The organism is Streptomyces sp. NPDC019396 (assembly GCF_040632375.1).
GTDB lineage: Bacteria > Actinomycetota > Actinomycetes > Streptomycetales > Streptomycetaceae > Streptomyces.
Genome location: NZ_JBEYBS010000007.1, coordinates 1 through 98,751 on the forward strand (window position 1 = coordinate 1; position 98,751 = coordinate 98,751).

The following is a 98,751-nucleotide window of genomic DNA, read 5'->3' on the forward strand; positions in this document are numbered from 1 at the left end:
GATTTTTGGCACGCTGTTGAGTTCTCAAGGAACGGACGCTTCCTTTGTACTCACCCTCTCGGGCTTTCCTCCGGGCGCTTCCCTTCGTGTTTCCAGCCTAGCAGATCCGATTTCCCGTTTCCGCCACCCGCTGGAGCGGGCTTCCGGGCCGTTCCTCCGCTTTCGCGAATTCCCTTTCCGGTGTTTCCGACTCTATCAGATCCTTTCGGGCCTGATTCCCAGTCAGAGGGGGTTCGCCTTCCCGGCCTCGCGGCCGTTCCGACGCTCAAACTCTAGCGGATTCCCCAGGCGGCTCATAATCGAGCCTTCGAAATGAATTTCGACATGCGAAATTCATCCCGGCTGGGAGTCGTTCGGAGTTTGGTTGCCGCAGTCTGCGGCGGGATGGTCACCACAGAACCGTTCCGGCTCCGTGACAACTCGAAGAACCTTACGGATCGCCCAGGGGCGTGTCAACCTGACCCCCGGCCCCTACTCCAGGTCGCTCAGTCGCCCGCCTGCGTCCGGCTGGGCGTGCTCCACCCGGCGAAGCAGACGGATCAGCATCTCGCCCAGCACGCCCCGCTCTTCGCTCGACAGGTCCTGGAGCAGCTCTTCCTCGAAGTCCGATGCCATGCGCATCGCTTCCAGCCACTTGGTACGGCCTTCGTCGGTCAGCTCGACGATGACGCGGACCCGGTTGTTCTCGTCGCGGTCGCGGGTGACAAGGCCGTCGCTCGCCATGCGGTCGATGCGGTGGGTCATGGCGGCCGGGGTGAGGCCGAGCCGCTTGGCGAGTTCACCCGGGCCGAGGCGGTAGGGCTCGCCGGAGAGGACGAGGGTCTTCAGGACCTCCCACTCGGCGTTGCTGATACCGAGGGCCGCGACCTGGCGCCCGTACGCGACGTTCATCCGGCGGTTGAGCCGGCCGAGGGCCGAGACGACCTGCTCGACCTGGGGGTCGAGGTCCTGGAACTCGCGCTGATACGCGGCGATCTGCTCGTCGAGGCTCGGCTCCTGCGCGAGCTGCTGGGTCTGCGGCGAGGCGTCCGGCGCTGTCTTCGTGGGGCTCTTCGCGCGGCCGGAACGGTCGGGGGTGTCGGGCATGGCGCCACTATCCCACGCATCCCGTTGGCATCTAAGTCCTTCGATGTGTATTGTTAAGGTTCTAACTTTAGCTTCGAAGTCTTCAGACTTCAGTCCTCCCGATTCCAACCAGACCGAGGCAGGTGAGTGTGACCAGGGTGAGGGGCGCCGCGATGCGGCGGATCCAGGCGGGGAACGCGCTGAGCGCGTTCGGGCTCGGCTTCACGGTTCCGTATCTCTATGTGTATGTGGCCCAGGTGCGCGGCCTCGGTGCGACGACGGCGGGGGCGGTGCTGGCCGTGTTCGCCATGGCCGCGCTCGTGGTGCTGCCCTTCACCGGGCGGGCCGTCGACCGCAGGGGCCCGCTCTCCGTCGTGGTCGTGGCCGCTCTGCTCGCGTCCGCCGGGGCGCTGAGCATGGGGCTGTCCGGGAGCGTGGCGATGGCCGTGCTGTCGGCGGCACTGCTCGGTGCGGGCACGGCCGTGATGCAGCCCGCGCTGGCCACGATGATCGTCTGGTGCTCCAGTCCGTCCGCACGTACCCGGGCCTTCGCCACACAGTTCTTCCTCCAGAACCTGGGACTCGGAGTCGGCGGACTGATCGGCGGCCAGATCGTGGACCAGAGCAGGCCCGGGAGCTTCACCCTGCTGTTCGCCATCGAGGCCGCGATGTTCGTCGTACTGGCCGGGCTGGCGGCGACCGTCCGGATGCCCGACTCACCGGCGATCCGTGACGCGATGCCGCAGAACACCGAGGGGAAGGCCAGGGGCGGGCTGCGTGCGCTGCTCGGACACCGGGCCATGGTGCAGCTGTGCGTTCTGGGCTTCGTGCTCTTCTTCGCCTGCTACGGGCAGTTCGAGTCGGGGCTCGCGGCCTACGGCACCGAGGCGGCCGGCATCGGCCCGGAGACACTGGGGTACGCCCTCGCCGCGAACACCGCGGTGATCGTGGTCGCGCAGTTCGTCGTACTGAAGTACGTCGAGCGTCGGCGGCGTAGCCGTGTGATCGCCGCAGTGGGTCTGCTCTGGGCGGTCGCCTGGCTGCTCGCCGGATACGCCGGGCTCGGGCACGGCAGCCAGGCGATGGCAGCCGCCGCGTTCATCTCGACGTACGGGCTCTTCGGGCTCGGCGAGGCGATGCTGTCGCCGACCGTGGCCCCGCTGGTCGCCGATCTGGCTCCGGAGTCGATGGTCGGGCAGTACAACTCCGCCTTCGCCCTGGTCAAGCAGCTCGCCCTGGCCGTGGGACCGGCCGTCGGCGGACCGATGGGGGCCGCACTGCACGGCCCGTACATCGTGACGTTCGTGTTCTTCTCACTCGGCATCACCGCGCTGGCCCTGCGCCTGGGCAAGCGGCTCACGCCCGTTCAGGACCAGCCGGCCCTCGCCGCGAAGTCCCGGATCGTGGCGCGGCGCAGGCCGCACCACGAGAGCCGGGAGAACGTCGGGGCCGTCGCCTAAGCGGGCTGTTCAGGCCGATCGGGAAGCGCGAACTCGCACCACACCGCTTTCCCGCCACCGGGAGTGCGTCGGCTGCCCCAGGACGAGGCGATCGTCGCGACGATGGAGATCCCGCGGCCGGCCTCGTCCTCCGATTCGGCCCGCCGTCTGCGCGGCAGGTTGTCGTCCCCGTCCGTCACCTCGATGGTCAGGCGCCGGTCGGTGCGGCGCAGCCGCAGCCGCATGGGCGGGGTGCCGTGCTGGAGAGAGTTGGCGACGAGCTCGCTGGCGGCGAGCACACCCAGATCGCACAGCTCGACCGGGAAGCGCCAGGAGGCGAGCACCCCGGAAGCGAAGGCGCGGGCACGGGGCGCCGCTTCGACGCCGCCGAGCAGCTCGAGGGCGGCGTTGTGGAAGAGCTCCGCGTCCGCTCCCGCACGGGCGGGGTGCTGGAGGACGAGCACGGCGACATCGTCGTCATGCTCCGCCGTCACCCCGAGGGAGCGGATCAGCCGGTCGCAGACCACCTGCGGACTGCCGCTCGCGCCCGCGAGCGCCTGCTCCAGGGCGGCCACGCCCTCGTCGATGTCCTCGCCACGGCGTTCGACGAGGCCGTCCGTGTAGAGGACGGCGAGTGAGCCGGGAGGCAGCGCGATCGTGCCGGATGTGTGGAGCCAGCCGCCCGTGCCGAGCGGGGGGCCCGTCGGTTCCTCGGCGCGGTGCACCACGCCGTCCGCGTCCCGTACGAGGATCGGCAGGTGCCCCGCCGACGCGTACACGAGTTGGCCCTCGTTGGGGTCGTGGACGGCGTACACGCAGGTGGCGATCTGGGTGGCGTCGATTTCCGATGCCAGTCCGTCCAGCAGTTGGAGCACCTCGTGCGGGGGCAGGTCGAGCCGGGCGTAGGCACGGACCGCGGTGCGCAGTTGTCCCATGACGGCGGCGGCTCGCACGCCACGGCCCATGACGTCCCCGATGACGAGGGCCGACCGGCCGGCGCCGAGGGTGATCACGTCGTACCAGTCGCCGCCGACCGCGGCATCCGTGCCGCCCGGGCGGTACTCGGCGGCGATCCGCAGGTCGTCCGGCTGTTCGAGCTCCTGCGGGAGCAGGGAGCGCTGGAGGGTGACCGCTGTTTCGCGGTGGCGGCGCTCGCTGGCGCGCAGCCGCTCGGCGGCCTCCGCGTGGTCGGTGACATCGGCCGCGAACACGAGCACACCGCTTTCAGCGCCGTCGCCTGCGGGGTCGGCTGGCATGCAGGTGATGGTGTACGAGCCTCCGCCTTGTACGCGGCGGGATTTCACCGTGCGCTGTTTGCCGCCGCGCAGCACCTGGTCCATCAGCGGCAGCAGCCCCAGCTCGACGAGCTCGGGGCAGGCCTCGGCGGCCGGGGCGCCGATGGGGCGGTGGCCGAAGGCGGCGGAATACGCGTCGTTGAGGTACGTGATGCGGTGCTCAGGGCCGTGCACGAGGGCGACGAGCGCGGGCAGGCGGCCGAGCAGTTCCCTTACGGCGAACTGCTCGAGCGTGGGTGTCCCGTGGGCGTCGGCGGGGCCGTCGGCGCTGCCGGCGCCGCTGGTCTCGTTGCTCTCGGCGCGCTCAGCTCGTTTGGCTGCGGTCGAGGCGGCCCTGGCGTCAGTGGCGTCAGAGTCCGGAGACGGCGGCTCGGGTCGCCGGTCGTACTCACCGCGGGCCGCTGGCACGGAGCCGCGGTCGATCCGCGCTGCCGCGCGACGCTGCGTACCGGGGAGCCGGGCGCTCCAACGCGTGAAGTTCACGGATTTTCAAGCCTCGCGTGTCTTGTGCTGATCGTCTCGGGTAGCAGCGTGGGGGGTGCTGTTCGTCGTGGGGCATCCCACCACGGGACGGGGCTCTCCGTTCAGTCGCGGCTCACGCGGGTCGCTCCGGTCACCCCATGCCCAGCGGGTGCCGGTGCGCCTATCGTCACACGCACAGTGTGGCCGACCGCACTGACAGGAGGGTCAATCCTCCGCGCGATCCTCACTCGTCAGTGGTTCCCGGCTACCCTTTGCCTCTCCTCCCTCACCCTCGGCTGGGCCCGTCCGCTTCTCCCCCCGGATCCTCCCGCGGCTCTGCCCTCGGCTCTTGCCGAGCGGAGGCGGATCCTCGTGACGACGGGTGAGGGGCCTGGACGGGACGGCGCCCGCGGCGAGTTCGAACTCGGCGCGTGGATGTTCGAGCGAGCCGAGCGAGACGATCTCCCTCTTGAAGAGCCCCGAAAGCGTCCACTCCGCCAGGATGCGGGCCTTACGGTTGAGCGTGGGCATCCGGCTGAGGTGGTACGCACGGTGCATCAGCCAGGCCGGGTACCCCTTGAGCTTGCGGCCGTAGATATGGGCTACGCCCTTGTGCAGCCCGAGTGAGGCGACGGAGCCGACGTAGGCGTGCGCGTACTCCTTGAGGGGCCGGCCGCGGAGCGAGGCGACGATGTTCTCCGCCAGCACCTTGGTCTGGCGGACGGCGTGCTGGGCGTTCGGAGCCGTCACCGTGCCGGGCACCGATGACGTGACATCGGGTACGGCGGCCGCGTCGCCGGCCGCCCAGGCGTGGTCGACGCCCTCGACGGTGAGCTGCGGGGTGCACTTGAGGCGGCCGTGTTCGTTGAGCGGCAGGTCTGTCGACGCCAGGACGGGCGCGGGCTTGACGCCCGCTGTCCACACGACCGTGCGGGTCGGGAACCGGCTGCCGTCGCTGAGGACGGCAACACGGTTCTCGCAGGAGTCGAGCCGTGTCTCCAGCCGTACGTCGATGTTGCGGCGGCGCAGCTCGCGCACGGTGTACGTGCCCATCTCCTCGCCGACCTCGGGGAGGATGCGGCTGCTCGCCTCGACCAGCACCCATTTCAGGTCGCCCGGCTTGATGTTGTGGTAGTAGCGCGTGGCGTAGCGGGCCATGTCCTCCAGCTCGCCGAGTGCTTCGACGCCCGCGAAGCCGCCGCCGACGACCATGAAGGTGAGGGCGGCGTCGCGCAGGGCCGGTTCCCGGGTGGAGGACGCGATGTCCATCTGCTCGATGACGTGATTGCGCAGGCCGATGGCCTCCTCGACCGTCTTGAAGCCGATGCCGTAGCTGGCGAGGCCGGGGACGGGGAGGGTGCGCGAGATCGAACCGGGGGCGATGATCAGCTCGTCGTAGCCGATCTCGATCGGGCCCGTCCCCTCGTCGTCCGCGGCGAGGGTGGTGACGGTCGCGGTGTGCTTGGCATGGTCGACGGACCTGGCCTCGCCGATGACGATCGTGCATCGCTCCAGAACGCGGCGGAGCGGGACGACGACATGGCGCGGTGAGATGTTCCCGGCGGCAGCCTCGGGGAGGAAGGGCTGGTAGGTCATGTACGGCTCGTGCGTGACGACGAGGATCTCGACCTCCCCGCGGCTCAGCTCGCCCTTGAGTCTCTTCTGGAGGCGGAGCGCGGTGTACATCCCCACGTAGCCTCCGCCGACGACGAGGATGCGTGTGCGCGGCGAAGTGCCGGGGGTCGTGTCCCGGGTGTATGCAGCCTTCACCATCCCATGACGCAACGGCGACACGAGTTTGTCCACAGGCTCGTCAAATTGTGTGACCGGAGATCCTGGCCGGGCATCGCCGGTCCGATTTGCGCCTGTAGGGGAAAATGCCCAGGTCAGCATGGGCGGCGGGGGTAGTGAGAGCGGGGGGAATCGGGAACGTTCCGGCCCTTGCTCCGATCGGGGGGCACACCGTGCGGAAGAGGCCCTTCTGAATTGACCCCGACTCAACTATGTTCGTACTTCGTCGGGGCGACAGGACAGTGACTGGTCCCATTCACCCCGACTGTCAGGGGAGGGGAGTCTCCGGGGGGAGACGACATCATTACCGGGGGATCAGATATGCATATTCAGGACGCGCATTGGCAGACCGCTGTCGCTTCCGACAGCAGCGGACGCACCGTGACAGGACCGGTCGCCGGCCTGGGGTCGAGCACGGGGACAAGCGCGGGGACGATGACCGCGGCGGGAGCCGCCGGTACCGCGGGGGGCCTCACCGGCTCCCTGGCCGGGGGTGGCGCGGGAGCGAGGCGCGGGGCGCCTCTGCGGGTGGATGCCCAGCGCAATCTGGAGCACGTGCTGCGCGCCGCTCGCGAGGTGTTCGGCGAGCTGGGGTACGGGGCGCCGATGGAGGACGTGGCGCGCCGGGCACGGGTCGGTGTGGGCACGGTCTACCGCCGCTTCCCGAGCAAGGACGTGCTGGTGCGGCGGATAGCCGAGGAGGAGACCTCCCGGCTCACCGAGCAGGCGCGTGCCGCGCTCGGGCAGGAGGAGGAGCCGTGGTCGGCACTCTCCCGGTTCCTTCGGACCTCGGTCGCCTCGGGTGCGGGCCGGCTACTGCCGCCGCATGTGCTGCGGGTCGGTGTGGACGTGGACGACTCGACGGTCGTCCCCGAGGTCATGGGCGCAGGCGGGCAGGACGCCCGGCAGGAGGACCGCGAGCAGGCGGGTAGCGGGGCCGTCGGGTTGAGGGTGCCGCAGCAGCGGCAGAGCTTCGAGAGCCACGACGGGCACGCCGATCCGCGTGCGGCGGCCGGAGTGCGGCAGACGACGGGTCAGCAGGCGGCCGATCCGGACGACGCCGGTGCCGGTGAGCTGCTGGAGGTCGTGGGGCAGCTGGTGGATCGCGCGCGAGCCGCGGGTGAGCTGAGGAGCGACGTCACCGTGGCCGATGTGCTGCTGGTGATAGCCACGGCCGCGCCGTCGCTGCCGGACGCGGCTCAGCAGGCGGCGGCTTCCGCACGGTTGCTGGACATCCTGCTGGAGGGACTTCGCTCGCGGCCGATGTGACGGGTGGCGTCCCCGCCCCAATTCACCCCTGATCCGTCACGCTAATCCACCCGGATGGGTGGATGTCCGATGGCTGAGTTCTGACCGTGGTCGTTCTCTGGCACTCTGAGCCGATGTTCGGGTTATGGGGTGTATGGGGGCTTCCTCGATGAGTGTTGACGGTCGCGACGAACCACTCGGCGGTATGAACGGGCCGGGGGCGGGTCGACCGCGCCATGGACACATCCCGAGCCAGGGCGGGCCGGGTCGCCCGCGAGCGGCCGACCCGGCCGACGCGGGCAGGCACACGCGAAAGGCCGACTCCGCAGTGCCACCGCAGCGCGGTGCTCGGACGGGTGCCGGTGCGGGCGGGGCCGGGGGGACGGCGTCGGGCATCGGCCTGCCGCCGTCCGACGCCGAGCTGCTCCAGCGGCTGAGGGACAGCGGGGTCAACGGCAGGGGCGACCTCAGCGCGTACGACGAACTGTTCCGCCGCCACTCGAAAGCGGTGCGCCGCTACGCCCGCACCTGCTGCCGCGACGAGCACACGGCCGAGGACCTGACCGCCGAGGTGTTCGCACGCACCCTGCACGCGGTACGGGTCGGAGCAGGGCCCGAGCACGCGGTGCGGGCGTATCTGCTGACCGCCGTGCGCAGGGTGGCGGCCGACTGGGCGAGGTCGACGAAACGGGAACAGCTGGTCGCCGATTTCGCCGACTTCGTCGAATCCGCCGTCCTCGCCTCCCCGGCCGCTCATCCTTCGCATACCCCGGTGCCCGGTCCGCTGGCGCCGCTCGCCCCGGGCGCGGACGTGCGGGCGATGCAGGCGGCCGAGCAGTCGCTGGCCATGCGGGCCTTCCGCTCGTTGCCCGAGCGCTGGCAGGCCGTGCTCTGGCATACGGCCGTCGAAGAGGAGTCGCCGGGTGCGGTGGCACCGCTCTTCGGGCTGAGCGCCAACGCCACAGCCGTACTCGCCAGCCGGGCCCGCGAAGGCCTCCGGCAGGCGTACCTCCAGGCACATGTGAGTACCGCGCTCACCGCCGGCGGGGACTGCGCTCAGTACGCCGACCGCCTGGGGGCGTATGCCAGGGGCCGGCTGCGGATGCGGGCGGAGCGCGGGCTGCGCAAGCATCTGGAGGAGTGCTCCCGATGCCGGCTCGCTGCGGGTGAGCTGGAGCAGGTCAACGCGGGGATTCCGGCTGTGGTGCCGGTCGCGGTCATCGGCTGGCTCGCCACCGGCTACTCGCTGAAGGCTGCCGGGATCGTGGCCGGCGGCGTGGCGGGGGCCGGTGTCATCGGTGGCGCGGCCGGAGGCAGCACGGCAGGCGGGGCTTCCGGGGCCGGGGCGTCCGGTGCCTCTGGTATCTCCGGTACGGCTGGAAGCGCCGCGGTGGCGGAGGGGCTTGCCGCTCCGGTGAGAGTCGGGGTGCTGGCGGTCGCGGCGGGTGCCGCCGCGACCGCGGCGCTCGTATGGGCGCTGTCCTCCTCCTTCTCCGGGCCCCGTCCGGACGCCCTGCCGGAGCCGGAGGCGAAGCCGCCCGCCGCGCAGCCCGTCGTGCCCGAGGCCATCGGCCCGTCCCGGATCCCGGAGCGGCCTGCCGCGGCCGAAGCACCGCTCCCCTCGCAGGAGCCGACGCCCGGGCCTGCCGCACGGCACGAGCCCGCCACCGTTCCAGGGCCGACGGCCACGACCTCCGCTCCCGGGCCCACCGCCCCGCCGAAGGCCGAACCGACGCCGGCGCCGACGCCGACGCCGACGACCGCCACCCCGGCTCCACCGGCACCGCCGGCTCCGGAACCGGCGGTCTACCACGTCAACCGACTGGCGTACCGGACGTTCGGGCCTCATACAGAACCGGAGATCCGGGTGGGCACGGGCAGCTGGCTGTGGCAGCGCTGGGGCATGTCGATCGACGGCGCCCGGTACGGACACGGCATCTCCGTCCGCGCCCGTTCGTCCGTCGCCATCGACCTCAACCGCTCGTGCGACACCTTCGAGGCCTTGGCGGGCATCGACGACGCGACCCTCGCAGGAGGCTCGGTGCGCTTCTCCGTATACGGAGACGGTGCGCGACTGTGGCAGTCGCCAGCGCTGCGCCGGGGTGATGCCGCGGTGCCGGTGAGCATCGGCATCGCCGGGCACGGCACGGTCCAACTGGTGGTGGAGCCTCAGTCACTGGTGGGTTCGGTGGCGGTGGCGGACTGGGCGCTGGCGCGGATCAGCTGCCCCTAAGCCGTGACCGCGTACCGTGCCCAGGGCCTGCCGTGTCCTGAGCGTGCCTAGGCCGTGGGCGCGCCGGTCGGCACGGCAGCGTCCAGCGCCTCGATGGCCTCGTCGAGGCTGAGCCGCGCCCCCGCCGCCTGCTCGGCCGCGAACGCCTCGCCGCCGAGACTCGCCCGAGCCCGGCTCTCGACAGCGTCCGTCATCCGGAGTTCGTACACCGAGCGGGGACACTCGCCCCGCCAGGTACCGGCCGCCGCGACGAGCCGCATCGCGAGCCGGTCCTCACCAAGCAGCGGAAGCACCGTCGCGGCGCTCTCCGCGAGATGGGCGACGACGAGCTCCGCGCACTGGGCGTCCCGGCCCTTGCGCAGGGCCGCGGCAAGTGCCCGCGCTCCGTCGCCGACGCCGTCCGTGCGGCGTTCCTGAACGAGGACACGCGCATCGATCGCGTCGAGGACTGCCGCGAACTGCGGGGGCGGTGTGCCCCTTGCGCACGCTCCCTGTGCCGCGTTCACGTGTTCCCTGGCCTGGTCGATCTCGCCGCGGTCCAGGGCGATCATCGCGCGCATGAAGTCGATGTACCCCAGGGCGTCCTGGACGTTGTGGCGCACGGCTTCGTCCACGGCCGTGTCCAGACCCTTCTCCGCCGCGTCCGTGTCTCCGGTGCGGAGATCCAGATCGGCGAGCCGCGCGAGCAGCAACGGGGCCTCCGCATGGGCACCGACCTCCCGGGCGAGCTGAAGCGCCTCGATGAAGGCGGCCCGCGCGTCCTCGGACCTGCCGCGCATCATGCTCGTCTCGGCGACGGCGCTCGCCACCTGGGCACGGATCCAGCGGTCCCCGACCCTGCGGCTGATCGCCCGCAGCTCGGCAAGGTCGTCGTCGATGGAGGCGAAGCCCCCGCGGTGGTCGATGGCCAGATGGGTACGGAACATCAGGATGACGGCGGTCTCCCACTCCCCGCCATGGCGCCGGCAGTTGCGGACGGCCGCGTCGAGGATCGGCAGGATGCCGTCGGGCCCGTCGATGAGATAGCCGAGGAACGGCCACATCAGACCGGGGAGGCGGGCGGCCACAGGGCCGCCGTCGGCGAAGGCGCGCCGCAGTCGGCGCATGATGCGCTGGGCCTCCGCGTCTTCGCGGACGTCGTCCTCCGAGCGCTCGTCGAAGCCCAGGAAGAGGTGGAGCATGTGCAGCTCCATCCGGGGCCAGTAGCGGGGATCGCCGGGGTCGTCGGGATCACCGGCCGGGCCGGGGTGGAGGGCGATCGTGCGTTCGACCCAGGCGAGTCCTTCGGGACGGTAGTTGCGCAGCCACCAGAACCAGCCCATCGCCATGACGAGACGGATCGCGTACGGCTCGTCCCCGCCGTCACCGTCCTCGCCTCCGTCCCCCGTGGCACGGTGGAGTGCGGCACGGATGTTGTCGAGATCGCTCTCCAGTCGGCGGATCCACGGGAGCTGTCGTGCCGACCTCAGTTCCGGGTCGGCCCGCTCGGCCAGCGCCGTGAAGTGCGCGGTGTGGGCTCGTACGGCCGCCGCGCGGAGCTCCGCCGTCTCGGCGGCGCGTTCCACGGCGTACTCGTGGATGGTCTCCAGCAGCCGGAAGCGCATCTGGCCGGTGCCGTCGGGAGCCACCGTGACCAGGGACTTGTCCACCAGGGCGCCGAGCAGCGCCGGGGCGTCCGGGGTTCCCGTGACCGCCTCGGCGGCGGCCAGGTCCCAGCCGCCGGCGAACACGGACACCTGGCGCAGCACCGTGCGCTCGGTCTCGTCCAGCAGCTCCCAGGACCAGTCGACCACGGCGCGCAGGGTCTGCTGGCGGGGCATGACCGTCCGGCTGCCGCTGGTCAGCAGCCGGAAGCGGTCGTCGAGGCGGTCGGCGATCTGACGCGGTGTGAGCAGCCGCAGCCGGGCGGCGGCCAGTTCGACGGCCAGCGGCAGACCGTCGAGACGGCGGCAGATCTCACCGGCCGCCGCCGGGTCGTCCTCCAGGCGGAAGCGGGGGTTGGCGGCGGTGCCGCGGTCGGCGAGCAGATGGAGGGCCGAGGTGTGGGACAGCGAGTCCACCGGGCGTACGGTCTCGCCCGGGACGCCCAGTGGCTCACGGCTGGTGGCGAGGATGCGCAGCCGGGGGCAGTGGGTGAGCAGGGTCTCGGCGAGCGCCGCGGCGGCGTCGATCACGTGTTCACAGTTGTCGAGGATGAGCAGCAGGCCGCGGTGTGCGAGGTGTTCGACAAGCTGGGCGGCGGGGTCGTCGTGGGGCGCCTGGCCCTCCCGGGTGATCAGGTTGGTCTCGCGCAGGCCCAGGGCGGAGAGCACGGCTCCGGGTACGGCGGACGGGTGGTCCAGTGGGGCGAGTTCGGCGAGCCAGGCGGGGGCGGGCGGGCCGGCGGCCGGGGCGGCGGCTTCCTCGGCGAGACGGGTCTTGCCCGCGCCTCCGGGGCCGACGAGGGTGACGAGACGTGACCGGGTCAGCTCGGCACGGATCGCCGCGAGCTCGGATTCACGGCCGACGAACGAAGTGAGCCGGGGGCGGAGATTACCTCTGGCTTCCGGCTCCGGAACAGCGGCCGGTATCGCCCGTACCCCTTTCAGCAGCTGCTCGTACAGTGCGATCAGCTCCGGACCCGGGTCCGTGCCGAGGCCGTCGGACAGGATGCGACGGGCGTCCTCGTACGCGGTGAGGGCGTCGGCATGCCGGCCATCGGCCCGCAGGGCGCGGATGAGCTGGGCGCGGAGGGTCTCGTCGTAGGGATGCGCCGAGGTCAGTTCCTCGAGCTCGGGAACGAGGCCTCTGGTGTCCCCGCACCTCAGATCGGCCTCGACGCGGTGCCGTACGGCGGCTAGCCGCTGGGCCTCGGGGCGCACGCCCGGGTTCTCGCCCGGCAGGTCCGCGAGTGCACGGCCCCGCCACAGGGCGAGGGCCTCGCGGAACGTGGCGGCCGCGGCGGCGGGTTCGCCCGCGTCGAGCCGCGCGGTGCCGGTGCGTACGAGGCGCTCGAACACGTACAGGTCGATGTCGTCGGGGTCCGCGGCGAGGCGGTATCCACCCGGGGTCGACTCCACGGCGTCCTTGCCGAGGACTCGTCTCAGCCGTCCGACGAGTGCTTGCAGGGCGGCGGGGGCGTCGTGCGGCGGGTCCCCGCGCCCGTCCTCGTCCCATACGTCCCCGACGAGCTCCCCTACGGAAGCGACCCGCCCGCCCCGCAACGCCAGCGCCGCGAGCAGCGCGCGGAGCCTGGGGCCGCCGAGTGGGAGGGCGTGACCGTGGGGGTCGAGAGCTTCGGTGACGCCGAGGATGAGATACCGCACGGAGCCATTCTCCCGAAGCATGCGTGGGGGTACCTCACCTTTTCCCCGCACCGGAGTGGTCGTCGGTGCCTCCCGGCACTGGAACATCGAAGATCCGGTCCCCGCGGTGCGGGTGCTCCGACGCGCCCGCCCTACGCCCGGAGGCTTCGCACCACCGCGCCGACCGCCCTTCTCCGGGGCCCTTCGGTGTCCGTCCAGCAGGTGCCGCGGCGGGCCAGCAGACGGCGCAGCCACAGTTCGGTGGAGACCAGGTCGGCGAGGCCGTCCAGGGGGACCGGTTCACCCTCGGATGCCGCGCGCAGCGCCTTGCGGACCACCCGTGCCTCGACCAGGCCCGCGTCGGCGAGGAGCGGGGTGTCGAAGAGGGCGAGCAGTTCGGGCAGGGCGAGCCGCAGGCCGGTACGCGTTGCGGCGGTCGCCGCCGCCTGGGAGGGGGCGCCCCAGCCGGGGGGCAGGTCATGGACGCCCGCACCCGCGAGGACGGACCGCAGCACCGCCGCCCGGGCACCGGGCTGGACCCGCAGTGCCTCGGGCAGGTCGCGGGCCGCCCGGACGACCTGGTTGTCCAGAAAGGGCGCGTGCAGCCGCTGGCTTCGTACCTCCGCGGCCTGTTCCAGCACGCGGTGGTCCATCGCGTGGCGGGCCAGCGCCGCCCGGGCTCGCGCCTCGCCCGGCCGCTGCACCAGGGTCGCGCGGGTCGCCGCCGCCTGGAGGCGAACCGATACTTCGGTGAGCGCCTCCCCGGTGAGCCAGCGCGCCGCAGGCCCGGGCCGTGACCAGGCGAGCGCGGCAAGCGACGCGCCCAGCGGTCCGTTCACCAGGGGTGTCGCGGCCCGGTTCGCCGTGGGCAGGTGCGCCGCGGCGGACTCGAGCCCGGCCCTGTAGGGCGTACGGGCCAGCCGTCTGGCCGCGCGGTAGACGGTGAGCGGCACCAGCAGCGCCCCGCCCGGCGTGCCCTGGGCCCGGGCCAGTGCCGATACGGGCTTGAGCAGCGGTCTGCGCCGGCGGTCCATCAGGAGGTCGGCGAGCCGTGCCGGGTGGGCGTCCAGGACCTGACGCGCGCCGAAGCCCGTGAACTGGTCGGCGCTGCCCGCTCCGAGCCGTCGGCGGTGCCGTTCCGCCAGCACCAGGGACGGTCCCGGCTCGTCGGTGAGCGGCCCGGACTCCAGGTCGGCGTAGGGCAGCGCTTCCACGCCCGCGGCGACGACGACATGGTGCAGCCGGGGGTTCTCCGCGAGCAGCCTGGCCCGTTCGAGCTCGGCCTCCTGACCGTCCCCGGCGGCCAGGTCGTTGAAGGTCACGGCGAGCAGCCGCTCGCCCGCTCCGGTGCCGTGGCCCAGTACCGTGCCGGGCACTCCGGGCAGCCCTGCCGCGAGCAGGGCCAGGGTCGCCGAAGCGCTGCCGCCCGACAGGTCCGCTCCTATCCCGGGTACGGGTGCGCCGCGGGCCGCGCGCCGTTCGGCCGGGCCCATGCCGGGAACGGGGCCGGGGTCGGGCGGCAGGGTCATCGGGGCGTGCCGGGGGGCGGTGAGCCTGGCCCGTACGGCGTCCACGAGGGCGTCCCGCATCCCGTCCATGGCACGGCCGGCCTCGAGTTGGGGCGCGGCGATGGCGAGCGAGGCGACCGGTTCGTAGCCGGTGATCTCGCGCGAGCCCTCCCTGAGGATCAGCGCGTGGCCGGGCGGGACACGCTTCACCCCCGCGTAGGGGGTGGAGTCGCGCAGCGCCTCGGGAGTCTCGGGGCAGGCGAGCAGTGCGGCGAGGTAGCCGATGTCGAGCTGGGCCTCGATCAGATCGGCGAGGGGCAGTCCCGCGGTGGCGTAGGCGGTACCGCTTGCCCAGGGCGTGTAGAACACGGGCCGTGCGCCGGCCAGATCACTCGCAAGGGTGATACGCCGGCCGACCTGCACCACCGCGGTGTAGCTGCCGGGCCAGGCGGTGAGGTGCCGCAGCGCCCCGCCCCGTGCCGCGAGGAGCCCCACCCGGAGCTCTTCGTCGCTGGCGCCGCAGCAGCCGAACACGGCGAGGCGGTTGCCGTCTGCGGTGACCACGCGGACCTCGTCGGGCCGCCAGTCGCCGACGGCCCAGAGGGGATCGGGGTCACCCCACAGCAGCTGTGCGCCCACGGGGTGGACGGTGCGGTGCCCGTCGCCATGGTGTCCACCGGGGTCTGCCGTTCCGAGCGCACCGAATCTCGCGGCGATACTGCTCCAGCCGACCAGCCACCGCATCGCGCCTCCACAGCCTGTGGACCACCGTCACGCTCGGCAAACGCCGATACACGCGGACACACACATCGATGAGGACATGCTGCCACGACAAACGGCGCACAGGAGGGGCTCCGGGTCGCGTACGCAAAAAGTGAACGCGCCCCCGGCATAGGCGTCGTGGGCGACGAGCCGGAGGGGCGGCATTCGGCCAATCTCCGAACACCCGGAAACCGAACGCCAGTCCGGGGGTATGGGGTTGGTACGCACGGTCCGGGAGACGTCCTCCGCCTCCCGGACCGGTCCGCCGCCCGCGGGGAATTGAAGCGGCGGTGTCCCCCAGCCCACCGGATCCCTGTGCCAGTGGGCCGACCCACGCAGGACTCATCGAAGCGCCAGGGCCACGCCCGGACGAGAGCGCACGGACGGGCGCACAGCCACACGGCGGGAGCACGGTGCGGCGGGATCGCATGCCCGCGCCCGGCCGCGGAGCTGAACCGGACCTGAACCCGAACCCACAATAATCTCGCCATACGGGACACCACCTCTTAACGGTCGGGATCCGGCGAACTACGCTGTGTGGCACTGCTGTTCTCCGCAGGGGTGCATATTCCACCGGTGGATGCCGTACCTCAGGGGGAGAGCGCGGTACGCATGCCGTGCGCGCCCGGCCGGGTGCCATCGGCGGCCGTCTGTGTGTCGAGGGGTGGCGCATGTCCAGGGAGCAACGCGGGCCGAATGACAAGCTCGGCACCGTTCTCGCCCTCGCGGGAATCAGCAACGCGGGCCTCGCCCGACGTGTCAACGACCTTGGTGCGCAGCGCGGCCTGACGCTGCGCTATGACAAGACGTCGGTGGCCAGGTGGGTGTCGAAGGGCATGGTGCCCCAGGGCGCCGCGCCCCATCTCATCGCCGCCGCCATCGGACAGAAGCTGGGCCGCCCTGTTCCGCTGCACGAGATCGGCCTCGCCGACGCCGACCCGGCCCCCGAGGTCGGACTCGCCTTCCCGCGTGACGTCGGCGAGGCGGTGAAGACGGCCACCGAGCTCTACCGGCTCGACCTGGCCGGACGGCGGGCGGGCGGCGGGATCTGGCAGTCGCTGGCCGGATCGTTCGCGGTGAGCGCATACGCCACCCCCGCCTCCCGCTGGCTGATCACCCCCGCCGACCCCTCGGTCGAGCGGGACGTGGGACGCGCACGGGACGGGGAGCGCGCCGCCGGCGGTGGCCCGCAGGGCGGGCCGCCGGAGGGCACAGGCGCGGCCGACGAAGGCCTCGACGGAAGTGAGGGCCACGTACGGGTCGGCCACGCCGATGTCACCAAGCTCCGCGAGGCCGCGGAGGACGCACGCCGCTGGGACTCCAAGTACGGCGGCGGGGACTGGCGTTCCTCGATGGTCCCCGAATGCCTGCGGGTCGACGCCGCACCGCTGCTGCTGGGTTCGTACTCGGACGAGGTCGGCCGGGCCCTTTTCGGGGCGACCGCCGAGCTGACCCGGCTGGCCGGCTGGATGGCCTTCGACACGGGCCAGCAGGAAGCGGCGCAGCGCTACTACATCCAGGCACTGCGACTGGCAAGAGCCGCCGCGGACGTGCCGCTCGGCGGGTATGTGCTGGCGTCGATGTCCCTCCAGGCGACCTACCGGGGCTTCGCCGACGAAGGCGTCGACCTGGCGCAGGCGGCGGTGGAGCGCAACCGCGGCCTTGCCACCGCGCGGACGATGAGCTTCTTCCGGCTGGTGGAGGCCCGGGCGCACGCCAAGGCGAGCGACGCGACGGCGGCCGGTGCCGCCCTGAGGGCGGCGGAGAGCTGGCTGGAGCGTGCCCGCCCTGGTGACACGGACCCGTCATGGCTCGGCTTCTATTCCTACGACCGCTTCGCCGCCGACGCCGCCGAGTGCTACCGCGATCTGAAGGCGCCCCGTCAGGTACGCCGCTTCACCGAGCAGGCGCTGTCCCGGCCCACGGACGAGTTCGTACGGTCGCACGGACTGCGGCTGGTGGTGAGCGCCGTCGCCGAGCTGGAGTCGGGCAATCTGGACGCGGCGTGCGCGGCGGGGACCCGGGCCGTGGAGGTCGCGGGGCGAATCTCCTCGGCGCGGACGACCGAGTACGTGAGGGACCTGCTGCACCGGCTGGAGCCCTACGGCGACGAGCCGCGCGTCGCGGAGCTGAGGGAACGGGCACGGCCGCTGTTGATGGCACCGGCGTAAGCGCCCCCATCCACGTGATCAACAGCACCCCGCCCGGACCTCCGACCCGGTTTGACGCCGCTGTCAGTGGGCCAAGGCATCATCTGGGTGGAGGTGTGGGATGACTGCGGCGTACGAACACGGCTATGACTACGACTACGACTGTGACGTTCTGGTGGTCGGTGGCGGGATCGTCGGTCTCTCGACGGCGTACGCCCTGGCGCGCTCGGCACCCGGCACCTCGGTGACCGTGCTGGAGAAGGAGTCCGGCCCCGCCCGGCACCAGACTGGGCGCAACAGCGGGGTGATCCACAGCGGTATCTACTACCGGCCCGGATCACTCAAGGCACGCTTCGCCGTCCGGGGGGCGGCGGAGATGGTGAAGTTCTGCGCGGAGTACGGGATCCCTCACGAGGTCACCGGCAAGCTGATCGTCGCCACGGACCGCGACGAGCTGCCCCGGCTGCACGCCCTGGTCCAGCGCGGCAGGGAGAACGGGATTCCGGTGCACGAGCTCGGCCCCGCGCAGATGGCGGAGTACGAGCCCGAGGTGCGCGGGGTCGCGGCGATCCATGTCGGCACGACGGGCGTGTGCGACTTCGGCGCGGTCGCCGCGCAGCTCGCCGAGGTGGCGGGCGCGTCGGGCACCCGGATCCACTACGGCGAGGAGGTCCGGGCCGTCGACCGGCGGCCTTGGGGCGTGGCCGTGCGCACCTCGACCGGGCGGACCGTCCGGGCGAAGGTGCTGGTGAACACGGCAGGGCTGCACTGCGACGAGGTGGCCCGGCTGGCCGGCGACGACCCCGGGATGCGGATCGTGCCCTTCCGCGGTGAGTACTACGAGCTGACCAGACCCGACCTGGTGCGCGGGCTGGTGTATCCGGTGCCGGACCCGGCGTTCCCCTTCCTCGGGGTCCATCTCACCCGGGGCATCGACGGCGGCGTGCATGTCGGGCCGAACGCGGTGCCGGCGCTGGCGCGCGAGGGATACGACTGGGGCACGGTCCGTCCGCGTGAGCTCGCCGCCACGATCGGCTGGCCCGGCACCTGGCGGATAGCCCGCCGCCACTGGCGTTACGGCGCGGGCGAGCTGCACCGCTCGCTGTCGAAGCGCGCCTTCGCGGAGGCGGTCGGGCGACTGCTTCCCGCGGTGACCCAGGACGATCTGCGGCCCGTCGCCGCGGGCGTGCGAGCCCAGGCGGTGCTGCGGGACGGCACGCTGGTGGACGACTTCCTCATCCGGCAGGCCCCGCGCACGGTGCACATCCTGAACGCCCCGTCCCCGGCGGCGACCGCGTCGCTGCCGATCGGCCGCGAGGTGGCACGCCGGGCGCTGGCCCTGCTGCCCTGAGAGGCCGGGTCCCCGCGGCGGCCGTCCGCACGGTGACGCCCGCAGGGATCCGTATACCTCAGATGGCGGTATACCGGACAGCCGTACAATCGGGGCATTGTGTCTGAGCTCGAGAACGTCACCACGCAGAGTGCCCCCGCGCCGGCCGGGGCACGTGTCGTCGCGCCCCGCCCCAAGGGCGAACCGCGGTTTCCGGGCGGCCCGGCCGCTGATCCGGCCGGTTCGCACCACGAGCGCCGGATCCGCAGCTTCCAGCCGCGCCGCAGCCGGGTGACCACGGGACAGGGCGACGCGCTGCGCAGGCTGTGGCCCGCCTGGGGACTGGACATCGACGGGCTGCGGCGCCTCCACCTCGGACAGATGTTCGACGGCCTGCCGGTCGTCCTGGAGATCGGATTCGGGATGGGCGAGGCGACCGCGCAGATGGCGGCGGCCGACCCGGGCACCGGCATCCTCGCCGTCGACGTGCACACCCCGGGGCAGGGGAATCTGCTCGGTCTCGCCGAGCGCGCGGGCCTGACCAATGTCCGTGTGGCCAATGGCGATGCGATCATCCTGCTGCGCGAGATGCTCGCCCCCGACGCTCTCGACGGACTGCGGGTCTACTTCCCCGACCCCTGGCCCAAGAAGCGCCACCACAAGCGACGGCTGATCCAGCCGGACTTCCTGACGCTCGCCGCCACCCGGCTGAAGCCCGGCGCGGTGCTGCACTGCGCCACGGACTGGGAGCCGTATGCCGAGCAGATGCTCGAGGTCCTCTCGGCACACCCCGACTTCGAGAACACCCAGGACGACGGCGGCTACGCTCCCCGGCCCGCATTCCGGCCGCTGACCCGGTTCGAAGGCCAGGGCCTCAAGAAGGGGCATCTGGTCCACGACCTGCTGTTCCGCCGCAAGGCCGGGTAGTTCGGGGTCGCGTACCGGCCCGCAGGGTCACGCACCCGCCCGCCAGGGCCGGTGGCACACGCCGCGAGCCGGTTGAACGCCCCGCGCCGAACGTGCGCGGTAACACGTCCGGATTGCCGGATAACGCATCGCGGCTGTCAGTGGTGGTCGTTAGGGTCGTCTGGTGTCCGACCGGAGCAGGCAGCCGTACCCCACGGCGCCCCACCCCGCCATCCCGGCGTGCGACGAGCAGCTGCTCTTCGACGCCGTGCCGGAGCCTGCACGCTGGCGTTACAAACCGAGCCGGGCCTTCTGGCGCAGCGCGGCGGTGCGGGCCTGGACCGTGATCACCCTGCTCGCGCTGTGCGGGCTGGTCATCCTGGCACTGGTGCGCGAGCAGACCGGCACGGAAGGCTTCCTGGTGGGCCTCGCCCTTGCACTGCTGCCGGTGCCGCTGCTGATGGCGGCCTTCCGCTGGCTGGACCGTGTCGAGCCGGGGCCCTGGCGGAATCTCCTCTTCGCCTTCGCCTGGGGAGCCTGCGCCGCCGCGCTCATCGCGATCATCGCCAACTCCTTCGCGACCCAGTGGATAGCGACCGCCACGGCCGATCCGACATCGGCGGACACGATCGGCGCCACGATCATCGCGCCGGTCGTGGAGGAAAGCGCCAAGGCGGCTTCCGTGCTGCTCATCTTCCTGTTCCGCAGAAAGGACTTCACGGGAGTCGTCGACGGGGTCGTCGTGGCCGGGTTCACCGCGACCGGCTTCGCCTTCACCGAGAACGTCCTCTATCTCGGCAACGCCTTCCTGGAGGACCAGGAGTTCGGCCGCTCGGGATTCTCGTCCGGCACGGCGGCGACGTTCGTCGTACGGATCGTGATGTCGCCGTTCGCCCATCCGCTCTTCACCGTGCTGACCGGTATCGGCTTCGGTGCCGCCGCGCTCACCGCCCGGCGCCGGAAGCTGCACAGGGCCGGGCTACCGCTGCTGGGCCTGATCCTGGCGATCGGCATGCACGCGCTGTGGAACGGCTCGGCGGTGTTCGGGCCCTGGGGCTTCTACCTCGTGTACGGAGTCGTCATGGTGCCGGCCTTCGCACTGCTCACCTGGCTCGCGGTCTGGAGCAGGCAGCGCGAGCTGCGCACGATCGCGTCCCAGCTTCCCGCGTACGCCGAGGCAGGCTGGCTCTCCCCCGCCGAGCCGCTCGCCCTGTCCTCGATGCGGGCGCGCACACTGGCCCGCGACACGGCGGCGCGCATACACGGGAGCGCGGCGGCCCGTGCCGTTTCCGAGTACGAGACGTTCGCGACCTCGCTGGCCTTTCTGCGGCACCAGGCGCACCGGGGCACGGCAGGGCCCGACTTCGTCGCGCGTGAGCAGGAGCTGCTGCATCACCTCTGGCAGCGCAAGCATGTCGCGACACCGGCTCTGACCTATGCGGCGAGGGCGACGGGGCGCGCCCGGATACCTCCGCCGCACCGGGACTACGAGGACTACAACCCCTACCGGCACTAGGGCGTCAGCTCTTGCGACTCGGGGTCAGACGCTCAGGCCCTTGTCCCGCAGCCAGGCGGCCGGATCCACACCTTCGCCGGACGGGGTGTGCACCTCCAGGTGCAGATGCGGCCCGGTGACATTGCCGGTCGCACCGACGCGTCCGATGGTGTCGCCCGTGCCGACCTCCTGGCCGGCGCCGACGGTCATCGACGACAGGTGGCAGTACCAGACCTCGGAGCCGTCCTCGAGCTCCAGCACCACGCGGTAGCCGTACGCGCCCGACCAGCCCGCGGACTTGACGGTCCCTCCGTGCACGGCCTTCGCCGGGGTGCCGGTGGGGGCCGCGAAGTCGAGACCGGTGTGGTAGCCGGACGACCACATGGAGCCGGCCTCGCCGAAGGTGGAGGTGAGGGTGTACGAGGACGTGGGCAGTGAGTAGCTCGCGGCGAGCTCGGCGAGCCGGGCGGCCTCAGCGGCCTCCTCCGCCTTGCGCTGGACCTCGGCGGCCTTGGCCTCCGCCTCCGTCTGCTGCTTCTTCGCCTCGGCCGCGGCGCTCTCCGCGGCGGCCTTCTCGGCAGCCGCCCGCGCCTCCGCCTCGACCTTGGCCTGCTGCTGCTCGGCCTGCTGGAGGATCCGGGCGCGCAGCGCCTCGCCCGCGGTGCCCTGCTGGGCGCTGACCGGCTCTGCGGTGTCAGTGGTGGTGGCGAGGGACATCGCGGTGAGCGGTGCGCCCGCCGCATCGTCCGCGCCCTGTTCGTCGGAGCCGTCGCCCGATATCAGGGAGCCCACGCCGGGCAGTGACTCGGCGTCCGGGAGGTTGTCCGCGATGGTGTCGGGCAGTGAGATGGAGACGGCCGGCTTGTCCTGCGCGGTGGCGATGCCGCCCGCGCCGACGGCTGCGATCACGCCGACACCGAGCACGGTGGAGCTCCGGGCGAGGCCGCCCCGCTGCTTGACGACACGGTGCCTGCCGCGGACCGGCCGGACGGACTCCTCCGTCGGGTTCCACTCCTCCGCCCCGTCGGAAGCGATCCACTCGGCGGTCGGGACCCACTCGGTGGTGGGAATCCCCTGGAGGGCAGGCTCGTTGGACGCCACGGAGGCGTGCTCCTTTCCTTCCTTCTCGCCTACCGGGTTAGCTGACGGGTTCGGAGCAGGAAGGTCTCCTACGGGCACACGAAGTACCCGATTCACCCCAAGTGGTGGTTCCCCGGTTCCCTTGCGGGATTCGGCGCGTGCGCACGGTGCCGTCTCTTGCGACGACTGGGACAACCGCGCTGCGTTATCGAACGTTAATAGACGCCGAGGCTCTATTCCAAGCCGTTCCACTTGATCATTAACGATTTTCGGCCTGGACGTACCGCCCGCTAGGTGGGTGAATCGGGCGAGTTGACCGCCCCTCACGCCACATTGTTCACCGTTGAATATCTGACGATTCGTCACATACTCCGGGCGGGGCAGACCTCAGGGCACCACCGGCAGCGTCCTGCGCCTCGCCGGCTGCCGCACACCCGGCCTGCCGACCGCCAGCAGCGCCATGTCGTCCGTGAGCCCGCCGCCCGTGTGCCGCCGTACATCGGCGACGACCGTGTCCAGCAGCTCGTCCGGCCCGGGAAAGACATGGCCCCCGAGCCGCGCCTGCGGATCGTAGAAGGTCCCGTGCCGATCGCGGGCCTCGGAAAGCCCGTCCGTATAGAGGAGCAGCGTCGCCCCCGGCGGAAACGGCGCGTCGTCCGCGCGGTCCGGCCAGCGGGCGAGATCCCCCATGCCGAGCGGCAGCGCGTCCTGGCTCGGCTCCAGCATGTCGAGCGCGCCGTCCGCGTACAGCACGATGGGCGGCGGATGGCCCCGGTTGACGATCCGGACGCGACCACCGTCGTGCGGGATCTCCGCCAGGACCGCCGTGGTGAACCCCTCGACCTCGTCGAGTCCGTGCGCCCGAGTGTGCTCCCGGGCCAGCGCCCGTTCCAGACGCTGCGCGATCGTCTCCAGCGAGGACTCCTCATCGGCCACCTCGCGGAACGCCCCGAGCAGCACCGCCACCGTCGCGACCGCGTCCAGCCCCTTGCCGCGGACGTCCCCGACCACCAGACGGACACCGAACACGGTGTCCTGGACGGCGTAGAGATCCCCGCCGATGAACGCGTCCGCCTGCGCCGCTTCGTAGCGCGCGGCCACATGCAGCCCGCCGATCCGCTCGGCGGGCTCGGGCAGCACAGCGAGCTGCGCCGCCTCGGCGATGACTCGGGCGGAGGCGAGCCGCTCACCGCTGCGGCGGAGTACGCGGTTGATGTAGAGGGCGACGACCGACACCGTCAGCACGGTGAAGACCTCGGTGGCCGGCGGCACCTGGCCCACCGTGCCGTTGTAGACGTTCAGCCCCAGCACGGTGAGCACGCTGACGACCATGGCGACCACGGTGCCGCGCCATGTGTAGAAGGGGGCGGCGAGCAGCGGAGCGGCGGCGAAGAGCGGCGAGGCGCGGTACGCCTCCGGGGTGAACAGGTCGAAGACCACACCGGCGATGATCATCAGCCAGGGCAGCAGCAGCACGAGGACACGGCCGCCGGTGTTGCGCCGGAATCCCTCGTCGCCGCCGTACTGTGCCAAGACTGCTCTCCTGCCCGGTCCGCCCGCGGCCGCGGACGAAAACCGCGTCCCACCCAGGCTGGCCGCAGCCGCACCGGGGGGCGAGTCGCCGTCGGCCAACCGGACTACGGCGCGGGGAAGGCGTGGTCACCACCAGGGGATGGTCACCAGGGGGCCCTCCTGGTGACCGTACCGCAGGGGCGGTACGTACGCGGGTCGGCTGAGCGGTCTCAGTCGTCGCTCAGGTGGCGCTCCGCGTACACCTTCATCGCGTCACGCACGAACTCCGCCGTGCCCTCCGCGTACCGGTCGTAGTTCTTCGCGAAGCGCGGATCGGCGACGTACATCTCGCCGAGCCCGATGACGTACGACTTCGTCGGTGTGACCGTCACCGCCAGCCACTCGACGTGGCGCCCCGCGATCGCCTGCGCCTCCTCGCCGTCCACGGCGAGACCGCGCTCGCGGGCCCGCGCGAAGTCACGGGCGATCGCGACCTGACGGTCCTGGAAGTCCTTCTTCTCCTCGTGGCTCAGTGAGCGCCACCAGCCGTCCCCCTTCTCATAGGCGTCCCGGCCCCAGCGCTCGGTCACCTCCTGCTCGTACCGGGTGTGATCGAAGCCGTCGAAGACTTCCTCCGCCATGAGTGCTTCTCCCTTCTCCGTGCGGTCGAGAGTGGTCCGCACCGAGGCGATCTGCCGCACGATGCGCTCCTGCTCCTGCTCGAGCAGTCTCAGATGCGTACGCAGTGCGGCAGCCGTGTCCCTCTGCCCCGCCAGGACGTCCGCGATCGCGGGCAGCCCGAGGCCGAGCTCACGCAGCAGCAGGATCCGCTGGAGTACGACCAGGGCGTCCTGGTCGTAGTAGCGGTAGCCGTTGCTGCCGATACGGCTCGGCACCAGCAGGCCCAGCTCCCCGTAGTGCCGGAGGGTGCGGCTCGTGGTGCCGGCCTTCTTGGCGATGTCCTGGATCGACCACTCCATGACCTTCACGGTAGAAGTTGACGCTACGTAAAGGTCAAGTGCCTATCCCGACGGCCGAGCTCGTATCGCGGCGGCATGTGCGGAACGTGCGGAACGTACCGGCGGCCGCATGCACTGAGGGCCCGGATCCAGCTGATGCTGGATCCGGGCCCTCAGTTTGAGTAGCGGGGACAGGATTTGAACCTGCGACCTCTGGGTTATGAGCCCAGCGAGCTACCGAGCTGCTCCACCCCGCGTCGGTGAACACCACTCTACGCTATGCGGAGCAAGATCCAAACCACTTTCCCGTCAGAACCGGGGCGGGGCCGGAATCCGTACGGCACACGACCTCCCGCACCCGGGCGGCGGCCGTCCCGCCACCCCGGGATTTTCCGCTGACCAGCGGCTGGACGGCTGGACGGGCGACTATTCGGCGACCTCTGTCCGCTCCCACCACTCGTACACGGTCAGCCGCCCTTCCGAGCTGTCCTCGTGGCGCGTGGTGGCCTTGAAGTGCTCGTAGCCGCCGTGGTGCGGAATCTTCAGTTCCTGTCCTGGCGGCGTGATCGGGACGATCTTCCCCTGCAGATCGTCCGGTCCGCCTTCCAGGCGTGCCTTGGTAGCCATGCCTCCAGTCTTGCCACCCCGGGGACGACCCGCACGTCCGGACTCGACCGCCGGGCCCGGACGGCTCAGCCGCCGGCGACTCCTAGCGCGTCCAGGAAGCCGAAGAGGTTGCCCCGGGTGCGCTCGATCTGCTGCTCCACCGTGAGGGACTCCTTCAGACGACCACCGGGGGCCGGGACCCTGATCCCGCGTACATAAAGGGAGCAGGCCAGGTCGGTGCACATGTACACACCGGCCGAGTTGCCCTCCCGGCCTGCGGGCCCCGCCTTGCGGGCGGTCATCAGGGAGACGCCGTCTCCCGGGTGGGTGGTCAGGCAGAGGGAGCACATACTGCGGTGCAGATAGCCGCGCTGCCGCGACGGAAAACGCAGGGACACCCCGACGATCCGGTCGTCCCGCTCGGCGACGAGATAGCTGCGATCAGGCGCAGCGGGATCCCGCCAGCCGAGGAAGTCCAGGTCGCCCCAGGGGCGCTCATCGAGATCACGGGGCACGGCCAGGCGCTTGACCTCACCCTTCGAACAATTGACGAATGCCGCTCGGATGTCCTGCTCAGTGAGTGCCTTCATGTCTGCGACGCTAGGTTTGCCTAGAGGGATTAGGCAAACGGTTAAGTGACCTAGGGAGACCGCGTATGGCCCGCGCCGGACTCAACACCGAACGCGTCGTGGCGGCCGCCGCCGACCTCGCGGACGAGACCGGATTCGACCACGTCACGATGTCCGCGCTGGCGCGCCGCCTCGGGGTGAAGGACGCCAGCCTCTACTCCCACCTCAGGAGCGCGGCAGACCTGCGCACCCGGGTGGCCCTCCTCGCCGCCCGCGACTTCGGCGACCACGTCACGGCGGCGGTCGCGGGGCGGGCGGGCAAGGACGCCCTGACCGCGTTCGCCGCCGCGTACCGCTCCTTCGCCCTGAAACACCCGGGCCGGTACGCGGCCACCCAGATCCCCCTCGCCCCGGAAGTCGTCGCCGGGTCCCCCGGACATCTGCGGATGAGCGAGGCCACCTACGCCATGCTGCGCGCGTACCGCCTCCCGGAGCCCGATCTCACCGACGCCGTACGGCTGTTGCGCAGCGCCTTCCACGGCCACAGCAGCATCGAGGCAAGCGGCGGCTTCCAGGCCGCCCGCGCAGTCCGGGCGTCATGGGACCGGAACATCGACGCGCTGCACTTCCTGCTGGAGCACTGGCCGCCGTCGGCCGCGCACGAGACCGGCCGCGGCTGACTGCCGCCGCTCACGCTGCCTCCGCGGTCTCGCACGTGCGGCAAGGGGGGCGCCGAGCGCTGTGCCACACCACTGCGCCCCGCACGGCCGGGTGTTCACGGAAGCCCCGCCCGGAACGACGAAGCGCCCCGACCGGTGAAACCGATCGAGGCGCTCCGCAACAGGTCGAAGGGGTCTCCCCCGGCCTGCGGTCGGTAGGCCGTGTGGGACTCGAACCCACAACCAACGGATTAAAAGTCCGCTGCTCTGCCAATTGAGCTAACGGCCCTCGACGCGTCATCACTGAGCATAGCCGGACCGCGGCGAGGATCCGATCGGGTATCGGCTCCCGGGCGTCGTCGCAGGTGCCGGGGCACCCGCCAATGAGGTCAGGACGGGCCGTTCCCCCGTGAACTTCCCGCCGGAGGTGGCCATCTCCGGGCTCGTGCCGATGACCACCAGTCAGCGCGGCGCCCGTACAAGAGCACGGGGTACGCGGCGTACCCGGCGTACGCGACGCGCACAAGAGCGATGGGCCCGGACACCACCGCTCTCACGGTGCTGTCCGGGCCCATCAGGCACAGAGCTGCTTGTCAGCCGCTTCGCCGATCAGCTGCGTCGCCGATCAGCCGTTGCGCTTCCAGCGCGGCTTGTCCTCGCGGCGGCCGCCGCCGAACGAGCCGGTGCCCGAACCGCGGTGGTCGTCACGGCGGCCGTGCGGGCGGTCGTGGCCGGCCGAGCGGAAGCCGCCGCCCGTCGCGGGGCGGTCGTCACGGCGGTCGCGGTTGAACGGACGGTCGCCGCTCCGGTGGTCACGGCGCTCGAAGGGGCGGCCACCACGGTCGTCGCGGCGGAAGCCGCCGCCCGTCGCGGGGCGGTCGTCACGGCGGTCGCGGTTGAACGGACGGTCGTTGTCGCGACGGAAGCCACCACGGTCGCCACCGCGGTCGCCGTCACGGCGGTCGTCACGACGGTCACGGTTGAACGGGCGGTCACCGTCACGGCGGTCGTCACGACGGTCGCGGTTGAACGGACGGTCGTTGTCACGACGGAAGCCACCACGGTCGCCACCGCGGTCGCCGTCACGGCGGTCACGGTTGAACGGACGGTCACCGTCACGGCGGTCGTCACGACGGTCACGGCGGTCGAAGTTGCCCCGGTCGTCGCGGCGGTCACGGCGCTCGTACGCGGGGCGCTCGTCCCGGGACTCGCGCTCCTCACGCTGCTCCGGCACCGAAGCCTTCGCTACCTCCGCGACGGCCTCGGCCTGCGCCGCCTCCGTCACCTCGGCGACCGCGGCCTCCGGGTCCTCACCCCGCTCGCGCGCGGCACGGGCCACCAGGCGGTCCGCCTCCTCGCGGAGTTCGTTGGCGCGACGCTGCACGCGCTCCAGGTCCTTGGTGAGCTGGGCGACCTCGCGCTCGGCCTGCTTGGCGGCGTTGTTCGCGGAGTCGGCCTGGACCTCGGTCAGCGAACGGGCACCGGTGATCTCGGCGACCTCCGGGTCGAAGGTGCCCGCACCGCCGACGATGTGGCGCGAGGCGTCGACGCCCGCGTCCTCCATGAGGCGGAAGATCTGGCGACGCTGGTGCGGCAGCGCCAGCGAGACGACCGTGCCGGACCGGCCCGCGCGGGCGGTACGGCCGGAGCGGTGCAGGTAGTCCTTGTGGTCCCCTGCGGGGTCCACGTTCAGCACCAGGTCGATGCCGTCCACGTGGATACCGCGGGCGGCGACGTCGGTGGCGACGAGCGCGTTGACGTAGCCGTCCTTGAAGTCGGCGAGGACGCGGGTACGGGCACCCTGCGTCATGCCGCCGTGCAGCGCGTCCGCCTTCACGCCCGCCTCGATTAGCTGCTCGGCGATACGGTCGGCGCCGAGCTGGGTGCGCACGAAGATGATCGTCCGGCCCTTGCGGGCGGCGATCGCGGCCGTGACCGGGGCCTTGTCCTTCGGCTTCACGACGAGGACGTGGTGCGTCATGGTCGTGACGTTGCCCTGGGCGCTGTCGACCTCGTGGCTGACCGGGTTGTTCAGGTAGCGCTTGACCAGCGTGCCGATCTCGTTCTCCATGGTGGCGGAGAAGAGCATGCGCTGGCCGCCCTGGGGCACCTGGTCGAGCAGCTCGGTGACCTCGGGCAGGAAGCCCAGGTCGGACATCTGGTCGGCCTCGTCGAGGACCGCGACCTGGACCTGCTCGAGGGAGCAGGCACCGCGGTTGATGATGTCCCGCAGTCGCCCCGGGGTGGCGACGAGGATGTCGACGCCGCGCTCGAGCGCGTAGATCTGGTTGCCCATGGACGTACCGCCGCAGACGACCTTGATCTTCAGGCCGAGGACGTCGCCGTAGGGCTGGAGCGCGTCCGCGACCTGCATCGCGAGCTCACGGGTCGGGGTGAGGATGACCGCGCGGGGCTTCTTCTTCTCGGTCTGGCCGCCGGCCAGCGTGGCCAGGGTCGGCAGGCCGAAGGAGAGCGTCTTGCCGGAGCCGGTACGACCACGGCCGAGGATGTCCTTGCCGGCCAGGGCGTCCGGGATGGTCGCGGCCTGGATCGGGAACGGGACGGTGACGCCGTTCTGGGCGAGCTTGCGGACCACGCCGTCGGGCAGGCCCAGGTCACCGAAGGTCACCTCGGGAGCGGCGGCCTCTGCGGTGTCGGCCGCGGTGTCGACCGCAGCGCCGTTCTCGTTCTCGAGATCGTTCTCGGGCAGGACGGCACGGTCAGAACTGGAAATGGACATGCGAAATGCGAAACCTTCCGGAGTCTCGGCACGCGCCCAAACTCCGTGATTCGCAATTCGACCGCCTCAATGCGGTCAGCCACGGCAAGGGAGAGTACGCGCCACACGCGGCGCGCTTCTGTGGTGGCGCCGGGCAAATGGGATCAAACGATCTACCACCATACGCACCCTCCCCCACCGAAAGCAAACCAGGTGGCTGCGGCCCTCGTCACACCCCGCCGCACGCCGCCACCACCACCCCGTCGCGCGCTCGTCTCACCCGGGGCCGAGCCGCGCCTCCGGCTCCGCGTACGGATCCGCATAGGGCCCGTCCGACCACGCGTCGGACGATTCCCGCAGCTCGCCCAGCTGCGTTTCCGCCGCAGGCGTCTCCGTCGGCGGATCAGTCGGCGGCTGCTCCGTAGGTCCGGGGTCCGTATCGGGTGGAGTCGGCTCCGCGGGCGTGGTCGGTTCCCCCGCCGGGGGGGTCGGATCCGTCGGCGGGTCGGGTTGGTCCGGCGCGCCGGTGGGCCCCTGTGGACCGGGGGTTCGCGGCGGGACCCCGCCGCGCCCGCCCCCGCTCGCGGCCGGGGGCCGCGCGGTGGGCGCAGCCGCGGACGCACTCGGGCCGCCGTCAGCCCCCGCGTCCTTGCCTTCGTGCTTGTTCCCGGTGTCCCCGGAGTGCCCGGCGCCACCCATGCCCGTACGGGAGCGCCCGCCGCCACCCGGCGCCGCGCCTCCACCGTCCGGCTCGGCATCGGCTCCGCGCGGCTGCGGGGCCTTCGACGGCGCCGCCGCTCCACCGTCATCGCCCACACTGACGCACCCCGCGGTGGTGGCCGCCGCGAGGACGGTGGCGAGCCATACGGCACAACGGCCAGGGGCGGACAACTGGCGCATGGGCGACACCTCCGGGACGCGGATCGCGGTCTGCCTGCCCAACTCCCCACGCCCCACGGGGGACACGCCCCCGCCCGGTCCTCCTACCGGACGAGCCCACCCGCCAGGCCCGCACCCAGCCACACCGCAACCAGTCCCACCAGCAGCGACGCACCCACGTTCGCAGCCGCCCACCGCGACCGCCCCCGTTCGACCAGCCGGAGCGTCTCGTACGAGAAGGTCGAATACGTCGTCAGCGCCCCGCAGAACCCGGTGCCGAGCAGCGCGTACACGCCCGATGAGCGCCCCTCGGCGGCCGACACCCCGGCGATCAGACCCAGCACCAGGCTCCCGGCGACGTTCACCGCCAAGGTCCCCCAGGGGAACTCCGAGCCGTGCCGCGCCTGCACCGCACGGTCCGTCAGATACCGCAGCGGCGCCCCGAAGGCCGCGCCGACCACCACCAGCAGCCAGTTCACCGCGCCACCGCGCCCGCTCCCAGCGCCCTGCGCGTCAGCGTGGCCGCCAGCCACACCGCGCCCAGCGCTCCGGCCAGCGTGGCAGCGGCGTATCCGGCTGCCATGAGCGCCTTCTGACGGTCCGCCAGCGTCGCGATGTCCAGCACATAGCTGGAGAAGGTGGTGTACCCGCCGAGCACCCCGACCCCCAGGAACGGCCTCGCCAGCGCCCAGGTGACCACCTTGTGCTCGCTGACCAGCACCATCAGCACGCCGATGAGTGCGCAGCCCGAAACGTTGACGGCAAGCGTCGCCCAGGGGGACGGCCAGGCGAGCGAGACCCCGTGGCGGCCGCACGCCCCGATGACCCCGCCCGCGGACACGGCGGCGAGCACCTTCCACTTCCCGGCACCGCTGGTCTCGGCACGCTGCGCGGGCTGGTGAAGGTCGACATCCGGGTCGACGGGCTCATCGGGAGCGGGATCGTGGTGGGAACCGGGGCCGTGTCCGTGACCACGACCGCGTTCAGGACCACGACCGCGTACGGGATCGAGGCTCATCCGTACCCCAGTGCGTGCAGTCGTTCGTCGTCGATACCGAAGTGATGGGCAATCTCATGGACCACGGTGACCTCGGTCTCGGCCACCACGTCCTCCCTCGACTCGCACATCCGCAGGGTCGGCCCCCGGTAAATGGTGATCCGGTCCGGCAGGACGCCTGCGTACCACTCACCGCGGTCGGTCAGGGGAGTGCCCTCATAGAGCCCGAGCAGCTCCGGGTCGTCCGCGGGCGGTTCGTCCTCGACGAACACCGCGACGTTGTCCATCAACCGCGTCAGCTCCGGGGGAATCCGGTCCAGGGCCTCGGCGACCAGTTCCTCGAACTCCTCGCGCGTCATCTCCAGCACCCGGCCATTGTCACGCAGCCGGTGGGTGCGGGGCACGCGGCATACCCGGCCCCGCACCTGGGCATACGGGACCAATGGCTCGCGCTCGTGAACGGCTCCGCGCCTTCGTCGCCCGTATCCCGCGCCCCGGCCGGCGCAGGAGCCGGCAAAGGCACCAGCTCCGCACCGGCCTTCTCCCCACTGACTCCGCAATCCACCCGTACGCCCGGGCACTCGGCCTGGTCACACTCGTGCTGGTCGGTGCCTGGCTCGGACTGCTGATCGTCGGGGCGGTCCGGGCACCCGTGGGGCCGATGGACACGACCATGACGCTGCGCCCGTCCCTCTCCGGCGGCACGAAGATCAACGTGTCGCCGCTGGGCGCCCTGGAGCTGGACTCCCATGCGGCGCCCATCCGCCTCGATGTCGACGTCGACCGTCTTGACCCCGTGCGTTCCCAGGCCCTTGTCGAGCACCCCGAGCGGCTGTCGGGCCTCCAGCAGGAGGTCGCCGATGACGTGCGGGACGGCTCCCGCGAGCTGGCCTGGCGGTCCTGCGTCGCCGTCGTGTCCGGCGCCACCGCCCTCGGCCTGGCCGTCTATCGCCGCCCGCGCCGCGCGCTGGCGGCGGGCGGGCTGGCGCTGGCGCTTCTCGCGGCGTCCGGCGCCAGCGCGTACGCCACCTGGAACCCGAAGTCGGTTCTCGAACCGAAGTTCTCCGGGCTGCTGAGCAGCGCACCCTCCGTCGTCGGCAACGCCCGTTCCATCGTCACCGAATTCGACGTCTACCAGAAGGAGTTGGCACGGCTGGTCACCAATGTCACCAAGCTGTACGACGCCACTTCCACGCTGCCCGTCTACCAGCCGGACCCCGGGACGGTCCGCGTGCTGCACGTGTCCGACATCCATCTCAACCCGGCGGCCTGGCACATCATCGGCTCACTGGTGGAGCAGTACAAGATCGACGTGATCATCGACTCCGGGGACACCATGGACCACGGCAGCACCGCCGAGAACGCCTTCCTCGACCCGATTCCCGACCTCGGCGCGCCCTACGTCTGGGTGCGCGGCAACCACGACTCGCCCGCCACCCAGCGCTACCTCCAGGGCCTCAAGAACGTGCACGTGCTCGACGAGGGCCGCGCGGTCACCGTCAGCGGTCTGCGGGTGGCGGGCACAGGCGATCCGCAGTTCACGCCCGACCGCACGACGGTGCCGGGCGGCGACCCGGCCGAGCGAATGGCCGGCATCCGTCTCGCCTCCGCCCTGCGTGACCAGCGGCGCGCGGGCACACCCGTCGACATCGCGGTCGCCCACAACCCGGTCGCGGCCCGCGAGACCGACGGCGTGGTCCCGCTCGCCCTGGCGGGTCATGTCCACCACCGCGAGAACGAGCAGCTCCCGCTCGGCACCCGCCTCAAGATCGAGGGCTCCACGGGCGGCGGTGGACTGCGCGCGGTCCAGAACGAGGAGCCGGAGCAGGTGCGCGCCTCCGTCCTCTACCTCGACCGCGGCACGCGCGCGCTCCAGGCCTGGGACGAGATCACCCTGGGCGGCCTGGGCCTGACGACGGCCGAGGTCAGCCGGCACCTGGTGGCCACCCCGCCCCCGCGATCCGGGCCTTCGTCACCCCCGCGCAGCCCGGCCCCGTAAACCGTTTTGGCGATAGCTCCCCGCATCCCATATGCTTCTCACGTCCCCGACGCGGTGCGAAGCGCCCACGGCGGGCCTCTTAGCCCTCATCGTCTAGTGGCCCAGGACGCCGCCCTTTCAAGGCGGTAGCACGGGTTCGAATCCCGTTGGGGGCACGCATCACCGTGTGCGAGACTTGCTCTCGCACAATGCATCACCTCTGGTCCTGTGGAGCAGTTTGGAGTGCTCGCCACCCTGTCAAGGTGGAGGCCGCGGGTTCAAATCCCGTCAGGACCGCTGCGGCTCGTCAGAGCCGCGTGGCTGGGTAGCTCAGTTGGTACGAGCGTCCGCCTGAAAAGCGGAAGGTCGCCGGTTCGACCCCGGCCCCAGCCACCGCAGCCCGTCAGGGCATGACATCCCCTCCGAAGTTCTTCGGGGGGGATGTTCTCGTTTTCGTTCCTCCTCGTTCGGGGCCGTCACGCACTCGGTCGTGCAGCCGCGCCGCGCCGGCCGCGCCGACGCCAGGCACGTACCGCGGGGACGGCCCCCGCGGCCAGCGCCATCAGGCCGACCAGGGCCCAGTCCGGTACCGCCTGGCCGACGCCGACCGCCCATTTCTCCAGCTCGTACGACAGGTCGACCGGAAGCAGACCGGGCAGTGCGGTCATCCCGTCGAAGAGGAGGAAGAGGCCGCCCAAGGTGATGAAGAACAGTCCGGACAGCACGGTTGTCGTATGCAGCCCGAGGCGGCCACCGGCGACAGGGATCGTGCGGCCGCGCAGCCATCCGCGCTCGCCGAGACGGCAGCGCTCCCACAGGAGCGCGAGCACGAAGAGCGGTACGGCCATGCCGAGGGCGTAGACGGCGAGCAGCAGGCCCCCGTAGGTGGGGCTGCCGCTGAGGGCAGCCACGGTGAGGACGCTCCCGAGGATCGGGCCCGCGCAGAAGCCGGCGAGTCCGTAGACCAGGCCGAGGGCGTAGACGGAGAGGGCGGTCGTGGGCCGGATACGGCCGCTGGCTTCGGCGAGCCGGCGCGGGGCGAAACCCCGGCCCAGGATCTGGGCCGCGCCGAGCGTGATGATCAGCCAGCCCCCGGCTGTGACCAGCAGCTCGCGGTGGCCGTAGAAGAGCCGCCCGGCGAACGATCCGGCGGCGCCGAGCGGCACCAGCGTGGTCGCCAGGCCCGCGTAGAAGACTCCGGTACGGGCGATGAGCCGGGTCGCGGTGTCGATCGAGTACGCGAAGAACGCCGGGAGCAGCAGGGCGCTGCACGGGCTGAGCAGAGCGAGCAGGCCGCCGATGAAGGCGGCGAGATAGCCGACGCCGGTCATCGGCCGGATTCCTGACGAGAAGCGGAGGATCCGGGCGTCACGAACGGGCTCGGTGCGGTCGCGCTCGGAGGAGCGGGGCTCGGGCCGTCCGGGCCCGCCGCCATCCCGGGGTCGGCGGACTCACGCGCCGCATCGGTCGCCGCGTCGATCGCCTCGGCGAAGGTCCCCTCCGACTGCGCCCCGGCGATCGGACGTCCGTTGACCAGGAACGACGGCGTGGAGGTCGCGCCCAGCGCATAAGCCTCCTCCTGGTCCCTGGCCACCGCCTGCCGGGCGGCCTCGCTGTCCGCGTCGCCCGTGAAACGGTCCAGGTCCTTCACACCCGCCTGCCGCGCGAGTTCCTTCAGCCGCTCCGCGCCGAAGCCCTGCTCCTTGGCCTCCGGGGCATACGCGGCGTCGTGGAACTGCCAGAAGCGGCCCTGCCGACCCGCCGCCCACGAGGCACGCGCCACGCTCTCCGACTCCTCGCCGAACACCGGGAAGTTGCGCCACTCGATGCGCAGGGTGCCGTCGTCGACGTACCGCTTCACCAGAGCGGGCTGGGTGTCGCGGGCGAACTTGGCGCAGTAGCCGCACTTGAAGTCTGCGTACTCGATCATCACCACGGGCGCGTCCGTCCGGCCGAGCGCCGCGGGGTCGCCGGGGGCGCGCCGGGCGAGCTTCTCCAGTTCGGGGTAGACACCGGACTCGGGTGCGGTGGACTCCGCCGTGATGTCGCCGGAGTCCGCCGATGGCGCCTCGGGGCGAGTGGCGGTGTACGAGACGACACCGAGCACCACCGCGACCGCGGCCACCCCGGCACCGAGCACCAAGGGCTTCAGGGAATCGGGCATGGCGGCGGGGTCCTCCGAGTCCGATACATCCGGTACATCCGGATTGATGTGATCGTCATCGTACGGGGCCGCACTCCGTGCACCCGGCAGCCGCCCGGGCGCCGCCGGGAAACCGTCGGAAATGGGTTCGCCACTCCGCTCACCCGGGTGCGATCCTGGATTCCGTATGTCTACTTCCTTCGCCGATCTCCAGACTCAGCTGGCCGAGATCTCGCTGCGCGACGCGCACCGGCTCGGGCGGCGACTCGAAGGCACCCGCCGTATCCGAAGCCCCGAAGCCCGGCAGACCGCGCTGGCCGAGATCGCGGCGGAGGTCGCCAGGTCCGCCGCCCTCATCGCCGAGCGCGCGGCACGGGTGCCCGGGGTGTCCTACCCCGAGCAGCTCCCGGTCAGTCAGAAGAAGGACACGATCCTCGAGGCGATACGGGACCACCAGGTCGTGATCGTCGCGGGTGAGACCGGTTCGGGAAAGACCACCCAGATCCCCAAGATCTGTCTGGAGCTGGGCCGCGGCGTGCGCGGAATGATCGGGCACACCCAGCCCCGCCGGATCGCGGCCCGCACGGTCGCCGAGCGGGTCGCCGAGGAGCTGCGCAGCCCGCTCGGCGAGGCGGTGGGCTGGAAGGTCAGGTTCACCGACCAGGTGAATCCGGACGCGACCTTCGTGAAGCTGATGACGGACGGCATCCTGCTCGCGGAGATCCAGACGGACCGCGAGCTGCGCGCCTACGACACGATCATCATCGACGAGGCCCACGAGCGGTCGCTGAACATCGACTTCCTGCTCGGGTATCTGGCCCGGCTGCTGCCGAGGCGCCCGGATCTCAAGGTGGTCATCACCTCCGCGACCATCGACCCCGAGCGCTTCTCGCGGCACTTCGGGGACGCCCCGATCGTGGAGGTCAGCGGTCGTACCTATCCGGTCGAGGTGCGCTACCGCCCCCTTCTCGACGGGGACGAGGAGAGTTCGGACGAGTCCGACCGCGACCAGATCACCGCGATCTGCGACGCGGCCGCCGAGCTGCAGAAGGAAGGTCCGGGCGACATCCTGGTCTTCCTCTCCGGTGAGCGCGAGATCCGCGACACCGCGGACGCACTGAACAAGAAGAACCTCCGCTTCACCGAGGTGCTCCCCCTCTACGCCCGTCTCTCGCACGCCGAGCAGCACCGTGTCTTCCAGCCGCACACCGGCCGCCGCATCGTCCTCGCCACGAACGTCGCCGAGACCTCGCTGACGGTGCCCGGCATCAAGTACGTGATCGACCCGGGTACTGCCCGCATCTCCCGGTACAGCCATCGCACCAAGGTCCAGCGCCTGCCCATCGAGGCCATCAGCCAGGCCAGCGCCAACCAGCGCAAGGGCCGCTGCGGCCGTACGTCCGACGGCGTCTGCATCCGGCTGTACAGCGAGGAAGACTTCCTGTCCCGGCCGGAGTTCACCGACGCGGAGATCCTGCGTACCAATCTGGCGTCCGTCATCCTCCAGATGACCGCGGCGGGACTCGGGGACATCGAGAAGTTCCCCTTCATCGACCCTCCGGACCACCGCAACATCCGCGACGGTGTGCAGTTGCTCCAGGAGCTGGGCGCGCTGGACCCGGCGCAGAAGGACCCGAAGAAGCGGCTGACGCAGCTGGGCCGCAAGCTGGCCCAGCTGCCGGTCGACCCCCGGCTGGCCCGGATGGTCCTCGAGGCCGACAAGAACGGCTGTGTCCGCGAGGTCATGGTGATCGCCGCCGCGCTCTCCATCCAGGACCCGCGCGAGCGCCCATCCGACAAGCAGGCGCAGGCCGACCAGCAGCACGCCCGCTTCAAGGACGAGACCAGCGACTTCCTCGCCTTCCTCAACCTCTGGCGCTATGTGCGCGAGCAGCAGAAGGAGCGCGGCTCGTCCAGCTTCCGCCGCATGTGCAAGCAGGAGTACCTGAACTTCCTGCGGATCCGTGAGTGGCAGGACATCTACGCCCAGCTGCGCACCGTCGCCAAGCAGATGGGCATCCACCTCAACGAGGACGACGCGCCGGAGCAGTCCGTGCATGTCTCGCTGCTCGCCGGACTCCTGTCCCACATCGGGATGAAGGACATCAAGGACGGCTCGAAGAACGAGTATCTGGGCGCCCGCAGCGCCAAGTTCGCCGTCTTCCCGGGCTCCGCGCTCTTCAAGAAGCCGCCGCGTTTCGTGATGTCCGCCGAGCTGGTCGAGACCTCGCGGCTGTGGGCCCGGGTCAACGCCAGGATCGAGCCCGAGTGGATCGAACCGCTCGCAGGACATCTGATCAAGCGCACCTACAGCGAGCCGCACTGGGAGAAGGACCAGGCGGCGGTGATGGCGTACGAGAAGGTCACGCTGTACGGCGTGCCGATCGTCGCCCAGCGCAAGGTGAACTACGGCCGGATCGACCCGGAGACGAGCCGGGAGCTGTTCATCCGCCACGCCCTCGTCGAGGGCGACTGGCGCACGCACCACAAGTTCTACGCGGACAACCGCAGGCTCCTCACCGAGGTGGAGGAGCTTGAGCACCGGGCCCGCCGCCGCGACATCCTCGTGGACGACGAGACGCTTTTCGACTTCTACGACCAGCGGGTGCCCGAGCATGTGGTGTCCGGCGCCCATTTCGACTCCTGGTGGAAGCACGAGCGCCGTGAGCAGCCGGAGCTGCTCGACTTCGAGCGCGAGATGCTCATCAACGAGAAGGCCGGGGCGGTCACCAAGGACGACTACCCCGACTCATGGCGGCAGGGGCAGCTCAAGTTCCGGGTCACGTACCAGTTCGAACCGGGAACGGACGCCGACGGTGTCACCGTCCACATCCCGCTCCAGGTGCTCAACCAGGTGACGGACGAGGGCTTCGACTGGCAGATCCCGGGTCTGCGCGAAGAGGTCGTCACCGAGCTGATCCGTTCCCTGCCGAAGCCGGTCCGCCGCCACTACGTGCCCGCTCCGAACTTCGCCAGGGCCTTCCTGGAGAGGGCCGTGCCCTTGCAGGAGCCGCTGCCGGTGACGCTGGCGCGGGAGCTGCAGCGCATGGTCGGTGTGCCTGTCACGGCCGACGACTTCGAGATCGCCAGGGTCCCCGACCATCTGAAGATCACTTTCCGGATCGTCGACGAGCGCCGCCGCAGCCTCGCCGAGGACAAGGACCTGGAAGCCCTGCGGCTCCGGCTGAGGCCCAAGGCCCGGCAGGCGCTCTCCCAGGCCGCCGCGGCCACGGCCGAGCGCTCGGGTGGCACCTCGATCGAGCGCACGGGTCTGAAGGACTGGACGTTCGGGACGCTCCCGAAGGTCTTCGAGACCCGTCGCGCCGGCCAGCCCGTCAAGGCCTTCCCGGCCCTGGTGGACGCCGGCGAGAGCGTGTCCGTACGGCTCTTCGACACCGAGGCCGAACAGGCGCAGGCGATGTGGCAGGGCACCCGCCGGCTGATCATGCTGAACATCCCGGTCAATCCGGCGAAGTTCGCCTCCGAGCGGCTGACCAACCAGCAGAAGCTCGCGCTCTCGCGCAATCCGCACGGCTCCATCCAGGCCCTGTTCGACGACTGCGCCGCCGCTGCGGCGGACCGGCTGATCGCCGAGCGCGGCGGTCCGGCCTGGGACGAGGAGGCGTTCCGGAAGCTGTTCGACTCGGTGCGGGCCGACCTCGTGGACACGACCGTGCGGACCGTGGACCAGGTGGGGCAGATCCTGGCCGCCTGGCAGGCCTGTGAGCGGCGTCTCAAGGCCACCAACAGCCTGACCCTGATCAACAACGTCCAGGACGTACGGGAGCAGCTGGCCGGCCTCGTGCCCGCGGGCTTCGTCACCCGTACGGGGCTGCGGAGGCTTGCCGACCTGATGCGCTATCTGGTCGCGGTGGACCGACGGCTCCAGCAGATGCCGACCTCCGTGCAGCGGGACACCACGCGCATGGCGAAGGTCCACGAGATGCAGGACGAGTACGCCTGGCTGCTTGAGCAGCTGCCCAAGGGGCGGCCCGTGCCCCAGGAGGTGCTGGACATCCGCTGGATGATCGAGGAGCTGCGGGTGAGCTACTTCGCGCACGCGCTGGGCACGGCGTACCCCGTTTCGGACAAGCGCATCGTCAAGGCAATCGACGCGGCGGCACCGTGACATGGCCGTTGCCATGAGTGAGTTCGACCGGACCCTCTGACCTGCTGTAGAGTCTCTCTCGCAGCCAAGGAGTGAACGGCTGCGAAACCTGGTCCTGTGGAGCAGTTTGGAGTGCTCGCCACCCTGTCAAGGTGGAGGCCGCGGGTTCAAATCCCGTCAGGACCGCAGCAATCAGAAGGCCCGGCACCCTCAGGTGCCGGGCCTTCTGGCGTTTCGCGGCCCACCGCCCGCAGCCCCTGCCGGACCTCGCGGGCCCCCATGGCGCCTTCTGCCGTATTGACGGGGCCACTTGCCACCGGTACCCAGGCATGACAGGGGCACGCGGCCCCGGACCGCGGAGGTGGCGCATGGCGGCATCCACAGCGAGGCACGAGACCCGGGCGCTGCTGCGCGCCCACCTGGCGGCCGCCTCCGGCTACCGGCACCTGACCCGGCACTGTCCCGTCTGTCACCGGCTGCTGCGCCTCGCGATGGAGCCCACCGGGCCCCAGGAGGCCGGCACGGACGCAGACGAGGACGGACAGGAGACCCCCCACGCCATGTGACGGGAGTCACCGAACGGGTTTTGCCAACGGGTGGACTTATGCGTCCCCTACAACGGGCGGATTTAATATGTGCAATTGCACGGCCTGCCGACGGGATTTCCCGCCCACAAAAAAGATCGCGCTGGACCCGGCGGAGTCCAGCGCGATCGACGACGAAGTCCTGTTGGGGCAGGCGCCCGCCGTGTCGAGCTCAGTGTGGGCTGCGGGGTTGGGGGCCCCGGCTATGCCCGGCTTGCGGGGTGTCAGGCCTCGCTGCGCTGCTGCGGAATACCCGCCAGCAGTGCGCGGACCTCTGCCTCGCGGTACCGGCGATGTCCACCAAGCGTGCGGATGGACGTGAGCTTGCCAGCCTTGGCCCAGCGCGTGACCGTCTTCGGGTCCACGCGGAACATCGTGGCGACCTCAGCCGGGGTCAGCAGCGGCTCGGCATCAGGGGTGCGAGCGGTCATGAGCGGCCTCCTCGGGAGAACCGAACCTTCTCGGTTCTTTCCTCTAAATTCTGCACCTTGACCCGCGTTGCCCGAAATGGCGGACGCGGGCCGAGTCGGTTATAGGACGAACGGCTTGTCCTCGGCACTACAACTACACCATCTGTCCAGCCACGTCGGCCAAACCGATGGAATTGCCCTCTCAGGTGTTCATCAGCGGCGGAAGCCGATGGACCATGGCATAACGGACAGTCACGTCACAGTGACGATCAGTCACAGAGCGATCAGGAGTCATCAGACCCCCCATAGCGTGCAATGCAGAGAAATCCATCCTTTTACGGATGGAAGGAACCCTCCCCGGACTCCTTGTCCTATTTTGGCACGAGGGTGGGTGATGGACGCAAGGGACGACTTAGTGCTGTCCGTCACCCTTGGCAGTCTTGGCACCCTTGGCGGTCTTGGGAACCTTGCGAGTCTTGCCGGTCTTGTGAGTCTTGCCGCTCTTGCGGGTCTTCACACCCTTGGAGCGTTTGCACCGCTTGCCCCGGAAGTTCTGATAGGTGCCCGCATCTGTGGTTTTGCACGGCTATAGGGGGCCGCCGGGGCGTCAGTTCGCGAACTGACGATCCCGGACCGCCCTCCACCGCTCCGAGAGCCGGCCGTACGCCACCTCCGCGCCCTCATCGTCTCCGGCCCGCAGCGCGGCGATCCCCTCGGCGACATCCGCCGCCGAACGATCACCGGCGAGCTGCTCCGGGGACAGGGCGTGGACGAGCCCGCCGTAGTCGAGCTCGACCAGGGAGCGCGGGTGGAACTCTTCCAACCACCGCCCCACATCCACCAGCCCCTCCGTGAGCGGGCCCTCGTCGACTGTCTCCCTCAGGGTCTTCAGGGCGCGCGCGAGCCTGCGGCGCGCCTGCACCATCGGCGTCCGGTAGCGCATCACCGGCGGCTCGCCCGACGCCTCGCCCGGCTCGTACTCCCGCTCCTCGTCCGCGAACAGGGAGAACCAGCGCACCGGCACCTGCCACACCGCCGTCCTGATCCACGGCCGTGCGTCGGGATGGCCCTCGCGCCAAGCCTCGTAGTCCGCGGTGGCCTGACCGCGGAGCACCGGCGGCATGACGGCGTCCAGCACCGGCGCGGGGAACATCTCCGGCAGCTCCATCAGTGCCAGCCAGCCCCGCAGCCGGGTCCGCCAGGGGCAGACGCAGACCACCCCGTCCACCTCCGTCACAAAGGCGTCGGGGCTCTCGTGCACCGGAACCGGCACGGGCGGGGTGGGCAGCAAGTCGGCGAGCGAGCGTCGCAGTTCGTCCTGGGCTGTGGGGGTACGGCCGCTGCGGGTGTAGCGCGCCCAGTGGCCCCGTTCGGGCTCGGGGAACGCCGCCAGGGGCTCGTACACCCGCAGGTAGGCGGCGTACGGGACGAGCACAGAGGTGACGGCCGGCATGTCGCAGATCCTTCCACGCTCGTACACGGACGTACTCCGGGAGAGGGTGATCCTCGGCACTGGGTCGGATCTACGCACCCGTAGGACTTACTCTCTTGCCCAACCGGTCCCTCCCCCACCCATCCCCGGCCACAAGCACAGGGGGCGGCCAGGGAAGGGCCCACCATCGCCGCTTCGTACTTGGGAGTCACCACCGTGACCGATGTAACCGGCGCCCCTGTCGACGTACTGCACACCCTGTTCCGGTCGGACCAGGGCGGCCACGAGCAAGTCGTGCTGTGCCAGGACCGTGCCAGTGGCCTGAAGGCCGTTATCGCCATCCACTCGACCGCCCTGGGCCCCGCCCTCGGCGGTACGCGCTTCTACCCCTACGCCAGCGAGGACGAGGCCGTCGCCGACGCGCTGAACCTCTCGCGCGGGATGTCGTACAAGAACGCCATGGCCGGTCTCGACCACGGTGGCGGCAAGGCCGTGATCATAGGCGACCCCGAGCGGATCAAGACCGAGGAGCTGCTCCTCGCGTACGGGCGCTTCGTCGCCTCGCTCGGCGGCCGCTACGTCACGGCCTGCGACGTCGGCACGTATGTCGCCGACATGGACGTCGTGGCCCGGACGAACCAGTGGACCACCGGCCGCTCCCCGGAGAACGGCGGCGCCGGCGACTCCTCCGTCCTCACCGCGTACGGCGTCTTCCAGGGCATGCGCGCCTCCGCGCAGCACCAGTGGGGCGACCCGACCCTGCGGGGGCGCAAGGTGGGCGTCGCGGGCGTCGGCAAGGTCGGCCACTATCTGGTCGGACATCTGGTCCAGGACGGCGCCGACGTCGTCGTCACCGATGTGCGGGACGAGTCGCTGCGCCGGATCACCGAGATGTTCCCGCAGGTCACGGTGGTCAAGGACACCGACGCCCTGATCCGTACCGAGGGCCTGGACATCTACGCCCCGTGCGCGCTCGGCGGGGCGCTGAACGACGAGACCGTGCCCGTGCTCACGGCGACGGTGGTGTGCGGCGCGGCCAACAACCAGCTCGCGCACCCGGGTGTCGAGAAGGATCTGGCCGACCGCCACATCCTCTACGCCCCCGACTACGTGGTGAACGCCGGCGGCGTGATCCAGGTCGCCGACGAGCTGCACGGCTTCGACTTCGACCGCTGCAAGACCAAGGCCGCCAAGATCTTCGACACCACACTGGCGATATTCGCACGTGCGAAGGCAGACGGTATTCCGCCGGCCGCGGCGGCCGACCGGATCGCCGAGCAGCGGATGGCGGAGGCGCGCCGCGCGTAGCGCTGCGTCCGGCTCGCGCCGAGCGGTTGACACCTCGCGGAACGATCGCGGGGGCAGCCGCCCGCACGGTCGCCGCCGACCGGCGAGAGAAGACTCACGCCGGTCGGCGGGTCGACCGCCGAGAACGGGTTAAAATCACTGTTGACCAGCGAGTACGGGGCGTCTCGCGGGTTCTGCGAGTTGGCGCGTCATGCGGGCGGCGTACCGTATGGCCGCGGAAGCAGGTACCGTTGAAGCTCTACGGACCGGTCTCTCTGAGGAGAGCCCGTTCCGAATCATGAACGCGTGTCAAGACTCTGGGGCCGTCGAGCCCCGTCACCGAGGGGGTCGAGCCATGGGGCGCGGCCGGGCCAAGGCCAAGCAGACGAAGGTCGCCCGCCAGCTGAAGTACAACAGCGGCGGGACTGACCTGTCGCGTCTGGCCAACGAGCTGGGCGCATCGACTTCGAGTCCGATTTCGAGCCAGCCGCCGAACGGTGAGCCGTTCGAGGATGACGAGGAAGACGACGACCCGTACGCCCGCTACGCGGAGCTGTACGACGACGACGATGACGAAGACGAGGACGAGGACGAGTCCGGTCCCTCATCGCAGCGCCGCGGCGCTTGACCTCACACGGAAACCCGGTCCGGGGCTCGTCCCCGGACCGGGTTTCCGTGCTGTTCGCGCTTTCACGCCGTTCGGGCCGGTCACGCAGCCGCGTGACCGGCGTCGTCAGCTCGCGTAGTCGCCCACCAGTGCGGCGCCCGTGGTGTGCTCACCGCGCTCCGTGACCGTGCCGGCGACCCAGGCGTCCACGCCGCGGTCGGCGAGGGTCGTCAGCGCCACGTCGACCGATTCCCCGGGCACGATGGCGATCATGCCGACGCCCATGTTCAGCGTCTTCTCCAGTTCAAGCCGCTCGACCTGACCCGCGCTGCCGACCAGCCCGAAGACCGGGGCGGGCGCCCAGGTCGACCGGTCGACGACCGCGTGCAGGCCGTCCGGGACCACCCGGGCCAGATTGGCCGCGAGACCGCCGCCCGTGATGTGGCTGAAGGCGTGCACCTCGGTGGTACGCGCCAACGCCAGGCAGTCCAGGGAGTAGATCTTGGTGGGCTCGAGCAGCTCTTCGCCGAGGGTGCGGCCGAACTCCGGTACCTCCCGGTCGAGCGTCCAGCCCGCCCGGTCGAAGACCACGTGCCGGACGAGCGAGTACCCGTTCGAGTGAAGGCCGGAGGATGCCATGGCGATCACCGCGTCCCCCGTACGGATACGATCCGCTCCCAGCAGCCGGTCCGCCTCGACGACACCCGTGCCCGCGCCGGCGACATCGAAGTCGTCGGGCCCGAGCAGACCGGGGTGCTCGGCGGTCTCGCCGCCGACCAGCGCGCAGCCGGCGAGGACACAGCCCTCGGCGATGCCCTTGACGATCGCGGCCACGCGCTCGGGGTGGACCTTGCCGACGCAGATGTAGTCGGTCATGAACAGCGGCTCGGCGCCGCAGACGACGATGTCGTCCATCACCATGGCGACCAGGTCATGGCCGATGCTGTCGTAGACACCCATCTGGCGGGCCAGATCGACCTTGGTGCCGACGCCGTCGGTGGCGGAAGCCAGCAGCGGGCGCTCGTAGCGCTTGAGGGCGGAGGCGTCGAAGAGGCCGGCGAAGCCGCCGATGCCACCGAGCACCTCGGGGCGCCGGGCCTTCCTGACCCACTCCTTCATCAGATCGACGGCGCGGTCACCGGCCTCGATGTCGACGCCCGCGGCGGCGTAGGAAGCACCTGTCTCAGACATTGCCTGGGATCTTTCGGTTGGATGGGGATGCCTGGTGAGCCCGCGTGGGGCCGGCCTGGTCGGGGACGTCAGCGCCCTGAGGGCCAAGGGGCCTTCAGGGACGGCGCAGGGCGTCGGCGGCGTCGGCGCCGCCCGCCAGCTCGGTCTCCAGAAGCTGCTTGCCGAGGAGTTCGGGGTCGGGCAGCTCCATCGGGTACTCGCCGTCGAAGCAGGCACGGCAGAGGTTCGGCTTGTCGATCGTGGTCGCCTCGATCATGCCGTCGAGGGAGATGTACGACAGCGAGTCGGCGCCGAGCGAGGCACCGATCTCGTCGATGGTCATCCCGTTGGCGATGAGCTCGGCGCGTGTCGCGAAGTCGATGCCGAAGAAGCAGGGCCACTTGACGGGCGGCGAGGAGATCCGCACATGCACCTCGGCCGCGCCGGCCTCGCGGAGCATCCGGACCAGCGCGCGCTGGGTGTTGCCGCGGACGATCGAGTCGTCCACGACCACCAGGCGCTTGCCCTGGATGACCTCCTTGAGCGGGTTCAGCTTGAGGCGGATGCCGAGCTGGCGGATGGTCTGGGACGGCTGGATGAAGGTCCGGCCGACGTAGGCGTTCTTCACGAGACCCGCGCCGTAGGGGATCCCGGAGGCCTCGGCGTAACCGATGGCGGCCGGGGTGCCGGACTCGGGCGTCGCTATCACCAGGTCGGCGTCGGCGGGCGCCTCCTTGGCCAGGCGGCGGCCCATCTCGACCCGGGACAGATAGACGTTGCGCCCGGCGATCTCGGTGTCGGGGCGGGCCAGGTAGACGTACTCGAAGACACAGCCCTTGGGCTTCGCTTCCGCGAATCGCGAGGTGCGGAGGCCCTGCTCGTCGATCGCGATCATCTCGCCCGGCTCGATCTCGCGGACGAAGCTCGCACCGCAGATGTCGAGGGCCGCGGTCTCGGACGCGACCACCCAGCCGCGCTCGAGACGGCCCAGGACGAGCGGGCGGATGCCCTGCGGGTCGCGGGCGGCGTAGAGGGTGTGCTCGTCCATGAAGACGAGGGAGAAGGCACCCCGGACCTCCGGGAGCACCTTCGCGGCTGCCTGCTCGACGGTGAGCGGCTCGCCCTTGTCGTCGGTCTGCCCGGCGAGCAGCGCGGTGACGAGGTCGGTGTCGTTGGTAGCGGCGACCTGGGTGGCACGGCCGTCCCTGCGGGGCAGGTCCGCGACCATCTCGGCGAGCTGCGCCGTGTTGACCAGATTGCCGTTGTGACCGAGCGCGATGGAGCCGTTCGCGGTGGCCCGGAAGGTCGGCTGCGCGTTCTCCCACACGGACGCGCCGGTGGTCGAGTAGCGGGCGTGTCCGACCGCGATATGCCCCCTGAGGGAGCCGAGGGAGGTCTCGTCGAAGACCTGGGACACGAGGCCCATGTCCTTGAAGACGAGGATCTGGGAGCCGTTGCTGACCGCGATACCCGCGGATTCCTGGCCCCGGTGCTGGAGGGCGTAGAGCCCGAAGTACGAGAGCTTAGCGACCTCTTCACCCGGAGCCCAGACACCGAAGACGCCGCATGCGTCCTGGGGGCCCTTCTCGCCGGGGAGCAGGTCGTGGTTGAGTCGTCCGTCACCACGTGGCACGGCACCGAGTGTAGGCGAGATCGACCACCGGTCCGAATTGGGTACGGGGCACATAGGCCTGCCCGGTACTCGTAGATTCGCACGAAAGCCGCTCAATAGAGCCTTTGGGCGGTCCTACGGGGGGCGTTTGCGGGAGTCGCGGCGTGCCGCATGTCACTCGCCGTACTCCTCCGGCGGGCCGTCAGCCGGGCCCAGGTGGCCGCGAAGCGATCGCCGGCCGGATCGTCAGGGCGCTGTCGCGGAGACTCCCTTGCCGCTGCCCTCACCGGTGGTGCCGGTGAGGCTCAGGCTCCGGTGGTCGAGCTCGTACGAGACCGTTCCCTGGAGCACCTTGCCGAGCTCGCCTTCCAGGGTCATCTGCGGCGGCGCGCACATCCTGCGCGTGGTGGCGAGCCTGCCGAAGGTGATCGTGGATCCGGACGCCGACACCTTCGCCGTGCCGCTGAAGGTGTTGCAGCCGAGACTGCCCCGCACCGAACCGTCCTTGCCGAGCACGAGGTACGCCCGCTTCTCCGTACCAGCCGGCAGTGAGGCGGCCCGGTCGCCCGTGAGCAGGGAGGTGACGGTCCACTTGGTGCCCACGAGAGGGGCGGGCTGCTGCTCGGTCAGGGCGATGGTGTCGCCCTTCTCCGTGGTCAGGGTGAGAGTCCGGTCCGAGCGCTTCGCCTTGAGCTCACCAGAGAACGTCTCGCTCATGGTGCGCTCGAAGGCGTCGACGTCCTTGGCACAGCCCATCTCGGTCCGCTCTGCCTGACCGACGGTGACGGTTTCGCCGTCGACGGTGGCATCGGCGCCGAAGTGGTTGCAGCCGAAGTTGCCCTCGGCGCGGCCCTTGGTGCCGATCAGGACATGAGCGCCTTCGGGGGCGGCCGTCTTCTTGCCGTCAACGGTCACGCTGTCGACGGACCAGTGCACACCGGTGAAGGACGCCGCGGGCCGCACGTCGGATGCGCCTGCGCTGCCCGGCCCCTGCTCAGTACCGCAGGCGGTCAGCGTGAGGACGGCGGTCAGGGTCAGCACGGCCGTACCGGGAACGATCAGCTTGGTTCGCATGTCGGTCCGACGGTACAGCTGTGACAGCGGTTCCCTCAGGCAAGAAGGGGCAGCAGCCCGGAAATGTCGGCACGTTCCCCGCTGGCGGTCACCCGGGCGGCGGCGAGCGCCTCGTCCCAGCCGGTACGGCCCGTCGCCAGCCGGATCCAGGTGAGCGGGTCGGTCTCGACCACATTGGGCGGCGTCCCCCTGGTGTGCCGGGGGCCCTCGACACACTGCACCACCGTGTACGGCGGGATCCGCACCTCGACCGAGCCGCCCGGGGCCTTCACGGCGAGCGTGTCCGCGAGGAGCCGTACGCAGGCGGCGAGGGCCTGCCGTTCGAGGGGGATGTCACGGCCGGTCGCGGCGTTCAGGTCATCGGTGTGGACGATCAGTTCCACGGCACGCGTGACCAGGTGGTCGCCGAGCCGCATCGCACCCCGCCGCGTGGCGATCGGCCGGTCGTCGGTGTTGACCTCGAGGGTGTCCGAGAGAGCCCTGGCGGTCCGGTCGTACAGCTCGCCGATGGCCTCGGCGGTGGTGCCCGGGAGGGCGGTGCTCTCGAGCGCGGAAGCGGTCTCGCGGGTGCTCTCGTCGATCGCCGCCGCCTGTTCGACCGTGCGCATCGGCCAGTCGAGCAGGGCGAAGTCCTGCTTCGGCGGCTCCGGGAGGGCGGCGGCACCCGCCACCGCTCCGGTGGCCAGCGCGATATGCACGGCGAGGTCGCGCACGGTCCAGGTCCCGAGCCTGGTCGGCGCCGCCAGCTCCTCGGGGGAGAGCGTCACCACCGCCTGCCTTACATGACCGAGCTGCGCGAGCACCGCGGCGCGGATCTTGGCGTGGTCGTAGCTGCGGGTGCGTCTCCTGGCCGGTGGCATGGCGTGAGGCTAGCCCAACCCGGCTCGGCCCAACTCGGCGCGGGGATACGCCACAGAACGGTCGTCGCGGCATATGAGGGCTCTCACCAGGACCTCGTCCCGGTGAGAGCCCTCGTACTCGTGCTCAGGCGAACAGACCCGGAATGGTCTCCTCGTGCGCCGTGCGCAGCTCGCTCAGCGGAATGCCGAACTCGCCCTGCACCTCCACCGCCTCCCCGTCGACCACGCCGATCCGGGTCGCGGGCAGACCTCGCGCCCCGCACATGTCCGTGAAGCGGAGCTCCTCGCTGCGTGGGACGGAGACGACCGCACGGCCCGCCGACTCGCTGAAGAGGAACGTGAACGCGTCGAGCCCGTCGGGCACGATCAGCCGCGCACCCGTACCGCCGCGCAGGCAGGACTCGGTGACCGCCTGGATCAGACCGCCGTCGGACAGGTCGTGCGCCGCGTCGACCATGCCGTCACGGGACGCCGAGATCAGGATCTCGGCCAGCAGCCGCTCCCGCTCCAGGTCGACCTTGGGCGGCAGTCCGCCGAGATGACCGTGGACCACCTGCGACCAGGCTGAACCGCCGAACTCCTCGCGGGTGTCACCCAGCAGGTAGAGCAGCTGACCCTCCTCGGCGAACGCCATCGGCGTACGGCGCGTCACGTCGTCGATCACGCCCAGCACCGCCACGACCGGCGTCGGGTGGATCGCCGTCTCGCCCGTCTGGTTGTAGAGCGAGACATTGCCACCGGTCACCGGGGTGCCGAGGGTCTGGCAGGCGTCCGCGAGCCCCCGGGTGGCCTCGGCGAACTGCCACATCACGGCCGGGTCCTCGGGCGAGCCGAAGTTCAGGCAGTCCGAGACCGCCAGCGGCTTGGCGCCGGTCGCGGCGACATTGCGGTACGCCTCGGCCAGCGCGAGCTGCGCGCCCGCGTACGGGTCGAGCTTCGCGTACCGGCCGTTGCCGTCCGTCGCGACCGCGACACCGAGGTTGGTGTCCGGGTCGATCCGCACCATGCCGGAGTCCTCGGGCTGGGAGAGCACGGTGTTGCCCTGCACGAAGCGGTCGTACTGGTCCGTGATCCAGGACTTCGAGGCCTGGTTCGGGGACGAGACGAGACTCAGGACCTGCTCACGCAGCTCCTCGCCGCCGGCCGGGCGCGGCAGCCTGCCCGCGTCGTCGGCCTGGAGGTCGTCCTGCCAGTCGGGGCGGGCGTACGGACGCTCGTACACCGGGCCCTCGTGGGCGACCGTGCGCGGCGGCACGTCCACGATCTGCTCGCCGTGCCAGAAGATCTCGAGCCGCTCGCCGTCGGTCACCTCACCGATCACGGTGGCGATGACATCCCACTTCTCACAGATCTCCATGAAGCGGTCGACGTACCGCGGCTCCACGATCGCGCACATACGCTCCTGCGACTCGCTCATGAGGATCTCCTCGGGCGAGAGGGTCGCGTCACGCAGCGGCACGGTGTCGAGCTCGACCCGCATACCGCCCGAACCGGCGCTCGCCAGCTCGGAGGTGGCGCAGGACAGGCCCGCGCCGCCGAGGTCCTGAATACCGGCGACCAGCTTCTCCTTGAAGACTTCCAGGGTGCACTCGATGAGGAGCTTCTCCTGGAAGGGGTCGCCCACCTGGACGGCGGGGCGCTTGGCCGGCTTCGTGTCGTCGAAGGTCTCGGAGGCGAGCACGGACACGCCGCCGATGCCGTCGCCGCCGGTGCGGGCGCCGTAGAGGATCACCTTGTTGCCCGCTCCGGAGGCCTTCGCAAGGTGGATGTCCTCGTGCTTCATCACACCCACGCACAGGGCGTTGACCAGCGGGTTTCCCTGGTAGCAGGGGTCGAATACGACCTCGCCGCCGATGTTCGGCAGGCCCAGGCAGTTGCCGTAGCCGCCGATGCCCGCGACGACACCCGGCAGGACGCGCTTGGTGTCGGTGTGGAGGGCGGAGCCGAAACGCAGCGGGTCCATCACGGCCACGGGCCGGGCACCCATGGCGAGGATGTCGCGGACGATGCCGCCGACGCCGGTGGCCGCGCCCTGGTAGGGCTCGATATAGCTGGGGTGGTTGTGCGACTCGACCTTGAAGGTGACCGCGTATCCCTGACCGACGTCCACGACGCCCGCGTTCTCGCCGATGCCGACGAGCAGGGCGTCGTTCTCGGGCGCCTTGTCGCCGAACTGGCGCAGATGGACCTTGCTGCTCTTGTACGAGCAGTGCTCGGACCACATCACGGAGTACATCGCCAGCTCGGCGCCGGTCGGGCGGCGGCCGAGGATCTCGCGGATCCGCGTGTACTCGTCCTCCTTGAGGCCTAGCTCCTTCCAGGGCTGCTCGGTCTCGGGCGTCTCGGCGGCGTGCTTGACGGTGTCGAGGGTCATGCGGCAACCAGCTTCTTGATGATCGAAGTGAAGAAACCGAGGCCGTCCGTGCCGCCGGTGCCGATCAGCGGCTCCACGGCGTGCTCGGGGTGCGGCATCAGACCGACGACGTTGCCCGCGGCGTTGGTGATGCCCGCGATGTCGCGCAGCGAGCCGTTCGGGTTCCGGTCCAGGTAGCGGAACGCGACCCGGCCCTCGGCCTCCAGCTCGTCGAGCGTGCGCTCGTCGGCGACGTACCGGCCGTCCATGTTCTTCAGCGGGACGGAGATCTCCTGGCCCTGCTCGTAGTCGGCGGTCCAGGCGGTCTCCGCGTTCTCCACGCGCAGCTTCTGGTCGCGGCAGATGAAGTGGAGATGGTTGTTCCGCAGCATCGCGCCCGGCAGCAGATGGGCCTCGGTGAGGATCTGGAAGCCGTTGCAGATACCGAGGACCGGCAGCCCGGCCTTCGCCCCGTCGATGAGGGACTCCATCACCGGCGAGAACCGGGAGATGGCGCCCGCGCGCAGATAGTCCCCGTAGGAGAAGCCGCCCGCGAGGACGACCGCGTCGACCTGCTTGAGGTCCTTGTCGCGATGCCACAGCGACACGGGCTCCGCGCCCGCGAGGCGGACGGCGCGCAGTGCGTCCTGGTCGTCGAGCGTGCCGGGGAAGGTGACGACTCCGATACGAACGGTCACGACTCGACCTTTACGACGAAGTCCTCGATGACGGTGTTGGCGAGGAACGTTTCGGCCATCTCGTGGATACGGGCGAGGGCGGCGTCATCGACCGGCCCCTCCACCTCGAGCTCGAAACGCTTCCCCTGACGGACGTCCGCGATCCCCTCGAAGCCCAGGCGGGGCAGTGCACGCTGCACAGCCTGGCCCTGCGGGTCGAGGATCTCCGGCTTGAGCATGACGTCGACTACGACGCGTGCCACTGGCACTCCCGGTGGTGTGGTGCTGAAGGCGGTTCCCTCAGCGTACCCGCCCCGAAAATCTACGCGCATAGATATGCAGAGAAAACGCGAGGAAGGCACAGAGAAGGCGCAGAGAAGTCCGGCAGGAAATCCGAAGGAAAACGGGTTGGCCCCATTGTGGATGACACGCTGAAGCAATTGTCAGGGCTTCACAATGCGACACCGGCGGCTGTACAAAGGAATACAGCGGAAAGCAGCATCACCCCCGCCGCAGCCGGAAACTTCGGTATCGCCGCACGTCAGCACCGGCCCGGTCCGGCCAACAGGCCGGACCATCCGGTCAGGCGGCAGCGAAACCGCACGAAAGGACCTATATCCGTGGCTCAGCGTGTAGTAGTCACTCTCTCCGACGACATCGACGGCGGAGAAGCAGCGGAAACGGTCAAGTTCGGCCTGGACGGGAAGTCATACGAGATCGACCTCAATCCCGCCAATGCAAAGAAACTACGCAAGGCCCTCGCACCGTACATGGCTGCTGGACGCAAGGCGGCGAAGTATCCGGGCAAGGCGCGCCAGGAATACCGGCACACCACTCTGGAGCCGGACCCCGCGGCCGTCCGCGCCTGGGCCCAGTCCAACAAGATGGAGGTACCGGCCCGCGGCCGGATCCCCAAGCGGGTGTACGAGGCGTTCCGCCAGGCGAGCTGAGCACGCCGCGGCCGGCGGACCCAGTCGGGAACACTCCCGACCGGCGACCGAACGGCACCCGCCGCGAACCGAGTTGCACGGCACCCCCGCAGGTGGGCTAGAGTCTGGAACACGTCGAGAGGCGAGGCCCAGAGGCCAAACCTCCCGGAGCGTGCGGGTGTAGTTCAGTAGTAGAACAGCCCTCTTCCAGAGGGAAGGCGCAGTGTGCAATTCCTGTCACCCGCTCTGCACCACGTAACGGCCACTCCGGTGGATCGGGTACAGTGGTGGACGCACCGCCCGGTGAAAGCCGAAGCGGGAGCACTGCGGACGTGGCTCAGTTGGTAGAGCATCACCTTGCCAAGGTGAGGGTCGCGAGTTCGAATCTCGTCGTCCGCTCAGGTGGCAAAGGCCCCGGTCATCAGACCGGGGCCTTTGTCGTGTGCGCACTTCACCCCGCGCTTCCATCCGCAGGAACTGTCCGGGCGAACGCGCCGCCAGTGCTGACATTTGTCATTTGCCCCGATGGCAGCGCGCACTGCCGGCCGACCCGCTCGGGCGGAAGCCTTGGAATATGGCAACGACCGAGGGGTTTGTCATCGAGGCCGGTGAGCTGCGCCGTAGCTACGCCGGTGGGTTCGAGGCCGTGAGCGGAATCACCTTCTCCGTGGCACGGGGTGCGTTGTTCGCGCTGCTCGGCACGAACGCCGCGGGCAAGACGTCCACCGTCGAGCTGCTCGAGGGACTCGCCGCGCCGAGCGGCGGCACCGTGCGGGTGCTCGGCCATGACCCGTACCGTGAGCGCGCCGCCGTACGGCCCAGGACCGGGGTGATGCTCCAGGAGGGCGGTTTCCCCTCCGACCTGACGGTCAGCGAGACCGTGCGCCTGTGTGAGGGCTGCACCAGCGGGGCTCGCCCTTCCGGGGAGTCTCTTGAACTCGTGGGCCTCGGCCACCGGTCCGGCATCCGGGTCAAGCAGCTCTCCGGTGGCGAGCGCCGGCGTCTCGATCTGGCACTGTCCCTGCTCGGACGGCCCGAGGTGCTCTTCCTCGACGAGCCAACGACCGGGCTCGACGCGGAAGGCCGCCGGGACACCTGGCGGTTGGTGCGGGAGCTGCGGGACACGGGCACCACCGTGCTGCTGACCACGCACTACATGGAGGAGGCGGAAGCGCTCGCCGACCGGCTCGCGATCATGCACCGGGGCCGGATCGTCGCCACCGGCACACCGGCAGCGGTCTCGGCCTCACGCCCGGCCCGTATCCCCTTCCTGCTTCCCGGCGACGTCCCGCCGGGAAGGCCGCCGCTCACGCTGCACGCCGCGGCCGAAGGGCAGCGCATCGAGATCCGGACGCACCGGCTCCGGCAGTCCCTCGGTGAACTGCTCGAGCTGGGCCGCCGATTCCGGGGTGGCCCTGGAAGGGCTTGACGCCCGCTCGGCCACCCTGGAGGAAGCCTTCCTGTACATCGCGCGATCGGACACGGGCGAAGCAGCGTCCCACCGCACGGTACCGCTGACCCCCGGGAAGGTACGAACACCCGGAATCGGCCGGAACAGCCGGGACAGCCGGAACAGGAGGACAACCGTGAGCAAGGACCGTGTCCGGGTGCTGCTCGCCGACGACGAGCACCTCATCCGGTGCCCTCGCCGCCCTGCTCGCCCTCGAGGAAGACCTGTCGTCGTGGCGGAGGCGGCCTCCGGCCCGGAGGCTCTCGCCATGGCCCGGGCGCACCGGCCCGATGTCGCGGTGCCGGATCTCCAGATGCCCGGCGCCGGCGGTGTGACGGTGGCCACAGAGCCGCGGACCGCGCTGCCCGGATGCCAGACCATGATCGTCACCAGTCATGGCCGCCCGGGGCATCTGAAGCGCGCTCTGGCAGCGGGGGTGCGCGGCTTCGTCCCCAAGGCCGTCAGTGCCCAGCGGCTCGCGGAGATCATCCGTACCGTCCGGGCCCGGAAACCGCTACGTGGACCCGGAATTGGCCGCCGACGCCATCTACGCGGGGGACTCGCCCCTGACGGCCCGCGAGGCCGAGGTCCTGGAGCTCGCCGCCGACGGTGCGCCCATCGCGGGGATCGCCGCACGAGCCGCGCTGTCCCCCGGGACGGTACGCGACTATCTGTCCTCGGTGGCCTCGAAACTGGGCGCCGGCAACCGGCACACCGCCGTGCGTCTCGCACGGCAGCCAGGTTGGGTATAGTGGCTTCCGCGCCACGGCGCATGCGGACGTAGCTCAGTTGGTAGAGCGCAACCTTGCCAAGGTTGAGGTCGCGAGTTCGAGCCTCGTCGTCCGCTCAAGTCAAAGCCCCCGGCCCTTCGGCCGGGGGCTTTGTCGTGCCCCCGGGGCGAGACCTATGACCAGCGGATGCCGGTCAGCAGCTCGTATGCCTCCACGTACTTGGCCCGGGTCGCGTCCACGACCTCCTGCGGCAGCGGGGGCGGGGGCTGCTCGCTCTTGCGGTCCCAGCCGGAGGCGGGCGACGTGAGCCAGTCCCGCACGTACTGCTTGTCGTACGACGGCTGGGCCCGGCCCGGCTGCCAGGAGTCGGCGGGCCAGAACCGCGAGGAGTCCGGGGTCAGCACCTCGTCGGCGATGACCAGTTCCGGCTCGGCCCCGTCCGCGGTGGCGAAGCCGAACTCGAACTTGGTGTCCGCGAGGATGATCCCCCGCTCGCGCGCGATATCCCTGGCGCGCCCGTACACCGCGAGGGTCTGCCGGCGCAGCAGCGCGGCGGTCTCCGCGCCGACCTGGTGGGCGACCTCCTCGTACGAGACGTTCTCGTCGTGGTCGCCGACGGCGGCCTTGGTGGCGGGGGTGAAGATCGGGGCGGGCAGCTCCGAGCCGTCCACGAGCCCCTCGGGGAGGCCGAGACCGCAGACGGTGCGGGTGGCGTTGTACTCGACCAGACCGGATCCGGTGAGATAGCCCCGGGCCACACACTCGACCGGGACCATGTCCAGGGCCTTGCACACGAGGGTGCGCCCCTCCCAGTCGGCGGGCGCCCCGGCCGGGAGGTCGGTGGAGAGCACGTGGTGGGGGACGAGGTCCTCAAGGCGCTCGAACCACCACAGCGACAGCTGGGTGAGGACCCGGCCCTTGTCGGGGATCTCGGTCGGCAGAACCCAGTCGTACGCGGACATCCGGTCGCTCGCGACCATCACGAGCTCACCGCCCTCGGTGCGGTACAGATCACGCACCTTGCCCGTGTGGAGGTGCGTCAGCCCCGGGACCTGAAGCGGCTCGGGCTTTTCTACGAATCCGGACACGGTTCCTCCGCGTGGTTATATCCAAGGCCTCCCGATTGTCTCCCACCCGGCCCGGCCGGGTGCAGCCAGGGCACGCAGGTCAGCGCCGCACCGCCGCGGTGTGCTCGATCCGGCTCGCGAGGGGCCCCCACCGCGGAACCCGATGAACGCCTCCCGGTCACGCGACCTGGCCTTGCCTCGGATTCCGGCGTCGGGACCGCGGGTTCCGGCGTGGTGGTGCGTCAGTCCCGCTTGCAGATCCGGTCGAGCAGGTTGGCGGTCGCGCGCTGGACCCGGGAATCCACATGCCCTGGCCGGTCGAGCGCCGGGGACCAGGCGAAGGTCCCCGAGGCGAAGACCCAGGCTCCGGAAGGGGCGCGGTAGAGGGAGGTCTCCTGGTGCCTGATGACACCCTCCCCGTCCTGGTAGGGGGAGTGGGCCAGCAGCATGCGGCCCTGGTGCTCGGGGAGCGCGGTGCGGGGGAAGTAGCGGTCGGCCTCGCCCGCGACCAGACCGGTGATCTCGTCGCCTTCGCCCGCTCCGGTGGCCTCCCACAGCCAGTGCTCCGCGTTGCGCACCACCAGGGGGTGCGGTTCGGGGACTCGGCCGGCGTACTGGATGCCGAGGAGTTGCTGCTCCGCACGCCCGGCCTCGCGCCAGAGGGCGGGTCGGCCTGGACCGCGACGCTTGCGGCAGGTGAGCAGGCGGTCGGGGACGCCCGAGGCGGACGGGCCCAGCTCGACCTGCCAGTACATGGTGTTGGCGGAGAGGAACACCAGGGACGTGCCGTGGTCACGGGCGGACTCGACGGTGCGGCGCATGGGCGCCGACCAGTACTCGTCATGGCCGGGGAACACCAGGCCCCGGTAGCGGGCGGGATCGACCCGGCCCGCGTGCAGGTCGCGGGTGTCGGCGTAAGCCAGGTGGTAGCCGTAGCGCTCGGCCCAGCGGATGAAGTCGTAGGCGTGCCCGACATGGAGGGGCAGGCCGGCGCCCGCGTAGGGGCGGTCGAAGGACACGGTGGTCGCGGCGTCCTCCTCGCCAAGGAGCCGGCCGTGTTCGTCCCAGGCGTGGTAGAGGCTGGCGCCGGTCCTGCCGTCTTCCGGATAGAGGTTGTACGCCTGCCAGGTGACGTCGGGGAGCAGCAGGAGCAGATCGGCCGGATGGTCGTCCCGCACGGTGAAGGGGATGTGGGAGCGGTAGCCGTCCGCGGTGGTGAGCACGGCCACGTACGCCCCGATCGACCAGTACGAAGGGACCTGGAGGCGCCAGGAGAGCCACCAGTGGTGGCAGGAGACCGTGCGTTCGGCGGTGAGCGGTGCCGGCTGGACGATGCCGGAGAGCCTCGGACTCGTGGTGATCTTGGATGCGCCGTCGCCGCCGTAGTGGCCGATGCGGTAGACGTCGACGGAGAACTGCTGCGGCGGGTTGACGGTCACATGGAAGTCGATGGCCTCACCAGGGGCGACCGCTCCGCTGGAAGCGAAGCCCTTGATCTGGCGGCGCACGTCATCGGCGGTGCGGGGACGGCCCCGGGTGCCGCCTCCCCGGCCCGGGTCGGGGTCCGCGTACCAGGGGACGACCTGGCCGGTGTCGTCGAAGTACTGCTCACTGCCCCGCAGCCAGGGCAGCGGGCCCTGTCCGAAGGGATCGGAGACGGCATGTGCGAGGGCGCCTGACTCCCAGCGCCGGATCTGCTCCGCCCCCATGTCACACCCCTCTTCCGACCACTGTTCTGATGGATTGCACGGGCCGTCACCCTGGCTTCACTGCTTCAGGCGGCGCCATTCCCCAGCACATCACATAACGCACGCACTCCGTCACCGTTCGTCGCGAATTTACGTGAACGGAATGCGCCATTCCTGGCTGTGCCGTCCGGCGGCCCCGGCTGCACCGCCACACCGCCGCCTCCGCGTCGTCACACGAGCCGGATGGGCTTCTCCGGGCGGACCCCCACCTTCGTGAACCAGTCGCGCAGCGGCTCTGGGTCACCGTCCTCGACCAGGCTGAGCACCCGGCCGCCCAGGTCCGCGCTGCGCACACCGCCGACGAGGAGGGCGGGGCCGTCGAGCCAGTCGAGTCCAGGAGCGGCGCCGGCGGTGTCGACGGCCGCGCAGCAGACCATGGCGATGACGTGGTCCGCGAGCAGTTCACGGGCGGTGCGCGGCGGCTGGAGCGGGAAGAGCGGCAGGGGTTCCGTGACCCAGACGTGCGGGGTGTCGCCGCCCAGCGCCTCGGTGCCGGTGGCCGTGCATCCGGGCGGGCTCGCTGATCCGGTGGCCCCCGCGGTCCGCTCGCGTGCGGCCTCCTCACGGGCGACTGCCGCACTGATCCCGGCCGCGAGTGCGCTGCCGTGGCCGGAGTCCGCCTCTGGCTCCGTGGACGCGACCGGGCCGCCCGCGGACGGATCCGCAGTGGACGGCCCTGCGGCGCAGAGGTAGTCCATCACCCGGGCGAGGTTCGGCCCCGCGGGCGCGGCGGCGGGCCGTACGCCCATGGCGTCCAGGACACGGTGGAGCCTGGCCGCTTCCGTACGCCACTTGCGATCCACGACCTCTTCCGGATACGCCTGCCAGTCCACCGGCGCCCAGTCGGCTCCGCCTTCGCCCGGGCACCCGTGGAAGAGCCGCGCGGCGAGCAGGGACGCGGCCTCGTCGACGGCGCCCGGCTCCTCCAGCAGATCGCAGGCGGGACGTTCGCCCAGCCGGGAGGTGAAGCCCTCGGCCAGCCGGTCGCGGCGGGACAGCTCGGTCAGCGCGGAGACCACCCCGGCGTCGAGCCGGGACGGCCAGCGCCCCATCCGCCAGGCGGGCAGTGCCACCCGCGTCAGCAGCCGGTCCCAGCCCGCGTAGGCGAGGCCGACCTGCTCCTGAGCCACGATTCGCAGACCGTAGTCCACAGTCTGTGCACGCGCGGACGCCGCCGCGGCGACCGCGCGTTCCATCTCGGCGGCGTGCACCCGGCAGCCGCGCAGCAGAACCCGTGCGATGCGGCCCGCGAGGCCGAGCGCGGGCCCGCGGACCAGACCGAGTCCCGGCCGGGCAGCGGCCCCGACGGCGGCGTCGAGGCCACGGATGAAGCGGCGGGCCGCGGCTATGTCGGGGTGGGCGGACGGCCCCGTGCCCGCGACAACAGGGGCCAGCACGGCCCTCAGCTCGGCGACCCGCATCCACCACAGGAAGGGCGAGCCGATCACCAGCACGGGCGGGGTGGAGGTGCGCTGGGCGCCGCCCGATATCGCCTGCGACACGAACGTGCCCGCGCCCGTGCCGTGGCCCTGACCCGGCGCCGTCGGGGATTTCGGCCGGGTCGCGGGGTGGGTCCGGTCCTCGAGCCAGCTGTCGCAGTCGGGCGTGAGGGCTATCGCGGACGGCACGGGAACGTCCAGCCGGTCGGCGAGCTCCTCCACCAGCCGGTACAGATCGGGGGCCGACCCCTGGGACAGCTCCACCGTGGGGCTGACGGCCGGTCTCGCCCGGGCGATCACCAGCGCCACGGCCGCCGCGAACAGCAGCACCACGACCGCGGCCGACGTGACCGCCCAGCGCGCGGCATCCCAGCCGCTGCCGCCCCCGATGGTGCCCGTGGCCTCCCCGGCCAGCAGCACGACGGCGGCTGCCGCTGGCAGCAGCGCCAGGGCCAGTGCCCTGCTGCGGACGCGCAGCACAGCAAGGGCCCGGGAACGGGCGACCTGCGCGCCCGCCTCCTCACCGATACCGGTTCCGGACACGGCCGGACTCACCCCCTCTGCCCCTCAGCCCTGCGGCGGTGTAGGTCACGACCCCACTGTGGCACCCACCACCGACATCGCAATGCCGGTGGGCCAAGTGCCGGAACGCCTGCGCCGCACCCTAGTTGGGGCTGCGGCAGCCGTCATCCGGATGGCCGAGCCATCACTCGATGGAATGGCCTTGGGCAAAGGGAATGACGGGCCGAAGGAGCTGTGGGTTCACTCCCCTTCCGCTACCCGCGGGCCCCGCGGGTTCACTCCCCCGCGGCCTTGCGGGCGATGTCCGTACGGTGCTGTGAGCCGTCGAGCCGGATACGGCCGACTGCCTCATAGGCACGCTCCCGGGCCTGCGCGAGATCCTCGCCGGTCGCGGTCACCGACAGCACACGGCCACCGGCACTGACGACCGTCCCGCCGTCGTTCCTGGTGCCGGCGTGCAGCACGTAGGCGTGCGGGGCGTCCTGCCCGGCGACCTCCGCCAGTCCCTCGATCGGGTCACCGGTGCGCGGCGTACCCGGGTAGTTGTGCGAGGCGACGACCACGGTGACGGCGGCGTCGTCGCGCCACTTGAGCGGTGGCTCGTTCTCGAGGGTGCCCCGCGCCGCGCTCAGCAGGAGGCCCGCGAGCGGGGTCTTGAGGCGGGCCAGGACCACCTGGGTCTCGGGGTCACCGAAGCGGGCGTTGAACTCGATCACCCGTACGCCCCGGCTGGTGATCGCGAGACCCGCGTACAGCAGTCCGGAGAAGGGGGTGCCCCGCCGGTGCATCTCGTCCACCGTCGGCTGGAGCACGTTCTCCATGACGTCCTCGACCAGCTTCGGGTCGGCCCAGGGCAGTGGGGAGTACGCCCCCATGCCACCGGTGTTCGGCCCCTGGTCGTCGTCGAGTGCCCGCTTGAAGTCCTGGGCCGGCTGGAGGGGCAGCACGGTCTCGCCGTCCGTGACGGCGAAGAGGGAGACCTCGGGGCCGTCGAGGTACTCCTCGATGACCACCCGTCCGCAGGCGAGCGCGTGCTCGCGCGCCTCGGCCACGTCCTCGGTCACCACGACGCCCTTGCCGGCCGCCAGCCCGTCGTCCTTGACCACGTACGGGGGGCCGAAGGCGTCCAGCGCCTCGTCCACCTCTTCCGGGCTGGTGCAGATGTACGAGCGGGCGGTGGGTACGTTCGCCGCGGCCATGATCTCCTTGGCGAACGCCTTGGAGCCCTCGATCCGGGCGGCCTCCCGGGACGGGCCGAAGCAGGCGATACCGGCCGCGCGCACCGCGTCGGCGACACCGGCCACGAGCGGGGCCTCGGGCCCGACGACGACGAGGTCGGCTTCGAGGCCGGTCGCGAGCGCGGCCACGGCGTCGCCGTCGAGGGCGTCCACCGGATGCAGCTCGGCGACCTCGGCGATTCCGGCATTGCCGGGCGCGCAGTGCAGAGCGGTGACGTCGGGGTCGAGAGAGAGAGAGCGGCACAGGGCGTGTTCGCGGGCGCCGCCGCCGATGACGAGGACCTTCACGGCAGCCAGGGTAGCCCGCGGGCCGAGGTCGACCTTGTGCGGGCCACCCAAGCGGCCACCCTTACTCGTTTGTGTATTCCTCCACGACCGTGGCACCGAGCTCTCGGACGATCAGATCGTGCCCGGAGAGCGCGGAGTCCACGAGGTCCGGATCGTCCTCCTCCGGGATGTCGTCCTCCAGCGCCACAGCCGGCGGGCGCACGGGCCCGGCGTCCTCGGGGCGCGGTGCCTCGGGGGCGGACGACGGCCCCGACTGCTCCGGGCGCGGCTGAGCAGGAGCGGGCGCTGGAGCAGGAGCGGAGGGCGGCTGTGCGGCATAGGAGACCGCGGAGGCCGACGGCGCCGACGGCTGGCCGGGGCCGGGACGGCCGCCGTAGCCCCCGCCCCCACCGGGACCTGAGCCCGGTGGCGGGCCCGCACCACCGGACGGATCGATGATCGCCTCGATCTTCCACTGCACGTTGAACTGCTCGGCCAGCGCCTGGCGGAGCACTTCCTCGCTGCCGCTGCTCGCGAAGTTGTCCCGGGCCCCCGCGTTGATGAAGCCGAGCTGGAGCGTGGCGCCGTCGAACCCCGCGACCTGGGCGTTCTGGCTGAGCAGGATCCAGGTGAAGCGGCGGCGGTTCTTGACCGCCTCCAGGATGGCGGGCCACATGTTGCGCACCTGGGCGGCGCCTTGGGCCGCTCCCGGCGAGACGGTGGAGCTCGCCGGAACCGGGCTGGGCGCGACGGGAGCGTGATCGGCGGGGGCCGGCTCGGCCGGGGCAGACCGCCCCTGGCCGGGCGCGGCGGCGGATGGCCAGGCACCGGGGCGCTGCGCGGACGCGGCCGTGGACGAGGGCGCGGCCGCGGGCGCCTGGCCGGAGCCACCACCCGGCCAGGCTCCCGGCCGGGGCGCGCCGGACTCGGGCGCGGGTGGCTCGGGCTGATCCTGTGCCGCTTCGGGCAGGTCGGGGACGACAGGCGGCGCGGGTGCCACCGGCACGGACGGCATCGGCGTCGACTGCGGCTGTGTCTGTGGCTCCGCGACAGGCCCGCGAGCGGCCGCACGCGCAGCGGCCGCGCCGCCACCCTGACCGGACGGACCGTGCGGGCCGGCCGGCATATGGGCGTCGGTGGCCGGTACGTATCCGACTGCGGGCACCTGTCCGGCCGCGGGGAAGGAGACGCCGCGCTCCAACCGGTCGAGCCGCGCCTGGAGCGAACGCTCGTCGTCGAAGGCGGCGGGAAGCAGTACCCGGGCGCAGATCAGCTCGAGCTGAAGCCTCGGCGAGGTGGCTCCGCGCATCTCGGTGAGCCCCGTGTTGACAAGGTCCGCCGCCCTGCTGAGCTCGGCGGCACCGAAGACCTGGGCCTGGGCCTGCATCCGTTCGACCACGTCCGCGGGCGCGTCGATGAGCCCCTTTCCGGCCGCGTCCGGCACCGCCGCGAGGATCACCAGGTCGCGCAGGCGCTCCAGCAGATCGGCGACGAACCTACGCGGATCGTTGCCGCCCTCGATGACCCGGTCGACCACCTCGAACGCCGCGGCCCCGTCCCCCGCCGCGAACGCGTCCACGACGGAGTCCAGCAGCGCCCCGTCCGTATAACCGAGCAGGGCCGTCGCCATGGCATACGTCACGCCGTCGTCGGCGGCACCGGCGAGGAGCTGGTCCATCACGGACATCGAGTCACGCACGGACCCCGCCCCGGCCCGCACGACCAGGGGCAGCACCCCGTCCTCGACGGGAATCCCCTCACGGCCGCAGACCTCGCCCAGATAGTCCCTGAGCGTCCCGGGCGGCACGAGGCGGAACGGATAGTGGTGCGTCCTGGACCGGATGGTCCCGATGACCTTCTCGGGCTCGGTGGTGGCGAAGATGAACTTGAGGTGCTCCGGAGGCTCCTCGACCACTTTCAGCAGGGCGTTGAACCCCGCCGGCGTGACCATGTGGGCCTCGTCGATGATGTAGATCTTGTACCGGCTGGCCGCCGGTCCGAAGAAAGCCTTCTCGCGCAGCTCACGAGCGTCGTCCACACCACCGTGCGAAGCGGCGTCGATCTCGATGACATCGATGGACCCCGGCCCGTTCCGCGCGAGGTCCCGGCACGACTGGCACTCCCCGCAGGGGGTCGGCGTGGGCCCCTGCTCGCAGTTCAGACAGCGCGCGAGGATGCGGGCACTGGTCGTCTTGCCGCACCCGCGCGGCCCGCTGAACAGGTACGCGTGATTGACCCGGTTGTTGCGCAGCGCCTGCTGCAACGGGTCGGTGACATGCTCCTGCCCGATGACCTCGGCGAAGGACTCGGGACGGTAGCGGCGGTACAAGGCAAGGGACGACACACCTATGAGGTTATCGGGGCCCACCGACATCCGGCCCCGCCCCACGAAACCCGCACGCCCGCCACCCACGCCGCGCACTCCGCCGTGGTCGGGGACCCCGCCGTGGCCGGACACGCAAACGCCCCCCACGCACCCGCCAGAGCCGACCTACCCTTGCTGCCTTCCGGCCCTGGGGGAGTTCAGTCAGATAGCGCCACGTGAGGGGCTCCGCACAGAGTACCTGATGGCAGGGGTCGGGAACGAGTTCGCGAGCACTCCTTCGCGTCATGTAATGTTCTCGACGGAGGATTCGCCTAGAGGCCTAGGGCGCACGCTTGGAAAGCGTGTTGGGGGCAACCCCTCACGAGTTCGAATCTCGTATCCTCCGCCAGTGCCTCACCGGGCACGAAGTCGAAGGGCCCCACCGTTCGCGGTGGGGCCCTTCGACATGGTCCCAACCCCCGTTGCCCTGGCCTTTGTCCATAAGGCTGTTGCAGGGGCTCCCCGGATCGCCTTCTCGATCTTCCGGGCCGCCCCTTCCCGCGAACCCCGGCAGCCGCTGAACCGCACTGCCGGTGCGGCGTCAGGCCACGTTCATCCCTGGGAAGCCGACCTCCCGGGCGAGGATCGCGTAGACGTACTCGCTGCCCCAGCCCCAGTCGTTGCGGTCGTTCTCGATCAGGTGCGCCTCACGACGCATCGACAGCCGCTCGCAGATCCGCTCCGACGCCGCGTTCTCCGCGTCGAGGCGGGCGTACAAGCGGTGCACGGACAGCTCCCGGAAGGCCAGGTCGCGCAGTGCGAGCGCGGCCTCCGTGGCGTAACCACGGCCGCTGTGGGCGGGATGGAAGACCCAACCGATCTCGGCCTGCCCGGCGGAGGCGCTCGACAACGTGACCTGGACCTCGCCTATCACCCCGGGGGCGTCGCGGCGGCAGACCGCCAGCGTGAGGTTGTCGCCGTCCTCCTTCCAGTAAGTGCCCTGTCCGATACGTTCGATCACCTCGGCGCAGCGCGCGCGGTCACGCGGTGGCCGGTACAGATACCTGGCCACACCAGGCAGCCCTTGGTACGCGTACATGTCGTCGATGTCATCCGCCGTGAACAGGCGGAGGGCCAACCGCTCCGTCATGACCGGCTGAGAGGTCACGGGCACATACATGTGCATCCAACTTCCCCAGTAGCAAACAGGATGGGCATCCCATCATCAGCAGACACGGGCGGTCTGACACCTGGATTTAGCCGGAGAACCGGCTGCCCCGGCCGCTGGAGTCCGTCCAGCGGCCGGGGTTGGCCATGCGGGAGACGAGGGGCCCTGACCTACGCGCCGACGTAGTCCGCAAGGTGCTCGCCCGTGAGGGTGGAGCGGGCCGCGACCAGGTCGGACGGGGTGCCCTCGAACACGATCCGGCCGCCGTCGTGGCCTGCGCCGGGACCCAGGTCGATGATCCAGTCCGCGTGGGCCATGACCGCCTGGTGGTGCTCGATGACGATCACCGACTTGCCCGAGTCGACCAGCCGGTCGAGCAGACCGAGCAGCTGCTCGACATCCGCGAGGTGCAGTCCGGTGGTCGGCTCGTCGAGGATGTAGACACCGCCCTTGTCCCCCATGTGCGTGGCCAGCTTGAGCCGCTGCCGCTCGCCGCCGGACAGCGTGGTCAGCGGCTGGCCCAGGCTGAGATAGCCGAGCCCGACGTCCGCGAGCCGTTCGAGGATCTTGTGCGCGGCGGGGGTACGCGCCTCGCCGGCGCCGAAGAACCGCTCGGCGTCCGTCACGGACATCGCGAGCACCTCGCTGATGTCACGGCCGCCGAGGTGGTACTCCAGCACCGAGGGCTGGAACCGCTTCCCCTCGCAGTCCTCGCAGGTCGTGGCGACCCCGGCCATCATCGCCAGATCGGTGTAGATGACGCCGGCGCCGTTGCAGGTCGGGCAGGCACCCTCCGAATTGGCACTGAACAGTGCCGGCTTCACCCCGTTGGCCTTGGCGAACGCCTTGCGGATCGGCTCCAGCAGTCCGGTGTACGTCGCCGGGTTGCTCCGTCGTGAACCGCGGATCGGGGCCTGGTCGACCGACACCACACCCCCGTCGGCGGGAACCGAGCCGTGCACGAGCGAGCTCTTGCCCGAACCCGCCACACCCGTGATCACGGTGAGCACCCCGAGCGGGATGTCGACGTCGACGCCCTGGAGGTTGTTCGCCGTCGCTCCCCGGATCGCCAGCGCCGCGGTGGACTCGCGGACCGTCTCCTTGAGGGCGGCCCGGTCGTCGAGATGGCGGCCGGTGATGCTGTCGCCGGCCCGCAGCCCCGCCACGGTGCCCTCGAAGCAGACGGTGCCACCCGCCGTACCGGCGCCGGGACCGAGGTCGACGACATGGTCGGCGATCGCGATGACCTCGGGCTTGTGCTCCACGACGAGCACCGTGTTGCCCTTGTCCCGCAGCCGCAGCAGCAGGTTGTTCATCCGCTGGATGTCGTGCGGGTGCAGGCCCGTGGTGGGCTCGTCGAAGACGTACGTGACGTCCGTGAGCGAGGATCCGAGGTGGCGGATCATCTTGACGCGCTGCGCCTCGCCGCCCGACAGCGTGCCCGACGGCCGGTCCAGCGACAGATAGCCGAGGCCGATCTCCACGAACGAGTCGAGGGTCCCGCTCAGCGCCGTGAGCAGCGGGGCGACCGAGGGATCCGTGAGGCCGCGTACCCATTCGGCCAGGTCCCTGATCTCCATCGCGCAGGCGTCGGCGATGCTGATGCCCGCGACCTTCGACGCGCGGGCGCCCTCGGTGAGCCGGGTGCCCTCGCACTCGGGGCAGGTGGTGAAGGTGACGGCCCGCTCCACGAACGCCCGGATGTGCGGCTGCATCGCCTCCTTGTCCTTGGACAGGAACGACTTCTGGATCTTCGGGATTAGCCCCTCGTACGTGAGGTTGACCCCGTTGACCTTCACCTTGGTCGGCTCACGGTAGAGGAAGTCGTGCATCTCCCTCTTGGTGTAGCTGCGGATTGGCTTGTTCGGGTCGAGGAACCCCGATTCGGCGTAGATCCCGACCGTCCACACGTTGTCCGACTTCCAGCCGGGGATCGTGAACGCGCCGTCGGCGATCGACTTGGAGTCGTCGTAGAGCTGGGTGAGGTCGATGTCGGAGACCTTGCCCCGGCCTTCGCAGCGCGTGCACATCCCACCCGTGCGGTTGAACGTCGCCTTCTCCGCCTTGGTCTTCGCGCCGCGCTCCACGGTGATCGCCCCGGTCGCCCGGACCGAGGCGACGTTGAAGGAGTAGGCGCTGGGCGGGCCGATATGCGGCCGGCCCAGCCTGCTGAAGAGGATGCGCAGCATCGCGTTGGCGTCGGTGACGGTGCCGACCGTGGAACGCGGGTCGGCGCCCAGCCGCTGCTGGTCGACGGTGATCGCGGTCGTCAGCCCGTCGAGTACGTCCACCTCGGGGCGCGCCAGCGTCGGCATGAAGCCCTGGACGAAGGCGCTGTACGTCTCGTTGATCAGCCGCTGCGACTCCGCGGCGATCGTGTCGAACACCAGCGAGCTCTTGCCCGAACCGGAGACCCCGGTGAACACCGTCAGACGGCGCTTCGGGATCTCGATGCTGACGTCCTTGAGGTTGTTCTCGCGTGCGCCGTGCACACGGATCATGTCGTGGCTGTCGGCCGCGTGCAGGGCGTCCGCCTTGGGGGCCTTGCTCATCGTCTCTGTCTCTCCATTTGTCCGGCGATCCGGTTCAGCGGTTCGGTTGTCCGGCGGCCCGGTGTCCGGCGATCCGGTTCAGCGGCCCGGTCGTCGGCGGTGCGGTTGTCCGGAGGCCGGTCTTCCGCCGGGCGGCTGCCCGGCGGTCCGGCTCAGCGCAGTTCCTGGATGCGGACCATGTTGCCCGCGGGGTCGCGCACGGCGCAGTCCCGGATGCCGTACGGCTGATCGGTCGGCTCCTGTACGACCTCGGCGTCACTGGCCGCAAGCCGTGCGAACGTGCCGTCGAGGTCGGGGGTGGCCAGGAGGATGCCCGCGTAGGTGCCCTTGGCCATCATCTCGACAACGGTACGGCGCTCCTCGTCGGTGACGCCGGGGTCGGCGGCCGGGGGCGTCAGGACGATGGAGGTGCCGGGCTGGTCGGCGGGGCCGACGGTGATCCAGCGCATTCCGCCGAATCCGACGTCCTTGCGGACCTCGAAGCCGAGGATGTCGCGGTAGAAGCCCAGAGCGGCGTCCGCGTCGTCGTGGGGAAGGAAGCTCGCGTGAATGGTGATGTCCATGGAGCTCACGCTAGGCGCGGGGCAGGGGAGGGCGCTTCTCGATTCCTGACCGGTCTCGTCACCTGTTTCGCCACGCAGGACGGAATCCCCGCCACTCCAGCCGTCGCGAGCGCCGCCTGGCGCCGGTAGACGCTGGGCGGCACGCCGACCAGCTCGGTGAAGCGGCTGCTGAAGGTGCCGAGCGAGGAACAGCCGACCGCGAAGCAGACCTCGGTCACACTGAGGTCCCCGCGGCGCAGCAGCGCCATCGCCCGCTCGATGCGCCGTGTCATGAGGTAGCCGTACGGCGACTCGCCGTACGCGAGCCGGAACTGGCGGCTGAGGTGCCCGGCCGACATGTTCACCCCGCGCGCCAGCGCCTCGACGTCCAGCGGCTGCGCGTACTCCCGGTCCATCCGGTCGCGGACCCGGCGCAGCAGCGCGAGGTCCTTCAGCCGCTGCTGCGCGGGAGTGGGTCTACTGGTCACCTGTGCGATCGTGCCATCTCGCGTCCCGATGCGCAGCGAATGGTTCAGAACGGAAGCGACTGCGGCTGCTCCGATGACCCGGGCGGGTGGTAAGGGAGCCGGGGCAGTTGCGGAAGCTGCGGCAGCTGGTCCTCGTACTTGGGTTGCTGCGGTTGCTGCTGCGGCTCCTGCGGCTGCTCCTGCTGCTCTTCGGGGGACTTCGGTTCAGGGGACTGCGGCTCGGGCGACTGGGGCTCCGGCGACCGCGGTTCCTTCTGCTGCTCGGGCGACTGCGGCTCTTTCTTCTGCTCGGGGTTCACCTCGGGGTTGTCCTTGGGCTCCTCTTCGGGCTTCTGCTCGGGGGTCTTGGGGGGCTCGTCGGTCCCGGGGGTATCAGGCGTCTCAGATGTCTCAGGCGTCTTGCCGGGCTGCTCCTCGTGCTGCTCCTCCGGGGACTGCTCGTCCTTCAGGACGGGCGGCGACTCCCCCGGAGGCTGGCCCTTCGGGGTGGGTATCTCACGGTCCTCACCGGCCGACTGGTCACCGCTCGGCCGCGCGAGCCATTCCCTGCGCTCGTGGTCGAAGAGCGTGACGGTCTTCATCGGCTTCTCGGCAGGCTTGACCACGACCAGAGCGGCCGGCCGGAAAGAGGCCCACTTCTGTCCGGTGTACGTCTTCGTGCCCTTGACGGTCACCGGAGGTGTGAGCGGATTGCCGCTGGCACAGCGGACGCGGGGTACACCGCGGTTGTCGATCAGGACGGCCGTACCGGCCTGGAGAGTGGCCTGGTAGCTGGAGGCGGCCTTGTTCGTGAAGCCGTGGTTGGTGACCCGGGTGTCCCAGCCCAGCCGGACCGGGGTCAGCGACCGCAGGTAGGAGGGGATCTCGGGCTGGCGGATGCCCAGCACGCCGGCGAACGCCTTCCCCCTGTCCGGTTCACGCGTGAGATACGTGATCTGCTTCTCGACGTCGCAGCTCGCGGCGTTCTTCGTGCCTCCGTACAGGCCCGGGTGCGCACCGTTGACCACACTGGCGGTGTTGGCGGGCGGGGCCACGGGCTCCACAGCCTCATCGGCCTTTCCGGGGTGGGACGCCGTCGACGGGGTGAAGGGATCCGTCCCGGACGCGGAGGTCGTCTCAAGGAAGATCTCTCCCTTGGACTTGCCCCCGGTGCCGCCGCCACTGCCGCCACCGCCTTGCAGAGCGAAGGAGACGATCACCGCCGCCACCAGGGCCAGCACGGCGCCCAGGCTCACCAGGGCGCTGCGGCCCCGGAAGCGGAGCCGCTGGGCGGGCGAGGCCGACGCGCCCGACGGGGCCGACGGGGCCGACGGGGCCGACGGGGCCGACGGAGGCGACGGGACCGGCACGCCCGACGAAGGCGACGCACCCGGCGCGGACTCGCGGTTCGGCTCCGGAACCTGCTTTCCCGGTTCGCTCGCCGACCAGCCGGACAGGGGCCCTGACGGCGGTCCGGTGGGGCGTTCCGATGGGGGCGGCTGGGAACTCATGGCTCTCTCCCTTTCCCGGTGATCCCGGGGTCTCCCTTCCATTAAGCGCCTGCTCCAGAGCCGAGTCACTCCCCGGCATCTCGGGGCTTGACAGGCCTCGACCGACAAGGAGTCCGATCTTCATACAACCCTTCGCACCCCGCCCGAGTCTGGATCACCGGTCGCCTTCCCGGCGCCTTCTCCGTGTCAACGAGGGGCTACTCCGTGCATCTGCGCTCCACCGCAGCCACTGTCCTGTGCGCCGCGACGGTCATCTCCACCGTCGGCATGGCTCCGGCCGCAGCGGCCCCGGGCGGCGTCACCGCCCCGCGCACCACTTCCACGTCGAAGGACGACTTCAACGGCGACGGCCGCCCGGATGTCGTGATCAGCGCCCCCGAGGCCACGGTCAACGGCGCCGAGCGGGCGGGCTTCATCACCGCGGTGTACGGCTCGGAAAGCGGCCTGGACCCCGCGAAGGGCACCGTGATCAGCAGGGCGGGCGAGAACATCCCAGGGGAGCCCGTCGCCGACGAGCGCTTCGGCCGGGGGATCCTCACCAGCGGGGACATCGACTCGGACGGCTACGCCGATCTGATCATGGCCTCCGGCTCCGACGCCGGGTTCACGGTGCTGTGGGGCAGTGCGGCAGGTCTGACCAGCGGCACGAGGGTGAGTGACCTCGGCAACCTCGTCCTCTGGACCGCCAGCGGTGACACCGGCGACTTCAACGGGGACGGCCACACCGACATCGCCGTCCCCGCGCACCAGTTCCACACCAGCGGCGGCATCGCGATCATGTACGGCCCGTTCAACCGCGCCAAGGGCACCTTCGCCTCGACCTCCTTCCGCAGCACCTGGGGCAAGGACAAGTTCAGGACGCAGGACGTGTCCGCCGGTGACGTCAACCACGACGGCAGGACGGACCTCATCGGGTCGGGCCAGGACATGAGCAACCCCTCGCCCGGTCCGTACAGGTCGTTCGTCTATCTGGGCACGTCCAGCACGACCGGCGACTCCGGTGGGCTCGCCAAGTCCAGCGAGGTCACGTGGGGGTACGAGCAGACCCTCGGCGACCTCAACGGCGACGGCTACCAGGACGTCGTCGCCAACATGCACAAGGACGGCTACACGGAGTCGCGTACCGGTGGCTGGATCAACGTGACCTACGGCGGCCCGAAGGGGCTGAGCACCACGCTCAAGCCCAGGAAGTACAGTCAGGCGACCGCGGGTGTGCCGGGTATCGCGGAGAAGAACGACTGGTGGGGCTACGACGTGTCCATAGGCGACACCGACGGGGACGGCTTCGGCGACCTCGCCGTGACCGCGCTCAACGAGACCGGAACCGACCCCGCCAGGACCTCCCTCGCCGGCGCCGTGACGATCCTGCGCGGCAGCGCGAGCGGGGTGACCACCGAGGGCGCCGAGGTGATCACCCAGAACACCGCGGGCGTGCCCAGTGCCTCGGAGAACAACGACCACTTCGGCAGTGCCATCCGCCTGGTCGACACCAACGGCGACGGCAGGTCCGAGCTGGTGGCCGGGGGACGCGGCGAGGACGGGTTCACCGGCCGGGCCTGGATCCTGCCGGGCAGCCCCGCAGGAGTCACGGGCAGCGGCTCGGTGAGCTTCAACGGCACCGCGTTCGGCATGCCCAAGGGCCGCGCGTGGTACGGGGCGTACATGAACGGCTGAGCCGTTTCCCCCCACCACAGTCACACGCACGACACACCACCTCTGAACCGCACGACGCACCACCTCAACTGGGGGATCAGATGCGCTACAAGGCGCTCACCGCTGCCGCCGCCTGCGCGGCAACCGTCCTCGGCGTCACCGCCCTGGCACCCGCCGCCACCGCGGCAGGCTCCCCGCCGAAGGCCACAGCCGAGCCCGCGGCCCCGGTCGGCGACACGGCCGCAGCCGCGGCGGGCGGCACGGCCGACTTCAACGGCGACGGCTACCCGGACCTCGCCATCGGCGCGCACACCGCGCCCGCGGGCGCGGTCAAGCGCGCCGGCGTCGTCACCGTCGCCTACGGTTCCCCTACCGGTCTGCGGTACGAGACCGCCTCGGTGATCAGCAAGGCCACCGACGGGGTCCCCGGTGACCCCGTCGAGGACGAGCGGTGGCGCGAGGTAAGGGGCCACGGCGACCTGGACGGCGACGGATACGACGACCTGGTCGTCCGCTGGTTCGAGAAGAACATGGTGCTCTGGGGCGGCGAGGACGGCATCACCGGCGCGGCGACCGCCATGCCCGGGGGCAGCTACACCGCCACCGACCCGAAACTGCTCGGTCTCGGCTTCGGGGTGGGCGACGTCAACGGCGACGGTGTCGACGACTTCGTCAGCCGCAGCAACTTCGGCCTGGGGTACGGCCCCAGCGTGCTGCTCGGCCCGATCAACCGGACGACGGGCAAGCCGGCGGGTGTGTGGACCCGGGACACCGACGAGCTGGACAAGGTCGGCACCTCCGACCTCTATGTCGGGGACACGACGGGCGACGGCATCGACGACATAGTGGTCAGCGGCGGGGTGCCGCTCGGGAACGGCAGGACGAGCGGTGTCGTGCTCAAGGGCTCCACCAAGGGCCTGGTCAAGGGCTCGGCGTTCAACGGACCGTACGAACTCTTCGGTGCGGAGCCCCGCCACGCCTTCGGGGACCTGAACAAGGACGGCCGCCAGGACCTGGTCACCGCCTACCCCGACCGGAACAAGGTCTATGTGGCCTACGGCAGCGCCGACGGCCTCGCCAACGGCCGTTCCTACACCCAGGCCAGCAGTGGCGTCCCGGGTATCGACGAGGCGGGCGACCAGTTCGGCTCGGCGGTGGCCGTCGGCGACACCGACAACGACGGCTACGACGACGTCGTCATCGGTGCGTCCTACGAGACCGGCTCCGACCCGGCCACCACCGCGAAGTCGGGCGCGATCACCGTGCTGCGCGGCAGCGCGTCCGGGCTCACCACCAGCGGCGCCGCCTCGTTCACCCAGAACGCCGCGGGCATCCCCAGCACGTCGGAGAACAACGACTACTTCGGTGCCGCGCTGGCCCTGACCGACACCGACAAGAACGGCAGCGCCGAGCTGTACGTGGGCGGTAACGGCGAGGACGGCTTCAAGGGCCGGGTCTGGAAGCTCCAGACCGGTGCCGGCGTCACCGGCGCCGGTGCCACCAGCTTCGACCTGGCCGTCCTCGGCGGTCCGGCCGTCGGCGGCAACTTCGGCTACCGCATCTCCGGCTGACACCGCACGCGGTATCACGGCTCACACGGTGATCACGGCTTTGCCTCGTGCACTGCCCTGCTCCAGGGAGCGGATCACCTCGGGGACCTCGCTCAGCGGGTGTGTCCGGTCGACGACCGGACGCACCTTTCCCGCCTCGACGAGGTCGCGCAGGGCCTCCAGGTCCTCCAGCCGCTCGACCGCGACAAGCCCGCGCAGCCGCCGGCCGGTGAAGGGCGACAGCAGTACCGCCCGCAGCGCGCGGTCCGTACCGCCGAGCCAGCGGCCGCCGCCCTCGCTGCCGACGATGACGAGAGTCCCGCGGGAGGCGAGGGCGCGGCGCAGCCGGGTCAGCGACCGGTGGCCCGCGGTGTCCACGATCAGGTCGTAGCGGCGCCCGCCGGCGAAGTCCTCCCGGGTGTAGTCGATGACCTCGTCCGCACCGATCGACCGCACCAGTTCCGTCTTGCCGGTGCTGCACACACCGGTGACGACAGCCCCGTACGCCTTCGCGATCTGCACCGCGTACGTCCCCACACCACCCGCCGCGCCGATCACCAGCACCTGCTGCCCCGGCCGCACCCGACCCACGTCGCGTACGGCCTGGAGTGCGGTGACCCCGGAGATGGGGATGGCCGCCGACTCCTCGATCCCGAGGTTCGCGGGCTTCGCCACGAACCGGTCCTCGGGCCCCCGCGCGTACTCGGCGAAGGAACCCTCGCAGAAGCCGAACACCTCGTCGCCGGGACGGAACCGGGTCACCTCGCCGCCCACGGCCTCGACCAGGCCCGCGACCTCCCTGCCCCTGACCCGCTCCTTGGGTGCACGCAGGCCGTAGCCCATGAGGCGCACCAGATAGGGCCGTCCCCGCATCAGATGCCAGACGCCCGCGTCGACTGCGGCGGCACGTACCCGTATGAGCACGTCTCTTTCGCCGGCCGACGGTGCGGCGGGTTTTTCGATGTCTCTGAGCTCCAGCACGTCGCAGGAGCCGTACACGTCCTGAACGATGGCTTTCATGGTGCCTCTCCTGCACTGTCGGGGTACTGGAACACCTCGTCGAGCGGCACGCCGAACACCCGGGCGATCTGGAACGCCAGCTCGAGCGAGGGCGAGTAGCGTCCCTTCTCGATCGCGATGACGGTCTGTCGGGTCACACCGATCCGTTCGGCGAGCTCCACCTGCGTCATCTCGCCGTGGGCGAAGCGCAGGGCACGGATCGAGTTGGTGACACGTGTCGGTTTCACCACGGCTGGAAGCCCCGTCGGTAGGCGGCGATCTTCGCCATGGAACCGAGCACCGCCGACAGCACGAAGGCCAGGTAGATCGTGTTCGCGATCCAGAACTGGTCCACCTCGGCCATCGCCAGGATGAGCGCCGCGACGGCCCCGAGCGCCAGGAACGACTGTCCGGTGTACTCGCCGAACCGGTGGATCTCCCGGTCACGCTGGTCCTTCGTACGGGCCTCCCGGGGCGAGACGAGCGCCGCCCCGATGCTGAGCGCGATCGAGGCGACGATCGAGCCGCCGACGGTCCACAGCAGTGCCGGCACGTATTCCACATCGGCGAGAGGTGTCTGCTCCGCGCGCCCGAGGACCACGGCGAGGTAGACGGAGTACGCGGCGATCGCGACCACCCCCAGGATCCAGGCGCGTCTCTCCTCGATGGCCATTTCCTGTGCCCTCCCATGGACCCGGTGTCAAAGAAACCTGACATCTGGAATGTAAGAGGAAGCCGACATCAAGTCAAGGATTCTTTACACCCCGCCCAGAGTCGCACCACAGCCGCACCACAGCCGCACTTCGCACGAGCAACGCCACCGGAGCAGACCCTGACGCCGCCGCGCCTGGTCCGGTTCCCGCCCCACCCGCCTCACTTCCGGCCTGCCGCGTGACATCACTCACGCAGACCCACCGCACTAGGACGACCGGTAGTAGATGACGTAGGGCTGACATAAGGACATTTGTCCGTCTTGACCCGCACCCGTCTCGCACCGTCTTCGATCGCAATCGGCACACTCGGCGCTTTCGCCCGTTTAGCGGTCGCACGGGTGATTCTGACGGCGCGACAGGTTCTCGCGGAAGCCTCCCCCCGCGGGCCAGCACGCCCGTACGCCCCTGGCAAGAGCCGTCGAACCCTACGAGCCGGGGTAGTACAAGCACTCGTTGCCCTGCGCTGGCGGCGCTTCTAACAATGGCGACCGCAAAGGCGTCCCCGCAGCTCAGGCACAGGTTCCGTGCCCGGGCTGACCGCTCACAGGGACGCTCCGCGCACACGAGTGAGGTCACACATGAGCAAGCACCGCAGGAAGACGTACTACCGGAAGATAACGATCGCGGCCGTCGCAGTGGCGGCGGTAGGTGTGCCCTCAGCCGCCATGGCGTGCATGGAGCAGCAGGACAACCAGCAGCAGGGCCAGGAAGGCCGGTGGCAGGGCCACCGCGGTGACTGGCAGAACACCGCTTCCGACCAGCGGTGGAACTGGGACGGCTCCCACAAGAAGTGGTGGGACGACCAGAAGAGCCAGGAGCCGGCCACCCCGTCGGCCGAGGCCTCCGAGGCGGCGAGCACGCCGAAGCCCACCGCTTCGAAGCCCGCCTCGAAGCCCGCCGAGAAGCCCGCGGCCGCCAAGCCCGCCGCAAAGCCGACCACCACGAAGCCGGCCGCCCCGAAGCCGGCGACCACCGCCTCCAAGCCGGCCGCCCCGGCTACCGGTGACGCCGCCCGCATCGTGGCCCTCGTCAACGCCGAACGCAGCAAGGCCGGCTGCTCCCCGGTGAAGCTGAACGCGACGCTGAGCAAGGCCGCCCAGGCCCACAGCGAGGACATGGCCTCCCACAAGAACATGTCCCACACCGGCTCCGACGGCTCGGACCCGGGCGCCCGGATCACGCGCGCAGGTTACGACTGGAGCACCTACGGCGAGAACGTCGCCTACGGATACGACTCCCCCGAGAGCGTCATGGCGGGCTGGATGGACAGCCCCGGCCACAAGGCCAACATCCTCAACTGCGAGTTCAAGGAGATCGGCGTGGGCCTCGCCCAGCCGAACGACTACTGGACCCAGGACTTCGGCACGGCCCGCTGACCGTGTGACCTCCGTGCGCAAGGCTCCGGCTGCTGACGGCCGGGGCCTTCGCCGTGCATACGGCTCAGCCGCCCGCTGCCTGGTCCTTCGTACCGCCGAACGCCTCCAGGATCCGCTCCGCCGCCAGAGTGGCCGTCAGCTCGCCGTCACGCACCTGCCGCTCCAGACCGGGCGCGAGGGAGCGTACGAGCGGGTGGGAGCGCAGACGGCCGAGCAGTTCGTCCTGGACCATGCTCCAGGCCCACTCCACCTGCTGGTCACGGCGCTTGGCGGCGAGTCTGCCGCCCGCGTCCAGGAGTGCGCGGTGCTGTTCGAGGCGGTCCCAGACGGTGTCGAGGCCGGTGGACTCGCGGGCACTGCAGCTCAGCACCGGAGGGGTCCAGGCGGCGTCCGCCGGGTGCATCAGGCGCAGTGCGCCGGCGAGTTCGCGGGCGGCGGCGCGGGCATCGCGTTCGTGGGGGCCGTCGGCCTTGTTGACCGCGATGACGTCGGCCAGTTCCAGGACGCCCTTCTTGATGCCCTGGAGCTGGTCGCCGGTGCGGGCGAGGCTGAGCAGCAGGAAGGAGTCGACCATGCCCGCGACCGTGGTCTCTGACTGTCCGACGCCCACGGTCTCCACCAGCACCACGTCGTAGCCCGCCGCCTCCATCACGACCATGGACTCCCGGGTCGCCTTGGCGACCCCACCGAGCGTGCCCGCGCTGGGGGAGGGACGGACGAAGGCCGCAGGATCCACCGCGAGGCGTTCCATGCGGGTCTTGTCGCCGAGGATCGAGCCGCCGGTACGGGTGGACGAGGGGTCGACGGCCAGCACCGCGACACGGTGGCCGAAGCCGGTGAGCATCGTGCCGAAGGCATCGATGAAGGTGGACTTGCCGACCCCGGGCACTCCGCTGATGCCGATCCGCCGTGCCTCGCCGGTGTGCGGCAGCAGCTCGGTCAGCAGCCGCTGGGCGAGTGCGCGGTGATCGGGCCGGGTGGACTCGACGAGAGTGATCGCGCGGGCGATCCACGCCCGCTTCCCGTCGAGTACACCCTTCACATAGCTGTCGATGTCGATGGGCATACGCCGGCTGCCGCTACAGCTCGGGGTGGCCCAGTGCCGCGCCGAGCCGCCGCACCAGGTCGTAGGCCGCGTCCGGGATCACCGTGCCGGGCGGGAACACCGCCGTCGCGCCCATCTCCAGCAGCGCGGGCACGTCCTGCGGCGGGATCACCCCACCCACGACGATCATGATGTCCTCACGGCCCTCCTCCGCGAGCTGCTCGCGCAGCGCGGGGACGAGGGTCAGATGGCCTGCGGCCAGCGACGAAACGCCCACCACGTGCACGTCCGCCTCGACCGCCTGCCGGGCCACCTCGGCGGGGGTCTGGAACAGCGGGCCGACGTCCACGTCGAAGCCCAGGTCGGCGAAGGCGGTCGCGATCACCTTCTGGCCGCGGTCGTGACCGTCCTGCCCCATCTTGGCGACGAGTATGCGCGGGCGGCGGCCCTCGGCTTCCTCGAACCGGTCGACCAGAGCGCGTGTGCGGTCCACCGACGGGGACTCCCCTGCCTCGTTGCGGTACACACCGGAGATCGTACGGATCTGGCTCGCGTGCCGCCCGTACACCGTCTCGAGGGCGTCCGAGATCTCACCTACGGTGGCCTTCGCCCGGGCCGCGTTCACCGCCAGCTCCAGGAGGTTGCCCTCGAGACCGGGCCCGGAGCCCCGTCCCGCGGCCTCCGTCAGCGCCCGCAGCGCGTCCTGGCAGACGGCCTCGTCGCGCTCCTCGCGCAGCCGCCGCAGCTTGGCGATCTGCTGGGCGCGCACCGAGGAGTTGTCCACCTTGAGGACATCGATCGCCTCGTCGTTCTCGACCCGGTACTTGTTGACGCCGATCACCGGCTGGCGGCCCGAGTCGATCCGCGCCTGGGTGCGGGCCGCGGCCTCCTCGACGCGCAGCTTCGGGATGCCGGCGTCGATGGCCTGCGCCATGCCGCCGGCCGCCTCGACCTCCTGGATGTGCTGCCATGCCTTGCGCGCCAGGTCGTACGTCAGCTTCTCGACGTACGCGCTGCCGCCCCACGGGTCGATCACCCGGCAGGTGCCCGACTCCTGCTGGAGCACCAGCTGGGTGTTGCGGGCGATCCGGGCGGAGAAGTCGGTGGGCAGCGCCAGCGCCTCGTCGAGGGCGTTGGTGTGCAGCGACTGGGTGTGGCCCTGTGTGGCGGCCATGGCCTCCACACACGTCCGTGTGACGTTGTTGAACACGTCCTGCGCGGTGAGCGACCAGCCGGAGGTCTGCGAATGGGTGCGCAGCGAGAGCGACTTGGCGTTCTTCGGGTCGAACTGCTTGACCAGCCTGGCCCACAGCAGCCGGGCCGCCCGCATCTTCGCGATCTCCATGAAGAAGTTCATGCCGATCGCCCAGAAGAACGAGAGCCTCGGCGCGAACGCGTCGACGTCCAGACCCGCGTCACGCCCCGCCCGCAGGTACTCCACACCGTCGGCGAGCGTGTACGCCAGCTCCAGGTCGGCCGTCGCACCGGCCTCCTGGATGTGGTAGCCGGAGATGGAGATGGAGTTGTAGCGCGGCATCTTCTGCGAGGTGTACGCGAAGATGTCCGAGATGATCCGCATCGAGGGCCGGGGCGGATAGATGTACGTGTTGCGGACCATGAACTCCTTGAGGATGTCGTTCTGGATGGTCCCGGCCAGTTTCTCGGGCGGTACGCCCTGCTCCTCGGCCGCCACGATGTAGAGCGCGAGCACCGGCAGCACGGCGCCGTTCATCGTCATCGACACGGTCATCTTGTCCAGCGGGATGCCGTCGAAGAGCTGCCGCATGTCGTAGATGGAGTCGATGGCCACACCCGCCATGCCGACGTCACCGGTCACCCGCGGGTGGTCGCTGTCGTATCCGCGGTGCGTGGGCAGGTCGAAGGCGACCGACAGGCCCTTCTGTCCGGCCGCGAGGTTGCGCCGGTAGAAGGCGTTGGACTCCTCGGCCGTGGAGAAGCCCGCGTACTGCCGGACCGTCCACGGCTGGTTGACGTACATCGTCGGGTACGGGCCGCGCAGATACGGCGCCACGCCCGGGTACGTGCCGAGGAAGTCCAGGCCCTCCAGGTCGCGGCCGGTGTACAGCGGCTTGACGCCGATGCCCTCCGGGGTCTCCCACAGCAGGTCGTCGGGGCTGCTGCCGGTCGACTCCTTCACGGCCGCGCGCCACTGCTCCTCGGTGACGGCCGCCGGTGACGCACCGGAGCCGAGACCGATCTCGGTGAAGTCAGGGATCTGCATTACGCCGCGACTCCCATGCGGTCGAGTACGGAGGACAGGACGCTCACCGCGTCGCAGCCCGCGAAGATGTAGTCGTCGACATCGGTGTGCTCACCCGGCTTGCCCGCGAGGAACACCCGCTCCGCGCCCGCCGACTTGAGGGCCTTGGCGACCTCAGCCGCCTGCTCCTCGTACAGCGCGTCACTGGAGCAGAGGCAGGCGACGGCCGCACCGCTGCGGGCGAAGGCATCCGCCACCGTGGTCGCGTCGACGGTCATCGGGTCGTGCACCGGCTCGACGCCGCCCGCCTGGAAGAGGTTCGAGGCGAACGTGGCCCTGGCGGTGTGTGCCGCGGCCGTGCCGAGCGCGGCGATGAAGACCTTCGGACGGGTGCCCACGGCGGCGAGATGTGCGTCGGAACGGGCACGCAGCGCCTCGTAGTCCTCGTCGCGGCGGACCTTCGGCAGGCCCCCGGTCTGTGCCGGTCCCGGTGCCGGCTCGCGCTCGACGGGCTTCTCCGCCAGATGCGGGAACTCGCTGACGCCCGTGATGGGTTCGCGGCGGCGGGCCAGCTTCTTCTTGCGCTCCTGCCAGGTGGCCGCGAGCCGCTCGCCGAGCAGGCCCGAGCGCAGCGCCGCCTCCATGCCACCGGCGCGCTCCAGCTCCTGGAAGAACGTCCAGGCCGCGGTGGCGAGTTCGCCGGTGAGCCGCTCCACGTACCAGGAACCGCCGGCGGGGTCGGCGACCCGGCCCAGGTGCGACTCCTCGAGCAGGATCGACGAGGTGTTGCGGGCGATACGGCGGGCGAACGCGTCCGGCAGGCCGAGTTCGTGGTCGAAGGGCAGCACGGTCACGGCGTCCGCCCCGCCGACACCGGCGCCGAGGGCGGCGATCGTGGTGCGCAGCATGTTCACGTACGGGTCGCGCCGGGTCATCATCACCGGCGAGGTGACGGCGTGCTGGCGCTGCGCCCCCGCGTCGCCCACGGCGCTGACCCCGCACACCTCGGCCACCCGGGCCCACAGGAGGCGGGCGGCGCGCAGCTTGGCGACGGTCAGGAACTGGTCGGCGGTCGCCGCGTAGCGGAACTCCATCTGGCGGCACGCATCGTCCGCGGTGAGTCCCGCCTCGGTCAGCAGCCGTAGATACGCCACACCGGTCGCCAGCGAGGCCCCGAGCTCCTGCGCGGCCGACGCCCCGGCCTCGTGGTACGGCAGGGCGTCCACGGTCAGCGCCCGCAGCCCTGGGAAGTCCCGGAGGCAGAGCCGCGCCAGCCCCACGGCGGCGGAGTCGTCACCGACCTGCCCGGTGCGGGCCTCGTGCCCGAGCGGGTCGGCACCGAGACTGCCGCGCACCGCCTCGCGGGCGACGCCCTTCTCCCTGTACAGCCGAATCAACTGGCGTGCGGCGGCGCCGGTTTCGATTCCGGCGTCGAGCACGACCGGAGCGAGATCGAGGTACACCCCGTCCAGTGCCTGGGCGAGCCCGCTGACGGGCAGCCCGGAGTCGCCGATGGTCAGCCACAGCGAGGTGACGCCGTTCTCCAGGTCGGCGAGGATCGCCTCGTTGGCCCGGGCGGGGTCGGAAAGCCCGTGCCGCTGGCGTACGTCCCAGCCACCTGCCGGCCGGCCGCCGCGCACGTACGGGGCGAAGCCCGGGTAACCGGCGAGGCTCTGCTCTGTGCCGGCGGTGTCCGCCGTGTAGAGGGGACGGGCGACAAGCCCGTCTTCCAGCGCCGTCGAGAGTGCGTCCTCGGCCGCCGCGCCTGATACGTCCTTGCCCGATTTGCGCAGCACACCCTCCACGAGGCGCTGCCACTGCTCATGGGTGGCGTCCGGGAATTCGGCGGCGAGCGAAAGCCCGTCATCGGGAACAAGGGTCATGCTCGGATGCTAGGTCAGGCGTGCGGATGAGCAGCAGAGGCGGCGTATGTGACCTTCCCCTCTGTGACCTCCTTCTCTCTCAGCGGAGCCGGCCGCACTGACCTGAAAAGGCATTGCTCCGGCGTTTTCCTCCCCTTAGGTTCTTCTTCGTGACTGCCGGGTCGGCCTTGGGCCATGAGCGAGTGGGGCGCCCGGCCCTGGCGTGATTCCGGGGCCGTCGAGAGGCCCGCCGTGCTCCTTCTTCTCCTCCATCCGCTTCATCCGTGAGAAGAAAGAGAGCCCGTCCACACATGCCAAACGACTTCAACCAGCAGGTCATCGAGGAGTTCAGGGCGAACGGCGGGGTGGTCGGCGGCCCCTTCGAAGGCAGCCGGCTGCTCCTGCTCACCACCACCGGAGCCCGTTCAGGTGCCCGTCACACCACCCCGCTCGGCTATCTGCCCGACGGTGACGGCCGGGTCCTGGTCATAGCGTCGGCGGGCGGTGCCCCGCGCGACCCGGACTGGTTCCGCAATCTGGTCACCCGTCCACGCGTATCGGTCGAGGCCGGTGTGTTCCGGTACGAGGCGGACGCCGTGGTCCTCGCGGGCGGTGAACGGGACCGCGCCTTCGCCCGCGCGGTCGGGAGCGACCCCGGGTGGGCCGACTACCAGGCCAGGGCGGACCGGGTCATCCCGGTCGTCGCGCTCCAGGAGATCCCGGGCCCGCCGGACATCGTGGCGCCGTCGTTCGGTGCCGCCGTGAAGGCGGTGCACGACGGGTTCCGCAGGGAGCTGGCGCTGATACGCCAGGAGCTCTCCCGGAATGGGGGCGCCTCGTTGGGCGCCCAGCTCCGGGTGAACTGCCTGACGGCCTGCCAGGGGCTGCACAACCACCACACCGGCGAGGACGCCGGGCTGTTCCCGTTCCTCGCCGAGCGCCACCCGGAGCTGGCGCCGGTACTGGAACGCCTGGCTGAGGAGCATCTCAAGCTGGCGGACCTGCTCGAAGAGCTGCGCGCGGCCGTCACGGCCGACGGCGCCGGGCAGGTGCGGGTGCGCGCCGAGGTGGAGCGGCTCACGGCGGCGATCGAGGAGCACTTCCGGTACGAGGAAGAGCACCTGATCCCGGTGCTCGACGCGGTGGCGCACTGAGCACCGCCTCCGCCGGGAGGGCGCGTCAGCCCTTCCGGCGGAGGCGGTGCGCGAAAAAGCCCCAGGAAAAGACCCGGACGGGTGTCGAGGAACCGTCGACGGCTCCGACGTCCCCTGTGAGAGTTGCCCACAAGGGGTGGCACGCACCTGAGGGAGCGCGATCATGAAGTACCTGGTGATGGTGCAGGGCACGCAGGCGGACTACGACGCGATGCGCGGGAACGGCTCGGAGCACAGCCCGGTCTGGAGCGAGAAGGAGCTCCAGACGATGTTCTCCTTCATGCAGGCCGTCAACGACGACCTCGCCGAGTCCGGTGAGCTGGTGGACGCCCAGGGTCTTGTCGAGCCCGCGCAGACCCGGTTCGTCCGGGCGGGAGAGGACGGGCGGCCGGTGATCTCGGACGGGCCCTATGGCGAGACGAAGGAGCTGCTCGCCGGGTACTGGGTGCTGGACTGCGAGAGCCTGGAGCGGGTCACGGAGATCGCGGCGCGCGTCGCGCAGTGCCCGGTGCCGGCGGGTTCGCCCGACTATCCGGTGGTCATCCGTGCGATCCAGGAGAGCGGCGGCGATCTGTGCCCGTGAGCGGGCCGGGGCAGGGTTCGGGTGTCGAGGACCTGCTGCGGTCGCAGGCGCCGCAGGTCCTCGGCGCGCTGGTGCGCCGGTACGGGCACTTCGGCGAGGCGGAGGACTCCGTGCAGGAGGCGCTGCTCGCCGCCGCACGTCAGTGGCCTTCGGCCGGGGTGCCGGACAATCCGCGCGGCTGGCTGATCAAGGTGGCCTCGCGCCGGCTTGCCGACCAGCTGCGCAGTGAGGAGGCACGGCGGCGGCGGGAGGAGGCCGCCGCGCGGCTGGCCCCGAGGGACGGGCTCATCTCGCCGCCGCCGGGTGAGAGCCGGGCCCCCTCCGACGACGACACGCTGACGCTGCTGTTCCTGTGCTGCCATCCCGCACTGACTCCGCCCGCGCAGATCGCGCTCACCCTGCGGGCGGTCGGAGGTCTGACGACGGCCGAGACCGCCCGTGCGCTGTTGCTGCCCGAGGCGACGGCGGCGCAACGGATCAGCCGGGCCAAAGCGAGGATCAAGCACGTGCCCTTCCGACCGCCGGGCGGCTGGCGGCGGTGCTCCAGGTGCTCTATCTCATCTTCAACGAGGGTTATACGGCCACCTCCGGGCCCTCGCTCCAGCGCACGGACCTCGCCCACGAGGCCATCCGGCTCACCCGGGCGGTACGCGCCCTGCTGCCCCGCGAAGCCGCGGTCACCGGGCTGCTGGCGCTCATGCTGCTGACCCAGGCCCGGAGTGCGGCCCGCACCGGCCCGCACGGGGAGCTGATCCCGCTCGACGAACAGGACCGCACCCGGTGGGACCGCGCGGCGATCGCCGAGGGCACATCGCTGGTCGAGGAGGCGCTCACCGAAGGCCCCGCGGGCCCCTACCAGCTACAGGCTGCCATCGCCGCCCTGCACGACGAGGCGGCACGGTCCGGGGACACCGACTGGCCGCAGATCCTCGCGCTGTACGACGTCCTCGTGTCCCGTGCCCCCGACCCCATGGCGGAGCTGGGCCGCGCGGTGGCCCTCGCGATGGTCGACGGGCCGGAGGCCGGACTCGCCGAGGTGTCCCGCCTTGAGGAACGGCTGGCGGAGGGGCCATCGGGCCGTCACCGTCTGGACGCGGTGCGGGCCCATCTGCTGGAGCGGGCGGGCGACCGGGAGGGCGCGAGGGCCGCGTACCAGCGGGCCGCCCGGCAGACCCTCAGCCTCCCCGAGACCCGCTACCTCCAGATGCGGGCGGCACGGCTGGGGCCGTAGGGCGTGAGGAACTCCGGCGCGACGTCTGGTCATATGTCCCGCCCCACCAGTACCTTACCGACGGTAACGCTCGTCTCCTCCTGCACCACGCCCCAGGAGTCCCTGTGAAGACAGCACTTCCCCCCGCCCTCGCCGTCCTGGCCGCATCGCTCGTGGCAGGCGCCACCATCGCGCCCCCGGCTGCCGCGAGTCCGTCGGCGGCGACCCGGACGACCACGACCACGGCGCCCGGGGAAGGGCTCCGCGAGGTCCTGCTCGTCGGCAACAACTGGGAGGGGACGGCGGATGTCCTCGAGCCCTCCGGGACCTTGACGAAGATCGGGCGCATCAACGTCGTCCCCGACAAGGACGAGCGGATGCTGGAGATCTATCTCAACCCCGTGAAGCTGGCGTACTTCCTCGCGATACGGCTGTCGGTGGGCGAGGGCCACGACCAGCTCGTGGACGACATGTACTCCACCCCGGACGGCTCGGCCGTCGTCGTGTCCCGTCCGAGCTTCGCCGACGTCGTCTCGATCGACGTCGCGACCGGCAAGGTCAACTGGCGCTTTCCCGTGTCCGGCTTCCGCTCCGACCACATGGCCGTCTCCCCGGACGGCCGGCGCGTCGCCGTGTCCGCGTCCACGTCCGGCACGGTGCACGTCCTGGACATCGTGACCGGCCGCCAGACGGGCTCGTTCAGGACCGGCGACAAACCGCACGAGAACGTGTTCACGGCGAACGGCAAGCAGATCTGGAACTCGGCGATCGGCGACGTCAACACCGCGCTGGACGCCCCGGCCCTCGACTGGACCAAGGGCGACCGCAAGCTCACCGTCGTGGACGCGGACACGTACAGGACGGTGAAGGTCATCGACATGCGGGAGCGGCTCGACGCCTTCGGCCGCAAGGACCTCTCGGACGCGGTGCGGCCGGTGGCCTTCACCCCCGACGAGTCGAAGCTGTACTTCCAGGTGTCGTTCTTCAACGGGTTCCTCGAGTACGACGTGGCCGCCGACCGGATCCTCCGCCAGAAGGTCCTCCCCAAGAACCCGGCCACCAGCGAGGACCGCACCACCTGGGTCAACGACTCCCGCCACCACGGCATCTCGATGAGCCCGGAGGGCGACAAGCTCTGTGTCGCCGGCACCATGGACGACTACGCGACGGTCGTCGACCGCGAGACCCTCCAGGAGGGGCCGCTCGTCACGGCGTCGAAGCCGTACTGGGCGACGGTCAGCGGCGACGGGAAGTCCTGCGTGGTCTCCGAGAGCGGTGCGGACGCCGTCACGGCGATCGACTTCGCCACCGGCCGCAAAGTGGCGTCGGTGCCCGTGGGCGACCATCCGCAGCGGGTGCGCCTGGGCCACGTCCCCTCCGGCTGGACGGGCCCCGCGGCCAACCGATAGCGCACGGGACGCCGGCTCGGCCACCGCGGCCGCCGGGTGCGGCAGACGCCGCCTGGAGACGCCCGAAAGTGCAGGGCCCACCGGCCGGAGGGATCATCGGGGAATGAGCCCCACTCGCCCCGCCCGCCCCGTGATCCATCTGGCCCAGCAGCCGGAGGCGGACGAGCTGCTCTCGCGCAGCCCGCTCGCCCTGCTGGTCGGGATGCTGCTCGACCAGCAGGTGCCCATGGAGTGGGCCTTCTCGGGCCCGTACACGATCGCCCAGCGCCTCGGGCGGGACGATCTGGACGCGCACGAGATCGCCGCCCATGACCCGGAGGCCTTCGGCGCACTGCTGTCCGAGAAGCCGGCGGTGCACCGGTATCCGGGCTCCATGGCCAAGCGGATCCAGCAGCTCTGCCAGTACCTCGTGGACGAGTACGGCGGGGACCCTGCCGCACTGTGGCGGGAGGCCGGGACGGGGCGGGAGCTGCTCACGGGGCTGGAGGCGCTGCCCGGGTTCGGGAAGCAGAAGTCGCAGATCTTCCTGGCGCTGCTGGGCAAGCAGTGCGGCGTACAGCCGAAGGGCTGGCGTGAGGCGGCGGGGCCGTACGGCGACGAGGGGTCGTACCGGTCCGCCGCCGACATCACCGACCCCGAGACACTGGCCAAAGTCAGATCGTACAAACAGGAGAAGAAACGCGCCGCGAAGATGGCCGAATGACGCACCAGTACGCCCTTAGACGTACAAGATGATGTCAACATTGCTAAATATGACGTGAGTTGCGGCACAACTGTTCACAGGGCACTCAGAGATCGCTAACTTCCCCTCAACCTCGTTCTTACCGGGAAGGACCTCTGTGAACTCATCTCATCGCAGAGCAGTGGCCGCCGTGGCCGCAGCCGCACTCGCGACCCCGCTCCTGCTGGCATCCGCCTCCCCCGCATCCGCCGAGCGGCATGACCCTGCCAAGGCGGCGGCGAAGGAAGCCGCACAGCTCTCCAGGAAGCTGGTCCGTGAGTCGTCGGCCAAGGACGCCGCTGCGCACCTGCGGAAGTTCCAGCAGATATCCGACAGCGCTGGCAGCCGGGCCGCGGGCACACTGGGCCACGACGCCTCTGCCGCGTACGTCTACCAGCTGCTGAAGAAGGCCGGGTACGACGTCGAGTACCAGCCCTTCGAGTTCACCTACACCGAGACCCAGGCCGAGCGGCTCTCCGTGGTCTCGCCCACCCCGCGCGACGTCGCGATACACGCGATGTCGTACACCAAGTCGACCCCGGTCGGCGGGGTGAAGGCGGAGCTCGCCGCCGCGCCTGTCGACGCCGACGGCACCAACGGCTGTGAGGCCTCGGACTTCGCCTCCGGGACCTTCACCGGCAAGGTCGCCCTGATCAAGCGCGGCGGCTGCACCTTCGCCGCAAAGCAGGAGAACGCCGCCGCGGCGGGCGCGATCGGCGCCGTGATCTACAACAACACCGAGGGCGCCCTCTCCGGCACCCTGGGCGCACCGGAGGCCGGCAAGATACCGACCGGCGGCATCACGCTCGCCGAGGGCGAGAAGCTCGCCACCGACCTCGCCGCGGGCCCGGTGTCGATCGACTTCGAGATCCGCCAGCTCCAGCAGAAGCGCACCACCAACAACGTCATCGCCGAGACCAAGCACGGCAACGCCGCCAACACGGTGATGCTGGGCTCCCACCTCGACAGCGTGACGGACGGCCCGGGCATCAACGACAACGGCTCCGGCTCCGCGGGTCTCCTGGAGGCCGCCCTGGAGCTCGCCAAGAGCCACAAGCGGCCCGCCAACAAGGTGCGCTTCGCCTGGTGGTCCGCCGAGGAGTTCGGGCTGCTGGGCTCCGAGCACTACGTCGCGAACCTCAGCGACCTCGGCAAGAAGGAAATCAAGCTCTACCTGAACTTCGACATGATCGCCTCGCCGAACTACGGGCTCTTCGTCTACGACGGCGACGACTCCGACGGCGTCGGCTCCCCCGCGGGCCCGGCGGGCTCCGCGCAGCTGGAGCGCGACATCAACGAGTTCATGGACAAGCAGGGCCTGCCGCGCGAGGGCACGGACTTCACCGGCCGCTCCGACTACGGGCCGTTCGTCGAGGCGGGCATCGCCTCCGGTGGCACCTTCACCGGCGCCGAGGGCATCAAGACCGAGGCTCAGGCGGCGAAGTTCGGCGGCACGGCGGGCGTGGCGTACGACGCCTGCTACCACGCCAAATGCGACGACATCAAGAACATCAACATGAAGGCGTTCGACGCCAACATCGACGTCATCGCCAACGCGGTCGGCACCTACGCGATCGACCTGAGCTCGCTGCGCAAGCCGGTCACCACCGTCCCGACCCAGGGTGGCACGGGCAGCGGCGGCGGTCTGCACGACGGTCACGGGGTGACGCAGTAACCGGCCCCTGAGACACTCCGCCTCGCATGAACACGGGCCGCTCCGGGAATCACCTCCCGGAGCGGCCCGCGTCGTACACCGTTCGGAGCCCTCCGGACAGGTTCTCCGTCCCGGATTCCCGCTCGTTCACCTTTTTTCGCCCCTATTGGCCTTTTGACTCCCCGGACGCCACCGCACCGGCGTCGCGTGGCTGCGCTGACGGCCGCTTGCCCGGTAGGCTTTCCGTGTGATCTTCAAGCGCATCGGTAACGGGCGGCCGTATCCCGACCATGGCCGGGAAAGCACCCGGCAGTGGGCGGATGTCGCGCCGCGTCCGGTCCGCCTCGATCAGCTCGTGACCACCAAGGGGCAGCTGGATCTGGAAACGCTGCTCGCGGAGGACTCCACGTTCTACGGCGATCTCTTCGCCCATGTCGTGAAGTGGCAGGGCGATCTGTATCTCGAGGACGGACTGCACCGCGCCGTGCGCGCGGCCCTTCAGCAGCGGCAGGTACTACACGCCCGCGTGCTCGAGCTGGACTGAGCCGGACGAGCCCCTCCGACCCGTATGGACGCAGTTTCGAACCCATACGGGCGGCGTCGGATGATCGTTTAGTAGCTCATGTCCCTGGACCGCACTACGCTGCGCTCATGAGCATGCTCACGCCCCCAGGCATGGGTGGAAAGTACCGCATCACGGGCAACGCCTATCCGCGTATGCGCCGCCCCCGCCGCCGCAGGTACGTGCTGGGCGCGCTCGCCGCGGTCACCGTCATCGGCGTCGGTGGCTGGGGCACCATGCAGCTCATCGACGTGTTCAGCGGCGGGGGCAAGAAGCCCGCGCCCCGCACACAGGCCGCCGCCTGCGCTGCCCAGGCATCCCCGGCGGGGGCACCTCTGCTCCCGAAGCCGGCCCAGGTCAAGGTGAACGTCTACAACGCCACCCCGCGCTCAGGACTCGCCAAGACCACTGCCGACGAGCTGCGGAAGCGCGGCTTCGTCGTCGGCAACGTGGGCAACGCCCCGGCCGCCTACGACAAGAAGGTCCCCGGCACCGGGATGCTGCTCGGCGCCGCCACGGCGCACGAGGGAGCACTGCGGGTGCTGGCCACCCAGCTCACGGGTGCGGAGCTCCGCGTGGATGCCCGCAAGACCCCGGACGTCGATCTGATCATCGGCACGGGCTTCAAGGCGCTCACCGCCAAGACCGCGTCGGACAAGGCCCTGGCCGCCCTGGCCGCACCGCTGAAGCCCGCCGGGCAGTGCTGAGCGGCAGGCAGCTGAGTGGCGGCGGTTGACGGACCGCCGCCGAACCCGCTTCGCGCGCTAGCTACTCCGCCGCGCCGTACATCCGGTCACCCGCGTCGCCGAGACCGGGGACGATATAGCCGTGCTCGTTGAGCCGCTCGTCCACGGAGGCCGTGACCACGGTGACCGGCGTACCCGCCAGCTCGCGCTCCATGATCTCGACGCCCTCCGGTGCCGCCAGCAGCACGACCGCGGTCACGTCGTCCGCACCGCGCCTGATCAGCTCCCGGATCGCCGCGACCAGGGTGCCGCCGGTCGCCAGCATCGGGTCGAGCACGTACACCTGACGGCCCGAGAGGTCTTCCGGCATACGGGTCGCGTAGGTGGACGCCTCCAGGGTCTCCTCGTTGCGGATCATCCCGAGGAAGCCCACTTCGGCCGTCGGCAGCAGCCGCACCATGCCGTCCAGCATGCCCAGCCCGGCCCGCAGGATCGGCACCACGAGGGGGCGCGGGCGGGAGAGCTTGACGCCCGTGGTCGCTGACACCGGGGTCTCGATGTCGATCTGCTCGGTGCGCACATCCCGGGTGGCCTCGTAGGCGAGCAGGGTCACCAGCTCGTCGGCGAGGCGCCGGAAGGTCGGAGAGTCGGTGCGCCGGTCGCGCAGGGTGGTGAGCTTGTGCGCCACCAGGGGGTGGTCGACAACGTGGGTCCGCATGGACCCAACACTAGCCGGGACCCGACAACCCCTGGCATCAACGGGTCCCCGGAGGGAAGGTGGGACATACCCTTCCAGCGCTGAGGTGGTGCGGCCGATGCAGCAGGAGCGACCCGAACAGCCCGAACGGCCCGAGCAGGAGACCGACGCGGAACGCAGGCGGCGACGCGCCCAGTTCCTGCGCGAACTGAACGAGGCCAAGGCGCTGAGGGAACGGGTCCAGCCGCGCCGCGCCCGGGCGGCCCGGATGCGTCAGGCCGTGCGTATGCGCAGCTTCCGGTGGTGAGTCCGGGGTGACCGCGGAGCGATCACATGGTGAGCGCGATGGGTCCCCCGCACACCCCGAGTGGAGTCTTTAACGGACTTTTTGATTGAACGCGTGCACGACGCAAGGCCGGAAGACCTCTCGCCAGGCCGCTGTTTCTGTCACGATTCCGAAGGGCGGGGCCGTCAAGCGCACCGCCGGTCGTCACAACTCTGATCAGTGGGAGAGTCACGGTGTACTTCGCCGCACTGCTCGCGCGCACCGAAGACGGGTGGGAAGCGAGCGACACAGAGCTCGACGATGTAGAGACCTTGTCGGATCTGACCGACTTGGCTCACGAAGCCTCGGTGGACGAGGACACGGTGCTCGTCTTCATCGAACAGGAGGACGCGTGGTTCGGCCTCGTCCGCGTGGAGGGCGAGGACGACCCCCGCATCTTCGTCTCGGACGCGTCCGCCGCCGCCCGTTCCTCGTACGGGGAGATCCTCACCAAGGAGCTTCTGGGCGGGGAGTCGGACGACGATGCCGACGACCTGGACTCGCTGGACCTCGACGGCACGGAGGAGGGCGAGCCGGCCTCGGCGGACGACGACGAGGAGGAGGAACACTCGGTCTCCGCGGAGTCCGTGCCGCCCGGACCGGCCGGGGACCGCGAGATCCTCGCGGATCTGGGGATGCCGGTGCGGGAGCTGCTCGCCCTGGAATCGGACGCCCTGGGCGAGATCGCGGACGCGCTGGGCGCCGCCGAGGTGCTGGAGACCGTGCGCTAGTGAGTGGCGGCGCACCTGATCCCGTACTGCCCGAGCTGCCCGATCCCCTGCCCGGTACGGAGCCCGTGCCCGACCCCGTACGCGCTCCGTGGGAGACGTATATGCGTCTCGCCCTGGCGGAGGCGGCGCGCGCGGCGCAGGGCGGCGACGTACCGGTCGGCGCGGTCGTGCTGGGACCCGGCGGCGCGGTGCTCTCGACCGCCCACAACGAGCGTGAGCTGACCGGCGATCCGACCGCGCACGCGGAGGTGCTCGCCCTGCGCAGGGCAGCGGCCAGGCTCGGGGAGTGGCGGCTGACGGGCTGCACGCTCGTCGTGACCCTGGAGCCCTGCACGATGTGCGCGGGAGCGTTGGTGCTGTCCCGGGTCGACCGGGTGGTCTACGGCGCGCGGGACGACAAGGCGGGCGCGGCGGGCTCCGTATGGGATCTCGTACGGGACCGGCGGCTCAACCACCGCCCTGAAGTGATCCTCGGTGTGCTCGCGGACGAGTGCTCGGAGCAGCTCTCGGCGTTCTTCAGGAACGGCTTGGGAAGCGCTCCCGGGGTTCGCTGAAGGAGACCGGGCGGCCACCGACGGGTTGCCGGGAGACCGCCGGTGTGCCGCTGATCGATATCGATTTCAGAGCACGGCCCACCTTGGGCTAAGCTCTCTCCCGGTAGCGTGTCCGAGCGGCCGAAGGAGCTCGCCTCGAAAGCGAGTGTGGCGCAAGTCACCGAGGGTTCAAATCCCTCCGCTACCGCTTCAAGACGAAGGGCCCGGTCCGATGGACCGGGCCCTTCCTCACTATCAGTTGCCGTTCGCCCGCCTCTGCACTTCCGGGGAGGGGAGAGAAGAGGAGGCCGGAGGGAGCGGACTCTCGGGGGACTGCCCGCTCCCCCCGATGAGAACCGGCCGTCCCGGTCCCGGGCCGCTCTCGGGGGAAGCTCGCGGCGCGGGACCCCGCTGTGGGGGTCGGCTCCTTACCCTCGGATCCCGCCGGACCCATGGGCACATCTCCCATGGTGCGCCTGCGGGGGGCATACCGGGCCCGGCGAAGGACCCGGATCTCCGGGACCTTCGTCCATAAAAGGCCTCGGTTAGACTCACGCGACTTCACAGGGCCCGCAGGGGAGGCAGGGATCGATGGTGCAAACGAAGAAGATCGCGCTCTATATAGTCGTCGTCTTCGTCCTGTACACGATCATCAACTCCCCCGAGCGCGCCGCGGACCTCGTCCAGGTAGGGTTCGAAGGAATTTCGAGCGCCGCTCAAGGCGTCGGCGAATTCATGACGGAGCTCGTCAACTAGCCCGTCGACCGCCCGCCCAGCCCGCCCGGAGGAGCGCTCCCATGATCCGCCATCTGGTCCTGTTCAAGCTCAACGAAGGCGTCGACCGCGGGGAGCCCCGCGTGGTGGCCGGTGCGCGGGCCTTCCAGGAGCTCGGCGGTCTCGTCCCGGAGCTGGAGTTCTGGGAGTGCGCCTGGAACATCTCCGACCGGCCGATCGCCTATGACTTCGCGATCAACTCGGCGGTCGTCGACCGCGACGCCCTGAAGCGCTATGTCGAGCACCCGGCACATCAGGCGGCGGCGGGGCAGTGGCGTGAGTTCGCCACTTGGGTGATCGCCGACTACGAGTTCTGAGCCGCCGTCCGGCACCACGGCTCCGGGCCCCTCACCGCTGCGGTGAGGGGCTCTTTTGCGCCCACGCCCCCGCCCAGCGCAATCCGATGTCCAACTTGCCCGACAACACGGAGTAATGCGGTGCTTGCACACAGTGGACATGTCTTGTGATGCTATGACCGCTTTTGACGGATGAGTTGACCGAGATCGATCCGCTGTTCGAAAGATGAAGGGGTGGCGAGACCGTGTCGGCCAATACTGCGCCTCAAGTGCCGCCCCAGAGCGAGACCAGCGACAACAACGCGAGCAGCGCGAGCCAACCCGTCGGCGTGAACAGTGCGGTCAGTGCCGGCAGCCCCGGCACCGAGCACGCCGAGAGCACCGAGCGCGAGAACGGCGCCTCCAGACCTGGCAGACCCCAGAGCAGGGGAGCCGACACCAGAGCCCTCACTCAGGTGCTGTTCGGCCAGCTCAAGGATCTGGAGCCGGGCTGCGCCGAGCACTCACGGGTGCGTGCGGCCCTGATCGAGGCGAACCTGCCGCTGGTGCGGTACGCGGCGGCCCGCTTCCGCAGCCGCAACGAGCCGATGGAGGACGTGGTCCAGGTCGGCACCATCGGCCTGATCAACGCCATCGACCGGTTCGATCCCGACCGCGGGGTCCAGTTCCCCACCTTCGCCATGCCGACGGTGGTCGGCGAGATCAAGCGGTACTTCCGGGACAACGTACGGACCGTCCATGTGCCGCGCCGGCTCCACGAGCTGTGGGTGCAGGTCAACGGCGCCACCGAGGACCTGACGACGGCTCACGGCCGCTCTCCCACCACCGCCGAAATCGCCGAGCGGCTGAAAATCTCCGAGGACGAGGTGCTCGCCTGCATCGAGGCGGGGCGTTCGTACCACGCGACCTCACTGGAGGCCGCGCAGGAAGGCGACGGGCTGCCGGGCCTGCTGGACCGGCTCGGATACGAGGACCCGGCACTGGCGGGCGTGGAGCACCGCGACCTCGTACGGCATCTGCTCGTACAGCTGCCCGAGCGTGAACAGCGGATCCTTCTGCTGCGCTACTACAGCAATCTGACGCAGTCGCAGATCAGCGCGGAGCTCGGGGTTTCGCAGATGCATGTGTCCCGACTGCTCGCCCGAAGTTTCGCCCGTTTGAGATCCGCAAACAGGATCGAAGCGTAACCGAAACGGGTAGAACCCTTTCAGCCCACTTTGAGGGGCGCAAAAGCCGCAGACCCCCTTTTTCCTGCACGGATTTGATGGCTCGTTGTCGACAAGTCACTACAGCGTGTTGCCGACATGTGACATTCTGCGGAAACCGCGTTTGCCGCGGCCCCGCCTCCGGTATTCAGGTGGAGGCTGCGTTCCACCGATGGTCGCGGCCGACGCGACCGTCCGCGACCTCCAGGGGGTGGCATGTCCGTAGAACAGGGCAGCTCGAAGGTGCTCACCCGCGCGTTGAGCGCTCCCTCGCCCGACGTGCTTCCAGTGCCCGCCCCGGCAGCCCCGGTGGCTCCGGCCGTTCCGGAGCCCTCGGTGGCTCAGGTGGCTCCCGTGGCCCCGGTGGCTCCGGTGTCCCCGGAGGCGCCGCAGGCGACGGCGGCCCCGGAAGCACTCGACACCCGCACTCTCTCCCGTTCCCTCTTCCTGCGGCTGGCCACCCTCGACGCGGACAGCCCGGAGCGTACGTATGTGCGTGACACCCTCATCGAGCTCAATCTGCCGCTGGTGCGGTACGCGGCGGCGCGCTTCCGCAGCCGCAACGAGCCGATGGAGGACATCGTCCAGGTCGGCACCATCGGCCTGATCAAGGCCATCGACCGCTTCGACTGCGAACGCGGCGTGGAGTTCCCCACGTTCGCGATGCCCACCGTGGTCGGTGAGATCAAGCGCTTCTTCCGGGACACCAGTTGGTCGGTGCGGGTGCCGCGCCGGCTCCAGGAGCTGCGGCTCGCGCTGACCAAGGCCAGCGACGAGCTCTCCCAGAAGCTGGACCGCTCCCCGACCGTGCCCGAACTCGCCGCGGTGCTGGGAGTCTCGGAGGAGGACGTCGTCGACGGCCTCGCCGTCGGAAACGCGTACACCGCCTCCTCGCTGGACTCCCCGTCCCCCGAGGACGACGGCGGCGAGGGCTCCCTGGCGGACCGGCTGGGCTACGAGGACAGCGCGCTGGAAGGCGTCGAGTACCGCGAGTCCCTCAAGCCCCTGCTGGCCAAACTCCCGCCGCGCGAGCGCCAGATCATCATGCTGCGCTTCTTCGCGAACATGACGCAGTCCCAGATCGGCGAGGAGGTCGGCATCTCGCAGATGCATGTGTCGCGACTGCTGACGCGCACCCTGGCCCAGCTCCGTGAAGGCCTCATCAGCGACTGATTTCCGAGGGCCCGGTCCCCCCTGCCTTCGGCCGGGGGGACCTCCAAGGGGTTCCTCATTGACGGTCCGTCAGACACACTGGCGCGATGCGACGGCGACAGCGGCGGCACGGCCGACCGGTCGGATACGGGCTCGCGGGGCTCGCGCTCTGCCTCGGTGGAGCGCTGGTCGCCTGCGGGGGCGGTGGACAGGGCGAGGGCTACGCAGCCGTCGGGGCCGCGGGCACCGGGCCCGATACCGGGCCGCGCGGGGCAGTGCCGCCGTCCGGAAGCGTCGCGCTCGTACCGCTGGACGGGACGACGCCCTCTCCCAGCGCGGATGGCGCGGACCCCGCGGGGGCCGATGCGGCCGAAGCCGATACCCCGGCCCCTTCCGCGAGCCGTGGCGCCCGAGCCACCACCGGCACCGGAAGCACAGCCGCTCCACGGCCTGGCACACCCGGAGCGCCGCAGTCCAGTCGGCCCGAGCCCTCCACGCCCGGCAGCTCCGCTCCCGTTCCACCGCCACCATCGCCGGGACCAGCCGTGCTGAGCGTCGGCTCCCCCGCGCGGGACAGCACGGACCAGCGGTGGTGCGAGAAGGTGACGCTGAAGTTCCGGAACACCGGGGGCTCAGCCGTGCGCTCGGGAACCGTCACCCTCGGGACGCACGTCATCGGCGGGCTCGGCATCGACTGGGCGACCATCGAGTCCGCCCATCCCGTACCCGTTCCGATCGCGGCGAAGAGCGCCAGGTCGCAGACCTACACCGTGTGCGTGGATTCCTGGCGGGTGCCGCTCGGTATGCACATCGAGACACGGGACGTGCGCCTCGATGGTGAGAACCGTCAACGCGCCCGGGGGTGAGCCCGCAGGCTCAGCCCGGAGGCCCGTCTCAGCCCAGCGCGAGCCAGGCCACGGCGCCGAGTATCACGACGACCGCCACGACGCCGACGATCAGCCCGACACGCGGGCCGGACCCGGTGGACGTGCCGGACGCGGGTCCCGCCGAGCGGGCGCCGCCACGCGGCTGTACACCCTCGTCGACGAAGGCGCGGAACATCTGGGTGCTGCCCGCCGGGTCGTAGTTGCCCTCGGGACCCTGGGGGGCTTGGGGGTTGTGTGCCATGGTGCAGGACCCTAGCGAACCGGTCGGACCCACCCAAGCCCAGGCCCGAAGCTGATCTCACCGCCCACTGCGCCCTCAGGCGACGCCCAGCGGTCTCGGTGACTCTCGGCAGATCTCGCATTTGCAAATCCTTTGGCGTTCCTTTACCCCTGGAGCCCCGTTTTCGTTTGCCTGCGGCAACCAACGGCTTTTATGGTTGCCCTAAGCAACAAGATCTGGAGGGGATGGCAGCCATGGCCGACCGCAGCCAGTACGAGGAGCTGGCACGGCAGATCAGCGCCATAGGCGCCGTGAAGCGCGGACTCGCACGTCATCTGCCCGCCGAATGCCCTGGTGGCTCGGCGGCCGTACTGGCCCTCCTCGACAGAAACGGCGAAATGCGGATGAGCCGGCTCGCCGAGCTGCTCGCCGTGAACATGTCGGTCACCAGCCGTCATGTGGCCCATGTCGCCGACCGCGGCTGGATCGAACGGGCACCGGATCCGGACGACCGGCGCTCCCGCATCCTGCGGCTGACTCCCGAGGGCAGGGACATGCTCGACGAGCTCGGCCGCCGGACCACGGACCTGTTCGCCCACTCCCTCAGGGACTGGTCCGACGAAGACGTCGGACGGCTCAACGCGCTGCTGGCCCGGCTCCGTGACTCCTTCGGAGACTGCCGGACCGTCCAGCCGGCGCGTAACTGAGCCGAACACACGACCCGTACACCACACCCACCGCACGACGTACGACCCACGTCACGGACGAGAAAGCTAAGGAAGTTCATGGCTACGACCACACCCACCGGTGTGCGGGGCGGCCACGCCAGGGCCCAGGAGGACACCGGCGCGCCGATGACGCACCGGCAGATCATGGAGGCGCTGTCCGGGCTGCTGCTCGGCATGTTCGTCGCGATCCTGTCCTCGACGATCGTCTCCAACGCCCTGCCGCAGATCATCAACGACCTCGACGGCGGCCAGTCCGCCTACACCTGGGTGGTCACCGCCGCCCTGCTGTCGATGACCGCCACGACCCCGCTCTGGGGCAAGCTCGCCGACCTCTTCTCCAAGAAGCTGCTGGTGCAGATAGCCCTGGTGATCTACGTGGCGGGCTCGGTCGTGGCCGGACTGTCCCAGAACACCGGCATGCTGATCGCCTGCCGGATCGTCCAGGGCATCGGCGTCGGCGGTCTGACCGCTCTCGCCCAGGTCATCATGGCCGCGATGATCGCCCCGCGTGAGCGCGGACGCTACAGCGGCTACCTCGGTGCGACCTTCGCTGTCGCAACGGTCGGCGGCCCGCTGCTCGGCGGTGTGATCACCGACACCGAGTGGCTCGGCTGGCGCTGGTGCTTCTACGTCGGTGTGCCCTTCGCGCTGATCGCGCTGATCGTGCTCCAGAAGACCCTGAAGCTCCCCGTCGTGAAGCGCGAGGTCAAGGTGGACTGGGCGGGTGCCCTCTTCATCAGCGCCGCGGTCTCGCTGCTGCTGATCTGGGTGACCTTCGCGGGCGACAAGTACGACTGGGTGTCCTGGCAGACCTACGCCATGACGGGCGGTGCCGTGGCGCTGGGCGTGATCTTCCTGGTGGTCGAGGCCAAGGCGAGCGACCCGATCATCCCGCTGAGGCTGTTCCGTAACCGGACCATCACCCTCGCATCGCTGGCCTCGCTGTTCGTCGGTGTGGCGATGTTCGTGGGCACCGTCTTCTTCAGCCAGTACTTCCAGCTGGCCCGGGGCGAGTCGCCGACGATGTCCGGTGTCATGACGATCCCGATGATCGGCGGCCTCTTCATCTCGTCCACCGTCAGCGGAATGGTCATCACCAGGACCGGCCGCTGGAAGGCCTGGCTGGTCAGCGGTGGCGTGCTGGTGACGGGCGGCCTCGGTCTGCTGGGCATGATCCGGTACGACACCGAGTACTGGCGGATCGGCGTCTTCATGGCCGTCATGGGCCTCGGTCTCGGCATGATGATGCAGAACCTCGTGCTCGCCACCCAGAACCAGGTGGCCCCGCAGGACCTCGGCTCCGCCTCGTCCGTGGTCACCTTCTTCCGCTCGCTGGGCGGTGCGGTCGGTGTCTCGGCGCTCGGCGCGGTGCTCGCCAACCGGGTCACCCACTATGTGGAGGAGGGCTTCGCCTCACTCGGCCCGCGCGGCGCCGCACTCGGCCACGGCGGTACCGGCGGCGGGGGCATCCCCGACCTGGACACCCTCCCGGCGCCGGTCCGCACCATCGTCGAGGACGCGTACGGACACGGGGTCGCCGATGTCTTCCTGTGGGCGGCTCCCTTCGCGCTGCTGGCTTTCCTGGTGACGCTGTTCATCAAGGAGGTGGCGCTGAAGTCCTCCGCGGTGGCGCCCGACGCCGAGGCCGGCGAGAGCCTGCTGGACGAGACTGCCGCGGCAGCCGCTGCCGCTCCGGTCGTGATACCGGCACAGGCAAGCGACGCGGCCGGGACCACCGGCATCGGAATCACCGTGCACGGAGTCGTACGCAGCGGGGACGGCGCCCCGCTCACCGGCGCCGCCGTCACCCTGATCTCGCTGAGCGGGCGGCAACTCGGCCGCTCGGTGAGCCACACCGGCGGCTCGTACGCACTCGACGCACCGGCCCCCGGCTCCTATGTGCTGATCGCATCGGCGGACGGCTTCCAGCCGCAGGCCACCAACGTGGTCGTCGGTGACGAGCCGCTCGGCAACGACATCGCCCTCAGCGGTACGAGCGGGCTGACGGGCACCGTCGTCACCGCCGATGACCGGGCGCCCGTCGAAGGCGCCATGGTGATCGTCACCGATGTGCGGGGCGACGTCCTCGCCACCGGCACATCGGCGGCCGACGGCGGCTTCACCTTCGCGGAGCTGGTCCCCGGCCCGGTGACACTCGCCGTGAACGCGGCCGGATTCCGGCCGCTCGCCCTCCCCGTGGACGTCGGCACCCAGGGCGTGACCCGGATCGAGGCGGCCCTCCAGCCCGGTGCCCTGCTCCAGGGCGTGGTCCGCGCCGGTGGCGAGCCGGGTGCCCGCAGGCCGCTGGCCGACGCGCTGGTGACCCTCGTGGACGCCCGCGGGAACGTGGTCGGCACCGCGACGACCGGCGACGACGGGGCGTATGCCTTCGCGGACCTGGACACGGGCGTGTACACGCTGATCGCGACGGGCTACCCGCCGGTGGCGGGCGCCCTCACGGTCACCGGCCGTGGGCTCGACGGCCACGACATCGAGCTCGCCCACCCGGGCGAGTGACGGACCCCCGTGCGGCGCCTGAGCGGAGGCGCCGCACGGGGCCGGGGGGGGGGGCCGGGGCCCGCGACGAAGAGGCGGGGGGGTGGGGTGGTTTGGGGGGGGGGTTTGT

At 70.6% G+C, this 98,751-nt stretch carries 80 protein-coding genes, 11 tRNA genes, 1 other RNA gene, 2 pseudogenes and 1 riboswitch; of the genes and pseudogenes, 47 read left to right on the forward strand and 47 right to left on the reverse strand.

Annotation, left to right across the window (positions count from 1 at the left end; genetic code table 11):
- Window positions 1-471 precede the first annotated feature (471 nt).
- Window positions 472-1,086 (reverse strand): MarR family transcriptional regulator, encoded by a 615-nt coding sequence (locus tag ABZ532_RS09845; RefSeq protein ID WP_361280811.1) that lies wholly within the window; start codon window positions 1,084-1,086, stop codon window positions 472-474.
- Window positions 1,087-1,214: 128 nt separating this feature from the next.
- Between ABZ532_RS09845 and ABZ532_RS09850 the strand changes: the two genes are divergently transcribed.
- Window positions 1,215-2,525, forward strand: coding sequence for an MFS transporter (locus tag ABZ532_RS09850; RefSeq protein WP_361280812.1), 1,311 nt, complete (start codon window positions 1,215-1,217; stop codon window positions 2,523-2,525).
- Here the strand turns inward: ABZ532_RS09850 and ABZ532_RS09855 are convergent.
- Window positions 2,522-4,282 (reverse strand): SpoIIE family protein phosphatase, encoded by a 1,761-nt coding sequence (locus ABZ532_RS09855; protein ID WP_361280813.1) that lies wholly within the window; start codon window positions 4,280-4,282, stop codon window positions 2,522-2,524. The genes ABZ532_RS09850 and ABZ532_RS09855 overlap by 4 nt on opposite strands.
- Before the next feature lie 204 nt (window positions 4,283-4,486).
- Window positions 4,487-6,034, reverse strand: coding sequence for an NAD(P)/FAD-dependent oxidoreductase (locus ABZ532_RS09860; protein ID WP_361280814.1), 1,548 nt, complete (start codon window positions 6,032-6,034; stop codon window positions 4,487-4,489).
- Window positions 6,035-6,373: 339 nt separating this feature from the next.
- Here ABZ532_RS09860 and ABZ532_RS09865 point away from each other — a divergent pair, with 339 nt between their 5' ends.
- Together ABZ532_RS09865 and ABZ532_RS09870 are read left to right on the forward strand one after the other, a co-directional pair.
- Window positions 6,374-7,321, forward strand: a complete 948-nt coding sequence (locus ABZ532_RS09865) for a helix-turn-helix domain-containing protein (RefSeq protein ID WP_361280815.1) — start codon at window positions 6,374-6,376, stop codon at window positions 7,319-7,321.
- A gap of 148 nt (window positions 7,322-7,469) precedes the next feature.
- Window positions 7,470-9,533: a sigma-70 family RNA polymerase sigma factor gene (locus tag ABZ532_RS09870; RefSeq protein WP_361280816.1), complete on the forward strand. Its 2,064-nt coding sequence runs from the start codon at window positions 7,470-7,472 to the stop codon at window positions 9,531-9,533.
- Between the two features lie 47 nt (window positions 9,534-9,580).
- On the opposite strand, the gene ABZ532_RS09875 is transcribed toward ABZ532_RS09870, so the two are convergent.
- Both ABZ532_RS09875 and ABZ532_RS09880 read right to left on the reverse strand, forming a co-directional pair.
- Complete coding sequence (locus tag ABZ532_RS09875; RefSeq protein ID WP_361280817.1) at window positions 9,581-12,838, reverse strand: BTAD domain-containing putative transcriptional regulator; 3,258 nt, start codon at window positions 12,836-12,838, stop codon at window positions 9,581-9,583.
- A 131-nt stretch (window positions 12,839-12,969) separates the two neighbouring features.
- The gene (locus ABZ532_RS09880; RefSeq protein WP_361280818.1) at window positions 12,970-15,069 is read right to left on the reverse strand and encodes an asparagine synthase-related protein; all 2,100 of its coding nucleotides are present in this window, start codon (window positions 15,067-15,069) and stop codon (window positions 12,970-12,972) included.
- A 689-nt stretch (window positions 15,070-15,758) separates the two neighbouring features.
- Here ABZ532_RS09880 and ABZ532_RS09885 point away from each other — a divergent pair.
- The 4 genes from ABZ532_RS09885 (at window position 15,759) to ABZ532_RS09900 (ending at window position 20,989) form a co-directional block, all read left to right on the forward strand.
- On the forward strand, window positions 15,759-17,258 hold the full coding sequence (locus tag ABZ532_RS09885) for a hypothetical protein (protein WP_361280820.1): 1,500 nt from the start codon (window positions 15,759-15,761) through the stop codon (window positions 17,256-17,258).
- A gap of 100 nt (window positions 17,259-17,358) precedes the next feature.
- On the forward strand, window positions 17,359-18,588 hold the full coding sequence (gene lhgO, locus ABZ532_RS09890) for an L-2-hydroxyglutarate oxidase (protein WP_361280821.1): 1,230 nt from the start codon (window positions 17,359-17,361) through the stop codon (window positions 18,586-18,588).
- A gap of 99 nt (window positions 18,589-18,687) precedes the next feature.
- Window positions 18,688-19,494 (forward strand): tRNA (guanosine(46)-N7)-methyltransferase TrmB, encoded by an 807-nt coding sequence (trmB, locus tag ABZ532_RS09895; RefSeq protein ID WP_361280822.1) that lies wholly within the window; start codon window positions 18,688-18,690, stop codon window positions 19,492-19,494.
- 163 nt (window positions 19,495-19,657) lie between these two features.
- Window positions 19,658-20,989 carry a PrsW family intramembrane metalloprotease gene (locus ABZ532_RS09900; protein ID WP_361280823.1) on the forward strand — a complete coding sequence of 444 codons (1,332 nt, stop codon included), beginning with the start codon at window positions 19,658-19,660 and terminating at the stop codon, window positions 20,987-20,989.
- 24 nt (window positions 20,990-21,013) lie between these two features.
- On the opposite strand, the gene ABZ532_RS09905 is transcribed toward ABZ532_RS09900, so the two are convergent.
- The 6 genes from ABZ532_RS09905 to ABZ532_RS09930 all read right to left on the reverse strand — a co-directional run bounded on the left by ABZ532_RS09905 (window position 21,014) and on the right by ABZ532_RS09930 (window position 25,715).
- Window positions 21,014-22,039, reverse strand: coding sequence for a M23 family metallopeptidase (locus ABZ532_RS09905; RefSeq protein ID WP_361281136.1), 1,026 nt, complete (start codon window positions 22,037-22,039; stop codon window positions 21,014-21,016).
- 41 nt (window positions 22,040-22,080) lie between these two features.
- A riboswitch (cyclic di-AMP (ydaO/yuaA leader) is annotated at window positions 22,081-22,215 on the reverse strand.
- A gap of 220 nt (window positions 22,216-22,435) precedes the next feature.
- Complete coding sequence (locus tag ABZ532_RS09910; protein ID WP_361280825.1) at window positions 22,436-23,581, reverse strand: PP2C family protein-serine/threonine phosphatase; 1,146 nt, start codon at window positions 23,579-23,581, stop codon at window positions 22,436-22,438.
- Window positions 23,582-23,790: 209 nt separating this feature from the next.
- Entirely contained in the window at window positions 23,791-24,540 is a 750-nt protein-coding gene (locus ABZ532_RS09915; RefSeq protein ID WP_361280826.1) for a MerR family transcriptional regulator, read from the reverse strand.
- Between the two features lie 162 nt (window positions 24,541-24,702).
- Window positions 24,703-24,776 (reverse strand) — tRNA-Met (locus ABZ532_RS09920).
- A gap of 169 nt (window positions 24,777-24,945) precedes the next feature.
- The gene (locus ABZ532_RS09925; RefSeq protein WP_361280827.1) at window positions 24,946-25,146 is read right to left on the reverse strand and encodes a DUF5988 family protein; all 201 of its coding nucleotides are present in this window, start codon (window positions 25,144-25,146) and stop codon (window positions 24,946-24,948) included.
- Window positions 25,147-25,211: 65 nt separating this feature from the next.
- Window positions 25,212-25,715, reverse strand: a complete 504-nt coding sequence (locus ABZ532_RS09930) for an FBP domain-containing protein (protein WP_361280828.1) — start codon at window positions 25,713-25,715, stop codon at window positions 25,212-25,214.
- A gap of 65 nt (window positions 25,716-25,780) precedes the next feature.
- On the opposite strand from ABZ532_RS09930, the gene ABZ532_RS09935 reads away from it, so the two are divergent.
- Entirely contained in the window at window positions 25,781-26,374 is a 594-nt protein-coding gene (locus tag ABZ532_RS09935; protein WP_361280829.1) for a TetR-like C-terminal domain-containing protein, read from the forward strand.
- A gap of 195 nt (window positions 26,375-26,569) precedes the next feature.
- Here the strand turns inward: ABZ532_RS09935 and ABZ532_RS09940 are convergent.
- The 6 genes from ABZ532_RS09940 to ABZ532_RS09965 all read right to left on the reverse strand — a co-directional run bounded on the left by ABZ532_RS09940 (window position 26,570) and on the right by ABZ532_RS09965 (window position 31,316).
- Window positions 26,570-26,642, reverse strand: a tRNA-Lys gene (locus tag ABZ532_RS09940).
- A 336-nt stretch (window positions 26,643-26,978) separates the two neighbouring features.
- A complete protein-coding gene (locus ABZ532_RS09945) occupies window positions 26,979-29,093 on the reverse strand; it encodes a DEAD/DEAH box helicase (RefSeq protein ID WP_361280830.1) in 2,115 nt (704 codons plus the stop codon).
- A 255-nt stretch (window positions 29,094-29,348) separates the two neighbouring features.
- Entirely contained in the window at window positions 29,349-29,972 is a 624-nt protein-coding gene (locus ABZ532_RS09950; RefSeq protein ID WP_361280832.1) for a hypothetical protein, read from the reverse strand.
- 83 nt (window positions 29,973-30,055) lie between these two features.
- Entirely contained in the window at window positions 30,056-30,430 is a 375-nt protein-coding gene (crcB, locus tag ABZ532_RS09955; RefSeq protein ID WP_361280833.1) for a fluoride efflux transporter CrcB, read from the reverse strand.
- The gene (locus tag ABZ532_RS09960; RefSeq protein ID WP_361280834.1) at window positions 30,427-30,969 is read right to left on the reverse strand and encodes a CrcB family protein; all 543 of its coding nucleotides are present in this window, start codon (window positions 30,967-30,969) and stop codon (window positions 30,427-30,429) included. Before ABZ532_RS09960 ends, crcB begins: the two co-directional genes overlap by 4 nt.
- Window positions 30,966-31,316 carry a metallopeptidase family protein gene (locus ABZ532_RS09965; RefSeq protein WP_361280836.1) on the reverse strand — a complete coding sequence of 117 codons (351 nt, stop codon included), beginning with the start codon at window positions 31,314-31,316 and terminating at the stop codon, window positions 30,966-30,968. Before ABZ532_RS09965 ends, ABZ532_RS09960 begins: the two co-directional genes overlap by 4 nt.
- Before the next feature lie 74 nt (window positions 31,317-31,390).
- Here ABZ532_RS09965 and ABZ532_RS09970 point away from each other — a divergent pair, with 74 nt between their 5' ends.
- From ABZ532_RS09970 to ABZ532_RS09985, 4 genes are all read left to right on the forward strand, one after another.
- Window positions 31,391-32,947: a metallophosphoesterase gene (locus ABZ532_RS09970; RefSeq protein WP_361280837.1), complete on the forward strand. Its 1,557-nt coding sequence runs from the start codon at window positions 31,391-31,393 to the stop codon at window positions 32,945-32,947.
- A gap of 82 nt (window positions 32,948-33,029) precedes the next feature.
- Window positions 33,030-33,102: transfer RNA gene (locus ABZ532_RS09975), tRNA-Glu, on the forward strand.
- Between the two features lie 46 nt (window positions 33,103-33,148).
- A tRNA-Asp gene (locus tag ABZ532_RS09980) sits at window positions 33,149-33,223 on the forward strand.
- 22 nt (window positions 33,224-33,245) lie between these two features.
- A tRNA-Phe gene (locus ABZ532_RS09985) sits at window positions 33,246-33,319 on the forward strand.
- Window positions 33,320-33,402: 83 nt separating this feature from the next.
- On the opposite strand, the gene ABZ532_RS09990 is transcribed toward ABZ532_RS09985, so the two are convergent.
- On the reverse strand, window positions 33,403-34,257 hold the full coding sequence (locus ABZ532_RS09990) for a cytochrome c biogenesis CcdA family protein (protein WP_361280838.1): 855 nt from the start codon (window positions 34,255-34,257) through the stop codon (window positions 33,403-33,405).
- Window positions 34,254-35,090 carry a DsbA family protein gene (locus tag ABZ532_RS09995; protein WP_361280839.1) on the reverse strand — a complete coding sequence of 279 codons (837 nt, stop codon included), beginning with the start codon at window positions 35,088-35,090 and terminating at the stop codon, window positions 34,254-34,256. The genes ABZ532_RS09990 and ABZ532_RS09995 overlap by 4 nt, the downstream gene beginning before the upstream one ends.
- Before the next feature lie 166 nt (window positions 35,091-35,256).
- Between ABZ532_RS09995 and hrpA the strand changes: the two genes are divergently transcribed.
- From hrpA to ABZ532_RS10010, 3 genes are all read left to right on the forward strand, one after another.
- Entirely contained in the window at window positions 35,257-39,198 is a 3,942-nt protein-coding gene (gene hrpA, locus ABZ532_RS10000) for an ATP-dependent RNA helicase HrpA (RefSeq protein ID WP_361280840.1), read from the forward strand.
- A 90-nt stretch (window positions 39,199-39,288) separates the two neighbouring features.
- Window positions 39,289-39,363: transfer RNA gene (locus tag ABZ532_RS10005), tRNA-Asp, on the forward strand.
- 182 nt (window positions 39,364-39,545) lie between these two features.
- On the forward strand, window positions 39,546-39,743 hold the full coding sequence (locus ABZ532_RS10010) for a DUF6274 family protein (RefSeq protein ID WP_361280841.1): 198 nt from the start codon (window positions 39,546-39,548) through the stop codon (window positions 39,741-39,743).
- A 242-nt stretch (window positions 39,744-39,985) separates the two neighbouring features.
- Here ABZ532_RS10010 and bldC read toward each other — a convergent pair whose 3' ends face one another.
- Both bldC and ABZ532_RS10020 read right to left on the reverse strand, forming a co-directional pair.
- Window positions 39,986-40,192 carry a developmental transcriptional regulator BldC gene (bldC, locus tag ABZ532_RS10015; protein ID WP_003949541.1) on the reverse strand — a complete coding sequence of 69 codons (207 nt, stop codon included), beginning with the start codon at window positions 40,190-40,192 and terminating at the stop codon, window positions 39,986-39,988.
- Between the two features lie 586 nt (window positions 40,193-40,778).
- Window positions 40,779-41,624, reverse strand: a complete 846-nt coding sequence (locus ABZ532_RS10020) for a hypothetical protein (protein WP_361280843.1) — start codon at window positions 41,622-41,624, stop codon at window positions 40,779-40,781.
- A gap of 195 nt (window positions 41,625-41,819) precedes the next feature.
- Between ABZ532_RS10020 and ABZ532_RS10025 the strand changes: the two genes are divergently transcribed.
- Both ABZ532_RS10025 and ABZ532_RS10030 read left to right on the forward strand, forming a co-directional pair.
- Window positions 41,820-42,911: a Glu/Leu/Phe/Val dehydrogenase dimerization domain-containing protein gene (locus ABZ532_RS10025; RefSeq protein ID WP_361280844.1), complete on the forward strand. Its 1,092-nt coding sequence runs from the start codon at window positions 41,820-41,822 to the stop codon at window positions 42,909-42,911.
- 334 nt (window positions 42,912-43,245) lie between these two features.
- On the forward strand, window positions 43,246-43,518 hold the full coding sequence (locus ABZ532_RS10030) for a DUF3073 domain-containing protein (protein ID WP_361280845.1): 273 nt from the start codon (window positions 43,246-43,248) through the stop codon (window positions 43,516-43,518).
- Between the two features lie 105 nt (window positions 43,519-43,623).
- Here the strand turns inward: ABZ532_RS10030 and purM are convergent, their stop codons facing one another.
- The 7 genes from purM to purS all read right to left on the reverse strand — a co-directional run bounded on the left by purM (window position 43,624) and on the right by purS (window position 51,506).
- Entirely contained in the window at window positions 43,624-44,688 is a 1,065-nt protein-coding gene (purM, locus tag ABZ532_RS10035; protein WP_361280846.1) for a phosphoribosylformylglycinamidine cyclo-ligase, read from the reverse strand.
- A gap of 94 nt (window positions 44,689-44,782) precedes the next feature.
- Window positions 44,783-46,300 (reverse strand): amidophosphoribosyltransferase, encoded by a 1,518-nt coding sequence (purF, locus tag ABZ532_RS10040; RefSeq protein WP_361280847.1) that lies wholly within the window; start codon window positions 46,298-46,300, stop codon window positions 44,783-44,785.
- Window positions 46,301-46,525: 225 nt separating this feature from the next.
- Complete coding sequence (locus ABZ532_RS10045) at window positions 46,526-47,353, reverse strand: META domain-containing protein (RefSeq protein WP_361280848.1); 828 nt, start codon at window positions 47,351-47,353, stop codon at window positions 46,526-46,528.
- Window positions 47,354-47,388: 35 nt separating this feature from the next.
- Complete coding sequence (locus tag ABZ532_RS10050; RefSeq protein ID WP_361280849.1) at window positions 47,389-48,213, reverse strand: sterol carrier family protein; 825 nt, start codon at window positions 48,211-48,213, stop codon at window positions 47,389-47,391.
- 124 nt (window positions 48,214-48,337) lie between these two features.
- The gene (purL, locus tag ABZ532_RS10055; RefSeq protein ID WP_361280850.1) at window positions 48,338-50,587 is read right to left on the reverse strand and encodes a phosphoribosylformylglycinamidine synthase subunit PurL; all 2,250 of its coding nucleotides are present in this window, start codon (window positions 50,585-50,587) and stop codon (window positions 48,338-48,340) included.
- The gene (gene purQ / locus ABZ532_RS10060; protein WP_361280851.1) at window positions 50,584-51,264 is read right to left on the reverse strand and encodes a phosphoribosylformylglycinamidine synthase subunit PurQ; all 681 of its coding nucleotides are present in this window, start codon (window positions 51,262-51,264) and stop codon (window positions 50,584-50,586) included. The genes purL and purQ overlap by 4 nt, the downstream gene beginning before the upstream one ends.
- Entirely contained in the window at window positions 51,261-51,506 is a 246-nt protein-coding gene (gene purS / locus ABZ532_RS10065) for a phosphoribosylformylglycinamidine synthase subunit PurS (protein WP_266379892.1), read from the reverse strand. Before purS ends, purQ begins: the two co-directional genes overlap by 4 nt.
- A gap of 357 nt (window positions 51,507-51,863) precedes the next feature.
- On the opposite strand from purS, the gene ABZ532_RS10070 reads away from it, so the two are divergent.
- The 7 genes and pseudogenes from ABZ532_RS10070 (at window position 51,864) to ABZ532_RS10100 (ending at window position 54,469) form a co-directional block, all read left to right on the forward strand.
- A complete protein-coding gene (locus ABZ532_RS10070; RefSeq protein ID WP_361280852.1) occupies window positions 51,864-52,193 on the forward strand; it encodes an Lsr2 family protein in 330 nt (109 codons plus the stop codon).
- A 153-nt stretch (window positions 52,194-52,346) separates the two neighbouring features.
- Window positions 52,347-52,418: transfer RNA gene (locus tag ABZ532_RS10075), tRNA-Gly, on the forward strand.
- An 80-nt stretch (window positions 52,419-52,498) separates the two neighbouring features.
- Window positions 52,499-52,571 (forward strand) — tRNA-Gly (locus ABZ532_RS10080).
- A gap of 175 nt (window positions 52,572-52,746) precedes the next feature.
- Entirely contained in the window at window positions 52,747-53,601 is an 855-nt protein-coding gene (locus ABZ532_RS10085; RefSeq protein ID WP_361280853.1) for an ABC transporter ATP-binding protein, read from the forward strand.
- Window positions 53,602-53,779: 178 nt separating this feature from the next.
- A pseudogene (locus tag ABZ532_RS10090) lies at window positions 53,780-54,052 on the forward strand (response regulator); the annotation flags it as partial.
- An 88-nt stretch (window positions 54,053-54,140) separates the two neighbouring features.
- Window positions 54,141-54,374, forward strand: a complete 234-nt coding sequence (locus tag ABZ532_RS10095; protein ID WP_361280854.1) for a helix-turn-helix transcriptional regulator — start codon at window positions 54,141-54,143, stop codon at window positions 54,372-54,374.
- 22 nt (window positions 54,375-54,396) lie between these two features.
- A tRNA-Gly gene (locus ABZ532_RS10100) sits at window positions 54,397-54,469 on the forward strand.
- Window positions 54,470-54,526: 57 nt separating this feature from the next.
- Here the strand turns inward: ABZ532_RS10100 and ABZ532_RS10105 are convergent.
- The 6 genes from ABZ532_RS10105 to ffs form a co-directional block, all read right to left on the reverse strand.
- A complete protein-coding gene (locus ABZ532_RS10105; protein WP_361280855.1) occupies window positions 54,527-55,441 on the reverse strand; it encodes a phosphoribosylaminoimidazolesuccinocarboxamide synthase in 915 nt (304 codons plus the stop codon).
- A 221-nt stretch (window positions 55,442-55,662) separates the two neighbouring features.
- Window positions 55,663-57,129: a N,N-dimethylformamidase beta subunit family domain-containing protein gene (locus ABZ532_RS10110; RefSeq protein WP_361280856.1), complete on the reverse strand. Its 1,467-nt coding sequence runs from the start codon at window positions 57,127-57,129 to the stop codon at window positions 55,663-55,665.
- A 209-nt stretch (window positions 57,130-57,338) separates the two neighbouring features.
- Window positions 57,339-59,150, reverse strand: a complete 1,812-nt coding sequence (locus ABZ532_RS10115; RefSeq protein WP_361280857.1) for a hypothetical protein — start codon at window positions 59,148-59,150, stop codon at window positions 57,339-57,341.
- A 254-nt stretch (window positions 59,151-59,404) separates the two neighbouring features.
- Window positions 59,405-60,655, reverse strand: coding sequence for a phosphoribosylamine--glycine ligase (gene purD / locus ABZ532_RS10120; protein WP_361280858.1), 1,251 nt, complete (start codon window positions 60,653-60,655; stop codon window positions 59,405-59,407).
- Between the two features lie 61 nt (window positions 60,656-60,716).
- Window positions 60,717-62,978 carry a DNA polymerase III subunit gamma and tau gene (locus ABZ532_RS10125; RefSeq protein ID WP_361280859.1) on the reverse strand — a complete coding sequence of 754 codons (2,262 nt, stop codon included), beginning with the start codon at window positions 62,976-62,978 and terminating at the stop codon, window positions 60,717-60,719.
- 114 nt (window positions 62,979-63,092) lie between these two features.
- Window positions 63,093-63,187, reverse strand: an RNA gene (ffs, locus tag ABZ532_RS10130) — signal recognition particle sRNA small type.
- A 73-nt stretch (window positions 63,188-63,260) separates the two neighbouring features.
- Here ffs and ABZ532_RS10135 point away from each other — a divergent pair.
- Window positions 63,261-63,348, forward strand: a tRNA-Ser gene (locus ABZ532_RS10135).
- A 192-nt stretch (window positions 63,349-63,540) separates the two neighbouring features.
- On the opposite strand, the gene ABZ532_RS10140 is transcribed toward ABZ532_RS10135, so the two are convergent.
- The 5 genes from ABZ532_RS10140 to ABZ532_RS10160 form a co-directional block, all read right to left on the reverse strand.
- Window positions 63,541-64,119 (reverse strand): GNAT family N-acetyltransferase, encoded by a 579-nt coding sequence (locus ABZ532_RS10140; protein WP_361281138.1) that lies wholly within the window; start codon window positions 64,117-64,119, stop codon window positions 63,541-63,543.
- Between the two features lie 158 nt (window positions 64,120-64,277).
- Window positions 64,278-66,659 (reverse strand): excinuclease ABC subunit UvrA, encoded by a 2,382-nt coding sequence (locus ABZ532_RS10145; RefSeq protein WP_361280860.1) that lies wholly within the window; start codon window positions 66,657-66,659, stop codon window positions 64,278-64,280.
- A 152-nt stretch (window positions 66,660-66,811) separates the two neighbouring features.
- The gene (locus ABZ532_RS10150; protein ID WP_361280861.1) at window positions 66,812-67,222 is read right to left on the reverse strand and encodes a VOC family protein; all 411 of its coding nucleotides are present in this window, start codon (window positions 67,220-67,222) and stop codon (window positions 66,812-66,814) included.
- A 5-nt stretch (window positions 67,223-67,227) separates the two neighbouring features.
- Window positions 67,228-67,689, reverse strand: a complete 462-nt coding sequence (locus ABZ532_RS10155) for a helix-turn-helix transcriptional regulator (RefSeq protein ID WP_361280862.1) — start codon at window positions 67,687-67,689, stop codon at window positions 67,228-67,230.
- Window positions 67,690-67,733: 44 nt separating this feature from the next.
- Window positions 67,734-69,179 (reverse strand): DUF6777 domain-containing protein, encoded by a 1,446-nt coding sequence (locus ABZ532_RS10160; protein ID WP_361280863.1) that lies wholly within the window; start codon window positions 69,177-69,179, stop codon window positions 67,734-67,736.
- Window positions 69,180-69,383: 204 nt separating this feature from the next.
- On the opposite strand from ABZ532_RS10160, the gene ABZ532_RS10165 reads away from it, so the two are divergent.
- Window positions 69,384-70,853, forward strand: a complete 1,470-nt coding sequence (locus ABZ532_RS10165; protein ID WP_361280864.1) for an FG-GAP and VCBS repeat-containing protein — start codon at window positions 69,384-69,386, stop codon at window positions 70,851-70,853.
- Window positions 70,854-70,933: 80 nt separating this feature from the next.
- Window positions 70,934-72,403 carry an FG-GAP-like repeat-containing protein gene (locus tag ABZ532_RS10170; RefSeq protein WP_361280865.1) on the forward strand — a complete coding sequence of 490 codons (1,470 nt, stop codon included), beginning with the start codon at window positions 70,934-70,936 and terminating at the stop codon, window positions 72,401-72,403.
- A gap of 21 nt (window positions 72,404-72,424) precedes the next feature.
- On the opposite strand, the gene ABZ532_RS10175 is transcribed toward ABZ532_RS10170, so the two are convergent.
- From ABZ532_RS10175 to ABZ532_RS10185, 3 genes are read right to left on the reverse strand one after another with little or no spacing between them, the layout of a single operon-like run.
- The gene (locus ABZ532_RS10175) at window positions 72,425-73,402 is read right to left on the reverse strand and encodes an NAD(P)-dependent alcohol dehydrogenase (protein WP_361280866.1); all 978 of its coding nucleotides are present in this window, start codon (window positions 73,400-73,402) and stop codon (window positions 72,425-72,427) included.
- Window positions 73,399-73,629, reverse strand: coding sequence for a helix-turn-helix transcriptional regulator (locus tag ABZ532_RS10180; protein WP_361281140.1), 231 nt, complete (start codon window positions 73,627-73,629; stop codon window positions 73,399-73,401). Before ABZ532_RS10180 ends, ABZ532_RS10175 begins: the two co-directional genes overlap by 4 nt.
- Window positions 73,626-74,054: a hypothetical protein gene (locus ABZ532_RS10185; RefSeq protein WP_361280867.1), complete on the reverse strand. Its 429-nt coding sequence runs from the start codon at window positions 74,052-74,054 to the stop codon at window positions 73,626-73,628. Before ABZ532_RS10185 ends, ABZ532_RS10180 begins: the two co-directional genes overlap by 4 nt.
- A gap of 618 nt (window positions 74,055-74,672) precedes the next feature.
- On the opposite strand from ABZ532_RS10185, the gene ABZ532_RS10190 reads away from it, so the two are divergent.
- Window positions 74,673-75,470: a CAP domain-containing protein gene (locus ABZ532_RS10190; protein ID WP_361280869.1), complete on the forward strand. Its 798-nt coding sequence runs from the start codon at window positions 74,673-74,675 to the stop codon at window positions 75,468-75,470.
- A gap of 64 nt (window positions 75,471-75,534) precedes the next feature.
- On the opposite strand, the gene meaB is transcribed toward ABZ532_RS10190, so the two are convergent.
- Genes meaB through mutA form a run of 3 tightly spaced genes read right to left on the reverse strand, consistent with a single transcriptional unit; the run spans window position 75,535 to window position 80,619 of the window.
- A complete protein-coding gene (gene meaB, locus ABZ532_RS10195) occupies window positions 75,535-76,536 on the reverse strand; it encodes a methylmalonyl Co-A mutase-associated GTPase MeaB (RefSeq protein ID WP_361280871.1) in 1,002 nt (333 codons plus the stop codon).
- Window positions 76,537-76,549: 13 nt separating this feature from the next.
- A complete protein-coding gene (gene scpA / locus ABZ532_RS10200) occupies window positions 76,550-78,757 on the reverse strand; it encodes a methylmalonyl-CoA mutase (RefSeq protein WP_361280872.1) in 2,208 nt (735 codons plus the stop codon).
- A complete protein-coding gene (gene mutA / locus ABZ532_RS10205) occupies window positions 78,757-80,619 on the reverse strand; it encodes a methylmalonyl-CoA mutase small subunit (RefSeq protein WP_361280873.1) in 1,863 nt (620 codons plus the stop codon). The genes scpA and mutA overlap by 1 nt, the downstream gene beginning before the upstream one ends.
- A gap of 290 nt (window positions 80,620-80,909) precedes the next feature.
- On the opposite strand from mutA, the gene ABZ532_RS10210 reads away from it, so the two are divergent.
- The 8 genes and pseudogenes from ABZ532_RS10210 to ABZ532_RS10245 all read left to right on the forward strand — a co-directional run bounded on the left by ABZ532_RS10210 (window position 80,910) and on the right by ABZ532_RS10245 (window position 88,598).
- On the forward strand, window positions 80,910-81,752 hold the full coding sequence (locus ABZ532_RS10210; RefSeq protein WP_361280874.1) for a nitroreductase/quinone reductase family protein: 843 nt from the start codon (window positions 80,910-80,912) through the stop codon (window positions 81,750-81,752).
- Between the two features lie 163 nt (window positions 81,753-81,915).
- Complete coding sequence (locus ABZ532_RS10215; protein WP_361280875.1) at window positions 81,916-82,335, forward strand: YciI family protein; 420 nt, start codon at window positions 81,916-81,918, stop codon at window positions 82,333-82,335.
- Window positions 82,332-83,566 (forward strand): annotated as a pseudogene (locus tag ABZ532_RS10220) (sigma-70 family RNA polymerase sigma factor). The gene ABZ532_RS10215 and the pseudogene ABZ532_RS10220 overlap by 4 nt, the downstream one beginning before the upstream one ends.
- 104 nt (window positions 83,567-83,670) lie before the next feature.
- Window positions 83,671-84,954, forward strand: a complete 1,284-nt coding sequence (locus ABZ532_RS10225; RefSeq protein ID WP_361280876.1) for a YncE family protein — start codon at window positions 83,671-83,673, stop codon at window positions 84,952-84,954.
- Between the two features lie 103 nt (window positions 84,955-85,057).
- Complete coding sequence (locus tag ABZ532_RS10230; RefSeq protein ID WP_361280877.1) at window positions 85,058-85,657, forward strand: HhH-GPD-type base excision DNA repair protein; 600 nt, start codon at window positions 85,058-85,060, stop codon at window positions 85,655-85,657.
- Window positions 85,658-85,817: 160 nt separating this feature from the next.
- A complete protein-coding gene (locus tag ABZ532_RS10235) occupies window positions 85,818-87,350 on the forward strand; it encodes a M28 family metallopeptidase (protein ID WP_361281143.1) in 1,533 nt (510 codons plus the stop codon).
- 226 nt (window positions 87,351-87,576) lie between these two features.
- The gene (locus ABZ532_RS10240; RefSeq protein ID WP_003999914.1) at window positions 87,577-87,873 is read left to right on the forward strand and encodes a type II toxin-antitoxin system VapB family antitoxin; all 297 of its coding nucleotides are present in this window, start codon (window positions 87,577-87,579) and stop codon (window positions 87,871-87,873) included.
- A gap of 107 nt (window positions 87,874-87,980) precedes the next feature.
- Window positions 87,981-88,598: a LytR C-terminal domain-containing protein gene (locus ABZ532_RS10245; RefSeq protein WP_361280878.1), complete on the forward strand. Its 618-nt coding sequence runs from the start codon at window positions 87,981-87,983 to the stop codon at window positions 88,596-88,598.
- Window positions 88,599-88,659: 61 nt separating this feature from the next.
- Here ABZ532_RS10245 and upp read toward each other — a convergent pair whose 3' ends face one another.
- On the reverse strand, window positions 88,660-89,295 hold the full coding sequence (gene upp, locus ABZ532_RS10250; RefSeq protein ID WP_361280879.1) for a uracil phosphoribosyltransferase: 636 nt from the start codon (window positions 89,293-89,295) through the stop codon (window positions 88,660-88,662).
- Between the two features lie 97 nt (window positions 89,296-89,392).
- On the opposite strand from upp, the gene ABZ532_RS10255 reads away from it, so the two are divergent.
- The 9 genes from ABZ532_RS10255 (at window position 89,393) to ABZ532_RS10295 (ending at window position 95,156) form a co-directional block, all read left to right on the forward strand.
- Complete coding sequence (locus ABZ532_RS10255; protein ID WP_361280880.1) at window positions 89,393-89,581, forward strand: hypothetical protein; 189 nt, start codon at window positions 89,393-89,395, stop codon at window positions 89,579-89,581.
- Between the two features lie 212 nt (window positions 89,582-89,793).
- Window positions 89,794-90,330 (forward strand): hypothetical protein, encoded by a 537-nt coding sequence (locus ABZ532_RS10260; RefSeq protein ID WP_361280881.1) that lies wholly within the window; start codon window positions 89,794-89,796, stop codon window positions 90,328-90,330.
- A gap of 35 nt (window positions 90,331-90,365) precedes the next feature.
- A complete protein-coding gene (gene tadA, locus ABZ532_RS10265) occupies window positions 90,366-90,884 on the forward strand; it encodes a tRNA adenosine(34) deaminase TadA (RefSeq protein ID WP_361281145.1) in 519 nt (172 codons plus the stop codon).
- A 102-nt stretch (window positions 90,885-90,986) separates the two neighbouring features.
- Window positions 90,987-91,071 (forward strand) — tRNA-Ser (locus ABZ532_RS10270).
- A 383-nt stretch (window positions 91,072-91,454) separates the two neighbouring features.
- On the forward strand, window positions 91,455-91,619 hold the full coding sequence (locus ABZ532_RS10275) for a hypothetical protein (RefSeq protein WP_361280882.1): 165 nt from the start codon (window positions 91,455-91,457) through the stop codon (window positions 91,617-91,619).
- A 41-nt stretch (window positions 91,620-91,660) separates the two neighbouring features.
- Window positions 91,661-91,954, forward strand: a complete 294-nt coding sequence (locus tag ABZ532_RS10280; protein WP_361280883.1) for a Dabb family protein — start codon at window positions 91,661-91,663, stop codon at window positions 91,952-91,954.
- Between the two features lie 224 nt (window positions 91,955-92,178).
- Window positions 92,179-93,120 carry an RNA polymerase sigma factor SigF gene (locus tag ABZ532_RS10285; RefSeq protein WP_361280884.1) on the forward strand — a complete coding sequence of 314 codons (942 nt, stop codon included), beginning with the start codon at window positions 92,179-92,181 and terminating at the stop codon, window positions 93,118-93,120.
- 234 nt (window positions 93,121-93,354) lie between these two features.
- Complete coding sequence (locus ABZ532_RS10290; RefSeq protein WP_361280886.1) at window positions 93,355-94,311, forward strand: RNA polymerase sigma factor SigF; 957 nt, start codon at window positions 93,355-93,357, stop codon at window positions 94,309-94,311.
- Between the two features lie 86 nt (window positions 94,312-94,397).
- Complete coding sequence (locus tag ABZ532_RS10295) at window positions 94,398-95,156, forward strand: hypothetical protein (RefSeq protein WP_361280887.1); 759 nt, start codon at window positions 94,398-94,400, stop codon at window positions 95,154-95,156.
- Between the two features lie 28 nt (window positions 95,157-95,184).
- Here the strand turns inward: ABZ532_RS10295 and ABZ532_RS10300 are convergent, their stop codons facing one another.
- Window positions 95,185-95,418, reverse strand: coding sequence for a hypothetical protein (locus tag ABZ532_RS10300; protein WP_361280888.1), 234 nt, complete (start codon window positions 95,416-95,418; stop codon window positions 95,185-95,187).
- A gap of 233 nt (window positions 95,419-95,651) precedes the next feature.
- Here ABZ532_RS10300 and ABZ532_RS10305 point away from each other — a divergent pair, with 233 nt between their 5' ends.
- Both ABZ532_RS10305 and ABZ532_RS10310 read left to right on the forward strand, forming a co-directional pair.
- Window positions 95,652-96,104, forward strand: a complete 453-nt coding sequence (locus ABZ532_RS10305; protein WP_361280889.1) for a MarR family transcriptional regulator — start codon at window positions 95,652-95,654, stop codon at window positions 96,102-96,104.
- A 78-nt stretch (window positions 96,105-96,182) separates the two neighbouring features.
- Window positions 96,183-98,642, forward strand: coding sequence for an MFS transporter (locus tag ABZ532_RS10310; RefSeq protein WP_361280890.1), 2,460 nt, complete (start codon window positions 96,183-96,185; stop codon window positions 98,640-98,642).
- Window positions 98,643-98,751: the final 109 nt, after the last annotated feature.

Excerpts from the sequence above, each read along its gene's own strand:
- ABZ532_RS10290 (WP_361280886.1), top strand. The coding sequence starts at position 93,355 with ATGTCCGTAGAACAGGGCAGCTCGAAGGTGCTCACCCGCGCGTTGAGC.
- ABZ532_RS10030 (WP_361280845.1), top strand. The coding sequence starts at position 43,246 with ATGGGGCGCGGCCGGGCCAAGGCCAAGCAGACGAAGGTCGCCCGCCAG.
- ABZ532_RS09970 (WP_361280837.1), top strand. The coding sequence starts at position 31,391 with ATGGCTCGCGCTCGTGAACGGCTCCGCGCCTTCGTCGCCCGTATCCCG.
- meaB (WP_361280871.1), bottom strand. The coding sequence starts at position 76,536 with ATGCCCATCGACATCGACAGCTATGTGAAGGGTGTACTCGACGGGAAG.
- hrpA (WP_361280840.1), top strand. The coding sequence starts at position 35,257 with ATGTCTACTTCCTTCGCCGATCTCCAGACTCAGCTGGCCGAGATCTCG.
- ABZ532_RS09935 (WP_361280829.1), top strand. The coding sequence starts at position 25,781 with ATGGCCCGCGCCGGACTCAACACCGAACGCGTCGTGGCGGCCGCCGCC.
- ABZ532_RS10175 (WP_361280866.1), bottom strand. The coding sequence starts at position 73,402 with ATGAAAGCCATCGTTCAGGACGTGTACGGCTCCTGCGACGTGCTGGAG.
- lhgO (WP_361280821.1), top strand. The coding sequence starts at position 17,359 with ATGACTGCGGCGTACGAACACGGCTATGACTACGACTACGACTGTGAC.
- ABZ532_RS10245 (WP_361280878.1), top strand. The coding sequence starts at position 87,981 with ATGAGCATGCTCACGCCCCCAGGCATGGGTGGAAAGTACCGCATCACG.
- mutA (WP_361280873.1), bottom strand. The coding sequence starts at position 80,619 with ATGACCCTTGTTCCCGATGACGGGCTTTCGCTCGCCGCCGAATTCCCG.
- ABZ532_RS10145 (WP_361280860.1), bottom strand. The coding sequence starts at position 66,659 with ATGAGCAAGGCCCCCAAGGCGGACGCCCTGCACGCGGCCGACAGCCAC.
- ABZ532_RS09845 (WP_361280811.1), bottom strand. The coding sequence starts at position 1,086 with ATGCCCGACACCCCCGACCGTTCCGGCCGCGCGAAGAGCCCCACGAAG.
- purL (WP_361280850.1), bottom strand. The coding sequence starts at position 50,587 with ATGACCCTCGACACCGTCAAGCACGCCGCCGAGACGCCCGAGACCGAG.
- ABZ532_RS09880 (WP_361280818.1), bottom strand. The coding sequence starts at position 15,069 with ATGCGGTGGCTGGTCGGCTGGAGCAGTATCGCCGCGAGATTCGGTGCG.
- ABZ532_RS09915 (WP_361280826.1), bottom strand. The coding sequence starts at position 24,540 with ATGGAGTGGTCGATCCAGGACATCGCCAAGAAGGCCGGCACCACGAGC.
- upp (WP_361280879.1), bottom strand. The coding sequence starts at position 89,295 with ATGCGGACCCACGTTGTCGACCACCCCCTGGTGGCGCACAAGCTCACC.
- ABZ532_RS10255 (WP_361280880.1), top strand. The coding sequence starts at position 89,393 with ATGCAGCAGGAGCGACCCGAACAGCCCGAACGGCCCGAGCAGGAGACC.
- ABZ532_RS09865 (WP_361280815.1), top strand. The coding sequence starts at position 6,374 with ATGCATATTCAGGACGCGCATTGGCAGACCGCTGTCGCTTCCGACAGC.
- ABZ532_RS10295 (WP_361280887.1), top strand. The coding sequence starts at position 94,398 with ATGCGACGGCGACAGCGGCGGCACGGCCGACCGGTCGGATACGGGCTC.
- ABZ532_RS10020 (WP_361280843.1), bottom strand. The coding sequence starts at position 41,624 with ATGCCGGCCGTCACCTCTGTGCTCGTCCCGTACGCCGCCTACCTGCGG.
- ABZ532_RS09950 (WP_361280832.1), bottom strand. The coding sequence starts at position 29,972 with ATGCGCCAGTTGTCCGCCCCTGGCCGTTGTGCCGTATGGCTCGCCACC.
- ABZ532_RS10050 (WP_361280849.1), bottom strand. The coding sequence starts at position 48,213 with ATGCCACCGGCCAGGAGACGCACCCGCAGCTACGACCACGCCAAGATC.
- ABZ532_RS10010 (WP_361280841.1), top strand. The coding sequence starts at position 39,546 with ATGGCGGCATCCACAGCGAGGCACGAGACCCGGGCGCTGCTGCGCGCC.
- scpA (WP_361280872.1), bottom strand. The coding sequence starts at position 78,757 with ATGCAGATCCCTGACTTCACCGAGATCGGTCTCGGCTCCGGTGCGTCA.
- ABZ532_RS10110 (WP_361280856.1), bottom strand. The coding sequence starts at position 57,129 with ATGGGGGCGGAGCAGATCCGGCGCTGGGAGTCAGGCGCCCTCGCACAT.
- ABZ532_RS10150 (WP_361280861.1), bottom strand. The coding sequence starts at position 67,222 with ATGGACATCACCATTCACGCGAGCTTCCTTCCCCACGACGACGCGGAC.
- purM (WP_361280846.1), bottom strand. The coding sequence starts at position 44,688 with ATGTCTGAGACAGGTGCTTCCTACGCCGCCGCGGGCGTCGACATCGAG.
- ABZ532_RS10215 (WP_361280875.1), top strand. The coding sequence starts at position 81,916 with ATGAAGTACCTGGTGATGGTGCAGGGCACGCAGGCGGACTACGACGCG.
- ABZ532_RS09990 (WP_361280838.1), bottom strand. The coding sequence starts at position 34,257 with ATGACCGGCGTCGGCTATCTCGCCGCCTTCATCGGCGGCCTGCTCGCT.
- ABZ532_RS09930 (WP_361280828.1), bottom strand. The coding sequence starts at position 25,715 with ATGAAGGCACTCACTGAGCAGGACATCCGAGCGGCATTCGTCAATTGT.
- ABZ532_RS10045 (WP_361280848.1), bottom strand. The coding sequence starts at position 47,353 with ATGCGAACCAAGCTGATCGTTCCCGGTACGGCCGTGCTGACCCTGACC.
- ABZ532_RS10170 (WP_361280865.1), top strand. The coding sequence starts at position 70,934 with ATGCGCTACAAGGCGCTCACCGCTGCCGCCGCCTGCGCGGCAACCGTC.
- ABZ532_RS10305 (WP_361280889.1), top strand. The coding sequence starts at position 95,652 with ATGGCCGACCGCAGCCAGTACGAGGAGCTGGCACGGCAGATCAGCGCC.
- ABZ532_RS10275 (WP_361280882.1), top strand. The coding sequence starts at position 91,455 with ATGGTGCAAACGAAGAAGATCGCGCTCTATATAGTCGTCGTCTTCGTC.
- ABZ532_RS09960 (WP_361280834.1), bottom strand. The coding sequence starts at position 30,969 with ATGAGCCTCGATCCCGTACGCGGTCGTGGTCCTGAACGCGGTCGTGGT.
- ABZ532_RS10300 (WP_361280888.1), bottom strand. The coding sequence starts at position 95,418 with ATGGCACACAACCCCCAAGCCCCCCAGGGTCCCGAGGGCAACTACGAC.
- ABZ532_RS10190 (WP_361280869.1), top strand. The coding sequence starts at position 74,673 with ATGAGCAAGCACCGCAGGAAGACGTACTACCGGAAGATAACGATCGCG.
- ABZ532_RS10210 (WP_361280874.1), top strand. The coding sequence starts at position 80,910 with ATGCCAAACGACTTCAACCAGCAGGTCATCGAGGAGTTCAGGGCGAAC.
- ABZ532_RS09885 (WP_361280820.1), top strand. The coding sequence starts at position 15,759 with ATGTCCAGGGAGCAACGCGGGCCGAATGACAAGCTCGGCACCGTTCTC.
- ABZ532_RS10280 (WP_361280883.1), top strand. The coding sequence starts at position 91,661 with ATGATCCGCCATCTGGTCCTGTTCAAGCTCAACGAAGGCGTCGACCGC.
- ABZ532_RS09995 (WP_361280839.1), bottom strand. The coding sequence starts at position 35,090 with ATGCCCGATTCCCTGAAGCCCTTGGTGCTCGGTGCCGGGGTGGCCGCG.
- ABZ532_RS10185 (WP_361280867.1), bottom strand. The coding sequence starts at position 74,054 with ATGGCCATCGAGGAGAGACGCGCCTGGATCCTGGGGGTGGTCGCGATC.
- ABZ532_RS10085 (WP_361280853.1), top strand. The coding sequence starts at position 52,747 with ATGGCAACGACCGAGGGGTTTGTCATCGAGGCCGGTGAGCTGCGCCGT.
- ABZ532_RS09925 (WP_361280827.1), bottom strand. The coding sequence starts at position 25,146 with ATGGCTACCAAGGCACGCCTGGAAGGCGGACCGGACGATCTGCAGGGG.
- bldC (WP_003949541.1), bottom strand. The coding sequence starts at position 40,192 with ATGACCGCTCGCACCCCTGATGCCGAGCCGCTGCTGACCCCGGCTGAG.
- ABZ532_RS09945 (WP_361280830.1), bottom strand. The coding sequence starts at position 29,093 with ATGTCCATTTCCAGTTCTGACCGTGCCGTCCTGCCCGAGAACGATCTC.
- ABZ532_RS10310 (WP_361280890.1), top strand. The coding sequence starts at position 96,183 with ATGGCTACGACCACACCCACCGGTGTGCGGGGCGGCCACGCCAGGGCC.
- ABZ532_RS09870 (WP_361280816.1), top strand. The coding sequence starts at position 7,470 with ATGAGTGTTGACGGTCGCGACGAACCACTCGGCGGTATGAACGGGCCG.
- ABZ532_RS10230 (WP_361280877.1), top strand. The coding sequence starts at position 85,058 with ATGAGCCCCACTCGCCCCGCCCGCCCCGTGATCCATCTGGCCCAGCAG.
- ABZ532_RS09860 (WP_361280814.1), bottom strand. The coding sequence starts at position 6,034 with ATGGTGAAGGCTGCATACACCCGGGACACGACCCCCGGCACTTCGCCG.
- ABZ532_RS10140 (WP_361281138.1), bottom strand. The coding sequence starts at position 64,119 with ATGTATGTGCCCGTGACCTCTCAGCCGGTCATGACGGAGCGGTTGGCC.
- ABZ532_RS10160 (WP_361280863.1), bottom strand. The coding sequence starts at position 69,179 with ATGAGTTCCCAGCCGCCCCCATCGGAACGCCCCACCGGACCGCCGTCA.